Source organism: Microbacterium sp. CGR1, from assembly GCF_051062835.1.
In the GTDB taxonomy this organism is placed as follows: domain Bacteria; phylum Actinomycetota; class Actinomycetes; order Actinomycetales; family Microbacteriaceae; genus Microbacterium.
In genome coordinates this window covers 342651-454791 of sequence record NZ_JAOTPG010000002.1, presented here as the reverse complement: position 1 = coordinate 454791, position 112141 = coordinate 342651, and the positions used below count along the sequence as shown (strand labels likewise).

The window sequence follows — 112141 nt, the reverse complement described above, 5'->3', positions numbered from 1 at the left end:
GACGTGCTCGCACGTCCTCAGCACGAGCGCACCCAGGCCTTCCTCTCCCGAATCCTGCACTGACATCCACACCTCACAGGAGCATGACGTGCGCAACATCCACAGCATCGATGACCTCAGGATCCGTGCTCGCCGACGCCTGCCGGCGATGGTCTTCGACTTCGTCGAGGGAGGAGCTCTCGACGAGCTCACCCTTCGACGGAACCGCGAGGCTCTCGACGCACATCTGCTTCCCCAGCGGGTGCTCGTCGACACCTCGCAGCGCCACGCGGCGACCAGCATCCTCGGAACCCGACTCGACCTTCCCCTGGTCGTGTCCCCCATGGGTCTTCTGACGGTGTGCCACCCCGACGCCGACGTGGCCATCGCGCGGGCAGCCGCGACCGCAGGCAGTGTGTTCGTGCACAGCCCCTGGTCCGGCTGCTCGCTCGAAGAGGTGACGGATGCCGCCCCGAAGCGGGTGTGGGCGCAGATCGCCTTCTGGAACGATGCGGAGGAGACCCGCCGTCACATCGACCGGGCGCAGGCTCTCGGGGTCGACACCCTGGTCATCGCCGGTGACGTCGCCGTGTCGAGCAAGCGCGACCGCGACCTGCGTCATGGCACGGGCATGCCGCCACGACCGCCCCTCCGCGATGTCGTGAACACAGCATTGCATCCGGGCTGGGTGATGCGATGGCTGCTCGGTCGGTCGATGACGTGGGGCAACTACCGCGTCGACGGGCGAGCCATCCGCATGCGCGAGATGGAGGCCTGGATGGAGCGCAACGAGAATCAGACGGCGACGTGGGACGACATCTCCCGGCTGCGCGGCAGCTGGACGGGCAACATCGTCGTCAAGGGCATCATGACGCCCGAGGATGCCCGCCTCGCCATCGAGCACGGCGCAGACGGAGTCTTCGTCTCGAACCACGGCGGCCGTCAGTTCGACGGTCAGCAAGCCACGATCGAGGCCCTTCCGGGGGTCGTCGACGCGGTCGACGGACGCGCAGCCGTGATCGTCGACGGCGGGATCCGGCGTGGTTCCGACATCGCGAAGGCGCTCCTGCTCGGTGCCGATGCTGCGGCGGCGGGCCGACCGTTCGCGCTGGGGCTGGCGGCAGGAGCCCGATCCGGTGTCGAGCGCGCGTTCGAGGTGCTCCACGACGAGCTCCTCACGGTCATGGGCTTCCTCGGGGTGACTCGTGTCGACGAGATGCCGTGCACACTCGTGGACTCGACGGCTCTGCGTCTCGAAGCCGCCGTCTCGGCGATCGAGGCGGCGCAGTGAGCGTCGTCCGGATCCTCAGCAGACGCCCCGCGCGGCGCGCGCGAGAGCGCGGAGCGCGATCATGACCGTGCTGCCGCCGACCGTCGTCCGTGCACGCCTCGACCCGGATACGAGCGACGACGATCTCGTGCTCGCCACCCGCGACGGCGACAACCGGGCGTACGGGATGCTCTGGGATCGCCATTCTCCGGCTGCGCTGCGCGCCGCCAGGGCCATCACGAGCTCGATCGACCCGGAGGACCTGGTCAGCGAGGCCTTCGCGAAGACCTTCAGCGCGATCCGCAACGGAGGGGGTCCCACGGAGGCGTTCCGGCCCTACCTCTTCGCCGCTGTGCGCAGCGCCGCAGCGACCTGGGGCGGCAAGCAGAAGGACCTGACCCTCGAGTACCTCGACGAGCTGCCCCTCGACGACTCCGAGGACTCTCTCGACATCCTCTCCGACAAGGCGCTGCTCACGACGGCGTTCCAGAACATGCCGGAGCGCTGGCGCACCCTGCTCTGGTACCTCGAGGTCGAGGGCATGAAGCCGCGCGAGATCGCACCGCTGATGGGCATGACTCCGAACGCCGTCTCGGTGCTGGCCTCACGAGCCCGAGAGGGATTCAAGGTCGCCTGGCTGCATGCGCACATCAAAGAACCCGGGCGCGACGCGGAATGCCGGTGGGCCTGCGAGCGCATCGTCGCCCAGGGGCGCAGACGGCAGGTCTCACGCGCCGATCGGACGCGGTTCGAGGCGCATCTCGAGGGATGCCGCCGCTGCACGATGGCGAGCACGGAGGTCGCCCAGGCATCTTCGAAGCTGCGCGCGCTGCTGCTGCCGGCGATCATCGGCGGCACTGCGGCGGCGGCGTACTCCGCTGCGACGCCGGCGCCCGTCATGGCAGCCGTCTCCGCCGGCATCCTGCCCAAGGGGGCCGCCGCGCCCTGGCTGCTCGTCGGCGGGGTGGTCGCAGTGGCGACAGTCGCCGTCGCGGTGATGGCCGTCGCCGCCCAGCTCTCCCCGGAGGCGATCCCCGGTGCCGAGGCGTCGTCCTCGGCCGCGCTCGTCGTCGAGTCGCCGGCTCCGATCGCGGAGCCGACCCACGCTGAGGATCCGGGGGCGCCGCCGGCTGCCGTGTCGCCGGTGATGCCCGAATCGCCCGATCCCATCGCCGAAGCCGAGCCGGTCACCGAGCTCGACACCGATCCGATCGTCGCTCCTCCGGCGCCCCAAGAGGTGGCGGCTGCGACGACGCCACCCGGATCCCGGTCGCAGCCGCAGTTCCTGCCTCCGGCGGTCCCGGTCGAGGAGCCGATCGTCCTTCCCGTGACGGTCGAATGGAGCATCCCTCCCTCGGCGATCACCCCCACCGCCATCACCGGAACAGGCGCCGCGGGTGCCGAGGTCGAGATCCTCGACGAGACCGGCCTCGCCATCGCGTCCACCGTCGTCGATTCCGCCGGTGCATTCTCGGTTCTTCCCGGTGTCGAGGCTCTCCATCAGGGCATGTCCATCTCCGTGCGCCACGCCGCTCCCAGCGGGGAGCATACGGTCAGCGCTCCGATCGGCCCGTACTTCTTCGAGACCCCGTCGCTCGCCGAGGTCTCCGACGGGTTCCTCGTACGCACCGATCTCGACGGCGACGGCTCGCGTGACGACGTCGCTCTGCTGCTTCAGGGCATCGCCGGCGCGACGGTATCCGTGTCGGTCGACGGCGCGCCAGCGACGAGCGTGGTGCTCACCGAGGCGTCCACGCCCGTGTCGGTGCTCGACGTCCGACCGGGGCTGCGTCAGGTCACCGTGCGCTACATCGATCCGGACACGGGGGCGACCGGGGTCGCCGAGGTCGAGCGCATCCTCGTGTCTCCCTGACCGTCGTGCGCCCGCGGTCGTGACCCCACTCGGTGCGCCAGATGAGAAGCTAGAAGGATGAGCACTTCTCGCGACGCCGACGTGATCGCCCCGCTGAACGTGGCTCCCCTGACGGATGCCGAGGTGCGGCGCCTGCGCGAGGACTTCCCGATCCTGCAGGTCGAGGTGAACGGGCATCCGCTCTCGTACCTCGACTCGGGTGCCACCTCGCAGCGTCCGTTCGCGGTGCTCGACGCGGAACGTGCGTTCGCGACGACGCTCAATGCTGCCGTCCACCGCGGAGCCCACACGCTCGCGGCAGAGGCCACGGAGATCTTCGAGGATGCTCGCGCCACCGTCGCACGGTTCATCGGCGCCGACGAGGGCGAGATCGTCTGGACGTCCAACGCCACGGAGGCGCTCAACCTCGTCGCCTACTCGATCTCGAACGCCTCCCTCGGGCGCGGGGGAGCGGCCGCCGAGCGCTTGCGTCTGCGCGAGGGCGACGAGATCGTCACGACCGAGATGGAGCACCACGCCAACCTGATCCCCTGGCAGGAGCTCGCGGCGCGCACCGGGGCGACCCTGCGGGTGATCCCGCTCGACGACGACGGCGCTCTGCGTCTCGATATCGCCGCCGAGCTGATCGGAGAGCGCACCAAGCTCGTCGCGTTCACCCACGTGTCGAACGTGCTCGGCGTCATCAACCCCGTCGATCAGCTCGTCGCTCTGGCGCGAGCCGTCGGCGCGCTCGTCGTGCTCGACGCCTGCCAGTCAGCTCCTCACCTGCCGGTGGACGTCCGAGAGCTCGACGTCGACTTCGCGGTGCTCTCCGGCCACAAGATGCTCGGGCCCACCGGCATCGGTGCACTCTACGGCCGCCGCGAGCTGCTCGAGGCCATGCCGCCGTTCCTGACCGGCGGCTCGATGATCACCACCGTCACCACGACCGAGGCCACGTATCTGCCGCCGCCACAGCGCTTCGAGGCCGGCACCCAGCGGGTGTCGCAGGCGGTCGCGCTCGCCGCGGCGATCGACTACCTGTCGGCTGTGGGGATGCCGCGCATCGCCGCGCATGAGGCGGCCTTCGGGGCACGTCTCGTCGAGGGGCTCACCGCCATCGACGGCGTGCGCGTGCTCGGCGCCGGCATCGACCTGCCGCGGGTGGGACTCGCGAGCTTCGACGTCGACGGCATCCACTCCCACGACCTCGGCCAGTTCCTCGACGACCGCGGCATCGCCGTGCGCGTCGGGCATCACTGCGCACAACCGCTGCATCGACGCCTCGGCGTCACCTCGTCGACCAGGGCGAGCACGTATCTGTACACGACCGATGCCGAGATCGACGCCGTGCTCGACGGCGTGCGGGGCGCCATCGACTTCTTCCGGAGGGGCGCATGAGCGACCTGCAGAACCTGTACCAGGAACTCATCCTCGATCACTCCCGCACCCCGCACGGATTCGGACTCCGCGGCGAGATCGCGGCGCAGTCGCACCAGGTGAACCCGACCTGCGGCGACGAGGTCACGCTGCAGGTGCATCGCGCCGGTGATGGAAGTATCGAGGCGATCGCGTGGGAGGGGCACGGCTGCGCCATCTCGCAGGCATCCGCGTCGCTTCTCGCCGAGCTCGCCGAGGGGCTGACGGTCGACGAGCTGGAGGTCCGCATCGCGGCCTTCCGCGAGGCGATGCGCTCCCGCGGCAAGATCGAGCCGGATGAGGAGCTGCTCGGTGATGTCGCAGCTCTCGGCGGCGTCTCGCGGTACGTGGCACGGGTGAAGTGCGCGATGCTGGCCTGGGTCGCCGTGGAGGACGCCCTGCACAAGGCGTGAGGCGTAGGACATGAGACCGGCGCCGCGAGGTGCAGGATGGAACCATGTCTCTTCATCTGAACCCTCTCGGCGCAGGCCGCTTCGACGACTGGCTCGATGCGACCCGCGAGCGTCTGATCGCTCTCAGGCAGGACTCGGGGATGTTCGTCGGCGACGACGCGGCCGCTCGCGTCGAGGAGTTCCTCGCCGAGCTGCTCTCGGAAGGACACGAGACGCAGACCTCGCTTGTCCTCGAGATCGACGACGACGGCACTCGCCTGGGAACCATCTGGCTCGCGGCGAACAACGGTGTCCTCTTCGTCGTGGATCTCTCCTTCGAGCTCGCACCGAGCGTCGCGCAGCGAGGCGCACTGCTCGACGAGCTGCAGGCCCTCGCACGGAAGCAGCAGGTCGATCGGATCAGCATGGGCGTCTACGCCTCGGACAGCGAGAGTCGCGCGTTCGTCGAGCGGGGTGGATTCGAGGTCGCTTCGATCCAGATGCTCCTCGAACCGCTCCCGTCGCGAGAGACGGACTCGCGCGTCGTCGTGAGGCCCATGACGGCAGAGCGCTTCACGAGTTTCGCCACGGCATCCGAAGCCGCCTTCGCCGAGGACCTCGCCGCCTCCGGTCGCTATTCGGCCGAGGATGCGGCGGTCGAGTCGCACAGGCAGATGGAGCTGGAGCTGCCCGACGGAGTCGCGTCGGAAGGCCAGGAGCTGTTCACCGCCGAGGTCGACGGCGTCGAGGTGGGGGTGCTGTGGATCGGCGTCCGCTCTCGGGGCGGACGCCCGCACGGGTTCATCCTCGACATCGAGATCGCCGACGATCAGCGGCGCAAGGGGTACGGCCGCGACGTCATGCACGCAGCCGAGCGCGAGGCCGCACGGCTCGGCGCCGACTCGATCGGTCTGCACGTCTTCGGATTCAACACCGGGGCGATCCGGCTCTACGAGAGCCTCGGGTATCGCCGCGTGGAAGAGCGCTTCCTCCTCGCCGTCTGATCGCGACACGCGGCGACACGGAAGGAATAGTCGGACCTCGCAGGCGTTGGCCTGAGAATGACAACTCTCGGAATCATCGGTGCAGGACACATCGGCAGCCAGGTCGCGCGCGTCGCGGTGGCGAACGGATACGACGTCGTGATCGCGAACTCGCGCGGACCTGAGACGCTCGCAGACCTCGTCGCAGAGCTCGGCCCGCAGGCGAGGGCCGCGACTGCTGCGGAGGCGGCAGAGGCAGGTGACGCGGTCGTCGTGACGGTGCCGCTCGGCAAGATCGATGCCCTCCCCGTCGAGCAGCTCGCCGGCAAGATCGTGCTCGACACCAACAACTACTACTTCGAGCGCGACGGCCACATCGACGCCCTCGACAAGGGCGAGACCACCACCTCCGAGCTCCTGCAGCAGCAGCTGCCGACCTCGCGTATCGCCAAGGCCTTCAACCACATCTATGCCGCCGACATCACGACCGACGGTACCCCGGCGGGCACCGAGGGCCGCCGTGCGCTCGCGACCGCGGGTGACGACGCCGAGGCGGTCGCATTCGTCACGCGCTTCTACGACGAGGTCGGATTCGATACGGTCAACGTCGGTCCGCTCAGTGAGTCCTGGCGAGTCGAGCGCGATCGCCCGGCTTACGTCGTGAAGCAGACCGCCGACGAGCTCGCGGCGAACCTCTCGATCGCGAACCGCCTGCCCTGACCCAGGCCTGATGGGCGGGTCGGATGCTGCGGCATCCGCCCCGCCCGTCTCCGCGTCGAGCGGGGCGGGTCGTAATAAATACGCCCGTTGGGATACCAAAACTTGTTCCGCCGGTGCCCGAGTGGGACAATCGCGGTATGGCGGGGGTGGGGACTGCCGGCGAACTCGAGTCGGTGAGGGTGACGCGCATTCTGCGCGATGACATCATCCTGGGCCGCCGCGTGCCCGGATCCCGCCTCGTCGAACGCGATATCGCGGCCGAGCTCAATGTGTCGCGACTGCCGGTGCGCGAGGCCATCCGCGCGCTCGTCGGCGAGGGAGTAGTCGTCGCCCGGCCCCGAACCTGGGCCGTCGTGCGCGAGTTCACGCACCGCGACATCCAGGACTTCGGGGAGGTGCGCGAGGCGATCGAGACCCTCATCTTCGTGTTCGCCGCCGAGCGTCATGACGACGCGGGTATCGCCAGACTGCAGGCGGCATACGAGCGCGAACTCGCGGCGTCGAAGGCGGGCGACGTCGAGGCCGCCCGCATCGCGGCGGGGGAGTTCCATGAGATCTCGGCGGAGCTTGCCGGCAACGAGATGCTCGGGGAGCTGATCGGCGTGTTCGTCACGCGTCTGCGGTGGCTCTTCGGACAGCACGACGATCTGCTCGCGATGGCGGAGGAGCACCGTGTGATCCTCGAAGCGATCGCGGCCCGCGACGTCGAGACGCTGAGGTGGCTCATTCCGCGACACCTGGCCAGCGGCCAGGCGGCGGCAGAGCGGCGTCTCAGCAGCCCGACGTACTCGATCTGAGCATCCTCGCGTTGAGGGAATACCCCTCCGCGGGGTACTGTTGTGAGCGAAGGGATACCCCCTAGGGGTATTAGTCCCTTGATGAATGCCGAAAGGAACGCACGAATGAGCACCACCACCTACTCCGTCACCGGAATGACCTGCGGACACTGCGAGGGGTCGGTCCGCAGCGAGGTCGCGAAGATCGACGGCGTGACCGGCATCGAGGTCAGCGCCGCCGCGGGCAGCCTGACAGTCACCTCCGAAGCCGAACTCGACGACGCAGCCGTGCTGGCCGCCGTCGATGAGGCCGGTTACAGCGCCGTCCGAGCCTGAGGAGGGGAAGATGTCAGGCGAAGCGGTGACCTACGATCTCGAGATCGAGGGCATGACGTGCGCGTCGTGCGCCTCGCGGATCGAGAAGCGGCTCAACAGGATGGAGGGCGTAGCGGCCACCGTCAACTATGCGACGGAGAAAGCCCACGTGCAGGTCGAATCCGGCATCGCCGTCGACGATCTGATCTCTGAGGTCGTCCGCACGGGATACGCAGCTGCGCTCCCGCGGGAGATCGAGTCCGCCGAGGTCGATCCCGCATACCGCCGACTGCGGCTCCGCCTGAGCGTCGCCGCGGTGCTCGCGATCCCCGTGATCGCCCTCGCGATGGCTGAGCCGCTGCAGTTCCCGGGATGGCAGTGGGCATCGCTCGTCCTCGCCACGCCGGTCGTCACCTGGGCCGCCTGGCCTTTCCACCGGGCCGCCTTCCTGAACGCGCGCCACCGCGCCGTCACGATGGACACCCTCATCTCGGTCGGAGTCGGCGCCGCCTACCTCTGGTCTCTGTACGCGCTGTTCTTCGGCACCGCCGGTATGTGGGGGATGACCCACCCGTTCCGATTCACGATCGAACGAGGCGACGGTCTCGGCAGCATCTATCTCGAGGTCGCCGCCGGCGTGACGATGTTCCTGCTGCTCGGGCGCTTCCTCGAGCAGCGCTCCAAGCGTCGTGCCGGTGCAGCACTCCGTGCGCTCGGCGAACTCGGTGCGAAGGACGTCTCGGTCCTGCGCGACGGACGGGAAGAGCGGATGCCGCTCGAGCGTCTCAGGGCAGGGGACCTGTTCGTCGTGCGCCCCGGCGAGAAGATCGCCACTGACGGTGTGGTCCGCGGGGGGGCGTCTGCAGTCGACGCTTCGATGCTCACGGGCGAATCGATTCCTGTCGAAGTGCGAGCCGGCGACTCGGTCACCGGCGCCACCGTCAACGTCGGCGGTCGTCTTCTCGTGTCGGCGACGCGCGTCGGAGCCGACACCCAGCTCGCCCGCATGGCACGCCTCGTCGAAGAGGCGCAGTCGGGAAAAGCTGAGGCACAGCGGCTCGCTGACCGTCTCTCGGCCGTCTTCGTGCCCATCGTGTTCGCCATCTCGGCCGTCACGCTGGTCGTGTGGCTGCTGATCGGCGGCGGCGCGGCTGCCGCGTTCACCGCGGCCGTGGCGGTGCTGATCATCGCGTGCCCGTGCGCTCTGGGCCTCGCGACGCCGATGGCGCTGCTCGTCGGCACAGGGCGCGGAGCGCAGCTCGGCGTGCTCATCAAGGGTCCGGAAGTGCTCGAGTCCACCCGCCGTGTCGACACGATCGTGCTCGACAAGACCGGCACGGTCACGACGGGGCGCATGGCGCTCGTCGACATCATCGTCGCGGACGGAGAAGACGCCACCGAGGTCCTCCGCCACGCGGCTGCGGTCGAGGAGGCCTCCGAGCATCCCATCGCCCAGGCGATCGTCCGGGGCGCCACCGGGCGCATCGGCGATCTGCCCGCCGTGCAGGATTTCGGCAGCATCGTGGGCCGCGGTGTCACGGGGGTCGTGGAGTCGCATGCCGTGATCGCCGGGCGGCCCTCGCTCCTGGACGACTGGGCGCTGCCCCTCGACGGAATGCTCGCCACGGCATTCGACAGTGCCGAAGCGGACGCACGCACGGCTGTCGCGGTGGCCTGGGACGGCCGAGTGCGAGGCGTCCTGGTCGTCGCGGATCATGTCAAGGCCACCAGTGCTGACGCGATCGCTGCCCTCCGGGGGCTCGGTCTGCGCCCGGTGCTGCTCACAGGCGACAACGAGCGCGCGGCGCGGAGCATCGCGGATGCCGTGGGCATCGACGAGGTGCGCGCAGGGGTCCTCCCCGAGGGCAAGGTCGATGTGATCACCGCGCTGCAGGCGCGAGGTGCCGTCGTCGCCATGGTCGGGGACGGCGTCAACGACGCAGCGGCTCTGGCGCAGTCCGACCTCGGGATCGCGATGGGGACAGGAACGGATGCCGCGATCGAAGCATCCGATCTGACGCTCGTCCGGGGTGACCTCTGGGGTGCGGTGGATTCGATCCGGCTGGCCCGACGCACGCTCGGAACGATCCGCGGCAACCTCTTCTGGGCGCTCGCGTACAACGTCGCGGCGATACCGCTCGCCGCTCTCGGCCTGCTCAACCCGATGCTCGCCGGCGCGGCGATGGCGTTCTCGAGTGTGTTCGTCGTGCTGAACAGCCTCAGGCTCCGTCGCTTCCGGAGTGCGGCGGGTGAGACAGTGCGCTAGAACGGCACCTTTCGCGAGGATATATTGGGCCCTACGGAAATCGTTCCGGAAATTCATCTTGTTCTGGGGAGCGGTATGAGGGGCCTCGCCGTCGTCACCGGAGGCCTGCTGTTGATCGGCGGGACGGTGCTCGTCGTGGTCGCGGATCAGCAGCGGGTCGACTCGCTCGCCGAGGCGCGAGCCGCGGTCGTGCAGGCCGAGGAGCAGCTCGACGCCACTCGGGACGCGAACTACCTGCTCGCCGAGAAGCTGACGGTTCTGCGCACGGCGATCGCCGAGCAGGAGACGCAGCTCGCCGACACCACGGGGTTCCTCCCATGACGGGAGCGTCGTGATCCGCAGAGTCTTCTCGGTCACCATGGTCGCGGCGATCCTCCTCGCTGCCGGCGTGGTCGGTCGCGCCGTCGCCCTCGACGAGGACAGAGCGGCCGCCATCGCCGAGCTCCAGACGCTGTCGCAGTCGACGCGCACCGCGCAGATGCGCACGGACCACCTCGAGGGTGCGATCGACCTTGCTGAGAAGGACACCGCCGCTCGCGCCGCAGTGCTCGAGGTGCGCCCGGCGTTCGTCGACGAGATCGCTGCGCTCGGTGCCGCGATGGCGGGTGCCGAGGGCAAGGTCGACACAGCCGCCCATCGGGCATCCGCTCTGTCGGCCCAGCAGACCGTGCTCGCCGAGCGGAAGGACCCGGCCACGGTCGTGGCGGCGACCGCGACCGTTCATGCCCTCATCGAGAGGGTCGGCGAGGACGTGACCACGTGGGAGGCGGCTCAGTACGCCGCGCCCGAGGGGCCGGCCTGGTCATCGAGCGGCCCCGACGGCTACGCGAGAGTGCGCGCCGCACTGGACGCGGTGGGAGGCGGTGGCGTCGGGCTCTATGAGTCGTCGTCATGCGCGGGAGGAACGGCCCCGGCCTGCGCGAACAGCAACGGCTACATCAAGTACCGCGCCGACATCTCGAACTGGAGCGCCGACCGGCTGAAGTGGGCGATGGCGCACGAGCTCGCGCACATCTACCAGTTCAGGGTCTGGGGCGCCCTCAATGCGTCGGGCTCGTACCAGTCGATGTTCGGCGGAGACCCCGAGTTCCTCGCGAACTGCATGGCGGTCGTGCGCGGATTCCCCGGCTCGGTCGGGTGCAACGGCGACCAGCAGGGCTGGGCGTCGGGGATCTGGGTCGGCGCCGTCCGCTGACTCACCGGATCGGGGTCGTGGTGTCGACCGCCTCGCGCAGCGGGCGCCGCATCACGCGCCAGTAGGCCGCCGGCGCGACGCGCACGAGCACGTCGACGAGGCGCGCCTCTCGGCCGACCATGGTGCGCGCCCGACGTCGCTCGGTCGCCCGCACGATTTGCGCCGCGGCATCCGCCGGTTCGGTGTGGTACATCGCCGCCTGCGCGGCCGCTGCTCGTGCCGCCACCGCGGGGTCGATGGCCGCGGCATACCGGCCGTGCAGGATGATGCCCGTGCGCACGCCTGCCGGGTAGATCGCGCCGACGCTGACCGACGTGCCCTCGAGTTCGTGACGCAGCGCCTCGGAGAACCCTCGAACGGCGTACTTGCTGAGGGCGTAGGGGATGCGCCCTGCGGGAGCGGCCAGCGCATAGATGCTCGCGAGGTGCGTGACGTGTGCGGCGCGCTCCGTGCGGAGTGTCGGCAGCAGTGCCTTGGTGATCGACACGGTGCCCCAGAGGTTCACATCGGTCAGCCAGCGCATCTCCTCCATGGTCAGCTGTTCGAGGGTTCCGAGCATCGAGGAGCCGGCGCACGTGATCAGTGCGTTGACGTGCGGGTGAGCTGAGGTGATCTCGCCCACCGCGGAGAAGACGGCCTCATCGTCGCGCAGATCGACGACGTGCGTGGTGACGGTCGTGCCCCGGAGCTCTGCCGCCACGGTCTCGAGCGCCTCCGCATTGTGGTCGACCAGGGCGAGGTGCACGCCGTCTGCGGCGAGGATCCGTGCGATCTCCGCGCCCATGCCGCTCGCGGCCCCGGTGATGACGGTGGTGCTTCCGGTGAGGGTGAGACGCTTCATTGCACTCCTCCTGGCGGCGTCGGGAGTGCCGCAGGTCGTAGAGCAGGCCGTGGCGACCCGATTCCGATCCATTCTGGCCCACTGCATCGGGGAGCGATACCGGTACGCTCGAAGAGAGGAGGTAGCGGTGGGACGAACTGCGGAGGCCATCGCCGAGGGCGTTGCGATCGCGACCGCTGCCGCGCGCCTCGCCGTGAAGAATCACATCCTCATCGGCACGATCGCCGAGAACGGCGTGTTCGACACCGACAAGTACATCGCCGACGCGCGAGAAGCGCTGCGGGCGATGGCGGAGGAGTCCGAAGAGGTCGAGCGCAACCTCACCGAGTTGCGCAAGCGCGCTCGCGGTCGCCATTCCGACCCCTCCGGAACGCATGACTACCGCGACCGCGATGTGCGCAACCTCCGTCGCCGCGCGAAGCAGTCGCACGGAGTCGCGACGAAGCTGCGCGAGACGATGGAGAACGAGGCGGCGCTCCGCGCCATCGTCGAGGAGGCCCGAGAGGGGGCCTGGGCCGACGTGCGTCACAACCTCGATCGTCGGCTGCGCGTCGAGGGCATGCGTCCCGATCAGGACCCCGACTACGAGCGGATGCGCGAGGCCAGGATGCAGGCGCTCCGCCTCGTCGACCTGCAGGCTCTTTCGTCTCTGCAGCGCGCGAAAGCCAAGCGCAAGAAGAAGCAGACCGTCCCCGATGACGACGACTGATCCTGCTCGATTCGCATTCGAGTGTGGACTGTTATAGGCTGTTCCACGGCCCGCTGAGCGGTCCAGGAGCGCCCGTAGCTCAATGGATAGAGCATCTGACTACGGATCAGAAGGTTAGGGGTTCGAGTCCCTTCGGGCGCACATCAGCTGAAACCCCCGTCGCGAAAGCGGCGGGGGTTTTGCGTTTCCGGGGAGTGCGCAGAAGCATCCGGGCGTCTCCCGGCTCGATAGGCTCGTGCCCATGACGCTTCCTGAGCAGGCCAAGAACAACCGGGTATGGCATGTCGTGGGCCTGGTGTGCGGCGTGCTGGCGATCGTGTCGCTCTTCGCGCTGCCGAGCGGCATCGTCGGATACCTCATCGCGATCGGCATCGCTGCGGTCGCTGCCCTGATCGGCCACGCCGCCGTGCGGCGTCGCGGCGCATTCCGCGCCGCGGCCATCGTCGGGCTCGGCCTCGCGTATCTGGGGCTGATCGTGTCGGTGGGTCTGCTGGTGGTCCGGCTCACGCGTGTGTTCGCCGGCTGAGCACCCTCAGTCGAGCAGGCTCGTGATCGCGGGGTCTCGTCGCGCGTAGTCGGCGGCCGTCGAGACGATCACACGGCGCATCGCGGCGACGGCGATCGCGGGGGTGACATCGGCGCGGTGGGCGAGGCTCACGGTGCGGGTCATCATCGGGTGCGTGAGTCGCACCGACCGCAGTGCCGGCTGGTCGAAGAGCACCATCGCGGGGACGACGGCGACCCCGACGCCCCGCTCGACGAAGCGCAGCACCGCATCCATCTCCGCGCCTTCGAGCACGAAGTTCGGGGTCAACCCGGCCGAGCGGAACGCCGCATCGGTCGTCGCCCGCAGCTCGTAGGTCTCGTCGAGGGCGATCAGGGGGAGGGTGGCGAGGTGCGCGAGGCTCATCGACGAGGACGACGACACCGGGGGCTCGGATGCCGCGGACACCACGACGAGCTCCTCGGTGAGCAGCGGCATGCGCGACAGGCTGAACCCCGAAGGCGGAGGCCCTTCCGACTCGGTGATCAGCGCGATGTCGACCGCGCCGACGGCGAGCTGGTCGACGAGCAGGCGTGAGCCGCTCTCGGTGAGGTGGAGGTCGACGCCGGGGTGGTCGGCGTGGAACGTGCTGATCGCCTCGGCGACGAGGCTGATGCAGAGGGTGGGAGGGGCGCCGAGTCGCACGCGCCCGCGGCGGAGCCCGGCGAGCTCGCCCATCTCCTCGCGGATCGCTTCGGACTCCGCGAGCATCCGCTGTGCGCGGGGCAGCAGCGCTTCACCGGCGGAGGTGAGCGCGATGTGCCCGCGGGCCCGGTGGAAGAGCTCGGCACCGAGCTCGCGCTCGAGGGTCGAGATCTGTCGGCTCAGTGACGGCTGGGCGAGGTGCAGGTGCTCGGAGGCGCGGGTGAAGTGGCCGAGGCGTGCGACCTCGACGAACCCGCGGAGCTGCTCGAGGTTCATGCCTGCAGTCTATCGATACCAGTAGAACAATGCATTGGAGTTATTAGGTCGCCCTAACTAGCGTCGAATGCATGAGTACTCGCGAACGTCAGATCTCCACCACGGTCCTCGTCATCGGGACCGGCGGATCCGGGCTGCGCGCGGCGATCGAGGTCGCCGAACACGGCATCGACGTCCTCGCCGTCGGCAAACGCCCCCGACAGGATGCCCACACCTCGCTCGCCGCCGGTGGCATCAACGCCGCGCTCGGAACCATGGACGAGGGTGACAGCTGGCAGCAGCACGCCGCCGACACCATCAAGGAGAGCTACCTGCTCGCGAACCCCCACACGGTCGAGATCGTGACCCAGGGAGCCGAGCGCGGCATCCGCGACCTCGAGCGCTGGGGCATGGACTTCGCCCGAGAGGACGACGGGCGCATCTCGCAGCGGTTCTTCGGCGCGCACACCTTCCGTCGCACCGCCTTCGCCGGTGACTACACCGGCCTCGAGATCCAGCGCACGCTCGTCGCCAAGGCCGAGCAGCTCGAGGTCCCCATCCTCGACCACGTCTACATCACCCGGCTGCTCGTGCGCGACAACGTCGTCTTCGGCGCGTACGGCTTCGACCAGTCCGACGGCACGCGCTACCTGATCCACGCGGATGCCGTGATCCTCGCCGCCGGTGGACACAACCGCATCTGGCGTCGCACGTCATCGCGCCGCGACGAGAACACCGGCGACTCGTTCCGCCTCGCGGTCGAGGCGGGAGCCCGACTGCGCGACCCCGAACTCGTGCAGTTCCACCCGTCCGGGATCATCGAGCCCGAGAACGCCGCCGGCACCCTCATCTCCGAGGCCGCCCGCGGCGAGGGCGGCATCCTGCGCAACGCCCTCGGCGAGCGGTTCATGTCGAAGTACGACCCGGAGCGCATGGAGCTCTCGACCCGCGACCGTGTGGCGCTCGCCGCGTACACCGAGATCGCCGAGGGGCGGGGAACGGAGAACGGCGGCGTCTGGCTCGACGTGTCGCACCTGCCGCGCGAGACGATCATGACCCGTCTGCCTCGCGTCTACCAGACGATGATGGAGCTGCAGATGCTCGACATCACCACGGAGCCGATCGAGATCGCGCCCACCGCGCACTATTCGATGGGTGGCGTGTGGGTGCGTCCGGAGGACCACCAGACCGACGTCGACGGTCTCTATGCGATCGGCGAGGCGTCGAGCGGTCTGCACGGGGCGAACCGCCTGGGCGGCAACTCGCTGATCGAGCTGCTCGTCTACGGCCGCATCGTCGGTCAGGCGGCGATGGCACACGCGGCTGGTCTCGACGCGCAGCGCCGGTCGGCGGATGCCGTGGCGCAGGCGCGTGCCGAGATCGACGACCTGCTCGCAGCGGACGGACGCGAGAACGTGCGAGCCCTGCAGCGCGCGATCCGCAATACCATGACGGAGCACGCGGGCGTCGTGCGGTCCGAGGAGGGGCTCCGCGCCGGCCTCGCCGACCTCGACATGATCGAGGGGCGGATGGAGGACATCGGCATCCACCCCGACATCGCGGGGTTCCAGGATCTCGCCCATGCCTTCGACCTCAAGGCGTCGGCGCTCGCCGCCCGCGCCACGATCGAGGCCGCACTCGAGCGTCGCGAGACGCGTGGGTGCCACAACCGCAGCGACTATCCCGACACCGACCCGACGCTGCAGGTGAACCTCGTCTGGTCGCCCACCGGGGGAGTCACGCACGAGCCGATCCCCGAGATCCCCGCGGAGATCGCGGAGCTCATGCGCGAGGTCGACACCGAGGGCAAGCTCGTCGAGTAGCCCTCATCCGAACTCGCTCCCGTCGCAGGGTGCATCGCGACGGGAGCGACCGGGTGGCCGAGCGAGGTAGGAGTCGCTCAGTCGCCCTCGTCGGTCTCCGGACCGTCGATGACCCCGATCCCGACCGCCTCATGGTCGGGCTCGGGGTCGTTGCGTGTCGGGGCCTTCGGCTCCTCCGAGGGGTCCTTCTCGGTGCTCGGCTCTTCGAGCTCCTCGTCGTCGGGGATCTCCGAGGGGTCGGCGTCCTCGGGCGACTCCGCCTCCGCGGGTGCTTCCGTGCTCTGGCCGGGGGTCTTGAACTCCCCGGCGTCGCCGGACGACGGGCTCGGGGTCGGGGTCTGCGCCTCGGGGGCGAGGCCCGAGGTCGGGTCCTGTGCGGGTGTGCTGTCGGTCATGATCGTCCTTTCGCATCGAGTGCCCGACCAGGATGGAGTCTCGGCGCGTGCGGATGAAGGGGCTTGACGGCGGCGCCCCGATCGTCCGCAGTGCCGATCACGACGTACGCTGGGGAGGTGACAGCGTACGTCTCGGCCTTCGATCTCTTCTCCATCGGAGTGGGCCCCTCGAGTTCCCACACGGTCGGGCCGATGCGGGCGGCGCTCGAGTTCGCCCGCCGACTGCGATCGAGCGGTACACTCGACCGCGTCGCACGCGTCGGATGCACGCTGTACGGCTCCCTCGGCGCCACCGGAATCGGACACGGCACTCCGGATGCCGTCGTCGCAGGTCTCCGAGGACTCGCACCCGAGACCTGTGATCCGTCGGAGGTGCGCTCCGCCTGGACCGACCTTCGGGAGGGTGAGACTGTGTGGATCGACGGCACGCACGAGATCCCCTTCTCGAAGACGGACATCGTGTTCGAGCCGCGCACCCGCCTGCCCGGCCACCCGAACGCCATGACGATCACCGCGCAGGATGCCGACGGGCAGATGGTCGCAGAGGAGACCTACTACTCCGTCGGCGGCGGGTTCATCCGTCGGGACGGTGAGGAGGCGAAGATCTCCGCGGCTCCGCTGCCGTACTCGTATGCGGACGCCGCATCGCTGCTCGCGCTGTGCGACGAGCACGGACTCTCGATCGCAGAGATCGCCCGCCTGAACGAGACCGCGCAGCGCTCGGAGGAAGACGTCGCCGCGGGACTCGACGCGATCTGGGATGCGATGGCCGCCTGCGTCGACAACGGCCTGCACTCCGACGGGGTGCTTCCGGGCATGCTCAAGGTCAAGCGCCGCGCGAGTGCGATCCGCGGGCAGCTCGAGGAGGCCGAGGCCGACGGGCATCGCGAGCTTCCCGGCGAGTGGCTGGGTGCCTTCGCGCTCGCCGTCAACGAGGAGAACGCGGCGGGTGGCCGAGTGGTCACCGCGCCGACGAACGGCGCTGCCGGCATCCTCCCCGCGGTCGCGATGTACTGGTGGCGGTTCCTCGCGGATTCCGGCCTCGGCGCCGGCAATGCGGTCACGCCGTACGGCGAGCTCGTCGGCAGTGCACTGCTCGGCTTCGGTGCGGAGGCGTCGCTCGTCGCCGTCGGAGCGATCGACGACCCCGACGCACTCGCCGAGGCGAACCGTCGCCGCGGCATCCGACGGTTCCTGCTCACCGCCACCGCTCTGGGATCGCTGTTCAAGGCGAACGCCTCGATCTCGGGGGCCGAGGGCGGATGCCAGGCCGAGGTCGGCTCGGCGTGTGCGATGGCCGCCGGCGGCCTGACCGCCGTGATGGGCGGCACGAACCGGCAGATCGAGAACGCCGCAGAGATCGCCATGGAGCATCACCTCGGACTCACCTGCGACCCCATCGGCGGCCTCGTGCAGATCCCGTGCATCGAGCGGAACGCGATCGCAGCCTCCACCGCGGTGACGGCGACACGACTCGCCCTTCGCGGTGACGGCAGTCACTACGTCTCGCTGGATGCGGTCGTCGAGACGATGCGCCAGACCGGCATCGACATGTCGACGAAGTACAAGGAGACCAGCGAGGGCGGGCTCGCGGTCAACGTCATCGAGTGCTGAGCCGACTGCCCGACGGCCGCGTCGGTGGCTGCGGCTAGCCTCTTTCGGAGGAGGAACGCATGGAATCGATCTGGACTCCCGGCAGCCGTCGTCGACGAGAGCAGCCGGTCGTCGCTGTCAGAGCGAACGACGACGCCCCCGAACCCGGGAGGGTCTGGCCCACGAACATCCCTGCGGTGGCCCAGGTGCTGAACGAGGGGATCGACCTCGCACCCGGTGTCACCTTCCTCGTCGGTGAGAACGGCAGCGGCAAGTCCACGATCGTCGAGGGCATTGCGATCGCCTACGGGCTCTCTCCTGAAGGCGGCTCGAAGTTCGCTCGTCACAGCACGCGAGCCACCGAGTCGCCGCTGTCGGAGTGGCTCACGCTTCAGCGAGGAGTAGGGGCCGACCGGTGGGGCTTCTTCCTGCGGGCAGAGACGATGCACTCGTTCTACACCTACCTCGAAGAGAACCCCTCGCCCAGAGGCGACGTGCCGTTCCATGAGATGAGTCATGGGGAATCCTTCCTGGCTCTGCTCGACAGCCGATTCGATTCGCCCGGTTTCTACTGCCTCGATGAGCCCGAAGCCGCGCTGTCGTTCCAGTCGACCCTCACTCTCATCGCCGTGCTGCAGCGCATCGTCGACGACGGTGGCCAGGTGCTGTGCGCCACGCACTCGCCGGTGCTCGCCGCGCTACCGGGTGCGCAGATCCTCGAGGTCGGCGAGTGGGGCATCCGTCCCGCCGAGTGGCACGATCTCGAGCTGGTGAACCACTGGCGTTCGTTCCTGCAGGACCCGCCGCGCTACCTGCGGCATCTGCTCGACTAGGGGTCGCCCACGCGGCCTCTCGGGCAGATAATCAATCATGACGAACGGTCCGGCGGTCGAGGTCTCGGGGCTCCGTGTGCGCAGGGGGAAGACCGCGGTGTTCGACGGGATCGACCTGACGATCCCGCAGGGCGAGATCACCGGACTCCTGGGGCCGTCGGGATGCGGCAAGACCACGCTGATGCGGTCGATCGTGGGCGTGCAGCGGATATCCGAGGGCACGGTGACGGTGCTGGGGGAGCCGGGCGGATCGCGGCAGCTGCGCCACAGGGTCGCCTACGGCACGCAGGGGGCAGCCGTGTACGGCGACCTCACCGTGCGGCAGAACCTCTCGTACCTCGCGTCCGTCCTCAAGGCGCCGAAGGGCGATGTCGACCGGGTGATCGATGAGGTGGGTCTCGGCGCACAGGCCGGTCAGCTCGTCGAATCGCTCAGTGGCGGCCAGACCACGCGGATCTCGCTCGCGATGGCCCTCATCGGCACGCCGGAGCTCATCGTGCTGGACGAGCCGACCGTCGGGCTCGATCCCGTGCTGAGAGTCGAGCTCTGGGACCTGTTCCGGGGACTCGCCCAGCGCGGAGTGACGATGATCGTGTCGAGCCACGTGATGGACGAGGCCCTGAGATGCGACCGGCTGCTGCTGATGCGGAGCGGACGGATCATCGCCGACACGAATCCGGCGGCACTGCTCGCGGACACCGGCACCGCCGACCCCGATGCGGCGTTCCTCGCCCTTATCGAACGCGACAGTCGCGAGCAGGAGGCCCACACCCCGCCCGCCACGCGGCGCGAGCGACGGGGGACGGCGCAATGACCGGCCGTCGGATGCTCGCGACCGCCGCACGGGTACTCGGCCAACTGCGCCACGACCCACGCTCGATCGCGCTGATGCTCATCGCCCCGAGCCTGCTGGTGGGCCTCTTCGCCTGGTTGTTCAGTGACCAGGACGGAGTGTTCGATCAGTTCGGCGGTGCGATCCTCGCGCTGTTCCCCTTCATCGTGATGTTCCTGATCACGTCGATCACGACACTGCGAGAGCGCCGTTCGGGCACCCTCGAACGGCTCATGACGACGCCCCTCGGCAAGGCCGACTTCATTCTCGGCTACGCCCTCGCGTTCGGCCTCATGGCGGTGCTGCAGGCGGTCGTCACCGTGTCGTTCGCGGTCGGAGTGTGCGGTCTCGACGTCGAGGGCGAGCTGTGGCAGCTCGGACTCGTGGCGGTGGTCGACGCGCTTCTCGGCACGGCGCTCGGGCTGCTCGCCAGCGCGTTCGCCCAGACCGAGTTCCAGGCCGTGCAGTTCATGCCCCTGCTGGTCTTCCCGCAGATCATTCTCGGAGGGCTCTTCATGCCCCGCGACCAGATGCCCGACGTGCTGCACGCGATCTCGGACTGGCTGCCGCTGAGCTACGCGATCGACACGATCAACGCAGTGACCACAGGCGACGACGGGTGGGACGTCTACGGACCGCTGTTGGTGGTCGTCGCGTTCGGGGTCGGCGCGCTCGTGCTCGCGTCGCTGACTCTGCGACGCCGCACGCCCTGAGACTCGCCGGCATCGTCGCTCAGCGCGCGGAGCGGTTCTTGGTATGCCTGGTCGGCACCGCGGCCCAGGGGTCCTCCGGCCACGGGTGCTTCGGGTAGCGCCCGCGCATCTCGGCGCGCACCTGGGAGTACGGGCCCGACCAGAACGAGGCGAGGTCGTCGGTGACTGCGAGCGGGCGCCGTGCGGGGGACAGCAGATGGAACAGCACCGGCACCCGTCCGTCGACGAGCCGCGGCGTCTCGGCCCAACCGAAGCACTCCTGCAGCTTCACGGCGACGACAGGGCGCGCGGTCGCATCATCGTGCGGCGGGTAGTCGATGCGGATGCGGGAACCGGTGGGGACTTCGAGGCGGTCGGGAACGAGCTCATCGAGCCGCGTCGCCTCGGGCCAGGGCAGCAGCCTGCGAAGAGCCGACGTCAGATCCAGCCGGCTCACGGGGGTGCCACCCGCGAGGGCGTCGAGCTCCGGTGCCAGCCACGCATCGAGAGTCTCGACCAGCCCGGCATCCGAGACATCCGGCCAGGGGTCGCCGAGTTCTCGGTGCAACAACGCCAAGCGGCGGCGTAGAGCGTCAGCGCCCTCAGACCACGCGAGCATGCCGATCCCGTCTCTCCGGATCGCGCGGCGCACGGCATCCCTTCCCTCCTGGGCCGATGCCCGCACCGGCGCCGAGGAGCGCAGGATCGCACCGATGCGGCGCTCGCGACGAGCCTGCACCCGACCGCCGGTGAACTCCGCTTCGACGCGCTCGGTCATGAGGTGACTCGCGGCGCTCTCGATCTGCGCCTCGGTGAGCACGGCCGCGGAGCGGATGATCGCGCCGGATCCCGCTGCCGCACGGGCCGAGGCGCGCGCGACATCGGCGACGGCGAGCCACTCGACCGCCGCCAGAGGACCGCGCACGCCCGCACGGGTGCCGGAGGCGAGCAGGAACGTCGCTCCCTCGGCGGTGCGCTCGACGCGGTGGGCGATCCGCTCGGGGAAGGCGAGCGCGATCACGAGGCCGACCCCGTCGAGATCCGAGCGGACCCCGGGCGTCGGGCGGACCATGCGCTCGAGGCGATCCGCGTCGCTGCGCCACCGCCTGGCGTCCGGTGCGCGACTGCCGCGCAGCGCGACGATCGCCTGAGCGACGTCGGCTTCGGCGATGCGCAGGTCGCCGCCCAGCAGCGCGACGACCTCGGCGGCAAGGCGCGCCCCGACTGCAGGGCTGCCGTCGCGGAGAGCGCGGGCGAGCCGGGGATCGGTCGGGATGCGCGCCAGGACGCGGCCCTCCGCGGTGGCGCGACCCTCGTCGTCGACCGCGCCGAGACCCCGGAGCACGGCGAGGGCATCGACCAGATTCTGGGCGGGCAGCTGGTCGATCATCCGCAGGCCGGCGCCCCCAGGGGCACCCCAGCAGGCGAGCAGAAGGGCAGCATCCGCGAGGTCGGTCACCGCGATCTCGGGAGCCGGGCGCGCAGGAGCCGCCGCATACGTGCGCTCGTCGACGCAGCGGATAACGATGCCGGGGCCCTGACGCGTGGCGCGCCCCGCGCGCTGCACACACGACGAGCGGGAGGCGGCGGTGGTCACGAGGCCCGTCATTCCGCGGGCGGCGTCGCGCTGCGGCTGCCGCGACAGGCAGCTGTCCACGACGAGGCGCACACCCGGCACGGTGAGCGATGACTCTGCGAGCGATGTCGTGACGATGATGCGCGCAGGGGCGTCGGGCGCGCGGCCGCGGATCACGGCATCCTGCTCTGCCGCGGGGATCTGACCGTGCAGCTCGCGCACATCGAACGCGTCGCTCGCGGTGCGGAGGCGCCGGGCGATCTCGGACACCTCCCGAGCGCCTGGGGCGAAGACCAGCACGTCGGCCCGAGGGTCGTCGCGGGTGAGATCCCCGGCGGCGGATGCCGTGGTCGCGGCGATGTGATCGAGGAACCCCCGGGTGACCCCGCGCTCATCGAGTCGCGGCGCGGGGCTCGGTGCCCAGCGTTCGGTGAGAGGGAAGGCGGGGACGTCGTGGTGGACGATCGGTGCAGGAAGGTCTGTGCCGAGGACGGCAGAGATGCGCGGGGCATCGAGGGTGGCGGACATGGCGATGACCGTGAGGTCGTCCCGCAGCTCCCGCACCTCCGAGAGCAGGCCGATCAGCAGATCGGTCTCGATCGCCCGCTCGTGCACCTCGTCGATGACCACCGCGCTCACGCCGTCGAGGCCCGGATCATCGAGCATCCGCCGGAGGAGGACTCCGGCAGTGACGAACTCGACCCGTGTCTCGGGGCCCGCGGAGCGCTCGCCGCGGACGGTGAATCCCACGCGCGTGCCGAGCGCGGAGCCGTCGAGCTGGGCGAGTCGCCGGGCCGCCGCGCGGGCGGCGACACGGCGGGGCTGGGTTACGATCACGCGTCCGGTCGACCTGGATGCGACGAGCGGGGGGACGAGGGTGGTCTTGCCCGTGCCCGGCGGTGCACTCACGACTACCGACGCGCCGGCGTCGAGCGCTGCGGAGAGATCGTCGACGGCAGCCGCGAACGACAGCCCGACGCCGATCGCGGCGAGGTCGAAGGGGGCGGGCGTCATCCGTCCAGTCTGCCCGTTCCGCACGCGCCCCGCAGGCGACGGATGCCGCGACCGATCCGGCCGCGGCATCCGCTGTGTCCTGTGTGCTGACTACTCCGCTGCGGGAGCCGGCGGTGCCGGCGGCGGCGGGGTGGTCGGGGCCGACCTGCGAGTCGGAGCGGCGGTCGGGGCGGAGGCCGCAGCCACGCCCTCGCCGATGCCACGACCGACGGCCTGACCCTGGATGATCGACGCGAGGTCGAGCCCGGTCGCCGAGCTGACGCTGTCGAACACCGACTTCAGCGCCTTCGCGCTGTCGGCGCCGACGACGTTCGAGGCGCCGTCCTCGCTCGAGCCGCCGATGATCGAGACGTTGCCGATCGCGGCGTAGCCCTTCGAGAACTCGGCCATGATCGACGGCAGCACATCGAGCACGCGCTGCGACAGGAATGCGTCCTGGTTGGAGGCGATGGCCTTCGCTTCGGCCTCGACAGCCGCTGCTCGCGCCTCACCTTCGGCGCGGATCGCGTCGGCCTCGGCGTTCGCACGCAGACGGCGAGCCTCGGACTCCGCCTCGGCCTGAGCGCGCAGTGCGTCGGCCTCACCGGTCGCACGGGCGATCGCGGCTGCGGCCTCACCGTCGGCCTTGGCCTTGTCGGCCTGGGCCTGCTGCTCGGCGATGCGGGTGCGGGCCTCGGCCTGCTTGACCTGCTCGATCGCGCCGGCCTCGGCCGCACGCTCACGCGTGTAGAGCTCGGCCTGGGCGCGGGTCTCGGCCTCGTACCGCTGGGCGTCGGCGACGCGCTTGACGTCGGCGTCGAGCTGGGCCTGACGGTTCTCGGCCTGCTGCTGCAGAACGGCCTGCTGAGCCTGCTCGCGGGCGAGGTTCTCGGCCTGCTCGGCCTCGGCGCGCGCACGGCCGATGCCGGCGTTCGCGTTGGCGGTGTTGGTGTCGAGAGCGGTCTGCTCGACCAGGTTGGCTTCCTGGTTGGCGATGTTCTTCTGGTTGATCGCACGGTCGGCGTTGGTCTGCGAGATCTCGGCGGACTGACGCTTCGCCTGGATCTCGGGAGCACCGAGCGACTGGATGTAGCCGACCTTGTCGGTGATGCCCTTGATCTGGAAGGAGTCCAGGATCAGACCCTGCTCGGCGAGCTCCTGCGAGACGTCGGCGGCGATCTGGTCGGAGAACTTCTTGCGCTCGCGCATGAGCTCGACGACCGAGAGAGTCGCGACGATGCCGCGGAGCGCACCTTCGAGCTGCTCGGTGGTGAACTGCTCGATGGCCTTGTCCTGCGAGGCGAAACGCTCGGCGGCGCGGCGCACGAGGATGGGGTCGGAGCCGATCTTCACGATCGCGACGCCGTCGACATTGAGCGTGACGCTGTCGAGCGACTGGGCCTCGGCGTTGAGCGAGACCTGACGCGAGCGCAGCGAGATGATCTCGTGGCGCTGCGTGATGGGGTTCACCAGCGACTTGCCGTTCACGATGACCGTGACGGGCGACTCCGACATCTCGTCTCTGGTCGAGCCGTCGGCGCCGATGACAGCGCGCGCGACCTTCTGCTTGCGTCCCGAGATGACGAGCGCCTCATCGGCGCGCGCGACCTTGATCCAGCTGCGTGCGAACAGCAGCAGGATGAGCAGGACGACGACAGCGGCGACGACTGCGATTCCGACGATGACGAGGATGCCGACGATTCCGGCGATCTCCATGGATGACCTCCCTGGTTCCCCCCGAGGGGGCGGTCTTGGATGCCGGCGCGGCCGCGCGGGCGTTCACGCTCCACCCTGCCAGAAATCGAGGGAGGTCGTCGCGGCCGTGATGCAGAGGGAGAAGGTCAGCGGGCTCGAAGCTTCTCGGCCAGGTCGCGGAGCGTCTTCAGCTCGGCGTCGTCGAGACGCGACATCCGCTCGGCGATGGATCGCCCGTGCACGGTCGCGATGCTGCGGAACGCCTTGGCGCCGGCATCCGTCGCCCTGATCAGCGCTCCGCGTCCGTCATCGGGATCGGGGCACTTCGCGACGAGGTCGCGAGCGACCATGCGATCGATCAGACGCGAGACGCTCGGCTGGCTGATGAGCATGTTCGCCGTCACATCGCGCAGTCGAGCCGACATGCCGGGGGAGCGGGTGACCGTGAGCAGCACGTCGTACTCGGCCTGGCCGAGATCCGTGTCCTCGAAGTCGGCGTTCATCTCGGTGAACAGCTCGTGCTGCGCGCGGAACAGGCTCTCCCATGCTTCGAGGGCGAGCTTGCGATCGGTCATGGGAACAGCGTACTGGCAACAGTAAAGGGCCGGTCGGAGAGGCTCCCGACCGGCCCTTGTCCCTTGCACCAAGAGTGTCCTGCAATCACATGCGGTGTATGCCACAGCAAACATTCACCGTGCGATCACTCTATAACGGCGAGATAACGAATGCAACGGTTTGGTCACGAAAATGTTCGGGGTCTGTGATCTGACGCCCCTCGCATCACCCGTCGATGCAGTCGCGTATGTCGTTCCACGCGGATTCCACGCACTCCTCGAACAGACGATCGGGTGGCCCTTCGAGCCACTGCTCCATCGCCAGGTCGAAGCACGTCACGGCTACGGCTGCCAGTGTGTGCGATTGCCGAGGGCGGGTGCCGCGCTGAATCAGGGAATCCTCGATCGCGCGGGCGAGGTGATGGCGTTGAAGAAGCTCACGCTCGTGCAACGCAGGCTCGCTGTGGACGACCTTGTGCCGACGTGCGATCGGTTGCCGCCAGTCCTGGATGCCACGGGCCGCCGCGGCGAGCCCGGCGCGCACCGTTGCGGGCGCCGAGCTCTCGGGCGGGGCCGACGCCATGAAGTCGCTGACCGCGTGCGGAAACTCGCGATCGCGCAGGAACAGGACATCGCGTTTGTCCGTGAAGTGCCGGAAGAACGTGCGAGTGGTCAGGCCGGCCGCTTCGGCGATCTGCGGAACCGTGGTCGCCGAGAATCCCTGTCCTTCGAAGAGCAGTATCGCCGCAGCTTCGAGTCGCAGTGCAGCATCCGGTGACCATCGTGGCATCTGACCATGATGTCACGACGTGTCGTCACGTGTACAGTGATGACACGAGATGTCATCGAACGCGAAGAACGGACGAGTATGAACGACAACACCGCGGCATGGATCGATTCCCCCTACGCCGACCTGGTGGTCCGAGACGCACCGATGCCCAGGATCGATCCCGGTCAGCTGCTCGTCGAGGTGCGCGCGGTCGCAGTGAATCCTCTCGATGCGATCATCCAGTCCAACGGCGCCGTCATGTACGGGTGGCTGCACTATCCGGTGATCCTCGGAGAGGATGTCGCGGGCACCGTCGTCGGGGTCGGCGCCGAGGTGGCCGACTTCTCCGTCGGCGATCGCATCGTCGCGTATGCGATCGGCTTGGAGAAGGGCAGGGATGCGATCGCCGAGAGCGGGTTCCAGGCCTACGTCGCTGTCGATGCGGGCCTTGCCGCCGCTCTGCCGGACGCCATGGCTTTCGAGGATGCTGTCGTGCTGCCCCTGGCGGTGTCCACGGCAGCTGCCGGGCTCTTCGAGAGCGAGCAACTCGATCTGAGCTACGCCAGCCTCGGGAACCCCGAGCCACGCGACGAGATCGTCGTGGTGTGGGGCGGTGCGACCGCTGTCGGCGGCAACGCGATCCAACTTGCTCGAGCAGCCGGCTACCGTGTCATCACGACGGCATCCGTCCGTAATCACGATCGGATGAGCCAACTCGGCGCAGAGGCCGCATTCGACTACCGCGACCCCGAGGTGGTCGACCGGATCGTCGAGGCGGTGAACGGGGCCGTCGTCGCAGGCGTCCTCGCCGTCGCAGTCGGGTCGGCAGAACCCTGTCTGCGTATCGCGCGCGCGATCGGCGCCACGCGGATCGCGATGGCGAGCCCTCCGGTGTCCTTCTACGAACAGCCCCGCAGGCGCGGCTTCTCCCTGAGCCGGATGCGCCTGTTCCTGCGCCTGGGAACGCGAACGGCGATGCTGCAACTGCGCAGCCGTGCCCGAGGGATCCGAGCCTCGTTCATCTGGGGGAGCGCGATCGCGACGTCTCCCGTCGGCCCCGCCGTCTGGGGAGACTACCTCGGCGCAGCCCTCGAATCGGGCCGTCATCGTGCCTATCCGACGGCCCGCATCGTGGGGGAGGGGCTCCCCGCGGTTCAGCGAGCGATCGACACGCTTCGCGTCGGCGTGTCCGCGCAGAAGCTCGTCGTCACCCTTGAGTCGACGCCGACGACCTGACCCGGTGTCGCCTCACGTCCAGGTCGGGCGGTGAAGAGGCCCGCGAATGCGCGGTGGTCGACGGGTAGAACGAATGAGACCGACGCCGACGCCGACGGGGCCGGCGGCTACTTCGTCGCCCAGGTGGCCGGAGCCCACTGCGTGTCGTAGGGGAGCGGCAGGCGGTGCATCTCCTCGAAGGCCAGCTCGGCTGCGATCGGGTCTTGGGCGGTGATCGCGGCGTCGAACCGCTGCCAGCAGTCGCCGAGGAGGTCCCAGTTCGGCTCACGCGAGTCGATCGTGAGCTGCACCTGGAACGTCAGTCGTGCGACGGTCTCGATGGCCACCCCTTTGAGCACGGTGTTCGGGCACAGTCCGATGATCGCGCGGTACACCTCGAGCGCCGCGTTCATGTGCCCGCGTCGATCGTGTGCGGTGACCGCGTCGCGGGCCGCCTCGATCACTGCGCGCAGCGCGGGGTTCGCCGCCGGTTCGAGGGTCGGCACAGTGACGCGCACGACACCGCCGAGTACGACGCCGAGCGTCTGGATGTTGGCTTCGACGACCTCGGGGTGCGCGTCGACGACCTTCGTGTGCGCCTGGGGAACGATCTCGACGAGGCCGTCTCGCTGCAGGTTCATCAGCGCATCGCGGATGGGAGTGCGCGAGATGCCCAGCCACTCCTGCAGGGCGACGTCTTCGAGGTGCTCGCCCGGCTGGAAGGAGCCGTCCATGATCGCGTCACGGATGGCGTCGTACGCCTCGTCCTTCAACAGTCGGCGCTTGAGCTCGGGCTTCGACGATGTGGGTACGGGCATGGGGGCCTCCGCGTCGGATGTCGTCGAGTGCGCACCAAGCGGCATCGCACGCGGCGCCCGTCGACAGGACGAACGTCCGCGCATCTACTCTAAAGTATTAATTTTCATATATCACTGCGCGGTCAGACGGGCAGAGCGCTCGCCGCAGGAGCCTTCGACTCGCCGACTGCCCAGACGAAGTCCGGCGTCCGACCGTTCACCGCGTGATCGCCGAGCTGGCGGGCCTTGAAGATCCACGGATTGTGAGAGGCGACAGTGCGGGCGTTGCGCCAGTGGCGATCGAGCGCGGTGCCGGACCGTACGGCGGAGGCACCGAGCGTGTCGAACAGCCGCGAGGCCGCACGGGGGACCAGCTCAGTGAGCACGATCTGCGCGTGCGACGACCCGAGCTCGGCCGCGACGACCGCATCCTCCGTCTCCGGCGTGCCGAGCACGTCGGCGGCATGCTGCACCGCGCGGGAGACGTCGAGCACGAGCGCCCTGGCCGTCGCCCTCGTCGCCGTCAGCTCGCCGACGATCTGGAGCACCTGAGGGTCATCGGCCACTCGGTTCGCGCTCCCGTGACTGTAGGTGCGGGTGCGCGCGCGCACCTGCGCGACGGTGTCGCGTTCGATCGCCGCCGCGATCCCGGCGAGCACCGACAGCAGCGTGAGCTGGTAGACGGCCGTCTGATACGGGAACCGCGAGGTGAACGGCTCGACGTCGTCCTCGTCGACGCTCGCGTCGGTGAAGACGGCCGTGCCCGTTCCCGTCAGCGGCTGCCCGAAGCCGTCCCAGTCGTCCGAGACCGCGACGCCCTCCTGGTGCCGCCGGATGAGGGCCGTGACCGTCTCGCCGTCGAGGTCGACGGTCGCGTCGATCCACTCCGAGAAGATGCTGCCGGTCGTGTAGAACTTGCGTCCGTCGACTCTCCATGTGCCGTCCGGTCGCCGGGTCACCCGCGTCGCGTTCGTGCCGACCGCCGCCGCCCCGTTCTCCGACCAGGCATTGCCGACGAGTTCGCCGGCGGCGAGTCGGTCGATCCACAGCGAGCGTCGCTCACCCGGGGATGACGCCAGCACGTGCTCGACGTAGGCGATGTGCCCCCGGAAGATCTGAGGGAGGTTCGAGTCCGCGGTGGCGAGCTCGATGAGCACCTCGGCGAACGACGGCCAGTCGAGCCCGAATCCGCCGTCCGCGACCGGCAGTCGAAGCCTGCCGAAGCCGGCATCCCGCAGCTTCTCGACCTCGACGAACGGCAGCTCGTGGCTCTGCTCCCGGGTGACCGTGCCAGCCGCGATCTCGTCGAACAGCGGACGGAACCGGTCGAGGGCGGCCCGGAGCCGCTGCGTCTGCGCGCCCATCAGGTGTACAGCGAGATCGGCTGCAGCTCGCCGTTCAGCGTCCAGGCGCCGACCTCGAGCTTCTTGTAATCGATCGGATCGTGCAGCGAGTGCGTGCGGACGTTCCTCCAGAACAGGTCGAGTCCCACATCAGCGCGGGCGGAGCTGGAGCCGGTGATCTCGAAGATCCGGTTCGCGACCTCGATGCCGATCTCGGTCGAGACGACCTTGACCTTGGCGATCTCGATCGCCAGTTCTCCGCGACGCTCGGCCGTGACGGCGTCTCCCTCATCCACGACCTCATCGAAGAGGCGGCCGGCGCGGTCCGCCAGCGCCTCCACGGCCGCGATGCGAGAGGCGAACTCGCCGACGACGCGCTGCACGAACGGGTCGTCGCGGTACGAGTCGGCCTGGCTGAGGAACCAGGCGCGGGGCCGTGCCCGCACGAGGTCGAGTCCGCGCGCGAGCGCCCCCTCGGCGATGCCGAGATACAGGTTGCCGAAGGCGAGCTGGATGCCGGGGGTGATCAGCGTCGAGAACGGTTCGTCACCGAGTTCGCCGAGCACATCCTCAGCGGACACGCGCACGTCCTCGAAGTGCACGGAGCCGCTCGCCGACAGGCGCTGCCCGAGCGCATCCCAGTCGCCGAGATAGCGGATGCCGTCGCGGTCGTGGTCGAGCACGACGAACAGCACCTGGCCGTCGCGCTCGCCGCCGCGGACGAGCGCCGCAGCCAGCACCACGTCTCCGGCCGATGCGCCGGTCGAGAAGCGCTTGAGGCCGTTCAGCCGGTATCCATCGCCGTCTGCGGTCAGCTCGAGATCGGGGTCGGTCGGGTTCACGGAGTCACCCCAGACCCAGCGCCCCTCGGTGGTCTTGCGGTGCCAGGCCTCCTGCACCGTCGGGTCGGCGGCGAAGCCGATGTTGCCCGAGTTGATGTAGTGGTACGCGAGGACCTGCGCGACCGACGCGTCGGCACGCGACAGGATGCGGATGACGAGGAACGCCGTCTCCCAGTGCGCTCCGCCGCCGCCGAACTCGGCGGGCTGCAGCAGCGTCACGAGTCCCGCGTCGCGCAGGAGGTCGAGCTCGACCGTCGGGTCGTCATTCGCCCGGTCGCGTTGCAGGGCGTCGGTGGCGAGCTCGGCGGCGACGCGCTCGGCGACTCCGCGCCAGTGCGCGCGCTCGGCGGCATCCGCGGTGCCCGTCCAGCGGCTGCGGTTGGTGGTCTCTGCGATGACGCTCATCGGGCGTCCTCCTTCTCGGTGAGTGCGGTCAGTTCGTCGACGTCGGCGGCGCCGCCGGGGGGCTCAGCCGCGGCATCCACCAGCGGGCCGCCGAGCGTGCCGTCGAGGGCGGATGCGCCACCGACATAGGCGCCGCGATACGCGTGCGCGGGGTGCCACTCGGGCACGACGGGGGAGCCGTCGCCCGAGAGCCGCCCGCGGAGCGTGCCCTCGGGATAGTCGTCCCAGGTGCGTCCGCGGCGGCGGAGCTCGGGCACGAGGTGCTCGACGATGTCCTCGAACGATCCGGGGGTCACGACGTAGGCGATGTTGAAGCCGTCGACGCCGCCGACCTCGACCCAGCGCTCCAGCTCGTCGGCGACCGTCTGCGGGCCTCCGACGATGACGGGGCCGATACCGCCGATTCCGACGTAGTGCGCGATGTCCCGCGGGGTCCACTTGCGATCCGGATCGGCCTTGGTGAACACCGACAGGGCGGATCGCCCTGCGTCCGTGTCGACGTACTCCAGCGGCACGTCGGAGTCGTACTGCGAGAGGTCCAGGCCCGTCCACCCGGCGTAGAGCGCCAGCGCGCCCTCGACGGAGACGTAGCCGCGGTAGTCCTCGAGCTTCGCCTGGGCCTCCTCGTCGGTCGCGGCGACGACGACCGTCACGAGCGTGAGGATCTTGACCGAGCCGCGCGGGCGGCCGAGCGCCTCGGCCCGGTCACGGATGTCATCCGTCACAGGCCGCGTCGACTCGGGGCGCAGACCGTTGATGAAGATCGCCTCGCCGTGCTTCGCGGCGAACTGGCGCCCGCGGGGCGATGCGCCCGCCTGGAACATCACGGGGGTGCGCTGCGGACTGGGCTCGGCGAGATGGATGCCGGGAACGCGGTAGTGCCGGCCCTCGTGGCCGATCGGATGCACCCGCGCTGCATCGGCGAAGACGCCGGCCTCGCGGTCGCGCAGCACCGCACCGTCCTCCCAGGAGCCCTCCCACAGCTTGTACGTCACGTCGAGGAACTCCTCGGCGATCTCATAGCGGTCGTCGTGGGCGATCAGTGTGTCGAGCCCGAGGTTGCGGGCCGCGGAGTCGAGGTAGCTGGTGACGACGTTCCATCCGACTCGTCCGCGCGTGAAATGGTCGAGCGTCGAGAAGCGGCGGGCGAGCGCGTACGGCTGCTCGTAGGTCGTGGCGACCGTCACACCGAATCCGAGGTGCTCGGTCGCGTGCGCCATCGCCGAGATCTGCACGACCGGGTCGCCGAGGGGGACCTGCGTCGCATCGCCGAGCGCGGTGGCCGCCGAGTCGCGGTAGACGTCGTAGGTGCCGAGCACGTCGGCGATGAAGATCGCGTCGAATCTGCCGCGCTCCAGCGTCTTGGCGACATCCACCCAGTAGTCGAGGTCGTGATAGCGATCGGCCTGGTTGTCGGGGTGCCGCCAGAGCCCAGGGGCCTGGTGCGTCACGCACGTCATGTCGAAGGCGTTCAGGATGATGCGGCTGGGCACGGCGCTCCTCTGGAGGGTAGGGACTTCGCGACCATAGCCACTTGAGCCGAGCGATGTTGCGCCGGATGACTTCGCGCGTCGCACGACGACGAACTGTTACGCCGGCGATGCGAGCGGCGGCACGGGCCTCCTAGCCTGAGCGCCGATCGCTTCCCCGACCCGACGCCTGAGGAGCCCCCATGTCCTTCCTTCCGAGCAGCGGCCGACGCCGCCTCCTTCTCGGTGCTGCCGCCCTGACGACCGCGACGTTCCTGATCGCCGGCTGCGCCGCGCAGGCTCCCGAGTCCGGTGGCGAAGGCGCAGACGGCGACTTCTCGGGCCAGACCCTGAACGCGCTGCTCATCACATCGCACGAGGGTGCAGGAAACTGGCTCAAGGAGCACTTCGAAGAGGAGACCGGCGCCGAGGTCAATCTCACGATCGTGCCCTACGACGAGATCGGCTCGACCCTCGCCCTCGATCAGCAGTCGGGTGCCAACACGTTCGACGTCGCGGCTCCCTGGTACGTCTCGATCGGCGACCTCGCCGAAGGCGGCTCCATCCAGGACCTCACCGACTGGATCGCCGACACCCCCTCGCTCGAGGAGGACGACTTCATCCCCTCGATCAACGACCCGTACACGCTGGTCGGCGACCGCCGCTACGGTCTGCCCTTCGACGGCGACACCCACGTGCTCTTCTACAACAAGGAGATCCTCGAGCGGAACGGCATCACCGAGCCGCCGGCGACCTGGGACGAGTACCTCGCCGATGTGAAGACGATCACCGAGAACGAGGGCGATCAGGGCGTCTACGGATCCGCGATCTTCGGCCAGAAGTCGCCGCTGATCCTCGGCGCCGCCTACGCGAACCGCCTGGCAGGATTCGGCGGCGAGTTCGTCGATGAGGACGGCAAGCCCACGATCAACTCCCCGGAGGCTGTCGCCGCCGCGGAGGCGCTGGTGGATGCCGTGCCCTACGCCTTCCCGACGGCCGCCGAGACCGACTTCGGCGTCGGCAATGGCGCCTGGTACGACGGCAAGGTCGGCTTCATCGAGAACTGGACCGACCTCGGGGTCGGTTCGGAGACGAACCCCGACTCGAAGGTCGCGGGCAAGTGGGGTGTGACGACGCTTCCCGTCGGTGGAGACAACACCGAAGCTCGTGCATCGCTGGTGGCCGGCTTCACCTGGGTCATCGCGGCGAACACCGAGAAGACCGACCTCGCGAAGGCCTTCATCGAGTACGCCGCGTCCAGCGAGGTCAACTCCGAGCTGATCGTCGCCGACCCGCAGACCGGCATCGACCCGAACCGCGAGTCGTCGCTCGAGAGCGAGGCCTACGGCGAGACCTACCCCGACCTGCAGCGGGTCAACCGCACGACGCTGAGCGGATCGCTCGCCTGGCCCACGGGCGAGAACGCCTCGCAGGCCGCGCAGATCCTCACCGACGAGCTGGCGAAGCTCATCGCCGGCGACGGTGGCACCGCGCAGGAGACCCTCGACCGCGTCCAGGCCGAGTGGGAAGAGATCCTTGGCTGACGCCTCCGCGATCCGCGTGCGCACCGCCCGCACGTCCGGCCGAGTGCCGCGACGGGCGGGCGGTCCCGCGCGGCCGGGCGCAGCACGATTCCTGACCGCGCCGACGATCCTGTCGATCGTCGTGCTCGGTGCGTACCCGCTCGTGTTCATCCTCGCGGCGGCCTTCACCGACTCGACACTCGGGCGGCCGTTCCAGGAGTGGGTCGGGACGGCGAACCTCGAGACGATCCTGGCGGATGCCGACGTCGTCGCGTCGTTCGCGCGGACGGTCACGTATGCCGTCGCCGTGGCCGTCATCAGCGTCGTGCTCGGCGTCGCGATAGCCGTCGCCTTGGAACGTGCGACCCGAGCGGGCGCCGTCGTGCGCACGCTGCTCCTGCTCCCGCTGATCACACCGCCCGTGGTGGTCGGCACGCTGTGGAAGCTCGTGTTCAACCCCGGTGGCGGACTGCTCGCGACCGTGCTGCCCGGCCTGTCGCTCGCGCCGCTGTCGACGACAGCGTGGGCGCTCCCCGCGATCGGTCTCGCCGACGTCTGGCAGTGGACCCCTCTGATCGTGATCCTCGTCTACGCCGCGCTGCTCACGCAGGACCCGTCCGTGCGCGAGGCGGCATCCCTCGACGGTGCCCATGGAGCCGGACTGTTCCGGCACATCACGTGGCCGGCGATCGCGGGCACGGTGATCGCCGCGCTCTTCATCCGGCTCGTCATCGCGTTGAAGGTCTTCGATCTCGTGTTCGTGATGACCTCGGGTGGACCCGGTCAGGCGTCGACCGTCACCACCTACCTCATCCAGCAGGTCGCTCTCAAGGAGTTCGACATCGGTCGGGCATCCGCGATCACCCTCGTGTTCGCGGTCATCGTCACCGCAGTGACCCTCGTGGTGGCGGCCTTCGCACGAAAGGCGCGACATGACTGAGCGGCGCACCCGTCCGAGGCCCGTCGCGAGCAGCGTGCTCTTCGTGGCGCTCGCCGTGACCCTCGTCCCGTTGGCCTACCTGTTCTCCGTGTCGCTGATGGGGCGCGACGAGACGGTCTCGGGAGTCCTGTGGAGCGCCGCTCCGCACTGGGAGAACTGGGGTGATGTGCTGTCGACCGACATCCCTCGGTCGATCCTGAACTCCCTCGCGGCCGCGATCGGCGGCGCCGTCGTCTCTCTGCTCATCGCCGTTCCCGGCGCCTGGGCCATCGTGCGTCACAACGCCGGCGGGCGCACTCTGGGCGCGACCCTGATGAGCCCATGGCTCCTCCCGCCGATCGTCGCCGTGGTGCCGCTGCTCACTCTTCTGCGATCGGTCGGGCTCAACAACACCCTCCTCGGCCTCACACTCGTGTACGCGCTCGTGAACGTGCCGGTGGCCGTCTGGCTGCTGGAGGGATTCATCCGTCGGCTGCCGGTGGAGATCGAGGAGGCGGCGCGCATCGACGGTGCGGGGACGCTGCGGATGCTGTGGTCCGTCGTCGTTCCTCTGCTGCTGCCGAGTCTCGTCGCGATCGGGATCATCGTCGCGATCCTCAACTACAACGAGTTCCTGCTCGCGACCTTCCTCACGCAGAGCGTGGACGCGCAGACGTTCCCCGTGGCGCTGTCCCTGTTCTACGGCGACCGCACGCCGCACTTCGGCAAGATCGCGGCCGCGTCGTTCATCGGCGTGATCCCCGTCTTCGCCGCTGCTGTGTTCTTCCAGCGCTGGCTCGTCGGCGGTCTGACGGCGGGCGCGGTGCGCTGAGGAGCCCCGGTTCCGCCCCTCTCCGGTCACCCGCTGTGCCGGTATATCGGTGTTGTATTCCGGTAACGGCGTAATCAGATCGCCTTTCTCTGATCTCTTAGATGAGTCGCGACTGGGAGCGACTCGAAATCGGACTGGGGATGACGATGACTGGGGAGAACACTGCCGTGCGCGTGTACGGAAAGGCGATCGGCCGAGACAAGGCGATCGACGGGGAGAAGAAGACGCTGCGAGGCCGGGGTGCCGTCGCGATGATCGTGGGGATGATCATCGGCGTGGTCGGGATGCTGGGGGCCGCTCTGCCGGCCGCGGCGGCACCGACAGTGACATACCCCGGAGCGATCGGCGACGTGTCGCTCGAGAACCAGAACGGCGGTGGCCCGCTGGATCAGTGGGACACCGTGCGGATCTCTGGCGAGTGGAAGGTCCCGGCAGGGGCCCAGGCGGGCGAGACCTTCGGCATGACGCTTCCGGCGGAGTTCAGCCGTTTGGCGGCGGGGACGTTCACGATCAGCGACCCCGCGACCGGCGAGCTCATGGCGAACTGCGTCGTCGCGGCAGGACAGGGTCCGGACATGGTGTGCACGCTGACCGAGGCCGTGAACGGCAAGGAGGACGTCGGGGGGACCTTCTGGATGCAGGCGCGGGCCTCGCAGTCCACGACGAACGAGACGGTCGAGTTCGACCTCGGCGACACGGTCGAGATCGTCGACCTGCCGGGTGACGGGGGAATCGTTCCCGTCGACCCGACAGAGCAGGCCGAGCCCTACAAGTACGGCGGCGAGACGGCGACCGACGGACGGCTCAAGTGGGTCGTCGGAGTTCCGAGCGGGTTCGCGAGCGACGGCGCCTTCACGATCACGGACACTCTCGACGCGGGTCTCGCCGATCACCACTACACCGGCGAGGTGCGATTGAGTCAGCGCGCCGTCGAGAACGGGGTGCAGGTCGGGAAGTGGAGCATCGTCGATCCGTCGAAGTATCAGATCGTCTTCTCCGCCGACGGGCAGTCGTTCGAGTTCACGGCCTCAGGCCTGCCGGCAGGCGGGTTCGCCTATGAGCTGCTCTATTACACGCAGGCCGACGGCCCTGTGGTGAAGGGTGACGTCTTCGGCAACCGCGCAGTCGTCGACACCGTCGCGACCTCGGCCACACACACCATCACCGAGTCGGGCGGCGGCGACGGCACCGGCGTGACCTACACGAGCTTCTCGATCTCGAAGACGTTGACCGGACCGCAGGCGGCCGCGGCGCAGGCCGCGACGTACACCGTGCGTTACTCGATCAAGGGCTCCGACGCCCCGGCCCAGACGATGGTCGTCCCCGTCGGACAGCCGGTCGTCAGCGATCGTGCTCCTCTCGGATCGACCTTCGTGATCGAGGAGATCGATCTCCCCGTCATCCAGGGAGTGATCTGGGGAACGTGGACGATCTCCGGCGACGGAGTCGTCGATGCCGGCGACGGCACCTACGAGGTGACGCCCGGAGCAGCGGCGGGTGTGGTACTCACGCTCACCAACATCGCGAATCCGGTTCCGGTCGTCGAGCCGACACCCACGCCGACCCCGACGCCGAACCCGAGCCGCACGCCCGCGTCTGTCACGGCTCCCGGCGAGCTGGCCCTCACGGGCGGCGGCGACGGGTCGGGCTTCCTGGCTCTCGCGGCCGTGCTGATCGTCGGCGGTGGTCTCGCGACCGCGATCTCGCTGAAGCGTCGGTCGAGCGCCCGACGCCACTGACGGTCACACATACGGCAGCGGGTGGTCACCGATCGGTGACCACCCGCTGCCGTGCTCCGGGCGCTGTGTGCGTCTGCTCCGCTGCGCGCTGCCCGATCAGCGGATCGCGTAGACCGCGCTGCCGACGATCACGGCGACGATCGTGGTCCAGCCGATGATGGCGACCGCCTGCCAGATCAGGATGCGGACCTTGCCCACGCCGGCGGCGGCGAGCATCGTGGCGGTGAACTGGGTGGGGAGCAGCAGCGGTCCCAGGAGGCTCACTCCGGGAACGCCGTAGCGCTCGAACGCCCGCTGGAACTTCTCCTTGCGTGCTCCGCCTCGCTCGGACTCCGCGGGGATCGACTCGACGGCGCCGCCACTCGTTCCGGCCAGCACGGCCTCACGGCTGCGGTTGCGGTTCACGATCGCGGTGCGCGCACCCGAGCTCGCGATCACGAGCACGGCGACGCAGAGGAAGTTGCCCACGATCGCCGCGATGGCGGCGACGACGGGGTGGATGCCGCCGATGATGCCGATCGAGACAGCACCCTCACCCTCGATGAAGGGAATGGCACCTGCGAGGGCGACGATGAGCGGCTGGACGAGTTCGGGAACCTGGGCGACGAAGCCCTGGAAGGTCTCGATGAGGTTCATTGGATTGCTCCTATGGTCTGAGCGCCGGTGTCTCCGCCGCGATGTATCCAGTCCATCGCGCCTCCGCTCCCGGCGGCAGTGTCGGGGCGTCACTCGTTTCCGGGTGGTTCACCCGCGGCATCCGTGACATCTGTCACGCCCGTATCGTGGGGGCATGCAGAGCACATCCCCGCTGGTCGAGCCTCCTGGCGACCCGTCGCTCGGAGCCCGCCAGCTGGCTCGCGGCATCACCGCGACCTGGTGGTACACGTTCTCGGCCGTCGTGTTCCTCGAACTCTTCCTGGTGCTGGTGTGGACGCTCGAGGCGTTCGCCTCGCCGGGTGACGCGACCGCGCCGGTGGTCGTCGGCGTCGGGGGCATCGTCTGGTGGCTGTCGACCGCCATCCTGCTGTGGGCGTATCGGCACCGCGTCGACGCCGACCCGGGGATTCCCTGGACGCGCATCGCTTTTCCGCTGCTGATCGCCGCCGCCTATGGCGCGCTGGCGGGCTTCGTGACCGACAGCTGGCTGCTCGCGCTCATGCCGATCACGCAGTCGGTCGTGCTGCTCAACTGGCCGAAGGGCGTGCGGGTGCGGATCGTGGTCCTCGCGACCGTGCTGCTCTTCTGCCTGGCGTTCATCGACGGGGCCCGCGGTGCCATGGAACCGGGTGCTCCGGGCTGGCTACCCGCTCTGTACACGATCCTGATCCCGGCGATGTCGGTGAGCTCCCTGTGGTGGTGGGATGTCCTGGTCACGCTCGACCGGGCGCGCGCCTCCGAGTCGAGGCTCGCTGCGACCCAGGAACGACTTCGCGTCGCCACCGACGTGCATGACCTGCAAGGGCACCACCTGCAGGTGATCGCGCTGCAGCTCGAACTGGCTGAGCGACTGATGGGGCTCGATCCCGATGCGGCGCTCGAGCAGCTGCAGGCCGCCCGTGTGAGCGTCGACGAGGCGCGGCAGGGCACGCGCGATCTCGCCACCCGCTTCCGCTCGGTGCCATTGGGTGACGAGGTGGCGAACGCGCGCGACCTCCTCAGCGCCGCGGGCCTCTCGGTGGAGGCGGAGATCGCGGCGGACGCCGACGATGCACCCGCATCCGCACTCGGGCCTGTGATCCGTGAGACGACCACCAACGTCCTGCGACACGGTGCCGGACGTCATGCACGGCTCACGCTGAAGAGAGTGCCGGAGGGGTGGCGATACGTGGTGGCGAACGACGTGGATGCCGATGCTGCGAGCGAACCGGTCGGCTCGGGGCTCGACGGAGTCAGGCGTCGCATCGCCGAGGCCGGCGGCACTCTGGAGATCCATGATGAGGGCGGTGACTTCGCCGTCGTGGTCACGGTGCCCGCGCACGACGGCGCGTCCGTCGACCGAGGAGGGTCGCGATGATCCGGGTGCTTCTCGCCGATGATGAGGGGATGATCCGTTCCGCGCTTGCGGCCCTGCTGCGACTCGAGGGCGACATCGAGGTCGTCGCCGAGTGCGAAGACGGAGAGCAGGCGCTCGCCGAGGCTCTGCGGCTGTCCCCGGACGTGTGCCTGCTCGACCTCGAGATGCCGGGACTCGACGGCGTCGAAGTGGCCGAGAGGCTGAACAGGGCGATCGCCACCCGGTGCGTCGTGGTGACGAGGCACGCCCGCCCCGGCGTGCTGCGCCGGGCTCTCGCCTCCGGCGTCTCCGGCTTCTTGCCGAAGTCCCGCGGCGCCGATCAGGTCGCCGACGTGATCCGCAGGGTCGCAGCGGGCGCGCGGTATGTCGATCCGGAGATCGCGGCCGACGCGCTGAGCGACGAACGATCCCCGCTCACCGACCGCGAGCTCGACGTGCTGCGTGCCGGGCGCCGTGGTCAGACGACCGGGCAGATCGCGAAGGCACTGTCGCTCGCCCCCGGGACGGTGCGCAATCACATCTCGGCCGTGCTCGCGAAGCTGTCGGTCGGAACCCGGCAGCAGGCCGTGCTGCTCGCCGAGGAGCGCGGCTGGATCTGAGCCTCACGCCTCATCGCCTCATAGCGTGAGCGAGGGGGAGTGCGGGTGAGGCCGTGGGAGATGCCCCACCCGCGAGCCGCTCAGAAAGGGGAGAGTGCGGCCCAAGACGTGGAGCGAGCACATGCCCCCCAGGCTCGCTTCAGGTCTCACAAGCAAGACCCGGGGATGCGGGAATCGTGACGCGGCCGTCGAAAGTCACCGCGAATCGCGGCGTCAGCGGTCGTGATCGTGGTCGTGCTCCTGGTCATGTCCGTCCTCGAGGATCATGCCCACCGAGGTGGCGCACGCGTCGCCCTTCCACGCCTCCACGCCTTCTCGCACCGCGAAGATCGCGATGACGAGTCCCGCGACGGCATCCGCCCACCACCAGCCGAACAGGCTGTTGAGCGCGAGACCGATCAGCACGGCGGCCGACAGGTAGGTGCAGATCAGCGTCTGCTTCGAATCGGCGACCGCTGTGGCCGAGCCGATCTCGTGTCCTGCTCGTCGTTCTGCAAGGGAGACGAGGGGCATGATGACGACGCTCAGCGCAGTCAGGACGAGACCGACGGTGCTGTGCGCGGGGCGGTCGCCGCTGAGCAGAGAGAGCGCGGAGGACGCGATGACGTAGATCGCGAGGGCGAAGAAGGCGACGGCGATCACCCGCAGCGTCGGCTTCTCCCACCGCTCGGGGTCGCGGCGGGTGAACTGCCAGGCGACCGCCGCGGCGGACAGTACCTCGATGCTCGAGTCGAGGCCGAAGCCGATGAGCGCGGCGGAGGACGCGAGGGACCCTGCCGTGATCGCGACGACCGCCTCGATCACGTTGTAGACGATCGTGAATGCCACGATGAGCCGGATGCGACGGTGCAGCGTCGTCCGACGGGCCGGGGTCGGAGTGACGGTGGTCATCAGCAGGTGCACCCTTCGCCGTCGCAGCAGTCGGGCTCGACGATCAGCACGACCTGCAGCAGCGCGTCGAGTGCCGGGACGAGGTGCGGATCCGCGAGCTGATATCGGCTGCGCCGGCCGTCCTGGATGCTCTCGACGAGACCGCATCCACGCAGACAGGCGAGATGGTTCGACAGCAGCTGCCGACTGACGCCGAGATGCTCGGCGAGGTCGGAGGGATACGCGGGGTCCTCACGGAGCGCCAGCAGAATCGAGGCGCGCGTCGGGTCCGACAGGGCGTGCCCCAGCCGGGCGACGGCCGCGGTGTGGGTGGGGGAGGCCGTGAGAGTCACATCACCACAGTACAGAAAAACCTGAACTCAGCGAAACCTGTACTGGTCATCGGCAACACCGCCGAAATCCCACCTCGGTACCGTGGCTCTGCGGACGGACACAGAACCGAGGGAGAACGACGGATGACGAGTGTGACGATCGAGCGCGTGGCCTGGACGCACCCGGATGCCGAGCGGCTGCGCGCGGCGCAGCGGGTCGAGCTCGACGCCCGATACGGCAGCGACGATCACGAGCCTGGCGTCATCCGTTCGGCGGATGACGTGCCGGTCTTCCTGATCGCGCGCGACGCGCACGCAGAGGCGATCGTGTGCGGTGGACTGCGGGTGCTCGATGACGATGTGCTGGGAGAAGGCGTCGCGGAGATCAAGCGCATGTACGCCACCCCGCAGGCACGCGGCACCGGGGCGGCCGCCGCGATGCTCAGCGCTCTCGAGCGGGAGGCCGACGGGCTCGGCATCCGACGCCTGGTGCTCGAGACCGGCACAGCCCAGCCCGATGCCGTGCGCTTCTACGAGCGCGAGGGGTATGCGCCGATCCCGCTCTACGGGCACTATGTGAAAAGCGATCTCTCGCTCTGCTTCGCGAAGGTGCTCGTCGGGAGGTGAGGCCGATCAGTCGGCCGGACCGACGATCACGGCCGACTCCGGGAGGACGAAGATCGTCCGGGCCATGATCCGGCCGGGCGCGGTCTCCAGCAGCACCCTGGCATCCGGTTCCAGATCGAACTCGACCTCGTCTGCGGTGAGGTTGACGAGCACCGAGAGGTGTCCGCGGTCGATACGGTACGCACGGGCATCCGGAGCCGCATCGCGATGCGAGACGGTGACGATCGTGTGCGCCATGTCGGGATCAGTGAGCTCGGCGCGCTCCTGCCGCAGTGAGATCAGCCGGCGGTACAGGTCGAGCAGCTCGGCGTGCGGCTCGTCGCCGAGCTCGGTCCAGTCGAGGTGCGAGCGCTCGAACGTCGCCGGATCCTGTGGATCGGGCACGAGCGCCGGGTCCCAGCCCATGCGCGCGAACTCGGCGATGCGTCCCTCGGCGGTGGCTCTGGCCAGCTCCCGCTCCTTGTGCGACGTGAAGAACTGCCAGGGCGTCGATGCGGCCCATTCCTCGCCCATGAACAGCATGGGCGTTCCCGGGGCGGTCAGGGTGAGCACAGCGGCGACGGCCAGGCGCCCGGGCGACAGTGAGGCTGCGAGGCGGTCGCCCGCGGCGCGGTTGCCGATCTGGTCGTGGTCCTGTGCGAAAGTGACGAGGCGCCAGGCGGGCACGTCCGCGGGCAGGGGAGCACCGTGCGGGCGTCCGCGGAACGACGAGTACGTACCGTCGTGGAAGAAGCCGCCCTGCGACACTTTGGCCACGGCGTCCGGTGCGGCGAAGTCCGCGTAGTAGCCGTCGGTCTCACCGGTGAGGGCCACATGGACCGCGTGATGCCAGTCGTCCGACCACTGCGCTGTGAGTCCGTACCCGCCGGTATCGCGGGGCAGGATGAGCGTCGGGTCGTTCAGATCGGACTCCGCGATCAGGCTGAGCGGTCGCTCGAGCTGGGCGGAGAGCGCGTCGACGCGTTCAGAGAGCTCCTGCAGGATGTGCGGAGTGCGCTCGTCGTGGAGCGCGTGCACCGCGTCGAGTCGCAGTCCGTCGACGTGGAAGTCGCGTAGCCACATCAGGGCGTTCTCGATGATGTACTCGCGCACCGCAGGCTCGTCGATGTTCACCGATTCACCCCAGGAGGTGTGCTCGCCGTCGCGCAGGTAGGGTCCGAACTCGGGCAGGTAGTTGCCGCTCGGGCCCAGGTGGTTGTAGACCACGTCCTGGATCACCGCGAGGCCGCGGGCGTGTGCGGCATCCACGAGGCGCTGATATCCGGCAGGGCCGCCGTAGGCCTCGTGCACGGCGTACCAGAGGACTCCGTCATAGCCCCAGTTCCAGGTGCCGCTGAACGCGTTGACCGGGAGCAGCTCGATGTGCGTGATCCCGAGCCCGACGAGGTGGTCGAGGCGCCCGATCAGCGCGTCGAGCGTGCCTTCGGCAGTGAACGTGCCCACGTGCAGCTCGTAGATGACTGCACCGGCGAGAGGCCGCCCCGTCCAGCTCGTGTCGGTCCACTCGAAACGCGAGGCGTCGAACAGAGCGGAGGGTCCGTGCACACCGCGCGGCTGTCGCCGAGACCGGGGGTCGGGTCGGAGCTCATCGCTCCCGTCGAGCAGGAAGCCGTAGCGCTCGCCCTCGGACATCGGGACGTCACTGCTCCACCAACCCGGTTCCGCCGAGGTCTTCGTCATGTCGTGCTCGGAGATCAGCACGCACGCGGGGGTCAGACGCCGCAGCCGCACGGTGTTCGCGCGCGGTGCCCAGACCGAGATCATCGCTCCTCCACGAGGAGCGCGACCGGATAGGTGTCGAGCAGCTCCGCCAGCAGGACCGGACCTCCGTCTACGCGTCGCCCCGTCAGCACGTCGACGGAGGCGAGGTCGGGGCGCATCAGCACGGTGTCTCCCCAGCCGCCTCGACGTTCGAGACCGACCGGCAGTCGAGTGGCCACCGCGAGCACACCGCCGCGATCGAAGGCGATCGCATGGTCGGCCGCCTCCCCTGCGATCGCACCGGGCCGGTAGCCGCGGAAGAGATCGGCGTGGTCGCGGCGCAGGCGCAGGGTCCTCGAGGTGATGAGCATCTTCGCGAGTCCGGAGTCGTCGATCGGAGGGAGGATGCCTCGGGCTGCGTCCTCGTCGAGGAGGCGCAGCAGCGCGGATCGCTCGGCGAAGTCGATCGGTCGACGGTTGTCGGGGTCGACCAGCGAGTGGTCCCACAGCTCGGTGCCCTGATAGACGTCGGGAACGCCGGGCGCCGCGAGCTGGAGCAGCTTCGCGGACAGCGAGTTGATGCGGCCGGGAGTGACGATCTCGTTCACGAAGCGCTCGACGATCTCGCGCGCCGGTCCGTTGGCGGCCTCAGCGATCGCCGTGACGCCCTTCTCGAACTCGGCGTCCGGGTGCTGCCATCCGGTCGCTTCGGCAGCTTCGCGAGCGGCCTTCAGGCCATAAGCGGTCAGTCGTTCGGTCGACACGGGCCACGCTCCCACGACCGCCTGCCAGAGCAGGGCGTCGAGAGGGCCGTGTCCGGTCGAGGCGACCGCGCGGAGTTCCGTCAGAGTCTCGGACCAGCGTTCCGGGACCTCGGCGAGCACCGACAGTCGAGCCCGGACGTCCTCGGAGCGCTTCGTGTCGTGCGTCGAGAGCGTGGTCATCGAGTGCGGCCACGAGGCGAGTCGCGAACGCTGGGCGTCATGGAACGCATCGACCGAGATCGAGCCGATCGAGGGGTCGCCACCGACCTCTGTCAGCGTGCCCAGCCGGGTGAAGCGGTAGAACGCGGTGTCCTCCACGCCCTTCGCCATCACCGCTCCGGTGACCTGCGGGAACCGCTCCGCCACCTCGAGCGTCGTGTCGAAGAGCAGCGGTGCGAGCTCGGCGATCGACTCGGCGAGATCGGGCCGTCGGCCGGCGGCGTCATCGATCGCGTGCTGCAGGTGTTCGCGCCCCGTCGGCAGATACGCCCGGTACACCGGGAAGCTCGCGATGATCTCGGTCAGAGCATCCTCCGCCCCGACGATGCCGAACGGCAGCGCGCGCACCAGTCGGCGGATCTCGGACTGCAGCAGCTCGTCCGCGACCTTCCGCTTGGTGGTGAGGATCAGGTCGTGCCACGACTGCGCGACCGGCAGACCGGTCTCGGTGCGCAACCGGACGTCGAGCGCATCGAGCTCGTCGACTCCCGACGGGTCGATCAGCACCCGATCGATCTCGACCAGAGCGTCGTAGCCGGTCGTGCCGTCGGTGCGCCACCAGGCGGGCAGTTCCTCGCCGGGCTCGAGGATCTTCTCGACCAGGGTGTAGGCGGCGCCGGTCACGTCGGCGAGATGCTCCAGATAGTCGCCGGGGTGCGCCAGTCCGTCCGGGTGGTCCACCCGCAGGCCGTCTGCGAGTCCGTCGGTGATCCACCGGGCGATCTCCCGGTGCGACTCCTCGAACACATCCGGAAGCTCGACGCGGATGCCCGCGAGCTCCGAGACGGCGAAGAAGCGGCGATAGTCGAGGTCGGTGTTCTGGTCCTCCCAGAACCGCAGCTCGTAGTTCTGGGCGTCGAGCAGTGCAGGAAGGTCTCCGGCCAGAGCACCCGTCCCCGGGGCCAGCGGCAGCACGTGATCGAAGTAGCTCAGCGTCCCGTCGGGGGCATCCTCCGCCGGGGTCGTGTCGATCACGATCTCTCCTGCGGCGAGGGCCTCGGCGGGCGTGGACCCCAGGATCGGCAGTCGCACCCGACCCTCTGACACCCTCTTGTCGACGTCGAAGGCCACCGCGTGCCGCGATGCGCGACCGAGCCGCAGCATGTCCCACCACCAGGGGTTGGCGCGGGGGAGCGCGACCCCGACATGGTTCGGGACGATGTCGACCAGGATGCCGAGGTCCGCCGTGCGTGCGGCGGCGGCGAAGCGCTCCAGGCCCTCGGGCCCGCCGCGGGCATCGTCGACCCGGGAGTGGTCGACGACGTCGTACCCGTGATCGGACCCGGGCACTGCCGCGAGCAGCGGCGACAGGTAGGCCCACGAGACGCCGAGGTCGGCCAGGTAGCCCGTGACCGCTGCGGCGTCGTCGAGCGTGAATCCAGCCCTGATCTGGAGTCGATAGGTCGAGAGAGGGCGACGGGTCATCGAGGCAGCTCCGGACTCGGTGCGGGCGAGGGCGTCTCGGCGCGCTCGGTCTGGATGCGCAAGGAGGCCTCGACGGAGTCATCCGTCGGCACCTCGGTCTGGTCGACCTCGCGCAGCACCAGCAGGGAGTGTGCTTCGAGCGTCACGGCCGCTCCCGCGTCGAGGGGTGTGCCACCCGCCCGGTCGGAAGCGGTGTCGATCGCCACCTCCCAAGCGCGTCCGTGCCGGTCGTCCGGAAGCACGGCATCGATCGCCTCCGCCCCGCTGTGGAAATAGATCAGGAAGTTCTGATCCGCGACCGGCCGGCCGCGGCGGTCCTTCTCCCGGATGCCTTGCCCGTTGAGGAACATGCCGATCGCGAGGCCGAAGCCCGAGTCCCAGTCCTCCGGTTCCATCCGACGTCCGTCGGGGCGGAGCCAGACCACGTCGGGCACGCGCTCGCCGTCTTCGGAGCGCACCGGGCGCCCGTCGAAGAAGCGGCTGCGCCGGAAGGTCGGATGCGCGCGGCGGAGCCTGGCGACGGCGGCGGTGAACTCGATCAGCGGTCTATCAGCAGCATCCCAGTCGACCCAGGTCAGCTCGTTGTCCTGCGCGTAGCCGTTGTTGTTGCCGTCCTGGGTGCGGCCGAGCTCATCGCCGTGCGCGATCATCGGCACACCCTGCGACAGCAGCAGTGTCGCCAGGAAGTTGCGCTGCTGCCTGGCACGGATGCGGTTCACCGCCTCGTCGTCGGTCGGGCCCTCCACTCCGTTGTTCTCGGAGCGGTTGTGCGATTCCCCGTCGTTGTTGTCCTCGCCGTTCGCGTCGTTGTGCTTCTCGTTGTACGAGACCAGGTCGCGCAGCGTGAAGCCGTCGTGTGCCGTGACGAAGTTGATGGATGCCACCGGGCGCCGGCCGGAGTGCTCGTAGAGGTCGGCGGAGCCCGTCAGTCGCGAGGCGAACTCGCCGAGAGCCTGGGGCTCTCCTCTCCAGAAGTCGCGCACGGTGTCGCGATACTTGCCGTTCCACTCGGTCCACTGCGGAGGGAAGTTGCCCACCTGGTATCCGCCGGGTCCGACGTCCCACGGCTCGGCGATGAGCTTCACCTGGGAGACGATCGGATCCTGCTGCACGAGCTCGAAGAACGCCGCGAGTCGATCGACGTCGTAGAACTCGCGTGCGAGGGTCGACGCGAGATCGAAGCGGAAGCCGTCGACGTGCATCTCGGTGACCCAGTAGCGCAGCGAGTCCATGATCAGCTGCAGTGCGTGCGGGTTGCCGGCGTTGAGGCTGTTCCCCGTGCCCGTGTAGTCGGTGTAGTAGCGGCGGTCTTCTTCGAGGCGGTAATAGGCCTCGTTGTCGATGCCTCGCATCGAGAGCATCGGGCCCATGTGGTTGCCCTCGGCGGTGTGGTTGTAGACCACGTCGAGGATGACCTCGATGCCCGCGGCGTGCAGAGCGCGCACCATCGCCTTGAATTCCTGCACCTGCTGACCGTGCTGTCCGGTGGCCGCATAGTCGTTGTGCGGAGCGAAGAACGCGAGGGTGTTGTAGCCCCAGTAGTTCGTCAGGCCCTTCTCCAGCAGGGTGGAGTCGTACACGAACTGGTGCACCGGCATCAGCTCGATCGCGGTGATCCCCAGATGCACGAGGTGCTCGATGACCGACGGATGCGCGATCGCCGCATAGGTGCCGCGCAGCTCCTCCGGAACGTCGGGGTGCAGCTCGGTGAGGCCCTTGACGTGCGCCTCGTAGATGACGGTCTGCGCGTACGGCGTCTTCGGAAGCCGGTCGCCGGCCCACTCGAAGAACGGGTTGATGACGACGCCCTTGACCATCGTGGCGGCCGAGTCCTCGTCGTTGCGCGAGTCGGGGTCGCCGAAGTCGTACCCGAAGAGGGGCTGGCCCCAGTCGATGCGCCCGGCCACCGACTTGGCATACGGGTCGAGGAGGAGCTTGTTCGGGTTGAACCGCTGACCCTGCGTGGGCTCGTACGGTCCGTGCACGCGGTACCCGTAGAGCTGGCCGGGCTGGACCGACGGCAGGTAGCCGTGCCACACGAACGCGTCGACCTCCTCGAGGAGCACGCGCTCTTCGGTGCCGTCGTCGTCGAAGAGGCACAGCTCGACCTTCTCGGCTCCTTCGCTGAACAGCGCGAAGTTCGTGCCCTGTCCGTCGAAGGTCGCCCCGAGGGGGTACGGCGAACCGGGCCAGACGTCGTGGCTCACAGAGCGCGCCGAGTCGCGACGGCGCGGTGCAGGACTGTCGTCACCGCGTCATGGAAGTCGTGCACCTGAGCCACCTCGTCAGCCTGCTGATACGGGTGCCCGACGTAGCAGACGAACACCGGATGCACGTGTTCGACGTAGCCGACGGGGCCTTCCTGGAGCACGACGTAGCGGTCGAGGTCGACGCGTTCGTACAGGGGCTCGACAGGCGCCTGCGCTTTCGCGGGAGCCTGGCCTTCTACGGGCTGGTGGTCATGCGCGGTATGGGTCTTCGCAGTCATGAGGGCTCCTGATTCTGTTGATGGGCTCCACGCTAAGAGGTGAGAACCGGAAGCGGAATACCATTGCCTCCGCACGTCACCTTGCGCTAGGTCTGAAGAGCTGTCCCGGTGCGCGGTACTCTCTCGCCATGCCCTCGTTCGGAACCGTGCTGTCTCCCATCGGCGAGATCGGCGTGGTCAGCGACGGGATGGCGATCCGGAGGGTCACCTGGCGGTCTGACCCGCCGCCGGAGACGGATGCCGAGCCGGACTCGCTGCTCGCAGAAGCGCTCGCGCAGCTGACCGCGTACTTCGACGGCGCGCTGCGGAATTTCGACCTGCCTGTCGATCTCGGCAGACAGACCGACACCACCCGCGCGGTGCTGATGGCGCTCTACGAGACGGTCGGTCACGGAGAGACGCTCACCTACGGCGGGCTCGCACGGCGCAGCGGCACCGAGGTTCCCGCGAGGGGTATCGGCGCGATCATGGGCGCCAATCCGGTGCCGATCATCGTGCCCTGTCATCGCGTCGTCGCCGGCGACGGGCTGGGAGGGTACTCCGGCGGTGCCCCCGGTCAGGGGCTCGTGACCAAGCGCTGGCTGCTCGAGCATGAGGGTGCGCTTCCCGCATCCCTGTTCTGACCGCGGGGCAGGGCAGTTCGCGAAATGACCTCCCGGCCACCTGCGACAATGGAAGTCCCGTGCCGATTCCGATCCGAGGAGCACCAGTGCAGTACATCTCCACCCGAGGCGGCATGCAGCCGCTGCCGTACTGCGAGACTCTGCTCGAGGGGCTCGCCCCCGACGGGGGCCTGGCCGTTCCCGAGACGATGCCCACGGTCGACGGCGAGACGCTCGAGCGCTGGCGCGCACTCACATACCCGCAGCTCGCGACGGAGGTGCTGGCGCTCTTCGCCACCGACATCCCCCGTGCGGATCTCGCGCGCATGACGGAGGCGGCGTACGAGCCGTTCCCCGAAGAGGTCGTGCCGCTGCGCTCGATCGGCGACGATCTCACGCTCGTGGGGCTCTCCGAGGGCCCGACTCTGGCGTTCAAGGACATGGCCATGCAGTTCCTCGGCCAGGTCGTCGAGTACGCGCTGGAGCGCAAGGGCTCTGTGCTGAACATCCTCGGTGCGACCTCCGGTGACACCGGCTCCGCCGCTGAGCACGCCCTCCGCGGCAAAGACCGCATCTCGGTCTTCATGCTCTCCCCGAAGGGCCGCATGAGCGCTTTCCAGCGGGCGCAGATGTTCTCGCTCGACGACGAGAACATCCACAACATCGTGGTCGACGGCGTCTTCGACGACTGCCAGAACCTCGTCAAGCATCTCGCGGGCGACCTGGACTTCAAGCGCGCCCAGCACCTCGGCGCCGTCAACTCCATCAACCTCGCCCGCATCACAGCCCAGGTCGTGTACTACTTCTGGGCGTGGCTGCGTGCGACGGATGCCGGTGGCTGGACCGAGGTCTCCTTCACGGTGCCGTCGGGCAACTTCGGCAACATCCTCTCGGGATTCTTCGCGAAGCAGATGGGTCTTCCGATCCGTCGCCTGGTGCTCGCCGCCAACGAGAACAACGTCCTCGATGAGTTCTTCCGCACCGGCGTCTACCGTCCGCGCAGCGCGGCGCAGACCCTGGCCACCTCGAGCCCGTCCATGGACATCTCGAAGGCGTCGAACCTCGAGCGCTTCATCTTCGAGCTGGTCGGCCGTGATGCCGCTCGCGTGGTGAGCGCGTGGCAGGAGCTCGACACGCAGGGGTACTTCGACTTCACCGCAGACCTCGAGCGCTTCGTCGAGGAATTCGGAATCGTCAGCGGAACCTCCACTCACGGCGACCGGCTCGCGACCATCAAGGCGGTGTACGACGCCTCGGGCGACATCATCGATCCGCACACTGCCGACGGCGTCAAGGTCGCTCGCGAGTACCTCGAGCCCGGCGTGCCGATGCTCGTGCTCGAGACCGCGAAGCCGCAGAAGTTCGCCGAGACGATCCGTGAGGCGATCGGCGTCGAACTCGAGTACTCCTCCGAGCTTCGTGCGATGCTCGATGCCCCGCAGAGCACGACCGAGATGGCGGATGACGAGCACGAGCTCCGCGCCTTCATCGAGGCCAAGGCGCTGCGCTGAGCCGACGCCGCGACAGCGAGTGCCGAGACCCCTTCTGCCGATCACGGCAGGAGGGGTCTCGCGCTCACCGGGTCAGGTTCCGGCCGACAGCGGGCCGAGCCCGGGTCATTCCGGGTCGCCGTGCAGCATCCACGGCACGCCGAAGCGATCGACGAGCATCCCGAAGGTGCCGCCCCACGGCGGGGTGTCGAGCGGCATCGTTATGACCGCGCCGTCGGCGAGTGCTTCCCAGACGGCCTGAGTGCGCTCCTGCGTGTTGCCGCTGAGCGACACCGAGAAGCCCTGCGGCGGCTCGAACGGGATTCCGTCCGGTGTGTCCGACGCCATCAGCACGAGCCCGTCGGGGGTCGTGAGCTGCGCGTGCATCACGAGATCCTTCTGGTCGGGGTTCTGGACCATGTCGGGGAACTCGCCGAACACGTTGATGTCGAGCTCACCGCCGAGCACGCTCTGATAGAACTCCATCGCCTGCCGAGCCTCGGTGCGGAAGGAGAGATACGGGTTGAGATTCGCCATGTGCTGCCCCCAGTCATGTGATCCGGAGTCGACGTCGGCCCCGGTGCACGCTCATTCTTCGCCGGGGGTCGGACATTCGCAAGAGCGTGCGTGACGGCTCAGGAGGGGAGCGCCTTCACCGCCGCTGTGAGCACCTGGGGCACTGTCGGCACACCCTCGGCGCGGAACACCTCGGTGCCGGACGCGTCGCGGATGATCACGGTCGGCGTGAAGCGGATGTCGAGCGCCTCGGCCGCGTCGGGCTCGTGCGCGACGTCGATCTCGGTGATCGTGGCATCCGGCAGGAATCGTGCGGCATCGGCCAGAACCGCGCGGGTGCGGGAGCAGGCTCCGCAGAACGCGGATGTGACGAGCGTCAGTTCCATCGGGCTCCCTCTCGGTCCTCCGGGTGCAACCGGCGGCGCGCTCGGGATGTTCCCCGCGCCGGGTCAGAAGTCGGTGCGCTTCACCAATCCGCGGTTCGTGCGGATGTGCTCGTAGTCCCACTGGATCAGACGCGATTCGGCGAGCCAGCCGGCGAGGGCTGTGGTGTCGACCTCGGCGACGTCGAGGTATCGGGCCTCCGCTGCCTGGAACGTCCCCGACGCGGCGAGACCGTCGCCGGCGAACGACTGCCCGCTCCAGAACATCAGGCGTACGGCATCCTTCAGGCGGTGGTAGCCGACGATCGGATTGCCGTCGAGGAACCAGACCGGATGCGCGTGCCACACCTTGCCCGAGGCCTCGGGGAGTCCCCGCTCGATCTCGCCGGCGAGAAGGTCGCAGATCTCCCTGTCCTCGGGGGCGAGAGCGCGGTGGTACTCGTCGATCTCGGGTGCATGAGTCATGGTGCGAGTATGCCCTGCGCGCGAACGGGCGTCGAGGGTCAGCTGCTCCTGGCGCCCGCGCGCGGATGGAGCAGTCCGGATGCGGCGCCGAGGGCCGCCCCGACGAGGGTGTCCACGATGCGCTCGACCGCGACGTCCATCGAACCGATGTCCCCGGTCGCCGCGCCGGTCAGCAGAAGCACCAGTGGAGTGATGAAGACGAGCGCCAGGGCATAGTGACGAACCACGACGAGCTCGATCGTGAACTGCAGTGCGCCCAGCAGCAGCGCCAGCCACAGGCCGGACGGATGCAGGAGTGCGAGCAACGCGTACACGCCGGCGCCGACGACGGTGCCGAGCATCCGGTGCAATCCGCGCTGCACAGCGGCACGACGCGCGGCGGCGACGCCGATCACGGCGACGGCCGATCCGACGATCCAGTACGTCCGCGTCGGGTCGATCACCAGGCCCAGCAGCACACCGATGACCGAGACGATCGCGACCCGAAGAAGCAGCATGCGCGAGTCCGCGGTGAACGTAGGGCCGGGCAGCAGCTCGCGCAGCGGCCGCGCGGCGAGCGTGCGGGAGCGCGGGAGGAGCAGGGGAGCCATCGCGACGAGGTACGAGAACGCGCAACCCGCCGCGAGTGCTGCGATGTAGACGAGCGGTGCGATCGGCGAACTGGCGACGACGTGGGCGGAGAGCCCGAACACCAGCACGAAGAACAGGGGCCCTGGAGGGCCGAGACGGAAACCGAACGCCAGAGCCGCGCTGACGATCGCGACGACGACGACCCCGATGCTCACGAGCCAGGCATTCGCCGAGACGGCGACGCCGAGGGCCGCGCTGACGATCAGGCCCGCGGCGACGAACGGCAGGATCCTCGCCCGGTCGATGACCGGCGCGGTACCGGCGAACAGGACGGTGAAGGCTCCGGATGCCGCGATGTAGCCGAGCGACGGCTGGCCCAGCAGAGTCATGACGGCGATCGGCACAGCGATCCCGAGCGCGGCCTGCGTCGCCAGGTGCCAGCGCGGACCGCGCTTGGGTGCGAGGGCGAACAGGCTCATCCCTCAATTGTCTCGCGCCCCGAGGGCTTACGGAGACAGGGAGGCCCGGCGATACGATGGCCGACGTGACCGAACCTCGTCCCGGAATCGCCGAGCGCCTCGCGCAGATGATCCAGTTGCCGACCGTGTCGGCCGAGCTCGAGGAGCGCGGATCCGGGCCGTTCGAGGACTTCGTCACGCTGATCGCCGAGCTCTATCCACTCGTCCACGAGACGTTGACGCTCGAGCGGCACACCGACTTCGGGCTGCTCTTCCACTGGGCGGGCATCGGCCCTGTCGCCGAGGAGCCGGTCGTGCTCATGGCGCACTACGACGTGGTGCCGGTCGATGAGAGCGACGCCTGGACGCATCCGCCGTTCGCCGGTGTCATCTCAGACGGCATCGTCTACGGACGCGGAGCCCTCGACGACAAGGGTCCCCTGATCGTCCTGCTCGAAGCGGTCGAGAATCTGCTCGCCGACGGTTTCGTGCCCGCTCGCGACGTCTACCTCTCGTTCGGCGGGAACGAGGAGACCTATGGCCACGCGGCGGAGGAGATCGCACGCGTGCTCCGTGAGCGCGGCATCGTCCCGTGGCTGGTCGTCGATGAGGGAGGCGCTGTCGTCGACGCTCCGCTGCCGTTCGTCCCCGGCCGGGCGGCCATGATCGGCGTGGGGGAGAAGGGCGTCATGACGCTCACGCTCTCGGCGCGCGGCGAGGGCGGTCACGCGTCGGCGCCCCCGTCGCTCACGGCGGTGCGTCGAGTGGCGAGGGCCGTCGACCGCCTCGGCCCCACCACGTTCCGTCCCCGGCCATCGAAGGCCATCGGACGGATGCTGTCCCAGCTCGGCTCTCAGACGCCCGGACCCGCTCGGCATCTTCTCCGTCTGCTCGGATCCACGCCATTCCTCACCGGCCAGCTCTTCGCGGCGCTCGGCGGTGAGCCGGCCGCCCTCGTGCGCACGACGGTGGCGCCCACGATGCAGTCGGGCGGGACGGCAGCGAACGTCCTGCCCTCTCAGGCCTCCGCGACCGTGAATCTGCGGATCGCGTTGGGGGAGACGACGCAGCAGGCCGTGCTCCGGGTGCGTCGGCGCATCCGCGATCCTCTCGTGGTGGTCAAGGTCGAGGAGGCGAGCGAGCCATCGCCCGAGTCCGCGACCGACAACGCCCAGTTCGCCCTGCTGGCCGACGCGCTCGCCGTGTCGCACCCTGGCGTTCCGGCCGTGCCGTACGTGATGATGGCGGCGACGGATTCGCGCCATTTCCACCGGTTCGCGCCCGCGGTCTATCGCTTCGCCCCGCTCGACATGTCGAACGCGCAGCGGGCGTCGATCCATGGCGTGGACGAGAACGTCGAGATCGCAGCCCTCGAGCGGGGGGAGCGGTTCCATCGCGCTCTCATCGAGCGGCTAGTGTGATCTCACCCTTCTCCGGGCGCCTGAACGCTCGGATCAGCCTTTTTCTCGAGGAGCCGCGATGACGCGCAGTCGGACTCTGGGCACCCTGGCGACAGTCGTCGGGTTCCTGGCCTTCGTCGAATTCACCAGCGGTGTCCTGCAGGGCTACTACACGCCCATGCTCACCGACATCGCGCGCCACCTCGGCATCCACGACGCCGATGTCAACTGGCTCGAGGGCACGCAGCTCATGCTCTCGGCGCTCGTCGTGCCGGCCTTCGCGAAGCTCGGCGACATGGTCGGCCACAAGCGGATGCTGTTGATCTCGACCGCGCTGACCGCGGCGGCAGCTCTCGTCCTGCCCTTCACGGACTCCTTCCCTGTCTTCCTCATCGGCTGGACTCTGATGGGTTTCTACGTCGTCTGGCTGCCGCTCGAGATCGCCCTGATCTGGTCGCGCTCCCGTCGCATGGAGGGTCGCTCGTCGATCACGGCGAAGGCCGCGGGGCTTCTGGTCGCTGCGCTCGAAGGTGGCGCGATCATCGGTGCGCTCGTCGGCGGCGCGCTCATCGACGTGCTGCCTCTGACGGTCGTGCTCCTGATCCCCGCCGTCCTGATCGTCGTCTGCTTCTTCGTGATCCTGTTCGGGGTGAAGGAGTCGCCAGACCCGACGGGCGGCGTCTTCGACACGGTCGGCGTCGTGCTGATCTCGATGGCGCTCATCTGCTTCACCGGCGGACTCAGCCTGCTGCGTCTCGAGGGCGGACTGGTGAACCCGTGGTCGTGGGCAGTCGTGGTGCTCGGCATCCTGCTCGTGATCCCTTTCGTGCTCTGGGAGCTCCGCTGCGACGACCCGCTCATCGACGTGCGCATGTTCCGTTCGCCGGCGCTCGGCCCGGTGTTCCTGACCGCCGGGCTGTTCGGCGTGAGCGTCCTGGGCGCGCAGGCGCCGCTGTCGACGTTCGCTCGCACCGACCCTGGCGTGTACGGCTACGGACTCGGAACCACAGGCTTCGCCACCTCGTTGATCATCGGCCTGTACCTGATCGCGATGATCGCCGGTGCCCTTCTGTTCCCCGTGATCGCTCGTCTGCTCACCCCGCGGATCACGCTGATGGGCGCATCCCTGCTCGTGGGTGTCGGATTCCTGCTGTTCCTCCCCTTCCACGACTCGTACGTGCAGGTCGTCACGAACATGGTCGTCGTCGGACTCGGATCCGGGGCGCTCGTCGCTGCCCTTCCGGCCGCCGCGGCGTCCGCTGCTCCCGCCACACAGACGGGGGTCGCGACAGGACTGACGAACTCGGTCAAGACCGTGGGTGGGGCGATCGCCTCGTGCGTCTTCGGCATCGCGCTCCTGAACGGCGTGAGCGGTGCGGTCGAGGGCACGGCCGGATCGTTCGCCGGGTACATCACCGTCTGGGTGGTCTGCGGTGTCACCGCGCTCGTCGCGGCCGCGATCCTCGTGTTCGTCCCGAAAGAGGCCTTCACCGACCGGACGGATGCCGAGGCGGTAACTGCCCCGGTGGCCTGACGTCAGTCGCGGTCGAGGCCGAACGAGCGCTTGACCACGGCCTGCATGTCGCGATCGAGCCCGTCGATGCGGGTGTTCACGGTGTCGAAGCGGGCATTCATCTCGCCGCGGAGGCCGCCGATCTGCGCATTCATCTCGCCGCGAAGGCCGCCGATCTCCCCGCGGAGTCCGCCGATCTCGGCGCGGACGACGCGGATGAACAGGGTCGATACGACCGTCAGCATCCCGAGCATGAGCGCAGTGAAAGAGCCGATCATCGTCCAGATCTGAGCGTCGTTCATGAGGTGCACCGTGTCATCCTCGCATCGTTCCAGACGGCGTATCGGAATCGACGCCGCTGTATACCGTCATCTCATGGCATGGGGAGGATCCGCGGTATGCGCGCGATGTGCAGAAGACGTCCGGCAGACGGACGGTCAGGACGAGCGAGGCGGGTTATGCATGAACTCGACCCGGATGCCGCTGGCGTCTTCGACGAACGAGGCGTAGTAGTTATCGCTGAAGCGCTCGAAGATCCGGGGCTCGCGCACCACGCTCCACCCCGCGGCGACGGCGACGGCGTGCAGGCGGTCGACCTCGTCGCGGGAGTCGACCGCGAACGCGAGATGCTGCCATCCGACGCGTCCGTGCACGTGCGGGTCGCCTGCCTCGTCGCGCGGGGCGAAGATGATGATCTCGGTCTCGTCGCCGTGGTGCCAGGAGATCCCGCCCTCGGCTTCGCTCCCGAACTCGTACCCGAGCGCCGTCAGCACGGGGTGGAACTGCGCCCGCCCCTGCTTCAGGTCGGCGACGGTGATGCCCAGGTGATCGACAAGTGCCATGCGCCCAGTCTCGCAGGCCGGCCTCCTGCGCCTCAGAGGACTCAGTGCGGCGCGTGATACTCGGCTTCGCCGCGCTTCCAGTAACCCTTCACCACGGCGCGCGCCTGGTCGATGCCCCACCGGTCCAGCAGGGCCCGGCCCGGCTTGACGATCGACTGCTCTGCGGCGATGAACACGAACGGGTCGTCGCCGATCGAATCCTCTGCAGTCAGTCCGTCGAGGAACGCGATGAGAGCGGAGCCCGAGGGTGCGTCGCCCCGATGCAGCCACTCGACGTCGACAGGCGCGTCGATGTCGATCTCGCGACCGGCCGAGACCGTCTCGATCACGATCCGTGCGTTGAGGTCCCTGGGGATGAGCGCCGCGAAGCGCCGGATCGCGGGGATCGCGGTCTCGTCTCCGACCAGAAGCCAGGAGCCGGGCTCACCCGTGAGCACCGCCGATCCGCGGGGCCCACCGACGCCGATCGATGACCCGAGGGGAGCGGTCGCGGCCCAGGGGGCCGCGATGCCCGCGTCGCCGTGCACAGCGAACTCGACGTCGAGCCAGTCCGACCCCCAGGCGAGGGGCGTGTACTCGCGACTCGGCGCCGCCCGCATCTCCTCGATCGAGGTCACAGGTCCCGTGGGGAAGAACAGGCGCATGTGGTCATCGGATCCGGGGGAGTCGAACCCCTCGAGATCACCACCGGTGAGGCGCACGCGGACGAAGTCGGGGGCAATCCATTCCCTGGCGCTCAGAGTCACCGTGCGGAACCGCAGGTCGAGGCCGCGACGCTCGATCGAGAAGCCGGATTTCGTATCGCTCATAAAGTAAGGCTAACCTATCTTTCAGATCGGAGTTAGGTATGCCTAAGTCGATCGTCCTGCGCCACTCGTGCGTCTTTCCACACCGCAGAACAGGAGTCTCTCCATGTCCATGCCCAGAATCCTCACCGCCACGAGCGTCGGCCTCGTCGGCCTCCTCGCCCTCTCCGGGTGCGCATCCGGCGGCGAATCCGAACCGGAGGAGACAGAGGCGGCAGCCGCATCCGTCACGATCGAGGACAACACGGGCACGCACGAGATCGCGACTCCTCCGGTGTCAGTCGTCGCCCTCGACAACCGCACCTTCCAGACGCTGTCGGACTGGGGAGTCGAGCTCTCCGCCGGCGCCGTCTCTCTCATGCCCGACACGGTGTCGTACCTGAAGGACGATGCGATCGTCGACATCGGCCTGCACAGCGAGCCCGACCTCGAGGCCATCGTCACCGTCGAGCCGGATCTGATCATCAGCGGCCAGCGATTCACGCAGCACAACGAGGCGATCGCGGAGCTCGTTCCCGACGCCACGATCGTCGATCTGGAACCGCGCGAGGGCGAGCCCTTCGACGAGGAGCTCAAGCGGCAGGTCACCGTGCTCGGTGAGATCTTCGGCAAGGAGGACGAGGCGCAGGCCCTCGTCGACGACTTCGACGCCGCGGTCGAGCGCGCCACGGCCGCCTACGACGACTCCGACACCGTCATGGCGGTCAACACCTCGGGCGGCGAGATCGGATACCTCGCACCGACCGTCGGCCGCTCGCTCGGCCCGATCTACGACATCCTCGGCCTCACGCCTGCTCTCGAGGTCGATGACGCCAGCGACGACCACCAGGGCGACGACATCTCGGTCGAGGCGATCGCCTCGTCGAACCCCGACTGGATGCTCGTGCTCGACCGTGACGCCGTGTTCGCGGCCGAGACGCCCGACTACGTGCAGGCATCGGAGATCCTCGAGAACTCCGAGGCACTCGCCTCCGTCACCGCCGTCGCGGACGACCAGATCGTCTACATGCCCACCGACACCTACCTGAACGAGGGCATCCAGACGTACACGACGTTCCTCAACGACCTCGCCGACGCGCTCGAGGCGGCACAGAAGTAGCAGCTGCATGGCGGCATCCGCTCCACGGCGCATGCCGCCATCCGGCGTTCCATCATGACCCGCACCGCTTCTCCCACGCCGTCCCGCACCGTCGGGCGGCTGTTCGACGTGAGACTCCTCGTCGGCGTCCTCGTCGTCGTCACCCTTCTCGTCGTGTCCCTCTTCACGGGCGTGTACGACATCGCCGGAGCCGCGGACGGCGCCGAGATGTTCCAGATCACGCGTGTTCCGCGCACGATCGCTCTCGTCCTCGCCGGTGCCGCGATGGCCATGGCAGGCCTCGTGATGCAGCTGCTGACCCAGAACCGCTTCGTCGAGCCCACCACCACCGGCACCACCGAGTGGGCGGGCCTCGGGCTGCTGACCGTGATGGTGCTCGTCCCGAACCCGTCGATCCCGGTGCGGATGATCGGTGCGATCGTCGCGGCCTTCATCGGCACCATGGTGTTCTTCGCCTTCCTCCGCCGGGTCTCGCTCAGGTCGTCGCTCATCGTGCCGATCGTCGGGATCATGCTGGGCGCCGTCGTCGGAGCGGTCTCCACCTACTTCGCGCTGGCGACGGACTCCCTGCAGGCGATCGGGGTCTGGTTCGCGGGGAGCTTCACCTCGGTGCTGAGGGGCCAGTACGAGATGCTGTGGATCGTCGCGGTCGTCGGAGTGGTGGTCTTCCTCGTGGCCGACCGTCTGACGATCGCCGGGCTGGGCGAGGAGATCGCCACGAACGTCGGTGTGAACTACAACCGGGTGATCCTCCTCGGAACCGTGCTCATCGCGATCACGACCGGCGTCGTCACGGTCGTCGTGGGCAACCTGCCGTTCCTGGGGCTCATCGTCCCCAACATCGTCTCGATGGTCCGCGGCGACGACCTGCGCAGCAACCTCCCGTGGGTCTGCCTGCTCGGCATCGCGATCGTCACGGTCTGCGACATCATCGGGCGCACGATCATCATGCCCTTCGAGGTGCCGGTGTCGCTGATCCTCGGAATCGTCGGCGCGATCGTCTTCATCCTGCTCCTGCTGAGGCAGCGCCGTCGTGGCTAGCGCGATCGCGGCGCCCGCCCGCACCTCCGGATCCTTCACGACGCCCCGTGCTCGGCGCCGCTACGTCATCGTGCTCGGCATCCTCATCGTCCTCTCCGCGGTCTTCGCCTTCGCGCTGCTGGCGTGGGAGAACCCCATGCCCGTCGGCTCTCCCGGCTTCTGGCGCATCGCGAAGCTCCGGACGACGAACGTGATCGTGATGGCGGTGGTCGCCGTGGCGCAGGCCATCGCGACCGTGAGCTTCCAGACCGTCACGAACAACCGCATCATCACCCCGTCGATCATGGGGTTCGAGTCGCTCTACCGGGTCGTCCAGACCACCACCGTGTACCTGTTCGGTGTCGCCGGTCTCGTCGCGATCCAGGGCGTATGGCAGTTCGGCCTGCAGGTCGTCATCATGGTCGGGCTCGCCATGGCGCTGTACGGCTGGTTGCTGTCCGGGCGCTACGGCAACCTGCAGATCATGCTGCTCATCGGCATCATCATCGGCGGTGGACTCGGCGCGATCTCGACCTTCATGCAGCGCCTGCTCACACCCAGCGAGTTCGACGTGCTGGCGGCGCGGCTGTTCGGCAACGTCTCCAATGCCGACGCGTCATACCTTCCGCTCGCGATTCCGCTGTGCGTCGCGGCGTCCGCGCTGCTGTGGCTGAGGTCGCGCAAGCTGAACCTTCTGGCGCTGGGCCCCGACGTATCCCGGTCCCTCGGCCTCGACCACAAGCGCGAGCTCTACATCGTGCTCTTCCTGGTAGCCGTCCTGATGGCGACATCGACGGCGCTCGTCGGGCCCATGACGTTCCTCGGGTTCCTGGTCGCGACCCTCTCCTACCAGTTCGCCGACACGCACGACCACCGGCTCATCTTCCCCGTAGCCGTGCTCACCGCCTTCACGATCCTCGCCGGGGCGTACTTCGTCATGAAGAACGTCTTCTACGCGCAGGGCATGGTGTCGATCCTGATCGAACTGGTCGGCGGCACGGTCTTCCTCATCGTCATCCTCAGAAAGGGCCGACTGTGATCACACTCGACGGCGTGCGCCGCGACTACAGCAGCGAGGTCGCGATCGGCCCTGTGGATCTCGAGATCCCCGCCGGCGGCATCACCGCACTGATCGGTCCGAACGGCGCGGGCAAGTCGACGCTGCTCACCATGATCGGCCGTCTCGGCGGGATGGATGCCGGTGCCATCGAGATCGCGGGATACGACGTCGCGACGACGAAGTCCAAGGATCTGGCCAAGATCGTCTCGGTGCTCCGCCAGGAGAACCACTTCGTCACGCGTCTGACGGTTCGTCAGCTGGTGGGCTTCGGGCGGTTCCCGCACTCCCAGGGCAGGCTGAACCGCGCAGACGAGGAGATCATCAGCAGGGCGATCGACTTCCTCGACCTCGGGGAGCTTGAGGGCCGTTACCTGGACGAGCTCTCGGGCGGTCAGCGGCAGCGTGCGTACGTCGCGATGGTGCTCGCACAGGACACCGAGTTCGTCCTGCTCGACGAGCCCCTCAACAATCTCGACATGAAGCACGCGGTGCAGATGATGAAGCATCTGCGGCGAGCGTCGGAGGAGCTCGGGCGGACGATCGTCATCGTGCTGCACGACATCAACTTCGCCGGGCACTACGCCGATCACATCTGCGCCATGAAGGACGGCACCGTGGTCGAATTCGGGTCGCCGGCCGAGATCATGACCGGCGAGGTGCTGACTCGGGTGTTCGACACCGACGTGCAGGTCGTCGAGGGGCCCTCCGGCCCGCTGGCCGTCTACTACTGAGGTCGCTCAGAGCTCGATGCCGTGGTCCTCGTCGTTGACGCCTTCGTTGCGGCCTCTGCGGGATTCGTATCCGATGAACCAGCCGAGCCAGACGATGGCGGCCAGGAGGATGCCGAGCCAGACGTTCTGGAAGATCAGGCCGATCACGACGCCGAGGATGAGGAGCCCGGCGGTGACGGAGAAGCGGAGCGCGGTGCGGGACATGGGCTCAGCCTAGAGGCGATCCCCGTCCGACGCGCGGGTCAGCGCCCGCGATGGTCTTCGGGCGAGAGGCGGGGCCCGCGGCGGGGTTCGCTCACCCGGCTCGCGAAGATGAGCCGGATCACCCGTTGCCGGTGCCCGGCCCACGGCTCGAGGAGCTCGAGCATCCCGTCGTCGTCGGTGCGATGGCCCGTGAGCGCGTAGCCGACCTCGTGGGCGAGGTGGTAGTCGCCGACGCTCACAGCATCGGGGTCGCCGAGCGCGCGGATACGAGTCTCGGCCGATGTCCACAGGCCCACCCCGGGGAAGCTCGTCAGCACACGGTCGCGATCGTCGCCGGTGGACGCGGCCAGGAGGGCGCGGGAGATGCTGTCGGCCCGTTCGGCCACTCGCACGATCGTCTTCGACTGCGGTGGCTGCACGGCGACGCGATGCCAGTCCCAGGAGGGTATGCGGCGCCACTCCGCCGCAGTGGGCGCGGTGTACATCGGTCTCGGCGTCGGCCCCGGCGCGCGCTCGCCGAACTTCGTGACGAGCAGACGCCAGGCGCGGAACGCCTCGAGTCCGGTGACCTTCTGCTCGATGATCGCGCAGGCGAGAGCATCGAAGACGACACCTGTGCGGGCGAGGCGCAATCCGCGCGTGCGGCGGGCCACCTCGGCGATGAACGGATGAGGGGACGGGTCGAAACCTGAGGGGTCATCCTCGGCGCCGCAGAGGGACGGCACGCTGTCGAGCGCGTGCTCTGCTCCGGCGCCCCACGCGGTCGCCCTGATCTCGTCGCCGTGCACTCGGAGGGCGAGTGTCGCGGGCCCCAGCGGTGTGCGCAGCGTGCGCCAGATGACGGGGCCGTCGTGAACCATGGTCGGGTCGCCGGGACCACGGCGAAGCATCCCCACCGTAGCGCGCAGATCGACTGGCGCGGCTGGGCGGTACACGGTCGTCCGCGGTGGGCTCTGCGGTGCTGCGTCAGCAGCTCCGGCATCCGCGGTCAGGGTCATGCGCCCACCATACGTGGCGGGCCTGACACCGGGATCAGAAGCGGTCGGGCGAGGGTGTTCCGTGGCCGTAGCGGATGACGACGTCTGCGTGACGGTCGAAGCGGTAGCCGATTCCGCGCACGGTGCGGACGATGTCCTCGTAGCGGCCGAGCTTCGCACGCAGTCGGCGCACGTGCACGTCGATGGTGCGCTCACCCGGGGTCTCGTCGTCCTGTGCCTGCCACAGTGCGGAGACGAGCTCGCTGCGCTCGATCGTGCGTCCCTCGCGGAGGACGAGGTACTGCAGGAGCTCGAACTCCTTGTAGGTGAAGGCAGCGGACTCGCCGTCGATCAGGACCCGCTTGCGCGAGATGTCGACGACGACGCCGCCCTCTTCGTCGGTGGTCTCCTCCTCGGCTGCGGCCTTGGTGCGAGCGATCGCACCGGGCTCGTGCAGTGCGAGGCGGACGACATCGAGGTCGCGACCACCCGATCCGTGCGGGGCGAGGGCGACGGTGGCGTGCGTCTCGGCGCCGGGCGCCAACTCGGCGAGGGTGCGACGCAGGGCGTCGACGAGAAGCGGGAGGCTGACCCCTGCCTCGGCCGCCTTGATCTCGTCGAGGCCGACGTAGAGGGCGAAGCCGCGGGGTGAGCGGACTGCGGGAAGATCTGCGTCGAGCGGAGCGGTCGTGGGTGCTGACGCGGTGCGGACAGCGGCGGAGACGGCGGGACGCTCGAGAAGTGCGATGTTCGACATGATGATGAAGTCCTCAGGACGTGAGCCGGGAGAGAGGCTCTGATGCGTTGCATGAATGACCGGGCGAGCCGGAAGAGCGAGCAAAGGGTGGATGCTCGAAGACCTGTACCTCGCAGATCGCGAGAAGTCAGGTCAGACGGAGTGGCTGTTCGTTCAGCGACACATTCGGCAACACATGCCAACGCGACCGGGCATCATCATCCCGGCAGTCCTGTTCGCCTCCTGGGCGGACAAAGGGCTTGCGTTGGTAGTCATGGGGGGATTATGTCGGAAGAAGTCCGTGCGTGTCAAAACGGCCGCCGGTGGGGGAGTCGGGCGTAACGTGGTCCGGGTGACCACCTCGACCCTCGCATCCGGCTTCATCCTCACCGACGAGAAGGACGCATCGCGGTACACGCTGATGCGCGACGGGCAGCTCGTGAGCGTGCTCGACTACCGAGATGACGGACATACGATCGCCCTCACGAGAGCGTTCACGATCCCGACTTTCCGCGGAAAGGGCTATGCCGGAACGGTCGTCGAGGGTGCCGTCGCCGACATCGAATCACGGGGCGACCGAAAGGTCGACGCCGTGTGCTGGTACGTCTCGGACTGGTTCTCGGCGCACCCCGAGCACGCGTCCCTGCTGCGCTCGCGCTGACGTCCGGCCGTGTGACGTTCTGTTACACGCGGCGTCCTGCCAGGATGAAGGCATGAAACTCGCAGAGGCCCTCACAGCCCGCGCCGATCTGCAGCGTCGCATCGAGCAGCTGCGCGCGCGCATCACGGCGAACGCCAGGTATCAGGAAGGGGAGGAGCCGGCAGAGGATGCCTCCGCCCTGCTCGTCGAGGCGGATGCCGCTCTGGGGCAGCTCAGGGACCTGATCAGGCGTATCAACGCGACCAACTCCGGGCTCGACCTGGGCGTCGACGGGACGATGACGGATGCGCTCGCCGCCCGGGACGTGCTCCGTCTGCAGCACTCGCTGCTGGCGGATGCCGCCGCTGCGGCATCCGGGGCGAACGACCAGTTCCTCCGACAGATGAGGTCGGAGCTGCGGCAGATCTCCGCGCTCCCCGTCGCCGAGCTGCGCTCGCGCGCTGACACGGTCGCGCAGGAGCTGCGCGAGCTCGACAATCGGATCCAGCAGGCGAACTGGCTGCATGACCTGAGGGAGTAACGAGCGGAAGTCGGTAGTCACGACGAGGCGGGCACAACCCCAGCCGGAGGGGCAATTCCGGCACATGTCGGGCGGAGGGCAGCCCAGATTCGCATCGCGCAGCCCCGCACCCCGCACATGTGACCGCGCATCGCGCATGTCGCATCACCACGTGCCGATCATCGTGACGAGGGTGGGTCAGGGGACCTTCCGCTCGCACTCGCAGAGCCTCACGTCGGGTAATATGGATCTTCTGCTCAGCCCCGTCGGCTGAGGTGGTCAGGCGCTCTGAGCGCGCTGGTCCGAGGCTCGAAACCTCCGGCATCGTTCCCGACACCGGAGGTTCTTCCATGTCATCGTCCTTGCGCGCCCGCCCCCAGACCAAGTGGTGGGCGCTCGCCGTCATCTCTCTCACGCAGCTGATCGTCGTCCTCGACGGCACCATCGTCAGCATCGCCCTCCCGCGGGCCCAGGCCGATCTCGGCCTCAGCGACGGCCAGCGGCAGTGGGTCGTCACCGCCTACGCCCTCGCGTTCGGAGCGCTGCTGCTGCTCGGCGGTCGCATCGCCGACTACCTCGGCCGCAAGCGCACGTTCATGATCGGCATGGTCGGATTCGGGGCGGCATCCCTCTTCGGCGGACTCGCGCAGCAGGGGTGGGAGCTCGTCCTCGCCCGGGGCCTGCAGGGCGTCTTCGCGGCCCTTCTGGCTCCGGCGGCGCTCGCCCTGCTGACCGTCACCTTCCCGTCCGGGCGGGAGCGCAACACGGCGTTCGCGGTCTTCGGAACGGTCGCGGGAACCGGGGCCGCGATCGGCCTGCTGCTGGGTGGATTCCTCACCGAGTTCACCGACTGGCGCTGGTGCCTGCTGGTCAACCTCTTCTTCGTCGCCGTCGGTCTCGTCGGCGGTGCCTTCTTCCTGACCGAGAGCAGGGCCGAGGGGGACAACCGGTACGACGTCTGGGGCGCGATCACCGTGACCCTGGGACTCGGAGCACTCGTCTACGGATTCAGCCTCGCGGAGAACGGCTGGGGCGACCCTCTGACGATCACGTTCCTCGCGCTCGGTGCGGTGCTGCTCGGCGTGTTCGTCTGGGTCGAGAGCCGGGTCTCCCAGCCGCTGCTGCCGCTGCGTGTGGTGGCGGACCGCGTGCGCGGCGGTGCGTTCCTGATCCAGGGAGTCGCCGGAGCGATCATGATCGGCGCGACGCTCTACCTGACGTTCCACCTCCAGTTCGTGCTCGGCATGGGCGCGCTCCCGGCAGGCGCCGCGACACTTCCCCTGCCGATCGCCACGATGATCATCGCCCCCATCGCGACGAAGCTCCTCACCGTGATCGGTCCGCGTCCGATGCTGATCGTGGGACCGCTGGTCGCCGCGGCCGGTCTGTTCCTGCTGTCGGGGATCACGCCGGACGGAGCGTACATCGTGCAGATCGCCCCGGCGCTCGTGCTCCTCGGGGTCGGGATGGGCTTCGTGTTCATCCCGCTGCAGAACCTCGCCCTGACGGGAGTCGCGCCGCACGACGCGGGCGTCGCCTCGGCCGTCGCCAACTCCGCGATGCAGATCGGCGGATCGATCGGTCTCTCGGTGTTCACCGCCGTGTACGCGGCATCCGTCGGCGGCCACGCACAGGCAGAGCTCTCCCTCTGGCAGCTCACCGACGCGTACGGCTGGATCTTCATCGTCGCGTCGATCCTCATGGTCGCCGCCGCCGTGATCGCCGCCGTGATGGTTCGCGGCACGAAGGACGAGCTGATGCCGTCGCACCGGGGAATGGCGGTCGGCGCCCATTGACGCGCTCGCAGCGCCCGTTCCTGGCCGGATCCCCGAAGATCGACGGCCAGGAACGGCCGCCGCGGCACGCCTCGGACCGAATGTCGGTGGCGCTTCGTACCGTGTGAGTATGCGAATCCTGCACACCTCCGACTGGCACATCGGCCGCACCTTCCATGGCAACTCGACCATGGACGCGCTGGCCGAGGTGCTCGGGGCGCTCACCGAGCAGGTGCGGGAGAACGCGGTCGACGTCGTGATCGTCGCGGGTGACGTCTTCGACTCCGCGACTCCGGCGGGCGCCGCGTACACGCTGCTCGGCGACGCTCTGGTGGCGCTGCACGAGACGGGCGCTCGGGTGATCGTCACGAGCGGCAACCACGACTCCGCCGCGCGCCTCGGATTCCAGGCACGGCTCTTGCGCGACGGCATCCACGTGCTGACCGACCCTCTCGCGATCGGCACCCCCGTGACTCTGACCGATGCCGACGGTCCGGTGCAGTTCTACGGCATCCCTTATCTCGAGCCCGCGATCGTGCGTCAGCACTGGAGCGGGGTCGACCTGCGCACTCAGGCGCAGACGCTCGCCCACGCGATGGATCTGGTCCGCGCGGGCATGGCCGAGAATCCCGGCCGGTCGGTCGCGATCGCCCACTGCTTCTCCGCAGGCGTCGACGCCACGATCGGCCTCGAGCGCGAGGTGCGCCAGGGCGGCCTCGACGTCGTGCCGTTGGCCGTGTTCGACGGCCCCGACTACGTCGCTCTCGGTCACATCCACGGGCGCCAGCAGATCAGCGAGCGCGTGCGATACTCGGGCGCTCCGCTGCACTACAGCTTCGGCGAGCAGAACAAGCCGCGCGGGTCGTGGCTGGTCGAGCTCGATGCGACGGGCCTCGCGTCGGTCGAGTGGCTCGATCTGCCTGTGCCCCGTCGCCTCGTCACGCTGACCGGCACGCTCGACGAGATCCTGTCGCCCGAGAACGTCGCGGAGCACGCCGACGACTGGGTGTGCGCGGTGTACACCGATGCGCTCGCGCAGACCGAGCCGATGCGCAGGCTTCGCGAGCGGTACCCGCACTGCGCGATGGTGCAGCACCAGCCCTCCGAGACGTCCGAGACGGTCGAGCGCTCGTACGTCGAGAGATTGCGCGGTGCCGTCACCGACCCCGAGCGCATCGAGGCCTTCCTCGAGCACGTGCGTTCGGGCCATGGCGCGACCCAGCGTGAGGGCGAGCTGATCCGCGAAGTCCTCGACGACCGCGTCCGTGCCGAAACGCTCATCTAGTCCGGTGACGACTCGATCCAGTGCGGCGGCGACTCGATCCAGCCGGATGACGCGTGACCGCGATCATGCTCCGACAGTGAAGAAGGTGCTCTGATGCAGTTGCACCGACTGGAGGTCGAAGGATTCGGCCCGTTCCGCGAGCGGCAGACGGTCGACTTCGATGCATTCGCCGACGACGGGATCTTCTTGATCGCCGGTCGCACAGGTGCCGGCAAATCGAGCATCCTCGATGCCGTCTGCTTCGGCCTCTACGGCGGGGTGCCGCGGTACGAGGGCGGCGAGAAGCGATTGCGCAGCGATCACTGCGAGCCCGACGACGTCACCGAGGTCGTCGTCGAGTTCAGCACGCCGGCCGGTCGCTACCGCGTGAGACGGTCGCCCGACTACGAGCGCCCCAAGAAGCGTGGCGGCGGCATGACCACACAGTCGGCGGCCGTGCAGCTCGACACGATGGTCGGCGGGGAATGGCTCGGTCTCGCCGCGAAGGAACGTGAGGCGGCGTACGAGCTCGACGAGATCCTGCAGCTCAGTCGCGAACAGTTCCTGCAGGTCATCCTGCTCGCGCAGAACCGATTCTCGGAGTTCCTGCTCGCGGGCAGCAGAGAACGACAGGCGCTGTTGAGGCGGCTCTTCGGCACCGAGCGTTTCGAAGATGTGCAGGCGCGGTTCGACGAGCGACGCAGGGCAGCGGAGCAGTCGCTGGGTACGCGACTCGCCACGGTGTCGGCTCGCCTCGACGAAGCGCATCGGCTGGTCGAGAGCGCCGACCTCGGGCGCGACGGCGAGGCGCAGGCCGACGAGACGAGCGCCGCTGAAGAAGAGCCGATCGCGGTCACCACCGACGAACGCCTCGAGGGTCTGCGCCGCGCGAAGGCCCGTGCCGACTACCGGGCCGAGCGACGAGCAGCGGAGCGCGTCGAGGCGGAGAAGCAGTCCGATGCCGCAGATGTCGCGCTCGCGACCGTGCGCGACGAGCAGCGGGCGCAGATCGAGCGGGACCGGGCGAGAGCAGCGCTCGAGCGTCTCGAGGGCGAGGAGCCGTACATCGCCGACGCGCGCAGGGAACTGCGCGAGGCGAGAGCGGCGGAGCTTCTGCGAGCTCCGATCGCCTCCGCGGCGACCGCTGCATCGGCCCTCGATGAAGCGACCGACATCGAGATCAGAGCGCGCGCGGCCTGGGAGGCGCGCGCGATCGTCGCACATGACCTCGCGGAATGGGTGGCCGAGCGCACCAGGCTGACGGGCGCGTGGCAGCGAGCGGCAGACCTGGAACGGACAGCCCCGGAGCTCGATGCCGAGCTCGCCGCCGCCTCTGACGCCGTGGTGGCGGCCGCTGCGCGCATCGAGGCGGCAGATGCCGATCGCGTCGAGCTCCCCGCCCAGCTCGACGCCCTCACGATCGCACGCGACGCCGCCAGGCAGCTCGCCGACCGTGCAGATGACCTCTCCGCAGCGCGCGACGCCGCCGCCGGGCGACATGCGGCCGCGCTCGAGGCCGTTCGTCTCGAGGCCGCCCTCGCCGATGCCGACCGCGCCCTCGCCGAGGCGAGCACGGCGCTCGCCGGTGCACAGACCGACCTCGCCCGGCTCAGGCAGCGGCGACTCGACGGTTTCGCGGGCGAGCTGGCCGGTTCGCTGAACGACGGCGATGCCTGCCCGGTGTGCGGGTCGCACGAGCATCCCGCCCCCGCTGTGCACGCAGACCCGGTCTCGGCGGACGACGTCGATGAGGCCGAAGCCGCCCGCGATGCGCTCGCGAGACGTGAGCGGGATGCCGTGGAGGTGACGTCTTCGCTACGCGCCGAACTCGCCGCCGCGACAACCCGCGCGGACGGGCGAGAGGTCGATGAGGCCGTTGCAGAGCTCACCGCTGCGACCACCGCGCATGCGCAGAGCACGGAGGCGTCGGTTCGACTGACCGCGCTCGAGCAGCAGCGCGACGCTCTGATCGAACGCATCCGTCGTCTCGACGGCGACCGCGAACGCGATTCTGCAACGCTGGCCGCGGCGCGAGAAGCGCACGCGCTCGTGTCTCAGCGGATCGAGGAGACGCGAAAGGCGGTCGCCGAAGCGCGGGGGACGTACGACACCGTGGCCGACAGGCTCACGGCGACACTCGCCGAGGTCCGTGACGCGGTGGCGCTGGTCGAGGCTGCCGCGGAACGAGCGCGCCGAGCCGAGACCGCGACAGCTGCGCGCGTCGAGCAGGATGCGGCGCTCGAGGCATCCGAGTTCGACGGAGTCGCCGCAGTCGAGCGGGCGCTCCGTTCCACAGCCGCGCAGTCGGCGCTCGAGGGCCGGGTCACGGAGCACACGATCCAGAAGGAGAAGGAGCGTGCGATCCTCCTTCCCCTGGAGCTCCGCACCCTTCCGGAAGAGACGATCGATCTCGGCCCCGCCGAGCTGGCGTCGCTCACCGCGCGACAGCGCTGGTCCGCGTCGGTCGATGAGGCGGGGCGTGCGACCGGAGTGGCCGAGCAGCTCGGCGCGATCATCGAGGCTGCGGCCGCAGAGCATGCGCGCACCGCGACCGAAGCCGCGGACTACGAGGTGCTCCGCAGCCTCGCCGACACCATCGCCGGGCGAGGGGCGAACACCCGCAAGATGACGCTCGAGACGTTCGTCCTCGCCGCCGAGCTCGAGGAGATCGTCGATGCGGCGAACCGCCGACTCGGAGACATGTCGACGGGGCGCTATCAACTGCGCCACTCCGACGCACTCGCCGCACGCGGAGCGGCGTCGGGCCTGGGCATCGTCGTGTTCGACGCCTTCACCGGACACACCCGCCCTGCGCAGTCGCTGTCAGGCGGCGAGACGTTCTTGAGCTCCCTGGCCCTCGCTCTCGGCCTCGCCGAGGTCGTCACGGCGCGCGCCGGCGGCATCCGCCTCGACACGCTGTTCATCGATGAGGGGTTCGGGTCCCTCGACGGAGACACGCTCGACGTCGCCATGCGCACGCTCGACGAGCTCAGGCAGGGCGGACGCACGGTCGGCGTGATCAGCCATGTCGAGGCGATGCAGGAGCAGATTCCTGCTCAGCTCCGAGTGCGCGCGACTCCGGAAGGTCCGAGCGTCATCGAAGCGCGCTGAGACTCGCACCGCACTCATCGTCGACCTTCGGCCGAGAAGTCTGCCGTCGGACGACGACCGATCTCAGACGCCGTACTCCCGACGGATCACCTCGCGCAGCTGCACACTGCACCGGGCGATGGCCTCGCGGAAGTCGACGAGCGCGCCGTCCTCAGCGCGGTCCGAGATCGCACGGAACGCGCGGATCGGTACTCCGAACTGCTGGGCGACCCAGATGTAGGCGTAGGTCTCCATGTCGACCAGCCCTGCACCGGAAGGTCGGATGACGGCGGTGATCCCGGCATCGCCGACGAAGCTGTCGCCGGTCGCGATCAGCACGCCCTCGCGGCCCGTGGACACGCGCGCGGGCAGGGACACATGCTGGCCCGCGACGCCGTCGAGGTCGAACACGTCGTGCTGCAGCGCGCTGCCGATCTCGTGCGCGGTCGCCTCGAGTTCGGGGTCGATGCCGCCGGCGGTCCCGACGACGACGACTTCGGAGTACTCCTTGGCGTCGAGTGCGCGGGTGAGGGCGAATACCGCCTGCATCTTGCCCTCGCCGGTGACGAGCTGATCGAATCCGTCGAGCTCCTCCGGGAATGCTGCGAGTTCGGAGGCCATGGCTGCGACGAGAAGTTTCACCCCGCCATCCTGCCAGGTGGATCGAGCCCCGCGAAGTCGTGCGCGTGCGATCGACGTCATCTCGATGTAACACTGGGGGAGGATACTGGCGTCGGGCAGACCGGAGGAAGACATGACCCTGCAGCAGCAGATCTCTGAAGCACTCGGTGTGAAGTCCGAGATCGACCCCGAGGTCGAGGTGGAGAGCCGCGTGGGGTTCCTCGTCGACTACCTGCGCGCCACCGGTGCCAAGGGCTTCGTCCTCGGCATCTCGGGCGGCCAGGATTCGACCCTCGCCGGTCGTCTGGCGCAGCTCGCGGTCGAGCGCGTGCGCGCCGAAGGCGGAGAGGCGAAGTTCCTCGCCGTGCGCCTGCCGTATCGGGTGCAGAAGGACGCAGCGGATGCCGAGGCGGCGCTCGAGTTCATCGCTCCCGATTCGTCGGTCGAGGTGAACATCCAGAACGGCGTCGACGGCGTCGAGGAGGACATCGAGTTCGCCGTCACGAGCGACATCAGCGACTTCAACCGCGGCAACATCAAGGCCCGCGTCCGCATGGTGACGCAGTATGCGCTCGCCGGGCACGACGGCCTCCTCGTGATCGGCACCGACCATGCGGCCGAGGCCGTGACCGGCTTCTACACGAAGTTCGGCGACGGCGCCGCCGACATCCTTCCCCTCTCCGGGCTCAGCAAGCGGCAGGGGCGTTCGCTGCTGCTGCTGCTCGGCGCCCCCGACCGCCTCGCCTACAAGGTGCCGACCGCCGATCTCCTCGACGGTCAGCCCGGTCGTGCGGATGAAGACGAGTTGGGGCTCACCTACGAGCAGATCGACGACTTCCTCGAGGGGCGTGAGGTCGACCCCGACGTCGCCGGGCGCATCGAATCGCGCTACCTCGCCACCCAGCACAAGCGGAACCTCCCGGTGACGCCCGACGACACCTGGTGGCGCTGACACGAGCCCCTCGTGATCCCGTGTCGGATGCCGCGGCTAGTGTCGAAGCATCCGACAGAACGGGAGCATCGTGCGGATCGACACTCAGGCGCAGCGCGTCATCTGGAGCGCGAGCGACCTCAAGGCGGCCGCCGAATGCGAGTTCGCGTGGTGCCGGGCGATCGACGCCAAGCTCGGCCGGGTGCCGGCCGTCGAAGAGCCTGAAGACGCGACTCTCGCGCGCGCCGCGCTGCTCGGAGACGTCCACGAACAGAACGTGCTCGCACGGTACATCGACGACCTCGGCGACGAACAGGTGCACCGCGTCGAGAAGGTCTCGTCGGTCGATGCCGAGGCGCTCTCGGCGGCCGTCGACGAGACGGTGCAGGCTCTCGGGTCCGACGCCGTGGTCGTCTTCCAGGCGGCGTTCGCGACACCCGAGTTCGTCGGGTTCGCCGACTTCCTGAAGCGCGACGATGACGGGCGGTGGCGGGTGCAGGATTCCAAGCTCGCCCGCAAGGCCAGGGTCACGGCTCTCATGCAGCTCGCGGCATACGTCGATCAGCTCGACAGGCTCGGAATCCCTCGTTCCGACGAGGTCGATCTGCTGCTCGGCGACGGCTCCACTAGCACGCACGCCGTCGATGACCTGCTACCGCTCTTTCAGGTGAGAAGGGCCCGCTTGCGCGCGCTGATCGCCGACCGCAGGATCGACGACCCGTCCTCCAGCGCCGCGCTCGCGTGGGGCGACGACCGCGGTGACCTCGAGATCGTGGCATGCGGCCGCTGCGCGACCTGCGAAGAGCAGGTGATCGCGCATCGCGACCTGCTGATGGTCGCGCGGATGCGGCCGGTGCAGCGCGCGCGGCTGCGCACGGCGGGCATCGAGACGATCGACGCGCTGGCCGCGGCGACCGACGTGCCGGAGGGCATGAACACCGACACCTTCGAGACGCTCCGCGCACAAGCGCAGCTGCAGCTGAGGGCGGATGCCGAGGGCGTACCGACCTACGACGTGCACTACGCGGCGGCGATCCATACGCTCCCGGTGCCGAGCCACGGTGACATCTTCTTCGACTTCGAGGGCGACCCTCTCTACACCGAACCCGCGCCGGACGGGCAGGCGCACTGGGGTATCGACTACCTCTTCGGCTGGGTCGACAACACCGATCAGTACACTGCGCTCTGGGCGCATGACTTCGCCGCGGAGCGCGAGGCGTTCGAGCGATTCCTCGACTTCGTGAAGGTGCGCCGCGCCGCGCACCCCGGCATGCACATCTACCACTACGCCCCGTACGAGACCTCGCATCTCGTTGCCATGGCGGCGCGACACGGCGTGCGCGAGGGCGAGATCGATCGACTGCTGCGCGAGGGGGTGTTCGTCGACCTCTATCCGCTGGTGCTGCGCACCGTGCGTGTGGGATCGCGGTCGTACTCGATCAAGAAGCTCGAGCCTCTGTACATGGGCGAAGACGTACGCACGAGCGACGTCCAGAAGGGCGATGATTCGATCGTCCAGTACGTCGCGGCGCGTGAGTTCGCCGCCGCGGGGGAGCAGGCGGAAGCCGAGGCGGTGTTCGCCGACCTCGCCGACTACAACCGCTACGACTGCGTGTCGACCAGACGTCTGCGTAACTGGCTGATCGAGATCGCGAAGAAAGAGGGTGTGAACCCCGCGCCGCCCGACGAGGCCGACGAGGTGATCTACGAGCCGTCTCCGCGGTCGGTGGCATTGCTCGCCGACGCCGAGCGCGCGGTCGATGCGGGAGAGGACGGTCAGGTGCATCGCATCGCGGCCGCCGCGATCGACTACTTCCCCCGCGAGGCGAAGAGCTTCTGGGTGTCGCACTTCCAGCGACTCCGCGAGCCCGTCACGATGTGGGACGGCACGCGCGACGTGGTGCGGGTCGACCGCACTTCATCGACCGTCCGGCGGGAGTGGAGCGTCGCCGAGGGGCGTCGAGTGATGTCGCGCGACCTCGAGGTCCGAGGCGAGGTCTCGCCGGGCACCACGCTCGGTGTCGGATCCCAACCGTTCGCGCTCTACCCTGTGCCTGCGCCGTTCGACACCGAGGCGCCGTCTCGCGCCGTCCACGTGCCGCACACGGTCACTGTCGCCGAGGTGCTCGATGACGGCTACCTGATCACCGAGACGGCGATCCAGGGGCAGACGTGGGATGAGCTGCCGCTCGCTCTGACACCGGCGGCGCCGCCGCGCGTCGTCTCGCTGCAGGGCGCGATCGACGAGTGGGCCGATACGGTACACGCTGCAGCGCCAGGATTCCCGCGCGACGCCGCGACGGACATCCTGCGTCGCATCCCGCCGCGCACGGTCTCGGGCGACGCGCTGCCGGCTGAGGGCGACGACACGATCGACGCGATCGTGCGCGGCATCCTCGACCTCGACCGCAGCTATCTCGCGGTGCAGGGGCCTCCTGGAACGGGAAAGACCTACACCGGCTCTCAGGTGATCGCGCGCCTCGTCAACGACCACGGCTTCACCGTGGGTGTGGTGGCGCAGTCGCACGCGATCATCGAGAACCTGCTCGAGCGGGTGGTCTCCGACGGCGTCCCCGCGGCGCAGGTCGCGAAAGCGCCGAAAGATCCTTCGGCTGATCCGTCCTACACGGTGATCCCGAAGAGCGGGATGGCCTCGTTCCTCGGCGAGCACGCACACCACGGCGCGGTCGTCGGGGGCACCGCCTGGGACTTCAGCAACACGTCGCGCGTCGAGCGAGGGGGCCTCGACCTGCTCGTGGTCGACGAGGCGGGCCAGTTCTCTCTCGCCTCCACGATCGCCGTCGCCGCGGGCGCCCAGCGGCTACTGCTGCTCGGCGACCCTCAGCAGCTTCCGCAGGTGAGCCAGGGAGCACACCCCGAACCCGTCGACACCTCCGCGCTCGGGTGGGTCATGGAGGGCGACCCTGTCGTCAAGCCCGATCATGGGTACTTCCTGGCGCGGTCCTGGCGGATGCACCCGTACGTCGCGGCACCAGTGTCGAAGCTCGCCTACGCCGGCCAGCTCGCCTCCGCACCGGGAACCGAGCTGAGGTCGCTTGACGGCATCGAACCCGGGCTGCACATCGTTCCGCTCCGTCATCGCGGAAATGCCACGCAGTCGCCCGAAGAGGCGGCGGAGGTCGTGGCGCTGGTGCGAGATCTCGTCGGTCGCAGTTTCACCGACAACGACGCGGAGGCCACGGTGCGGCCTCTCGCGCAGAGCGACATCATCGTCGTCGCGCCCTACAACGCACAGCGTCAGCTCGTCCTCGACGCACTCGCCGCGGCCGGTTTTCCGGATGTGCCCGTCGGCACCGTCGACAACTTCCAGGGCAAGGAGGCGGTGGTGTCGATCACCTCGCTCGCCGCATCCAGCGGGCGCGACGCCCCACGCGGCCCGGAGTTCCTGCTGCTTCAGAACCGCCTGAACGTGGCGATCTCGAGAGCGCAGGTCGCGGCGTACCTGATCCACTCGCCCGCGCTCCTCGACGACCTTCCCCGCACGCCCGAAGGCGTGGCGCGTCTGAGCGCCTTCGCCCGACTCGTCGGCGCTGCAGGCTGACGCGGCGCCACTGCGCAGGAGACATCACCTTGCACACGACGGACGAAGTCCTACGCGCCTCAGCCGCATGGGTGTGGTTTCCTCGCGACAGCGAGCATGAGAAGACCGATCTGCAGCTGGTGCGGTACCCCCAGCGATTCGGCGGCGGCGTGCGAGCCTCGCAGGTCGACTCCGACGCAGACGCGGGCGCGGTCCTCGACAGCGCCATCGACCGCACCAGGGCCTGGGGCGAGCGCGAACTCCGGTTCTGGACCAACGAATCCGACCGCCCCGACCTCGAAGACGAGATCCTCCGCCGCGGAGCCGAGCACATCGACACGGTCGCGGTCTTCGCCCGTGAGATCGACGGTGCCCCGATCGACGTTCCATCGCAGACGACAGCAGAGATCGTGCGGACGATCGACCAGGTGCGAGAGGTCGACGCGATCAACGTCCCCGTCTGGCAGCAGCAGCCGCTCGACGAAGAGGGCCTCAGGACCGAACTCGACGACGTGGTCTCGGCATTCGAGGCCGGAACGCACGTCCGCGTCCTGGCACGCCTCGATGGCCTCGCCGTGAGCACCGGCGGGTGCACGATCGTCGACGGGTTCGCGCGACTGTGGGGCGCCGCCACCCTCGAAGGGGCTCGTGGACGAGGCGCCTATCGGGCGGTCCTCGCCGAGCGCCTGCGCGTCAGCGCGTCATTGGGGGCGATGACAGCCCTGGTCAAGGGTCGCACCGCAACGTCTGCACCCATCCTCGCGAGAGCCGGTTTCACGCACTACGGAGACGAGCGCGCCTACCTGCTGAAGGTGTGAGTCGCGCCGACGGCATGAGCACACGCCGGCGGGGCGGCATGCGTCAGACCGTGCCGTAGAGGCGGTCACCGGCGTCGCCGAGACCGGGGACGATGTAGCCCTTCTCGTTGAGACGCTCATCCAGCGCTCCGAGCACGAGCGTGACGTCGCGGTCACCGACGAGTGCCTCGATCGCGGCGACGCCCTCGGGCGTGCCCAGCAGGCAGATCGCCGTGACGTCCCTGGCCCCGCGGTCGAAGAGGAACTGGATCGCCGCGGCCAGCGAGCCTCCAGTGGCCAGCATCGGGTCGATCGCGAAGCACTGGCGGTCGCTGAGGTCGTCAGGAAGACGCTCGGCGTAGGTGGTCGGCTCGAAGGTCGTCTCATCACGGACCATGCCGAGGAAGCCGACCTCTGCGGTCGGGAGCAGCTTGACGAGGCCCTCGAGCATGCCCAGGCCGGCGCGCAGGATCGGCACCACGATCGGACGCGGCTCGGAGATCTTCACGCCCATCGTGGTCGTCACCGGGGTGGTGATCTCGATCGGGCTGACCTTCACGTTGCGCGTCGCCTCGTACGCGAGGAGGGTCACGAGCTCCTCGGTCAGCTGGCGGAAGACGGGTGACGGTGTGCGGTGGTCGCGCAGGACCGACAGCTTGTGAGTGACGAGAGGGTGGTCGGCGACGTGGACACGCATGGATACAGGCTAATGCGCCGGACGCTCCCGCACGACATCGGATGCGGGGACGGGCGGATGAGGGCGGTCGCGCTGTCGGTAGGCTCGACGCATGACCGCCGCCGACCAGACCGCGATGGGCCGTGCGCTCGAGCTCGCGGCCGAAGCAGCGGCGGCATCCGAGATACCCGTCGGTGCCGTGGTGCTCGACGCCGAGGGCCGGATCGTCGCCGAGGGGCGCAACAACCGCGAGGCGACGCACGATCCGACAGGGCACGCCGAGGTGGCGGCGCTGCGCGCGGCGGCGGCATCCGTCGGTTCCTGGAATCTCGACGGCCATACTCTCGTGGTGACGCTGGAACCCTGCGTGATGTGCGCAGGGGCGATCCTCCAGGCGCGCATCGGCCGCGTGGTGTTCGGTGCCTGGGACGGGAAGGCGGGCGCGGCGGGGTCGATGTACGACGTGCTCCGCGACCGACGCCTTCCCTACCGTGCGGAGGTCATCGGAGGAGTCGACGCGGATGCCGCCACGGCTCTGCTTCGCGACTTCTTCGAGCAGCGACGCTGAGGCGGCGAAGAGCGAGCGAGCTCAGTCCGACGACTTGAGCACGAACACGTCGGTGGACGGTTCGGGGTCCAGCGAGGGCCGGTAGACGTCGGGTTCGATGTAGATGACGCGCGCGATCGGCAGCGCCTCGCGGATGCGGGCCTCGATCGCGTCGATGTCGACCGCTGCTTCGCGCAGCGGCTTGTCGGCGTTGAGTGCGATCTTCGCCGCGACCATAAGCTCATCCGGTCCGAGGTACAGCGTCTTCATGTGGATGATCTTCTCGATCTCGTCGCCGGCGTTGATCGCGTCGACGATGCGATCGTGATCCGCGGCGGTCGCGCCCTCACCGACGAGCAGGCTCTTGGTCTCGACCCCGAGTACGATCGCGATGACCACGAGCAGGATGCCGATCATCAGCGTGCCGAGCGCGTCGAAGACCGGGTTGCCGGTGATCACGGTCAGACCGACACCGAGCAGGGCGAAGGTCAGTCCTGTGAGGGCCCCGACATCCTCCAGCAGTACGACGGGGAGCTCGGGCGCCTTCGCGCGCCGGACGAACGACACCCAGGACTGGTCCTTCTCGCGGACGAGGTTGCTCTCTTTCACCGCGGTGCGCAGCGAGAACGACTCGAGCCCGATCGCGATCACGAGCACGACGATCGGCAGCCACCACCACGTCTTGTCGAGCTCGTGCGGGTGGGTGAGCTTGTCGATCGCCTCGTAGATGGCGAACAGGCCACCGACCGAGAACAGGATGATCGACACCACGAACGCGTACACGTAACGCTCGCGCCCGTATCCGAAGGGATGAGCCCGATCCGCCTCTCGACGTGCCTTGCGCCCACCCAGCATGAGCAGCAGCTGGTTGCCGGAGTCGGCGACCGAGTGGATCGCCTCGGCCAGCATCGATGCGGATCCCGAGAGCGCCCACGCCAGGAACTTCGCCAGGGCGATGCCGAGATTCGCCAGGAACGCCGCGATGATCGCCTTGCTTCCGCCCGATGCACTCATGCGTCGAGTCTAGGTCCGCCACCCGGCTGACGCCCGGTGCGCCCGCCGTAGGATGACCACATGGCTGACTCTCTTCCCGCTCTCGCGTTCCTCGGTGCCGGTTCGATGGGCGGTGCGATCCTCCGAGGGGTGGTCGCGTCCGGCATCCGGGTCGATGGCGGAATCACGGCCACGAACCGTACTCCCGAGAAGGCGGCGGCCTTCGCCGACCTCGACGGGGTCACGAGCATCGCCCTGTCCGAGACCACCGACGGCAATGCCGATGCGGTCGCGAAGGCCCGAATCGTGCTGGTCGGCGTGAAGCCAGCGATGGTGCCCGATCTGCTCCGCGAGATCGCACCGCATCTCGCCGACGACGCGATCGTCGTGAGTCTCGCGGCGGGCGTCACCCTCCAGACATTCGCCGACAACCTCGGCGTCGACGTCAGGGTCATCCGATCGATGCCGAACACGCCGTCGACGGTCGGCAAGGGCGTCACCGGCCTTGCCGCGGGGGAGGCCGCCTCCGCCGACGACCTCGCCCTCGTACACCGTCTCTTCGCGACCGTCGGCGCGGTCGTCGAGGTGCCCGAGTCGCAGATCGATGCGCTCTCGACCATCTCGGGTTCGGGCCCGGCCTACGTCTACCTGCTGATCGAGGAGCTCACGAAGGCCGCCGTCGGCATGGGCTTCAGCGAGGCGGACGCGCGCACCATGGTGGAGCAGACGTTCATCGGGGCGACCGCACTGCTCGATGCGTCGGGGGAGGAGCCGTCCGAGCTCCGTCGCCGCGTCACGAGTCCGAAGGGCACCACCGAACGAGCAGTCGCCGTGCTGCAGGATGTGCACCTCGACCGCACCTTCGCTGACGCTGCTGCCGCAGCCCTCGCCCGCGCGAAGGAACTGGCGGCCGGAGCCTGACATGCAGCTGCGGTTCTCGGGCGCGATCTGGTTCTGGCGCGGTCCCGCGCCGTTCCACTTCGTCACCGTGCCGCCGACCGAGAGCGGGATGATCGGCGATGTGGCGAGTGTCGTCACCTACGGGTGGGGCATGATCCCGGTGACCGTCACGATCGGGAGCACCACGGTGACCACGTCGCTCTGGCCGAAGGACGGCGGGTACATCGTGCCGATCAAGAAGGTGCTTCAGGACCGCGAGAGCGTCACGATCGATGACGTCGTCGACCTGACGCTCGACATCGACGCCTGACGCGTGAGCGTGCCGACGCCTCTCAGCGGTCGAGGGCGGCGAAGCGCTCGATATCGCTGTTGGTGCCCGACACGATGATGAGGTCGTGGTTGGTGACGATGGTGTTCGCCTCGGCGTAGCGGAACGGCTTGCCTGGGCTCTTCACGCCGACGACCGTGACCTTGTACTTGCTGCGCACGCCCGACTCATTGAGACCGACCCCGCGGATGAACTTCGGCGGGTACATCTTCGCGAGCACGAAGTCGTCGTCGAAGCGGATGAAGTCGAGCATCCGGCCGGAGACGAGGTGCGCGACGCGCTCGCCGGCCTCCCGCTCGGGGTAGATCACGTGGTTGGCGCCGACGCGGGCGAGGATCTTGCCGTGCGACTGCGAGACCGCCTTCGCCCAGATCTGCGGGACCTTGAGGTCGACGAGGTTCGCGGTGATCAGCACCGACGCCTCGATCGACGAGCCGACCGCGACGACGGCGACCTGGAAGTCCTGAGCGCCGATCTGGCGCAGTGCGTCGATGTTCTTGGCGTCCGCCTGCACCGTGTGCGTGACGCGGTCGGACCACTTCTGCACGAGCTCGAGGTTGTCGTCGATCGCGAGCACCTCGCGGTCGAGGCGATCGAGTTCGCCCGCACAGGCGGCGCCGAACCGGCCGAGACCGATGACGAGGACGGGCGCGTCGCCCCGGAGGACTTCAACCAACGATCGGCCTTTCCACGGGCAGTGAGTAGTACTGCGTTCGCGATGTCGCGGCGACCGCCGCGGCGAGAGTCACTGTACCAACGCGCCCCATGAAGATGGTGGTCGCCAGTACGTATGAGGCGGAGTCGGGGAGCTCCGCAGTGAGCCCGGTCGACAGACCCACGGTGCCGAAGGCCGAGATCACATCGAAGAGGACATGACTGATGTCGGCTTTGGTGATCTGGGAGATGATGATCGTCGAGAGCGCCACGATCGTGGCTCCCCATGCAACGACGCTGAGGGCGACGCGCTGGACGTCGCTGGGGATGCGGCGACCGAACGCCTCGACCGACTGACGCCCCTTCGCCTCCGACCACACCGCGATCGCGAGCACCGCGAGAGTGGTGACCTTGATTCCGCCGGCTGTCGATGCCGAGCCGCCACCGACGAACATCAGCATGCTCGCGGCCAGCAGGGACGAGCCGTTCAGGTCGTCCATCTCGATGACATTGAACCCGCCGGATCGGGTCATCGCCGAGAGGAAGAAGGCCTGGAACGTGGTGTCCGCCGCATCCATCGATCCGAAGGTCTTCGGGTTCGCGTATTCGAGGACGAGGAACACCACCGCTCCGAGCACGAACAGCAGCACGGTGGTGACGAGGGTGAGCTTCGTGTGCAGCGACCACTTCTTCACGTGCCAGACGTGCTTGGCGAGTGTGTAGATCACCGGGAAGCCGATGCTCCCCAGGAACACCCCGACCATCAGCAGCGACAGCACCAGGTAGTCGTCCGCGAACACCGCCACACCACCGGCGTTCGGGGCGAATCCGGTGTTGGTGAAGGCCATGGCGGCGAAGTACGGTGCCTCCCACAGTGCGGCGATCGGCTCGACGCCTGCCATCACGAGCGCGGGGTAGAGGAGGATCGCGAGCGCGCCCTCGATGATCAGGGCCGAGACGGCGACCGTGGTGAGCAGCTGGCCGACCTCGCCGAGGCGAACGGTCTGGCTCTCGTTGACCACGCCGCCGTGCGCGCGCATCGGGTTCGTGTCGCCCGCGGCCATGAGCTTGGCGCGCAGGCCGAGCCGCTTGGAGATCAGCATGCCCATCAGTGACGCGAGGGTCAGCACGCCGAGGGCGCCGATGTTCACGCCGATGAAGATCAGCACATGACCGAACGGCGACCAGTGGGTCGCCATGTCGACGGTCGACAGGCCCGTGACGCAGATGGTGGAGACCGCGGTGAACAGCGCGTCTGCCAGGGGTGTGACGGTTCGTGACGCCGACGCGATCGGCAGCGAGAGCAGCACGGTGAAGACGAGGATCAGGAGTGCGAAGATCACGATCGCGAAGCGCGAGGGCGACGACGTGATCAGGTGCTTGCCCCAGGAGGCGGCGTTCTGGAGCCGCTGTCGAGGGGACGACGCCGAAACGATGCCCGACATCGCGTCCCCCTTTGTTCTTCCCGCTCCGCGTTCTGCGGCAGCACGACGCCGATCGTCGAGCCTTCGTCATGGTACTCCGTGCCGGGGACGACTACCCTGATCACATGACGGACATCTTCGACGTGATCGCAGACGGTACGAGGCGAGACATCCTCCAGCTCCTCCTGCGTCGCACCACCGAAGGGGATGCGGGCACGAGCGTGAGCCAGATCGTCGCCGATCTGGGCATCAGTCAGCCCACCGTCTCGAAGCATCTCAAGGTGCTGCGGGAGGCCGAACTCGTCAGCGTGCGAGAAGACGGTCAGCGTCGGTTCTACAGCCTCGCCGTCGAGCCCCTCGGCGTCGTGGACGACTGGCTCGTGCCCTTCCTGATGGACGCCTACGGTGACGACGCGCCCGACATCGACTACCCGGGGCAGCCGCTGCCCGGCAGCGCTGCGCACGCGGCCGAGGTCGTCGGTCGTGCGGCCGCATCCGCGAAGCACGTCGTCGAGACGGCGCTCAAGCGCTTCGGCGCCTGATTCCTGCCGCAGACACACGTCGCCCCTGACGATCGGGGGGCGTGTCGTCAGGGGCGAAGCCGCGGGCCCCAGCCCGCGTGGACTCGGGATGGTGCCATCGTGAGTCGTGGGATCACTGTCTCAGAGCATTCTGAGCGGATCCGGCATACATCCTATGTCTCTGCTGGGACTCCGCGTCTGAGACGCCGCATCGATCCTCACTGATCACACAGGCCACATGGGTTTACACGTGTCCCAGGTTCCCCATAGAGTGTGTGCACAATCGAGAAAGGGGTACGTGGGATGCCCGAGGTTCCTGATGTCCGGTTCCTTACGGTGGCTGAGGTCGCCGAACTCATGCGCGTGTCGAAGATGACGGTCTATCGGATGGTGCACGCTGGGGAGCTGCCTGCCATCCGCTTCGGTCGCAGTTTCCGGGTCCCGGAGTCCGCGGTCGCAGACGCGCTGCAGCGGCCCATCGCCGACGTGGGCTGACCCTCGGCGGCGGTCTCGCAGGGGCGTGCAGCAGAAGCTCCACGATTTGCTAGACTGATCCGAGGCATTTTTCCGTGCCCGTACCCGGGTGTCCGTCACCGACGACACCCAGCCACTGACTTAGTGAGGTTTCCGTGGGTTCTGTCATCAAGAAGCGCCGCAAGCGCATGGCGAAGAAGAAGCACCGCAAGCTGCTTCGTAAGACTCGCCACCAGCGTCGCAACAAGAAGTAAGCGACCAGACACGAGCGCCTGTCTCCGGACGGGCGCTTTGTGTCTCTACCCCCGGTTTCCCACTCGTCGCAGGAGCATGCCATGAAGTCGATCACCGTCACCGAGCTCGCCGAGCGCTCGAACACCCCGCTCATCGACGTCCGCGAGGTCGACGAGTTCGCCGCGGGGCACGTCCCGGGAGCCGTCAACATCCCGATGTCCGAGATCGGCAACCGGCTCGAAGAGCTTCCGTCGGAGTCGTTCGACGTCATCTGCCAGGCGGGCGGCCGGTCGGCCCGCGTCGTCGAGGCGCTCGAATCGCGCGGCTACGACGCGACCAACGTCGAAGGCGGCACCGGCGAATGGATCGCGCAGGGACGCTCTGTCGAGGTGCCGTCGGCGTGACCACGCTGACCCTCATCGGCAAGCCCGACTGCCATCTGTGCGACGTGGCCTCCGAGATCATCGACGCGGTGGTCGCCGAGCTTCCGGATGCCGCGGCTGAGCGCATCGAGATCGTCGAGGCGTCCATCCAGGACGACCCCGCACTCTACGAGCTGTGGTGGGAGAAGATCCCCGTCGTGCTGATCGACGGCGACCTGCACGCGCACTGGCGGCTGTCCGCCGACCGGCTGCGCGAGGCTCTCGAAGAGGCCGTCCAGGAGGACGCGCTGGGAAAGGACTCGCGATGATCCGCCACGTCGTCACCTGGAAGCTGGCTGCAGAAGACGCCGGCGAGCGCGCCGAGCAGGCCGCCGAGGTCGCCCGTCGGCTGAACGCCCTCGACGGCGTGGTGCCGCAGCTGCGCTCCATCTCGGCCGGCGCGAACTCCGCCTATCCCGACACCAACTGGGATGTCACCCTCGTCGCGGACTTCGACTCGATCGCCGCGCTGGAGGAGTACCAGGTGCATCCGGCGCATGAGGAAGTCGTCGCCTACGTGCGGTCGGTGGTCGCTTCGCGTGCGGCCGTCGATTTCGAGGTCTGAAACGTCGATCCGCGACCCTCGTCTGACGGGACAGGAGCGGGGTCATGGGGCAGATCACCTGGCGAGAGTCGACCGTCGCGTGGGCGCTGGTCTCAGAACTCACTGAGTTCGCCGAAGCCGACGTCGCCGCCATGGGACAGGGGCAGCTCGACCGATTCCGAGAGCTCGGCGGTGACCGAGCTCGGGGTTTCCTCGCAGGCAGAGCACTGATCAGTGCGCTCGTTCAGAGTATCCGGGGTCCCGGGGAGGTTCTTCTCGACAGCCGCTGTCACCGGTGCGGCGGGGAGCACGGCCGCCCGCGCACCGCCGAGGTCTCTCTCAGCGTCAGCCACTCCGGCGACCTCGTCGTGGTGGCCGCTGCCGCAGGGACCGCCCCACTGGGCGTCGACATCGAGGCGTGGTCAGCCGCCGGTCGTGTCAGCGAGCTGGGGTCGCTGTTCCCCGTCGGCGCAGCCCCCGATGTGGCCGGATGGACGCGTGTCGAGGCGGCGGTCAAGGCGGACGGTCGAGGTTTCGAGGTCGATCCGAGCGCGGTGATCATGCACGACGGTCCGCGTGACGTGCATCCACAGGCATGGTCGGCAGCGCTCCCCGGACGCGCGACCCGTATCGAGGTCGCGACCCTCTCGGGTCCGCCCGGACACGCGCTGAGCGTCGCACTCGGCTGACGTGGGCTGCGGGATGTCTCGGCATCCGCTCAGTCGCGCGGCAGCGGAATCTCCCTGACCGCCGCGCGCGCCGCGGACGCGCGGCTCGGCCCTTGAGCGGGGGGAAGCGCGGGCAGCGCAAGCTCGTCTATCCAGGTGCGCACCAGGGCCCGCGCCTGCCCTCCGGCGATCTCGTCGACGAGGCCGAGGAAGTCGTCGCTCGTCACCGCGAGCCGGGCGAACCGGGCCGTCCACTCCCGCGTGAGGGCGAAGAAGACATCGTCGCCGATCGTCAACCGCAGCGCGTGGAGGGTGAGAGCGCCGCGCTTGTACACGCGGTCGTCGAACATGTCGTTCGCGCCGGGATCGGACAGCACCAGATCCTGCGGCAGCGTGCGGAGGTGGCGGTGATGCGCCACGGCCTTCGCCTGGGCGGAGGGCCCGCCCGAGGCTTCAGACCACAGCCATTCCGCGTAGCAGGCATAGCCCTCGTTCAGCCAGATGTCCTGCCAGCGGGCGACGCCGACGCTGTTCCCGAACCATTGATGAGCGAGCTCGTGGGCGATCAGACGGTCGCTGCCTCCCGCGCCGTCGACGTGATTGGCTCCGAAGATCGCCATGCCCTGCGCCTCGAGGGGAATCTCGAGGACGTCCGGTGTGACCACGACCTTGTACGACTCGTACGGATACGGCCCGAAGGCGGCGACGAAGGCGTCCATCATCTGCGGCAATGCGGCGAAGTCGGACCGCACCCGGGACGCGAGCGCCCGTGGGTGGAACAGCCTGCCGGGAGTCGTACCGAGATCGATCCTGTCGTCGTCGTACTGACCGATCTGCACGGTCATGAGATACGTGGCGGTCGGCACCGGTTGGTGGAAGGTCCACCGTGTGCGGCCCCGCTGCGTCGACCGCGTGGCGGCACCGCCGCTCACGACGGTGTACTCGGGGTCGGAGGTGAACTCCAGGCGATAAGTCGCCTTGTCGGAGGGGACGTCGTTGCAGGGGAACCAGGTCGGGGCTCCCGTCGGCTGCGATGCGACCAGCACGCCGTCTTCGAGTTCCTCCCACCCGAGGAGTCCCCACCGCGTGCGGCGAGGTGACGGAGCGCCGGAGTAATCGACGGTCACGGTGATCTCGTCTCCGCCGGCCCGTTCGTTCCCGAAGAGCACCTTGACCCGCCGATCGTCCTGCCGGAACGACGCAGCGCGGTCGCCGCTCACTCGCACCTTCGTCGCCTTCAGCCCGACGAGGTCGAAGGAGACGTGCTTCGCGGACTCCTGCATCCGCAGACTGATCGTCGCGGTACCCACGAGGCGGTTCGTGGTGACGCGATAGTCGATCGAGAGGTCGTAGTGCAGTACCCCGTAGCGCCGATCGCCGCTGTGCGGGGTATACGGGTCGACGGTCATGCGTCGGACGCCTGGTAGGAGCGCACCTTGACCGCGCGCCACGGGCCGATGGGGTTGCCACTCCATCGGCTGCCGATCGGCACGAACTCCCCGCGCATCACGAGCGAGGCCGGGCCCACGGTCGCATCCGCCCCGATCGTCGCCGCGGGCAGGATCACGCTGTGCGGGCCGAGGGTCGCACCGTTCTCGAGGGTCACTGCGTCGATGCTCATCACACGATCATGGAACAGATGCGTCTGAACCACACATCCGCGGTTCACCGTGGCGCCGTCCCCGAGCGTGACGAGGTCGGGCTCCGGCAGCCAGTAGCTGTCGGTCCAGACGCCCCGACCGATCTTCGCGCCGAGCGTGCGCAGCCAGATGGCGAGCGCAGGCGTGCCGGATGCGGCGTTGGCGAACCAGGGCGCGGCCACCATCTCGGTGAATGTGTCCGACACCTCCGTGCGCCAGACGAAGCTCGACCACAGCGGATGCTCTCCGGCGCGGATCGGGCCGACGATGAGCCATTTGGCCGCGGTCGTGATGACTGCGGCGATCGCGCCGGCGGCGAGCATGACCGCACTGGAGACGGCGACGGCCCACCAGAGTCCCCAGGACTCGACAGCGGCGGCGAGCGTGAGCATGACACCCAGACCGATCGCGCAGGTCACGAACACGGGGAAGATGCGGCACAGCTCCCACAGCGCTCGCGCGAGCCGGAGTCCGGCGAGCGGCCGATACGTGCGCTCGAGATCGGAGTCGTTGACCACCCGGCGAAGTCGCGCGGCGGGTGAGCCCAGCCACGACGAGCCCGCCTTCGCCTTGGGCGGCGCGACCGACAGCACGGCGACCAGTCCGTCGCGCGGCACATTGTGCCCGCCGGCGGCCATGCCGGAGTTGCCGAGGAACGCGCGCTTGCCGATGCGCGCGGCGCCCAATCGCATCCAGCCGGCCTGCAGCTCGTAGGTCGCGACCATGGTGTCGTCGGCGAGGAACGCGCCATCGGCGATGGTCGTGAGCTTCGGGATGAGCAGCACGGTCGACGCCTCGACATCGCGGCCGACATCGGCTCCGAGAGCACGGAGCCAGAGCGGGGTGGCGATGCTCGAGTACAGGGGGAAGAGGAAGGTCCTGGCAGAGTCCAGCAGGCGCTCCGTAGTCCACGCCTGCCATGCGATGCGCGAGCGCACGGGGTAGACGCCCTCGGCCAGACCGAGCCCGAGCAGACGCACGATGACGAGCACGAGGCCGGCGAAGACGAGACCTGCGATCAGCACGGCCGGCACGAGCAGGGCGAGCATTCCGGGGACCGCCGCGATCAGCGAGTCGGCGCCGCGCATTCCCAGCGCGAGCATCGACGCTCCCGCCGCCAACGAGACGATGGGAAGGATGCCCAGGAACGCCGATGACGCGGCGTACGCCCACAGCCATCGCGTGCGGCTCGGAGGACGACCGGGCGCGAAGGGGCTCGAGACGCCGCCGATGCGAGCTGCGGGTGAACCCGCCCAGCGCTGCTGAGCTCGCACGCGGCCGAAGACCGCGGACCCCGGCGCGATCTCTGCACCGCGACCGATCTTGGTGCCGGGCGCGAGAGTGCTGCGCGCGCCGATGGTCGCATCGGCGCCGATGCGGATGCCACCGATGCGTACGGTGTCGCCGTCGATCCAGTAGCCGGTGAGATCCACCTCCGGTTCGATCGACGCCCCGGCGCCGATGTCGAGCATGCCCGTGATCGGCGGAACCGTGTGCAGGTCGACGTCCTTGTGGATGCGCGCGCCGAGCGCGCGTGCGTAGTACACGACCCAGGGGGCTCCTGCGAGGCCCACCGGATCGACCTGCTGCGCGATCTGCTCGGCGAGCCACAGCCGCAGATGCACCCCGCCGCCGCGTGGGTAATCCCCCGGGCGGAGCCCGGCGAGCAGCAGACGTGCAGCGACCGCGGCGATCGTCATCTTGCCCAGGGGGGTCACGAAGATCAGCAGGCCGACGACGATCGTCCAGGCTGAGACATCGGGCAGGAAGTCGAATCCGGGGAAGAGGCGCAGGATCCAGCTCGCTGTGAGTGCGAACAGCAGCCATCGGATGCCGGTGAACACGAAGAGCGGCAGTCCGGCGATGGTCTGCACCCACTGCATGCGCCTCGGTGTGGGCGCCTGCTGGCTGAAGACGCGCTCCTGCATGTCGTCGTCTGCCTCATCGTCGACGGCATCCGCCATCTGGCGAAGCCGCGGCAGATCGTAGACGTCGGTCATCGTGAAATCGGGGGCGCGGGTGCGCAGTCGCGAGACGAGCTGTGCCGCGGCGAGCGATCCGCCGCCGAGCTGGAAGAAATCGGCGTCCTCGTCGCCGGGGCGGATGCCGAGAACGGCGAACCACTGCTCGGCGAGCCACGCCGCCGTGCCCGACAGTGAGGAGTCGCTCGCGTCGCCGGCGTCGAGGGGCCAGGGGAGTGCCGCCTTGTCGACTTTCCCGGACGTGCGCACCGGCAGGTCGTCGACGGTCGCCAGCAGCGGGATGAGGGGCGCAGGCAGGGTGTCGGCCAGCTCGCCGCGCGCCACCTGCCTGTCGAAGCCGTCGTCGGGCACCACGTAGCCGACGAGGATCGACATGCCTGTCTCGGTCTTCTGCACGACCACCGTCGCAGCCGAGACCGAGGTCAGCGACTGCAGGGCGGCCTCGACCTCGCCGAGCTCGATCCGACGTCCGCCGATCTTGACCTGGTCGTCGGCGCGACCCTGGAAGATCAGGCCCGCGGGTTCGAGACGCACGAGGTCTCCCGAGCGGTAGGCGCGGTCCCATCCGAGTGTCGGCATGGGTGCGTACTTCTCCGCGTCCTTCGCCGGGTCGAGATAGCGGGCGAGCCCCACGCCGCCGATGATGAGCTCGCCGACCTCGCCGTCGGCCACGGGGCTACCGTCGGCATCGACGACGGCGAGCGACCAGCCGTCCAGCGGCAGGCCGATGCGCACGGGACCTGTGCCATCCATGAGCGAGGCGCACGCGACGACCGTGGCCTCGGTGGGGCCGTAGGTGTTCCAGACCTCACGCCCGTCGGAGGCCAGGCGCGCGACCAGCTCGGGTGGGCACGCTTCACCGCCGAAGATCAGCAGGCGCACGTTCTCGATCGCATCCTGCGGCCACAGCGCTGCGAGCGTGGGGACGGTCGACACGACCGTGATGCCATGGCCGAGCAACCACGGGCCGAGATCCTCGCCGGAGCGGACCAGCGCCCGAGGAGCCGGAACCAGACATGCGCCATGGCCCCAGGCGAGCCACATCTCCTCGCAGGACGCGTCGAACGCCACCGAGAGCCCTGCGAGCACGCGGTCGCCGGGACCGAGCGGTGCCTCCTGCAGGAACAGACGCGCCTCGGCGTCGACGAACGCCGCCGCGGATCGATGCGAGACGGCGACGCCCTTCGGAACGCCCGTCGAACCGGAGGTGAAGATGACCCAGGCGTCGTCGTCGATCGTCGGCGGGGCGACGACCGGGATCGCGGCGGTGCTCGGGTGCGGTGTCTCGCTCGAGAACAGATCCGCGGCACCGGCGGCATCCGCGGGGAGGTAGCCCGCGTCGGTGATCGCACCGACGATGCGCGCCTCGCCGAACACGAGGTCGGCGCGCTCCTGCGGGTCGTCCGCATCGACCGGGACGTACGCCGCACCGGCCGCCATCGCCCCGAGGATCGCGATGTACAGATCGCGGTGCCCCGACGTCATCCTGATTCCGACGCGATCGCCCCGGCCGACCCCGTGCTCGCGCAGCACGGCGGCCGTGCGCCAGACGCGCGCGAGCAGCTCCGCGTAGCTCATGGCGCCCTCGGCGTCTTCGATGGCGGACGCATCGGGATGCGCACCGGTCGTCTCCCGGAGGATGTCGATCAGCGTGCGGGGGAGCGGCGCCTCGGCACGGCGGTCCAGCGCCTCCTGCACGTCAGTGCGCAAGAAGGTCGAGCAGGGCGGCCTTCGAGAGCCGCGAGTAGCCCGTGCGGCCCTGGGCGCGTGCGCGGGCGCGGAGCTGGACGAGAGTGAGCGAGTTCAGCTCTGCGGAGGCGGCGGTCGCTGTTGCGGCGGGCGCGGTGACTGCGGGCGCCGATACGGGGATCGCGGGCTTCACGACCTTCGGCTCGACGACCTTCGGCGTCGTGGCCTTCGGTGTCGTGGCCTTCGGCGTCGTGGCCTTCGGTGTCGTGACCTCGGGCTCGGACGTCGTCGCAGCGGCCTTCACCGGAGCAGCCTTCTTCGTCTTCCGCTCCGTGGCCTTCTTATCGGCTTTCGCGGCGGACGGCTTCGTGTCCTTCTTCTTCGAGTCCTTCTTCTTCGGAGTCTGCAGTCGCGCTGCGGCCTCCTGCAGCCGGTCGGTGGCAGCTGTGGCCGACTTCGCGACCTTCTTGGGCTTGTCGGCGATCTTCTTCTTCGACGCCTTCGACGCGTCCTTCACGTCCTCGACCAGCGGCTTGAGCTTCTTGGCGTCCTTCTTCGGGAGGGACTTGATCAGCTTCTTCGCATCCTTCGCGGCATCCTTCGCGGCATCGAGCGCCGCCTCCGCAGTGCGCTGTGCAGGGGTCTTCTTGGCCATGATCGGGTCTCCTCCGAATCCGGAGCGCGTCGGCTCGGGCTTTTGGGCAGAGGATACTCAGGCAAGGTGAACAATCGGTGCCGCGTCGGATGTAACACGGCTGTCATATTCGGTCACACTTGCAACACAAATGTGATCCGTTGGGGGCGGCTGGCGGCATGTTCCGCCGTGTGGCGCATGTTTAGATGTTCTCCTACCCGTCCGTGGGGAACACACCCTCGTCCTTCAGGAGCTGACATGCAGCGTCGCAACATCATCGCCGGGATCGCGCTCGCCGCGACCGCCACCCTCGCCCTCGCAGGCTGTGCGACCGGGGCAGGTGCCGGATCCGGTGAGCCGGCGGCAGGCGACGAGTACGACCTCATCGAGGCCGGCACGCTGACGGTCTGCTCCGACATCCCCTACGCGCCCTTCGAGTTCGAGGGCGGCGACAACGGCACCGGATACACCGGCTTCGACATCGACCTGCTCGACGCGATCGCCAAGGAGCTCGACCTCAAGCTCGCAGTGCAGGATGTCGGCTTCGACGCTCTGCAGTCGGGTACCACGCTCGCCGCCGGCCAGTGCGACATCGGCGCCTCCGCGATGACGATCACCGACGAGCGCAAGGCGAACATCGACTTCTCCGAGCCGTACTACGAGTCGCTGCAGTCGCTGCTCGTGCGCACGGACTCGGGCATCGAGTCGATCGACGACCTGTCGGGCAAGAACGTCGGCGTGCAGCAGGGCACCACGGGCGAGTCGTACGCGACCGAGAACGCCGAGGGCGCTCAGCTCGTGCAGTACCCCTCCGACGGTGAGCTGTGGCCCGCCATGCAGGCCGGTCAGATCGACGCGATCCTGCAGGACCAGCCGGTGAACCTCGAGCACGAGAAGGCCGACAGCGCCTACAAGATCGTCGAGGAGTACGAGACGGGCGAGTCCTACGGCTTCGCATTCGCGAAGGGCGAGAAGGATGCGCTCCGCGAGGCGATCGACGGTGCGCTGCAGGATCTGCGCGACAGCGGCGACTACCAGACGATCTACGACACCTACTTCACCGCGAAGTAATCGGCGAGTCACGTAGAGCAGGGAGACCTTGACAATGGCGTTGAGGCGCACCACGAAGAGCAAGCTGTACCGGTACACCGTCTATGTGGTGCTGATCGCGGTCGCCGTCTGGCTGATCGTCAGCACCGACTGGGCGCGGATCGCGCAGCTGTACTTCAATCCGGAGATCGCGGCGAAGATGCTCCCGGGCATCATCACGACGGCGCTCGTGAACACGCTGTGGTTCACGGCCGTCGCGTTCGCCGGCGGCCTGTTGCTCGGCGTCGTGCTGGCGCTGCTGAAGCTGTCGAGCATCGGGCCCTTCCGATGGATCGCGACGGCGTGGATCGAGCTGTTCCGCGGGCTTCCCGCGATCCTCACGATCTTCGCCATCGCCTTCATCCTGCCGATCGGACTCGGCGTGCCGGGAACGAAGCTCGGCGGACCGGTGGTGCTCGGACTGATCGGTCTGATCCTGGTGGCGTCGGCCTACATGGCCGAGACCATCAGGGCGGGCATCCAGGCGGTTCCGAAGGGGCAGACGGAGGCAGCTCGCTCGCTCGGCATGTCTCCCATGAAGACCACGTTCTGGATCGTCGTGCCCCAGGGATTCCGCATCATCATCCCGCCGCTGACCAACGAGTTCGTGCTGCTGCTGAAGGACACCTCGCTGCTCTTCGTCGCCGGGTCCTTCATCTGGTCGAAGGAGCTGACGAACTTCGCCCGTGACGCGAGCACGCAGAACGCGAACGGCACGCCACTGATCATGGCGGCGGCCCTCTACCTGATCGTCACGATCCCCCTCACGCGCTTCAGCGCGTACCTGGAACGAAGGATGTCGAGGCAGCGATGATCACCGATCTGATTGACGTCCACGCACCCGCGATCGACCTGCAGGGGCTCGTGAAGAGCTTCGGCGACAACGAGGTGCTCAAGGGCATCGACCTCACCGTCACGAAGGGCGAGGTCGTCTGCATCATCGGGCCCTCCGGTTCCGGCAAGTCGACGCTGCTGCGCTCGGTCAACCTGCTCGAGGAGCCGACCGGCGGCAAGGTGCTCATCGAGGGCATCGACATCACCGATCCCGATGTCGACATCGACCGCGTGCGCACCCGCATCGGCATGGTGTTCCAGAGCTTCAACCTGTTCCCGCACCTCGACGTGATGGGCAACCTCATGATCGCGCAGCAGCGCGTCAAGAAGCGCTCGAAGACTGAGGCCGAGCGCGTCGCCAAGGAGATGCTCGGTCGCGTCGGACTCGCCGAGAAGGCGGATGCCTTTCCCGGTCATCTCTCGGGCGGTCAGCAGCAGCGCGTCGCGATCGCGCGGGCGCTCTGCATGAACCCCGACATGATGCTGTTCGACGAGCCGACCTCGGCGCTCGACCCCGAGCTGGTGGGCGAGGTGCTGCAGGTGATGCGGTCGCTCGCCGACGAGGGCATGACCATGCTGGTCGTCACGCACGAGATGGGCTTCGCCCGCGAGGTGGGATCGCGTCTGATCTTCATGGACGGCGGCCACATCGTCGAAGAGGGCGACCCGCGCGAGGTGCTCGCCAATCCGCAGCATCCGCGGACGCAGGACTTCCTGGCTCGCGTTCTCTGAACTCGCGGTCCAACGACCGTCATCGCACGAAGACACCCTCCCGCTGAGTCAGCAGGAGGGTGTCTTCGTATGACGCGTCGGGTGGACGTCAGGCCTCGACGACCTCGGCATCCGCAGCGTTGCGGCGGACGGAATCGATGCCGTTCAATGCGGCGGACTTCGAGGAGTAGCCCTCGCTGATCGCGATGACCTCGCCGTTGCCGGACTTGAGTCGGAACCGGTACTCGCCGGACTTGTCGGTGTACAGCTCGAACCTGCCTGCCATGAGGCGTCCTTTCTCTGTGGTGTCGAGGGAGCGACGCCCTCGGGGATCACGGTATCCCGGAGTACTGGCCCAGGGAAAGAGGGCGATTCAGCCCCGAGGATGCACAGCCACGGGCTCGGGGGCCACAGCGATGCGCACCCGATCACCGAACGCCGGGTGCACTCCGGGGGAGTGCTGCAGACGCACGAGCTCACCCGATTCGGTGCGGACGAGGGTCCGGCGCATGCTGCCCAGGAACGTGCTCTCCTGCACGAGCGCGTCGGTGGCGGCATCCGCCTCCGATGCGAAGTGCACGTTCTCGGGGCGCAGGTAGACGTCGACCGGGCCGTCGGCCGGGGACTGCAGGGGCAGGCGCTGGCCCCACACCACGACATGGTCGCCCTCGGCGACGCCCGAGACGACGCTCGAGAGGCCCACGAAGGCGGCCACACCCGCCGTCGATGGCGTCGTGTAGAGCTGCTCGGGCGTTCCGATCTGCTCGATCCGACCGGAGTTCATCACGGCGATCCGGTCGGAGACGGCGAGGGCCTCCTCCTGGTCGTGCGTGACGAACACGGTGGTGATGCCGAGTCGCAGCTGGATCCGACGGATCTCGTCGCGCAGCTGCACGCGCACCTTCGCGTCGAGTGCCGAGAGAGGCTCGTCGAGCAGCAGCACCTTGGGCTCGGTCACCAGGGCGCGGGCGAGTGCCACGCGCTGCTGCTGTCCGCCGGAGAGCTGGTGCGGGAAGCGGTCGGCGAAGTCGGAGAGCCCGACGAGCGCCAGGGCGTCGAGGGCGCGCTTCGCGGCCTCCGTCTTTCCGACGCCCCGCCGACGCAATCCGAAGGCGGTGTTCTCGGCCACGCGGAGGTGCGGGAACAGCGAGTACGACTGGAAGACCATGCCGATGTCGCGCTTGTTCGTCGGCACCCGGGAGACGTCTCCGCCGTCGAGCAGCACTGCGCCGCTGTCGAGCCCTTCGAGGCCTGCGAGCACCCGCAGAAGGGTGGTCTTGCCGCACCCCGAGGGGCCCAGCAGCGACACGAACTCTCCGGGGGCGATGTCGAGGTCGACGCCGTGCAGCACGGTGGTGCCCGAGTAGCTCTTCACGATGCCCTGCAGCTGCACGCGGGTGCCCTCGCCCGCCTCGGCGAGCAGCATGTTGTCGGCGGTCTGGGGGAGTGTCATGAGCGGGCCTTTCCGGTGCCGCGAGCGACGCGGCCGATGAGGAGGAGCAGCAGGAAGACGAACAGCAGCGCCAGCAGGGTGAAGATCGCCGGGGCGTAGGGGTCCTGCTTCTGCACGACGACCATGGCCGTCTGGAACACCTGGCGGTTCAGGAGAGAGGCGATCGTGAACTCGCCGAGCACGACCGCGATCGAGATCAGCGAAGCGGCGAGCAGACCCTGACGCAGGTTCGGGGCGAGGACTTTCAGGACGACGGTCGGCCAGCCGGCGCCGAGTGAGCGAGCAGCCTCGGCGAGGGTGCGCAGGTCGGCCGCATCGATCGACGCCTGGATCGACCGGTAGGCGAAGGGCAGCACGGTGATGCCGTAGGCGAAGGCCAGTGTCCAGGTGCCGGTGCCGAGAGCACGGCCGATCTGCAGGTAGATCGGGGCGAGACCGACGACGAGCACGATCGCGGGGATCGAGATCGGCAGCAGGACGGCGAACTCGAACAGCGGTTTGAGCTTCGCGAAGCGGAGGTTCACCAAGATCATCGTCGGTGCGAGCAGCAGGAGCACGATCGCGACCGTCACCACCGCGAGGATGAGCGAGTTGCCGAGACCCATCCAGATCGGCTTGATCGCGGCGGACTTCGCCGGGTCGAACAGCGCCGCCCAGCGCTCGAACCCGAGGGAGCCATCGGTCTGGCGCAGCGTGTACAGGAAGGTCGACACGAGCGGGATCGCGAAGAACGCTCCGACGACGATGCCGATCACCCACCGGGTCACGATTGAGGGGCCGAGACGGTTCACGACTGCCACCTCGCTGCCCGGCGCTGGATGAGCGAGTACAGGGTCATCACGACTCCCACGATCACGATCATGCCGAGCGCGAGGGCGCCGGCCAGGTTCTCACGGCCGAGGACGGTCTCGCTCGTGAGCGACGCGCGGATCTGCAGGGGCACGATCTGAGACCCCTGACTGGCGAGGGCGGCGGCCGTCGCGTACGACGAGAAGGCGTTCGCGAAGAGCAGCAGCAGGCTCGCGAGGAACGAGGGGGCCAGCACAGGGATGCCGATGCGCAGCCAGAAGCTCGAGCGCGTGCCGCCGAGAGTGAGGTTCGCCTCGGCCCACTGCGGCTTGAGAGCGGCGAGGGCGGGCATGAAGGTGATCACCATCAGCGGGATCTGGAAGTAGATGTAGGGCAGGACGAGACCCGGAAGCTCGTACAGCCAGGTTCCGTTCGCGTAGATGTCGATGCCGAAGGAGTCCTGGAGGAACAGCTTGAGCACGCCCTGGATGCCGATCGTGGCGATGAACGCGAAGGCGAGCATGACGCCGCCGAACTGGGCGAGCACGCCGGCTGCGGCATCGACGGTCGAGCGCACGGCGCCGTCCGGATTCATGCCGAGCAGGGCATAGCAGACCAGAGCGCCGACGATCGCGCCGATCACCGCGGTGAGGAGCGAGAGGCCGGCGGAGTTCGCGAAGGTGTTCAGGACGACGGGATCACCGAGAGCCGAGACGTTCGACCAGGTGAAGGTGCCGTCCTTCGCGAAGAACCCGGACCCGATCGCAAGAACGGTCGGCACGGCGAGGAAGAGCAGCACATATGCCGCGAACGGCACGAGACCGAGCCATGCGATGGACGGCGCGGAGCGCTGAGCCCGCGACGACGTCGCAGGCCCAGCGCTGTGCGCTGCGGGGGAGACGGGGGCGGATGCCGACGCATCCGCCCCCGCTGCGGTGGCAGTGGTCACTGGACCGCCGCTGCCCACTTCTCGCCGAGAAGGGCGCCGGCGTCGGTCGACTGCGCCTCGGTCGGGACGACCGTCTCGCTCGGGACCTCGGGAAGGGCCGCTGCCAGGTCGGCGTCGATCGTGCCCGCGTCGGTCATGGCCTCCATGCGGGCCGGACGCGCGCCGCCCTTGAGCCACAGGTTCTGCACCTCGTCGCTGTAGAGGAACTCCTGCCACAGGCGTGCGGCCGCCGGGTTCGGGGCATCCTTGTTGATCGCCTGGTTGTAGTAGCCGGCGTAACCGGTGCCGTCGAGCACGACGACCTTCCAGTCCTTGTTGTCCGCCGTGTGCGAGGCGTTCAGGTAGTCCCAGTCGAAGACGACGGGGGTCTCGCCGCTCGCGACGGTCGCCGTGGTGACGTCGACCTTGAGCAGGTTGCCGGCCTTCTGCAGGTCGGAGAAGAAGTCGATGCCCGGCTGGAAGTCATCGAGCGTGCCGTCGGACTGCACGGTGGCGAGGCCCACGGCGGCGAAGGCCGCTCCGGCCTGCGTCGGGTCGCCGTTGATGGCGACGGCGCCCTTGTACGCGGCATCCTTCAGATCGTCGAGTGAGGCGGGAGCATCGAACTTCGAGGAGTCGTAGCCGATCGACATGTATCCGCCGTAGTCGCCGACGAAGAGACCGGTCGGCTCCTTGAGAGCGTCGGGGATATCGTCCCAGGTCTGCACCTGGTACGGAGCGAAGACGTCGGTGTTCTGCAGCGCGACCGTGAGACCGAGGTCGAACACGTCGGGTGCGGTGTCGAGGCCTTCGTTGGTCTTCGCGGCCTGGATCTCCTCGGCGCTCGAGACGTCGGGCGATGCCTCGTTGATGGTGATCTCCGGGTACTTCTCGGCGAAGAGATCGAGGATCTCGCCGTAGTTGGCCCAGTCGCGCGGAAGTGCGATGACGTTGAGCTGGCCTTCCGCCTTGGCGGCCTCCTCGAGGTCGGCGAACGAGCCGAAGTCCTCGACCGAGGTCGCGGCTGCGGCGTCGACTGCGTCGCTGCCTGCGGCGGGGGTCTCCGCACCCGTGGCGCAGGCGGTGAGGCCGAGCGCGGCGGTGGTGAACAGGGCGATGCCCGCGCCGATGCGCGCGCGGCGGTGGAAGTTCGTCATCAGGGTCCTCTCGGTGCCCGGCGCTGTGTGCCGGATTCGGGTTGCGAGAGGACACTATGAGCCGAGGGTTGCCGATCGCAGCGACCGGGGTGAACGAGAGATGTCCGGGGTGTGGCGGGTCAGCGCGCGCCGCTCAGCGGCGCGGCAGGGTGTACTTGAAACCGACGTGCGAGCCGACGTAGCCGAGACGTTCGTAGAACCGGTGCGCATCGGTGCGGGCGGCATCCGAGGTGAGCTGCACCATCGCGGTGCCGAGCGCCGGTGCCGCGTCATCGGACACCCAGCGCATCACGGCCGACCCGATGCCCGCTGAGCGCAGATCGCTGCGCACTCGCACCGCCTCGACGAGCAGGCGCCTCGCGCCCCGGCGGGCCATCCCCGGGATCGACGTGAGCTGCAGGGTGCCGACGACCAATCCGTCGAGCTCGACCACGAGCAGGTCGTTCGACGGGTCGGCGCGGATCTCGTCGAGAGCGGATGCATAGGCGGGGCGATCCTCGGCCGAGGCGACGTCGCCGCGCGCGGCGCTGATCGGGTCGTCCGAGAGCAGCGCGATGATCGCATCCGTGTCGTCGGTGACGGCTCGGCGCAGGGTCGCGGCGCCCGCTCGGGAATCGATCGAGTAGGGCAGCGGGAGAGCATCGAGCATGCGCCCAGTCTGACATCCTGGACGGATGGACATCGGCAGTGTGCTCGGGCTCGAGCAGCTCACCTGGGGCACGCTGATCCTCGTGGTCGTCGCGGCATTCGCGGCCGGATGGATCGACGCCGTCGTGGGCGGGGGCGGGCTGCTGCAGCTCCCCGCTCTGCTGTTGATCCCCGGTATCTCGCCGATCCAAGCGCTCGCGACGAACAAGCTCGCCTCCGTCTTCGGCACCGCCACAAGCAGCGTCACCTACTATCGACGCGCGAAACCCGACATCCGCACCGCTCTGCCGATGGCTGCGATCGCACTCGTCGGATCGTTCGGAGGAGCCGCCGTCGCCACAGTCCTCCCCGCCGCCGCCTTCAAGCCGATCATCGTGGTCGCTCTGCTTGCCGTCGCGCTCTTCACGGCCTTCCGCCCGCAGATGGGAGCTGCGACGCGGCTGCGCTTCAGCGGACACAAGCACCACATCATGGCGGGGCTGTCAGGTCTCGTGATCGGCTTCTACGACGGTCTGATCGGCCCCGGAACCGGCACGTTCCTGGTGATCTCGCTCGTCGCGCTGCTCGGCTACGACTTCCTGCAGGCGAGCGCGAAGGCCAAGATCGTCAACCTGGCCACGAACACCGGTGCTCTGCTGCTCTTCATCCCGCACGGCGCCGTGCTGTGGCTGCTGGGCGGGATCCTCGCGGTCGCCAACGTCGCGGGCAGCTATCTCGGTTCGCGGATGGCCATCTCTCGCGGTACGACGTTCATCCGCGTCGTGTTCCTCGTGGTGGTGGTCGCCCTCATCGCGAAGCTCGGCGTCGACGTGTGGAACGAGAACATCGCTCCGGCGCTCGCCTCGCTGCGCTGAGTATGCGAAGAGGCCCCCTCCCGCCTGAGCAGGAGAGGGCCTCGTCTTGCGAGGGTCAGGCCTCGTCGTCCTCGGGCTCGAAGTCGACGCCGGCCTCGGCGCGCTGCTCGGCCGTGATCGGAGCGGGAGCCGCGGTCAGCGGGTCGAAGCCGTTGCCGGACTTCGGGAACGCGATGACGTCGCGGATCGACTCGGTCTTCGAGAGGTGCTGGAGCACGCGGTCCATACCGAGCGCGATTCCGCCGTGGGGCGGGGCGCCGAACTTGAACGCGTCGAGCAGGAATCCGAACTGCTCCTGTGCGACCTCGTCGCTGATGCCCATGACCTCGAACACGCGCTTCTGCACGTCTTCGCGGTGGATGCGGATCGATCCGCCGCCGAGCTCCGAGCCGTTGCACACGATGTCGTACGCATAGGCGAGAGCCGAACCGGGGTCGGTGTCGAACGTGTCCTGGAACTCCGGCTTGGGGCCGGTGAACGCGTGGTGCACGGCGGTCCAGGCTCCGGCGCCGACGGCGACGTCACCGGATGCGACGGCATCCGCTGCCGGCTCGAACATCGGAGCGTCGACGACCCAGGTGAAGGCGAACTCGTCGGGGCTCAGCAGGCCGAGGCGGCGGCCGATCTCGACGCGGGCGGCGCCGAGGAGCGCACGGCTCTCTTTCGTCGACCCTGCAGCGAAGAACACGCAGTCGCCGGCGGATGCGCCGACGAACTCCGCGAGCCCTGCCTGCTCAGCTTCGGAGAGGTTCTTGGCGGCGGGGCCGCCGAGCGAACCGTCCTCGTTGAAGAGCACGTAGGCGAGACCGCGGGCACCGCGCTGCTTGGCCCAGTCCTGCCATGCGTCGAGCTGCTTGCGGGGCTGGCTCGCGCCGCCCGGCATGACGACGGCACCGACGTACTCGGCCTGGAAGACGCGGAACGGGGTGTTCTTGAAGTACTCGGTCGCCTCGACGAGCTCGAGTCCGAACCGCAGGTCGGGCTTGTCGGACCCGTACTTGGCCATCGCCTCGGCGTAGGTCATGCGCGGCAGCGGGGTCTGCACCTCGACGCCGATCGTCTTCCACATCGCCTGGATGAGGGACTCCATCAGCGTGATGACGTCTTCCTGGTCGACGAAGCTCATCTCGATGTCGAGCTGCGTGAACTCCGGCTGGCGGTCGGCGCGGAAGTCCTCATCGCGGTAGCAGCGGGCGATCTGGTAGTACTTCTCGACGCCGCCGACCATGAGCAGCTGCTTGAAGAGCTGCGGCGACTGCGGCAGCGCGTACCAGCTGCCGGGGTGCAGGCGAGCGGGCACGACGAAGTCGCGGGCGCCTTCGGGCGTCGAGCGGGTGAGCGTCGGCGTCTCGACCTCGGTGAAGTCCTCGCCGTGCAGCACGTCGCGGACGGCCTTGTAGACGTTCGAGCGCAGGCGCAGAGCGGATGCCGCGGCGGGGCGCCGCAGGTCGAGGTAGCGGTACTTGAGGCGGGCCTCCTCGCCGACCGTCTCGGTGTCGGCGACAGCCGTCGACACCTGGAACGGCAGGGGAGCGGACTCGTTCAGCACCTCGACGTCGGTCGCGATGAGCTCGATGTCGCCGGTCGGCAGGTTCGGGTTCGCGTTGCCCTCGGGGCGACGCGACACCTCGCCGGTGACCTTGAGGACGAACTCGTTGCGCAGCGGATGCGCGACCTCTTCATCACGGATGACGACCTGGGCGATCCCAGACGCATCCCGAAGATCGATGAATGCGACTCCTCCGTGATCACGACGGCGATCGACCCAACCCGAGAGGGTGACGGTCTGACCGATATGCTCGGCTCGCAGTGAGCCTGCCGAGTGGGTGCGAAGCACGGAGGATTCCTCCTGATCTGGGAAATGATGAACCCGCCCATTCTACGTGCGCGGGTGTCGCCTCCTTCGCCCGCGGCATATCGCTCAGTAGGATCGCCACGACAGCCGCTCGACCAGCGAAAGGGTCACCATGGACTCCAACGGCATCTCGGATCTGTACACCCAGATCTTCTCCGGCACGACGGGCCTCATCACGCTCGCCTTCTACGTCCTCGTCGTCATCGGCCTGTGGAAGGTGTTCACGAAGGCGGGATACCCCGGCATCCTGGCGATCATCCCCATCGTCAACATCGTGTTCCTCGTGAAGATCGCCGGGATGTCGGGCTGGCTCGCGCTGCTCTACATCATCCCGATCGTGGGCTTCATCTTCGGGATCATCGTCGCGATCAAACTCGGCGAGCGGTTCGGAAAGGGAGGGTTCTTCTCGTTCTTCCTCCTGTTCGTCTTCCCCTACATCGGGTATCTGATCATCGGCTTCGGCGAGTCCCGCTACCGCCAGGTCTGAGATGGCGGCGTCGCGACTGCACCTCGTCCGCCACGGTGAGGTGCACAACCCGAAGCGCGTCCTCTACGGTCGGCTGCCCGACTATCACCTGAGCAGGGCAGGTCGGAAGATGGCCCAGGCGGCCGCCGACCACGTCGCCTCGCTCGAGAGACAGGTCACCGCGCTGTACTCCTCTCCCTTGGAGCGCGCGCAGGAGTCGGCCGAACCCTTCGCCTCCGGCTTCGATCTGGTGCCCGAGATCGACATCCGCATCATCGAGCCGACGAACGTGTTCGAGGGCACGCAGATGCGCCGCTCGCTGATGAACCCGCTCAACTGGTGGCATCTGCGGCAGCCGGCGCTGCCCAGCTGGGGTGAGCCGTACACGTCGATCGCGGAGCGGATGCTGGGCGCGATGGGTGAGGCCTGGCAGACCGCGAGCGGCGGTGACGTCGTGATGGTGTCGCATCAGGCGCCGATCTGGATCACACACCTCAGGGTCGCGGGCCTGCCGCTCCGGCATGATCCGCGCACCCGGCGCTGCGCGCTGTCGAGCGTCACGTCGTTCGAGCTCGTGGGTGACGTGTGGCGCGAGGTCGCATACGCCGAGCCTGCGGCGACCGGCGGCGCGGTCGACGTCGGAGCGGTCTGACCGCTCCGCATCCGCCGCTCAGGGTCAGCTGGTCATGAGCGACTGAATGACCCCGACTGCTGCGATCTGACCGGCGGCGGCCGCCAGCAGCACGGACGCCATCGGCCCCGGCAGCGATGCGCGATGGGCGAGATCGCCTGCGGCGAAGATGCCGGGCAGCGAGGTGCGCCCGAAGTCGTCGATCTCGATCGATCCCGACGGCAGCATCTGCAGTCCGAGCTGGTCGGCGAAGGGGGCGCGGTGCCGCATCGAGCCCGCCGCCACGAAGACGCCGGCGACGGTCTGCTCGCCGGAATCCGTCGTGATGCGCACGCCGTCGGCGTCCGGGGCCACTGCGGTCACCGTCTCGACGCTGACGCGGGCCCCCAGCGCCTCGAGCGTCTGGGCCTCTTCGGCCGAGAAGCCCTGGTCGACGGGGAAGACGGTGATGTCCGAGACGATGCGTCCGAGGAGACCGATCAGGTGCTCGGCGCGGGGAGCCGGACCGAGGATGCCGATGGAGCGGCCCGCATGCTCGTGACCGTCGCAGAACGGGCAGCTGAAGGCTTTGGTGCCCCACAGCTCCTGCAGCCCCGGCAGTGGGGGGAGGTCGTCGGCGACTCCGGTGGCGAGAATCACGTGGCGCGCGTCGACCGCATCCCCGTCCGCGAGCAGGACGCCGTATCCGCCCTCGATAGCGGTGACGGTCTGCGCGCCGATGTCGCGGATCTCGACGTCGGAGTACTCGGCGAGCTGCGCCCTGGCCGTCTCTCGGAACTCGGCCGGAGGAGTGCCGTCGTTCGCGACCACGTTGTGCATGTGCCGCACCGTGCCGTTGCGGTACTCGCCGGAGTCGAGCAGCAGGGTGCTCCGGTGCATCCGTCCGAGTGTCAGTGCCGCCTGCAGGCCGGCGGGGCCTGCGCCGATGACGATCGCGTCGTACATGTGGGGTCCTCCCGAGGGGTCGCGCTTGCGTTCGTCCCCAGTCTGTGACTTCATGTCAACATGAAGTCAAGTGTCGAGAGCCCCTGGTCTGTCGGAGAGGTCGCGGCACGCTTCGAGCTGCCGACCAACGTGCTGCGGCACTGGGAGACGGTCGGTCTGCTGCGACCCGCTCGCGACTCTGCGGGCCGGCGACGCTACGGGCAGGACGAGGTCGTGCGCATCGCGGTGATCCAGCGCAGCAAGGCGGCGGGCATGACGCTCGACCAGATCGCCGTGCTCCTCGACGACGGGAGTGCCGGGCGTCACGAGGTGCTGCAGCAGCATCTCGATGATCTCGACAGGCGGATGGAGGACATGCGTCGTTCCCGCGAGATGACCGAGCATGCGATGGGATGCCGCTCGCACGACATCGCCACCTGCCCTCGGTTCCGCGCGAGTGTGGACGACGTGCTGGCACGCCTCTGACCGGTGTTCTGCGGCCCTCGGGCGTCCGGCCCATGCATAGGAACCCCTGCGTAAACTGGGAATCGTGCCACTCGCCTCGACGGTTCGTCCGATCCGCAGCGGCCGCTCCTCCCGCATCCGGCCTTCTCGCCGCGCGGTCGGTGTCGCGCTCGCCGCGGTACTCGCCATCGGTTTGAGCGCCTGCGCTCCCGACCCCGTGAACGATTCGTTCCTCAGCGGTGACAACCCGGGCTACGTGGCCGCAGACGGAGCGATCGTCGAGATCCCCGTCGCAGACCGCGGTGAGCCGGTCGCCGAGTTCGGCGGCGTCACCGAGAACGGTGAGGACTTCTCGAGCTCGGAGCTCGCAGGCAAGGTCACGGTCGTCAACTTCTGGTACGCCGGTTGCGCGCCGTGCCGCGTCGAGGCGGAAGACCTCGAGAGCGTGTGGCAGCAGCACGGAGGCGACGATGTCGCGTTCCTGGGCATCAACACCCGCGACCAGGCCGACACCGCCAAGGCCTTCTCCGCCGAGTTCGGCGTCACGTACCCGAGCCTGATCGACGTCGACACGGCCGAGGCGAAGCTCGCCTTCTCGTCCTCCGTGCCGATCCAGGCGACACCGACCACCCTCGTGCTCGACAAGCAGGGCAGGGTCGCCGCGCGAATCATCGGCCCGATCGACGGCACCTCGATCCTCTCGACGCTCGTCAAGGACGCCCTCGCGGAGGACTCGTGAGTCTCTCGGGAGCGGCGTGAACCCCGAAGCCATCATCGGATCGGGAGCCCTCTGGCTCGCGATCCCGGTCGCGATGCTCGCCGGCCTCGTCTCCTTCCTGTCGCCGTGCGTTCTGCCGCTGGTTCCGGGCTACCTCGGATTCCTCGGGGGAGCGGTCGCTCCGCGCCGCGCGGTGGACACCGCAGACGGCACCGCCGTCTCGACGGTCGAGGCCCCCGCTCGCAGTCGACTGGTGCTCGGCGTGCTGCTCTTCATCCTGGGCTTCACCGTCGTCTTCGTCCTCTACACGGTGCTCAGCGGCACGTTCGGGGTCTTCTTCATCCGCTGGGGTGATCTGATCACCCGCATCCTCGGCGCTTTCATCATCGTCATGGGCCTGATCTTCCTGGGTGCCTTCGGGTTCGCGCAGCGAGAGATCCGCTTCCACGTCGACTCCAAGGTGGGCATCATCGGCGCCCCGCTGTTGGGAGTCGCCCTCGGAATCGGCTGGGCGCCGTGCATGGGACCGACCCTCGGCGCGATCATCGCGCTCTCGTTCAACGCCGGCGACCCGGTGCGCGCCGGGTTCCTCGGCCTCGCCTACTCGCTCGGCCTCGGCATCCCGTTCCTGCTCGTCGCGCTCGGATTCGGGTGGGCCACGAAGACGATCGGATTCCTCCGTCGGCACATCCGCGTCGTGAACATCATCGGCGGCGTGCTGCTGATCGTGCTCGGTGTGCTGATGGTGACCGGTCTGTGGACCGACATCATGTCGAGACTGACGGCGGTGATCAGCAGTGTCCCCCTCCCGTTCTGATCAGAAGAAGACGCATCGGAAGGATGACGTGAGCAGCACTACCGACAGGTCCAGCGATCCGCTCCGACCGTCAGACCACGTCGACGGCGAGGAGTCGATCACGCAGCCCCGCCTCGGCTTCGTGGGCTGGCTGCGCTGGGGCTGGCGTCAGCTGACCTCGATGCGCACCGCGCTGATCCTGCTCCTCGTGCTCGCGATCGCCGCGATTCCCGGCTCGATCTTCCCGCAGCGGATGGCCGACCCGAACGGTGTCACGCAGTGGGAGCGCGACAACCCCGATCTCTTCCCGGTCCTCGACGGCCTGAAGCTGTTCGACGTCTACCTGTCGCCGTGGTTCTCGGCCATCTACCTGCTCCTGTTCGCCTCTCTCGTGGGTTGCGTCATCCCGCGCATCAAGCACCACGCCAAGGCCCTGCAGGCACGACCGCCGCGCACTCCCGCGCGTCTGAAGCGACTCGCCGATTTCCGCGCGGTCGAGCGCACATCGACGGATGCTCCGGCCGAGGCCGCAGCGTCGATCGACATCGCGCAGAAGCAGCTCAAAGCCCTCGGGTACCGCGTCGAGCGCTATGACGACAAGCGATCGTCGTCGGTCTCGGCCGAGCGCGGCTACTGGCGCGAGACCGGCAACCTCCTCTTCCACCTCGCGCTCGTCGGCGTGCTCATCACGGTCGGCGTCGGTGGCGGATTCGCCTACACGGGTCAGCGCGTGCTGGTCGAGGGCGAGACCTTCGCGAACACCCTGCTCGACTACGACTCGATGAACCGCGGACGCTTCGTGAGCGACGGCGCACTCGCGCCGTACTCGATGCGTCTCGACAGCTTCGACGTCACCTACCAGCCGTTCGGCGAGCCCGGATCGGGGCAGGCGGGCGACTTCTCGGCCAACGTCACGGTGCAGGAGAACGGTGAGGAACGCACCGGGTCGGTCAAGGTGAACGAGCCGCTCGGGGTCGCCGACGACAACGTGTTCCTGCTCGGCAACGGCTACGCGCCGACCGTCACCGTGCGCAACGCCGACGGTGACGTCGTGTTCACCAACAGCACGCCGTTCCTGCCGCAGGACAACAACATGACCTCGTTGGGCGTCATCAAGATCCCCGACGGCCTCAGCGAGCAGGTCGGCCTGGTCGGCTTCTTCTACCCGACCACGGCGGCGCTCGACACCGGCGCCTTCGTCTCGGGCTTCCCGGAGCTGACGAACCCCACTCTCACGCTCGACGTGTACACGGGCGACCTCGGCATCAATGAGGGCATCCCGCGGTCGGTCTACGTGCTCGACACGACCGGCATGACGAAGGTCACGGGGCGCACGACCGACCTCGAGTCGATCGAGCTCACCCCCGGACAGACCGCCGACCTGCCGAACGGCCTCGGGACCGTCACCTTCGAGGACGAGTCTCCGGCGGGCGCCACCGACGCCTCGCAGTCGGTCAAGCGATTCGCCTCGCTGCAGATCCACCGCGATGCCTCCGGACCCTGGGTGCTCGGCTTCGCGCTGCTCGCCCTCGGCGGCCTGATGCTCGCGCTGTTCATCCCTCGCCGCCGTGTGTGGGTCAAGGCGACGGCCGCCGACGGCGCCGTCTCGATCGAGTACGCCGGTCTCGCGCGAGGTGAGGACCCGACGCTCGCAACGGCCGTCGACGACCTCGTGGCCGGTCACGCCCGACTGCTCGACGCGGCGGGAGTGACCACGGCTGTGCCCGAGCCTGAAGAGGCCGAGGAGTCCGCGGATGCCGAGGAGCCCGCGGCTCTCTCCGAGGAGCCCGAGATCGAGCCCGGCACGACACCTGAGACCGAATCCGAGGGCGACCCCGACCGCCCCGCATCCGACATCCCGAAAGTAGACTGACATCATGTTCGACCTCGAAGTGATCTCGCCGATCCTGCTGTGGACGGCGATCGCGATCTACGCGGCGGCCTTCGTGGCCTTCGCCTTCGATCTCGCCCGCCGGTCGCAGCTGTCGGCCGACTCGGCGAGCGTTCGCGAGTTCGAGCTCGTCGGTGCCGGCGCTGCCGCACGCGGGGGCAAGACCGCGAAGGGCGCCGCTGCGGCATCCGACTCCGACGCCGCCCCGCAGCGATTCGTGATGGCCCGGATCGGCACCTCGCTGACGGTCCTGGCATTCGTCTTCCACCTCGCGGCGACCCTGACCCGCGGTTTCGCCGCAGGACGTGTGCCGTGGGCGAACCTGTACGAGTTCGCGATGATGGGCACGCTCCTGATCGTCGCGGTGTTCCTCGTGGTGCTCACACGCATCGACCTGCGCTTCCTCGGCACGTTCATCACGGGCCTCGTCGTGATCCTCCTCGGACTCGCCGCCACGAACTTCTACGTCGACGTGTCGCCGCTGATGGACCCGCTCAAGAGCGTGTGGCTCGTGATCCACGTCTTCGTCGCGTCGCTGGGCACCGCGTTCTTCGCTCTCGCGTTCTCACTCTCGGTGATCCAGCTGATGCAGTCCCGCCGTGAGCGCCTGATCTCCGAGGGCGCCGAGAAGACCGGCCCCGGGTTCCTGCGCACGTTCCCGGGTTCCGACCGCCTCGAGAGCATGGCCTACCGGTTCACGATCATCGGGTTCATCCTCTGGACGTTCACCCTCATCGCCGGATCCATCTGGGCCTACTACGCCTGGAGCCGGTTCTGGGGCTTCGACGTGAAGGAGACCTGGACGTTCGTCATCTGGGTGCTCTACGCCGGATACATCCACGCCCGTGCGACGCGCGGCTGGCGCGGCAACCCCTCGGCGTGGCTCGCGATCGTCGGCTTCTCGGCCGTGCTCTTCAACTTCACGATCGTGAACGTGTTCTTCAAGGGTCTGCACGCCTACTCGGGCCTCAGCTAGACAGCCCGGCCGGCCAGCAGCCGACCCCGGTTCACCGGAACGAGCGGAGCCCGAAGGGGATCACCTCGGAGTGCTCGACGCCGTCTTCGTACCAGACGAACTCGGCTTCGGAGATGGTCTCTGCGGGGCGCTTGCTCAGTGATCGGCGCGACTTGTGTGACAGCTCGGTCCAGGCGGCGACCGACAGGGTCTTCGCGTAGATCACCGAGAGGTGGAAAGTCCACTCCGCGGTGCTGCGCTCATCGAGGCGACGGAAGTCGGTGGCCTCGAGCGCCGCGCTGAGGTTGTCATAGGCGGAGACGAGCGACGAGGTGCGCGTCAATCGCAGGATCACAGTCTGCCACGGCGTCGGGAACACATCGACGGCCTCGGCGACGACCTCGATCGGACGCTGCGCCACCGCCCATTCGCGGATCAGGGAGAGCAGCTCGTCGCGCCTCTCGGGCTCGTAGAAGGCGCGGAGCGTGACGTGCTCGGTGTGCGGGTGCGGGGCGTCCATCCGGCCGAGCGCGGACCTCTGTTCGGCGCGGTAGACGTCGGAGACGGCCCTCGTCGGGCGCAGCACGAGGTACTGCTGCCCTTCCAGCGAAGCGAGCTGGGTGGGCGAGGTCATGAAGGGGCGGCGCATCTCCTGATCGTACGTGCGTCGGGAGAGGGCTGAGTACCGCATCCGGTGCGGCGGGCACGGAATCGGAGCGCATACGCCACGCGCCGCCCATCGAGGACGATGCGCGGCGCGTGAGCGGGTGGCGTCCGAAGCGGTGCTCGGCTGAGGTCCGAAACGGTGCCCGGAGGGACGGTGGGAATGGATGCTCAGGCGGTCGCGAGTGCCGCCTTGGCGGAGGTGGTGCGACGCAGCGCCACCGCCACTGTGGTGGCGACGAGCGACAGCACACCCCAGACGACGAGTCCTGCGGCGGCGCCTCCGGTCGCGGCGATGAGGCCGGTGAAGGCGGGTGCGGTCGGGAGCGCAGCTCCGAGGTCGGCGAGCCATCCCGGCACCGTCGAGATCAGACCCGTCGCGATGGCGAGGACGCCGACGACAGCGCTGATCCACCGGCCGATACCGCCGAACACCGCCACCAGCGCCTGGTTGACGGCGGCGAACACGATTCCCGCGAGCACCGCGATGCCGGCGAACGCCCACCAGGTGCCGGCGTCGTAGCTCGCCACGATCTGCACGATCAGCGACACCAGCAGACCCTGGGCCGCACCGATCGCGGCGGCGGGTGCGAATGCGCGCAGAGCGAGTCCGGCGGAAGATCGACGAGACGTCAGGGTGCGGGCGGTGTGGGCGCGCAGCACCAGGAACGAGGCGAGAGCGCCGAACCACAGCACGACCGCGGCGAGCAGCGGGATGGCTGTCGGGCCGAAGATGGTCGCTCCGTCGGCACCCTTCGACGCGACCGGGTCGGCGATCACGGAGGCGATCGAGGTCGACTCCGAGTCGCTGAACGAGGGGAGTGAGTCGGCCGCTGTGCGCAGGCCGCCGGCGAGGTCGCCGGTGCCCGTCGCGAGGGTGTCGAGCCCGGTCGAGAGTTCCGTGGCGCCGGTCGCGAGCTCGGTCGCTCCGCTGGAGAGCTGACCCGCTCCGCTCGACAGCGCGCGCGCACCGGCGGCGGACTCGTCGAGTCCCTGGGATGCGAGCTGGTTGAGACCGTCGGCGAGAGTCGTCGCGCCGGCTCCGGCCTGGCCCATCTGGTTGGCGATGGTGGACGGCAGAGCCGCGAGCTGCTGTACTCCGGCATCCGTATTCGTCGCGCCGACCGACAGTGCGGCGATCTGGTCGCAGTACGCCTGAGCCGCTCCACTCGCCACGCACTCGCTCGAGAGCTTGTTCAGGTCCGCGGCGACGCCTGCGGAACCGGTTGCGACCTGTTGCGCGCCGGCCGCGCGGCTCTGCAACTCCGCCGCTCCTGCGGTGAGCCCCTGCCCGAGAGTCGTGGCTCCGCCCGCGGCCTCCCGCGTCTTCGAGGCGAGGGTGTCGAGACCGGAGGCGAGCGACGAGGCACCCGTGCCGAGCTCGGCAGCCCCGGACGCCAACTGGGTGGCGCCGTCAGGGATCGCTGCGGCACCCGTTGCGGCATCCCGCGCTCCGGTGGCGAGTTGCACGGCGCCGTCTGCGGCATCGCCGATCTGGTCGCCGATCGTGGTGAAGCCGACGAGGATGTTCTCGGTCGTCGCCTCGGACAGCAGCGTGCCCATGCTCGAGGCCGCGACATTCGCGATCTGGCTGGTGATCAGGTCATCCGCGACGAGTCCGTCGTCCGGGGTGGTGACCTGAATGGTCGCCTGCTCGGCCTCGCCTCCGCCGTCCGAGATCGCCTGACCTGCGGACGTCGCGGCAGCGGAGAACTCCTCGGGGATCGTGATGACCGCCTGGTAGGAGCCGTCCGCGAGCCCCTCGGCCGCGTCGTCCTCGTTCGATATGACCCAGGTGAGGTTCGAGTCCAGTTCGTCAGAGCCCTCGACGAGCCCCGACGCGAGCTGGCGACCCAGGGGAGTGAGCTGCCCGTCGATCTCGACCGGTTCGTCGAGGTTGACGATCGCTGCCGTCATCGAGTCCAGGCGCTCGGTCGGGTTCTGCAGCGCGGCGACGAGGATGCCGCCGACCGCCGCCGGCAGCAGCAGGATGCCGAGGATGGTCAGCCAGGTGATGGGCTTGCGCGAACGGGCGCGCTCGATGGGGAGGGTCATGCGTTCACCTCGGTCGATTCGGAGGATTCTTCCGTGCCGTGAGGCGCGGAAGAGAGTGCGGCGGGTGCATCGATGTCGATCACATCGGCGGGGCTGCGCCCGGCATCCGTGAGCACGTCGAGGGCGATTTCAGGAGAGAGTGCGCTGAGCAGCACCGCTGTCGATCTGCGGGCGTCGCGCAGACGGGCAGCGAGCTGGTCGCGCTCAGGACGGGAGAGACGGTCGACGCCGTCGATCACCACGAGAGCAGGACGTCCGCGTAGCGCCTCTGACAGGTCATTCGACAGATTTCCGCTGTCCGTGGCCATCACCGCGCCGACGTGCGAACGCACCCAGGCGCCCCGACCGGGGAGCAGATGTCCGGCCACTCGGAGGCGGCCGTCGTCGGGCGTCACGCGCCCGGCGATCGTCAGCGACAGGGCGCGGAGCGCGCCGGCCGAAGAACCGGTCAGCACGGCGGCAGCGCCCGGAGCGAGTCGGATGTGGAGCCGGTCGATGCCGGCGTCCGCGAGCACGAGGTCATCGGCGGCCACGACCGAATCATCTCCCGGCCACGCGGCCAGGTGCCGTTCGCGCTCGACCGCTTCGCCCTCGATGTCGACGCTGGGCAGGATCTTCTCCAGCCAGGCGGGGATCTCCCAGGCGCGCTCGCCGAGGATCGCCATGAGCGCGGGGATCAGCGTCATACGCACGAGGAACGCATCGATCGCGATGCCCGCGGCGAGACCCAGCGCGATCGGCTTGAGCGACGAGTCGCCCTCGGGGACGAAGGCCACGAACACGGCGAACATGATCAGCCCCGCCGCGGTGACGACCTTGGCCGAGCCCGTGAAGCCGGTGCGCACAGCACGCAGCGCAGCGGCGCGGCGGGTCGCTCGATCCGGGCTCCTGCCCTCGGGGTCGTGCACGAAGTCCTCGCGCATCCGCGAGACGAGGAAGACCTGGTAGTCCATCGCGAGTCCGAACAGCACGCCCATGAGGATGATCGGCATGAAGCTGATGATGGGGCCGACCTTCGCCACGTGCAGCGCGTCGGCGAACCAGCCCCACTCGAACACCGCTCCCACGATGCCGAATCCGGCGACGATCGAGAGCAGGTAGCCGGCTGCAGCCGTGATCGGCACCCAGAGCGAGCGGAACACGATCGTCAGCAGGATCAGCGAGAGACCGATCACGAAGATGCCGAACGGCAGCAGGGCATTGCCGAGCTGGTCGGAGATGTCGATGCCCACGGCCGTGAACCCGGTGACCTTCAGATCGATGCCGAACTCGTCGAGCCATTCGTCGTGATGCGAGCGGAGCTCGCGCACCAGATCCGCGGTCGCCGGGTCGTCGGCGGCCGTCTCGGGGATGATCTGCACGATGCCGGTGTCTGCGGTCTCGTTCGGGGTCGACAGGGCGACCTCCTTGACACCGTCGATCTTCGCGACCGCGTCGCCGAGGTCGTCCATCAGGGCCAGCGGGTCGGTGGAGGTGACGATGGTGCCGGTGAGGATCAGGGGGCCGTTGAAGCCGGGGCCGAACTCCTCGCCGACGAGGTCGTAGCTCTGTCGGGCCTCGGAGTCCTTCGGGAGCACACCGGCGTTGGGCAGGGCGAGGTTCAGGCTCAGTGCCGGCACCGCGACGATGCCGAGTCCGATCACGACGGCGAGCGACACGAGGATCGGACGCTTGGTCACCCCGGTCACCCAGCGCTCGCTGAACCGTCGACGCGGGGCAGGAGCGGGCTTGCCCTCCTTCGCCTTGGGTGCCTTGCGCGGGCGTCCGGCGACGCGGCCCTTCATGAAGCCGAGCAGCGCGGGGGTGAGGGTCACGGCGATCGCCACGGCGACGGCGACC

111 protein-coding genes and 1 tRNA gene (2 of these 112 only partly in view) are annotated in these 112141 nt (G+C 68.7%); 65 read left to right on the top strand and 47 right to left on the bottom strand.

Translation table 11 applies throughout. From position 1 onward, the window contains the following. From OD997_RS17130 to OD997_RS17075, 12 genes are all read left to right on the top strand, one after another. Positions 1–63: the final stretch of an amino acid ABC transporter ATP-binding protein gene (locus tag OD997_RS17130; protein ID WP_434332762.1), read on the top strand. Its footprint begins 705 nt before the window's first position; only the last 63 of its 768 coding nucleotides appear in the window; its start codon lies off the left edge, out of view; its stop codon occupies positions 61–63. A gap of 25 nt (positions 64–88) precedes the next feature. Then, the gene (locus OD997_RS17125; protein WP_434332761.1) at positions 89–1270 is read left to right on the top strand and encodes an alpha-hydroxy acid oxidase; all 1182 of its coding nucleotides are present in this window, start codon (positions 89–91) and stop codon (positions 1268–1270) included. Between the two features lie 61 nt (positions 1271–1331). After that, complete coding sequence (locus tag OD997_RS17120; protein ID WP_434332760.1) at positions 1332–3122, top strand: sigma-70 family RNA polymerase sigma factor; 1791 nt, start codon at positions 1332–1334, stop codon at positions 3120–3122. 57 nt (positions 3123–3179) lie between these two features. Beyond that, on the top strand, positions 3180–4502 hold the full coding sequence (locus OD997_RS17115) for an aminotransferase class V-fold PLP-dependent enzyme (RefSeq protein WP_434332759.1): 1323 nt from the start codon (positions 3180–3182) through the stop codon (positions 4500–4502). Next, on the top strand, positions 4499–4933 hold the full coding sequence (gene sufU, locus OD997_RS17110; protein WP_434332758.1) for a Fe-S cluster assembly sulfur transfer protein SufU: 435 nt from the start codon (positions 4499–4501) through the stop codon (positions 4931–4933). The genes OD997_RS17115 and sufU overlap by 4 nt, the downstream gene beginning before the upstream one ends. A gap of 44 nt (positions 4934–4977) precedes the next feature. Further along, positions 4978–5916, top strand: coding sequence for a GNAT family N-acetyltransferase (locus tag OD997_RS17105; protein WP_434332757.1), 939 nt, complete (start codon positions 4978–4980; stop codon positions 5914–5916). Positions 5917–5967: 51 nt separating this feature from the next. Then, positions 5968–6615, top strand: a complete 648-nt coding sequence (locus OD997_RS17100; RefSeq protein WP_434332948.1) for an NADPH-dependent F420 reductase — start codon at positions 5968–5970, stop codon at positions 6613–6615. Between the two features lie 179 nt (positions 6616–6794). Then, entirely contained in the window at positions 6795–7412 is a 618-nt protein-coding gene (locus OD997_RS17095) for a GntR family transcriptional regulator (RefSeq protein ID WP_434332756.1), read from the top strand. 105 nt (positions 7413–7517) lie between these two features. After that, positions 7518–7727, top strand: coding sequence for a heavy-metal-associated domain-containing protein (locus tag OD997_RS17090; protein ID WP_434332755.1), 210 nt, complete (start codon positions 7518–7520; stop codon positions 7725–7727). A 10-nt stretch (positions 7728–7737) separates the two neighbouring features. Next, positions 7738–9972, top strand: a complete 2235-nt coding sequence (locus OD997_RS17085; RefSeq protein WP_434332754.1) for a heavy metal translocating P-type ATPase — start codon at positions 7738–7740, stop codon at positions 9970–9972. Between the two features lie 75 nt (positions 9973–10047). Then, a complete protein-coding gene (locus tag OD997_RS17080; RefSeq protein WP_434332753.1) occupies positions 10048–10293 on the top strand; it encodes a hypothetical protein in 246 nt (81 codons plus the stop codon). A 10-nt stretch (positions 10294–10303) separates the two neighbouring features. Beyond that, on the top strand, positions 10304–11167 hold the full coding sequence (locus OD997_RS17075) for a hypothetical protein (protein ID WP_434332752.1): 864 nt from the start codon (positions 10304–10306) through the stop codon (positions 11165–11167). 1 nt (position 11168) lies between these two features. Here the strand turns inward: OD997_RS17075 and OD997_RS17070 are convergent, their stop codons facing one another. Continuing rightward, a complete protein-coding gene (locus OD997_RS17070; RefSeq protein ID WP_434332751.1) occupies positions 11169–12008 on the bottom strand; it encodes an SDR family NAD(P)-dependent oxidoreductase in 840 nt (279 codons plus the stop codon). Between the two features lie 127 nt (positions 12009–12135). Here OD997_RS17070 and OD997_RS17065 point away from each other — a divergent pair, with 127 nt between their 5' ends. The 3 genes from OD997_RS17065 (at position 12136) to OD997_RS17055 (ending at position 13243) form a co-directional block, all read left to right on the top strand. Next, positions 12136–12717 carry an asparagine synthase gene (locus tag OD997_RS17065; protein WP_434332750.1) on the top strand — a complete coding sequence of 194 codons (582 nt, stop codon included), beginning with the start codon at positions 12136–12138 and terminating at the stop codon, positions 12715–12717. Positions 12718–12785: 68 nt separating this feature from the next. Further along, positions 12786–12858: transfer RNA gene (locus OD997_RS17060), tRNA-Arg, on the top strand. Positions 12859–12958: 100 nt separating this feature from the next. Continuing rightward, positions 12959–13243: a hypothetical protein gene (locus tag OD997_RS17055; protein ID WP_434332749.1), complete on the top strand. Its 285-nt coding sequence runs from the start codon at positions 12959–12961 to the stop codon at positions 13241–13243. Between the two features lie 6 nt (positions 13244–13249). Here the strand turns inward: OD997_RS17055 and OD997_RS17050 are convergent, their stop codons facing one another. After that, positions 13250–14182 carry a LysR family transcriptional regulator gene (locus OD997_RS17050; protein WP_434332748.1) on the bottom strand — a complete coding sequence of 311 codons (933 nt, stop codon included), beginning with the start codon at positions 14180–14182 and terminating at the stop codon, positions 13250–13252. A 71-nt stretch (positions 14183–14253) separates the two neighbouring features. On the opposite strand from OD997_RS17050, the gene OD997_RS17045 reads away from it, so the two are divergent. Further along, a complete protein-coding gene (locus OD997_RS17045) occupies positions 14254–15984 on the top strand; it encodes an L-aspartate oxidase (RefSeq protein WP_056309668.1) in 1731 nt (576 codons plus the stop codon). A gap of 77 nt (positions 15985–16061) precedes the next feature. On the opposite strand, the gene OD997_RS17040 is transcribed toward OD997_RS17045, so the two are convergent. Continuing rightward, the gene (locus tag OD997_RS17040; protein WP_434332747.1) at positions 16062–16379 is read right to left on the bottom strand and encodes a hypothetical protein; all 318 of its coding nucleotides are present in this window, start codon (positions 16377–16379) and stop codon (positions 16062–16064) included. A 117-nt stretch (positions 16380–16496) separates the two neighbouring features. Here OD997_RS17040 and OD997_RS17035 point away from each other — a divergent pair, with 117 nt between their 5' ends. From OD997_RS17035 to OD997_RS17020, 4 genes are read left to right on the top strand one after another with little or no spacing between them, the layout of a single operon-like run. Beyond that, the gene (locus tag OD997_RS17035) at positions 16497–17993 is read left to right on the top strand and encodes an L-serine ammonia-lyase, iron-sulfur-dependent, subunit alpha (protein ID WP_434332746.1); all 1497 of its coding nucleotides are present in this window, start codon (positions 16497–16499) and stop codon (positions 17991–17993) included. 59 nt (positions 17994–18052) lie between these two features. Next, positions 18053–18805, top strand: a complete 753-nt coding sequence (locus OD997_RS17030; RefSeq protein WP_434332745.1) for an AAA family ATPase — start codon at positions 18053–18055, stop codon at positions 18803–18805. A 37-nt stretch (positions 18806–18842) separates the two neighbouring features. Continuing rightward, on the top strand, positions 18843–19619 hold the full coding sequence (locus OD997_RS17025) for an ABC transporter ATP-binding protein (protein WP_434332744.1): 777 nt from the start codon (positions 18843–18845) through the stop codon (positions 19617–19619). Next, on the top strand, positions 19616–20350 hold the full coding sequence (locus OD997_RS17020) for an ABC transporter permease (RefSeq protein WP_434332743.1): 735 nt from the start codon (positions 19616–19618) through the stop codon (positions 20348–20350). The genes OD997_RS17025 and OD997_RS17020 overlap by 4 nt, the downstream gene beginning before the upstream one ends. A gap of 19 nt (positions 20351–20369) precedes the next feature. On the opposite strand, the gene hrpB is transcribed toward OD997_RS17020, so the two are convergent. The 4 genes from hrpB to OD997_RS17000 all read right to left on the bottom strand — a co-directional run bounded on the left by hrpB (position 20370) and on the right by OD997_RS17000 (position 25937). After that, complete coding sequence (gene hrpB / locus OD997_RS17015) at positions 20370–22919, bottom strand: ATP-dependent helicase HrpB (protein WP_434332742.1); 2550 nt, start codon at positions 22917–22919, stop codon at positions 20370–20372. 90 nt (positions 22920–23009) lie between these two features. Beyond that, positions 23010–24614 (bottom strand): SPFH domain-containing protein, encoded by a 1605-nt coding sequence (locus tag OD997_RS17010; RefSeq protein WP_434332741.1) that lies wholly within the window; start codon positions 24612–24614, stop codon positions 23010–23012. A gap of 125 nt (positions 24615–24739) precedes the next feature. After that, positions 24740–25168 carry a MarR family winged helix-turn-helix transcriptional regulator gene (locus tag OD997_RS17005; RefSeq protein WP_434332740.1) on the bottom strand — a complete coding sequence of 143 codons (429 nt, stop codon included), beginning with the start codon at positions 25166–25168 and terminating at the stop codon, positions 24740–24742. A gap of 205 nt (positions 25169–25373) precedes the next feature. After that, entirely contained in the window at positions 25374–25937 is a 564-nt protein-coding gene (locus OD997_RS17000) for a TetR/AcrR family transcriptional regulator (protein WP_434332739.1), read from the bottom strand. A gap of 78 nt (positions 25938–26015) precedes the next feature. Between OD997_RS17000 and OD997_RS16995 the strand changes: the two genes are divergently transcribed. Next, entirely contained in the window at positions 26016–27152 is a 1137-nt protein-coding gene (locus OD997_RS16995) for a zinc-binding alcohol dehydrogenase family protein (RefSeq protein WP_434332738.1), read from the top strand. Positions 27153–27259: 107 nt separating this feature from the next. Here OD997_RS16995 and OD997_RS16990 read toward each other — a convergent pair whose 3' ends face one another. The 4 genes from OD997_RS16990 to OD997_RS16975 form a co-directional block, all read right to left on the bottom strand. After that, a complete protein-coding gene (locus OD997_RS16990; protein ID WP_434332737.1) occupies positions 27260–27949 on the bottom strand; it encodes a GntR family transcriptional regulator in 690 nt (229 codons plus the stop codon). Between the two features lie 122 nt (positions 27950–28071). Next, positions 28072–29292, bottom strand: a complete 1221-nt coding sequence (locus OD997_RS16985; RefSeq protein WP_434332736.1) for an acyl-CoA dehydrogenase family protein — start codon at positions 29290–29292, stop codon at positions 28072–28074. Further along, a complete protein-coding gene (locus OD997_RS16980) occupies positions 29292–30518 on the bottom strand; it encodes an acyl-CoA dehydrogenase family protein (protein WP_434332735.1) in 1227 nt (408 codons plus the stop codon). The genes OD997_RS16985 and OD997_RS16980 overlap by 1 nt, the downstream gene beginning before the upstream one ends. Beyond that, the gene (locus OD997_RS16975; protein WP_434332734.1) at positions 30515–32011 is read right to left on the bottom strand and encodes an LLM class flavin-dependent oxidoreductase; all 1497 of its coding nucleotides are present in this window, start codon (positions 32009–32011) and stop codon (positions 30515–30517) included. The genes OD997_RS16980 and OD997_RS16975 overlap by 4 nt, the downstream gene beginning before the upstream one ends. Before the next feature lie 179 nt (positions 32012–32190). Here OD997_RS16975 and OD997_RS16970 point away from each other — a divergent pair, with 179 nt between their 5' ends. The 4 genes from OD997_RS16970 to OD997_RS16955 all read left to right on the top strand — a co-directional run bounded on the left by OD997_RS16970 (position 32191) and on the right by OD997_RS16955 (position 37000). Then, entirely contained in the window at positions 32191–33531 is a 1341-nt protein-coding gene (locus tag OD997_RS16970; protein ID WP_434332733.1) for an ABC transporter substrate-binding protein, read from the top strand. After that, positions 33524–34450: a carbohydrate ABC transporter permease gene (locus OD997_RS16965; RefSeq protein WP_434332732.1), complete on the top strand. Its 927-nt coding sequence runs from the start codon at positions 33524–33526 to the stop codon at positions 34448–34450. Before OD997_RS16970 ends, OD997_RS16965 begins: the two co-directional genes overlap by 8 nt. Next, entirely contained in the window at positions 34443–35261 is an 819-nt protein-coding gene (locus OD997_RS16960) for a carbohydrate ABC transporter permease (protein ID WP_434332731.1), read from the top strand. The genes OD997_RS16965 and OD997_RS16960 overlap by 8 nt, the downstream gene beginning before the upstream one ends. 146 nt (positions 35262–35407) lie before the next feature. Then, a complete protein-coding gene (locus OD997_RS16955) occupies positions 35408–37000 on the top strand; it encodes an Ig-like domain-containing protein (RefSeq protein WP_434332730.1) in 1593 nt (530 codons plus the stop codon). A gap of 96 nt (positions 37001–37096) precedes the next feature. Here OD997_RS16955 and OD997_RS16950 read toward each other — a convergent pair whose 3' ends face one another. Beyond that, positions 37097–37636 carry a small multidrug efflux protein gene (locus OD997_RS16950; protein WP_434332729.1) on the bottom strand — a complete coding sequence of 180 codons (540 nt, stop codon included), beginning with the start codon at positions 37634–37636 and terminating at the stop codon, positions 37097–37099. Between the two features lie 154 nt (positions 37637–37790). Here OD997_RS16950 and OD997_RS16945 point away from each other — a divergent pair, with 154 nt between their 5' ends. Together OD997_RS16945 and OD997_RS16940 are read left to right on the top strand one after the other, a co-directional pair. Then, the gene (locus tag OD997_RS16945; RefSeq protein WP_434332728.1) at positions 37791–39014 is read left to right on the top strand and encodes a sensor histidine kinase; all 1224 of its coding nucleotides are present in this window, start codon (positions 37791–37793) and stop codon (positions 39012–39014) included. Further along, the gene (locus OD997_RS16940) at positions 39011–39613 is read left to right on the top strand and encodes a response regulator (RefSeq protein ID WP_434332727.1); all 603 of its coding nucleotides are present in this window, start codon (positions 39011–39013) and stop codon (positions 39611–39613) included. The genes OD997_RS16945 and OD997_RS16940 overlap by 4 nt, the downstream gene beginning before the upstream one ends. A 213-nt stretch (positions 39614–39826) precedes the next feature. On the opposite strand, the gene OD997_RS16935 is transcribed toward OD997_RS16940, so the two are convergent. Continuing rightward, entirely contained in the window at positions 39827–40504 is a 678-nt protein-coding gene (locus OD997_RS16935) for a cation diffusion facilitator family transporter (protein WP_434332726.1), read from the bottom strand. Continuing rightward, entirely contained in the window at positions 40504–40836 is a 333-nt protein-coding gene (locus OD997_RS16930) for an ArsR/SmtB family transcription factor (protein WP_434332725.1), read from the bottom strand. Before OD997_RS16930 ends, OD997_RS16935 begins: the two co-directional genes overlap by 1 nt. A gap of 123 nt (positions 40837–40959) precedes the next feature. On the opposite strand from OD997_RS16930, the gene OD997_RS16925 reads away from it, so the two are divergent. Then, positions 40960–41442: a GNAT family N-acetyltransferase gene (locus OD997_RS16925; protein WP_434332724.1), complete on the top strand. Its 483-nt coding sequence runs from the start codon at positions 40960–40962 to the stop codon at positions 41440–41442. A 6-nt stretch (positions 41443–41448) separates the two neighbouring features. Here OD997_RS16925 and treZ read toward each other — a convergent pair whose 3' ends face one another. The 4 genes from treZ to OD997_RS16905 are packed head-to-tail and all read right to left on the bottom strand — an operon-like array spanning position 41449 to position 48039. After that, the gene (gene treZ / locus OD997_RS16920) at positions 41449–43206 is read right to left on the bottom strand and encodes a malto-oligosyltrehalose trehalohydrolase (protein ID WP_434332723.1); all 1758 of its coding nucleotides are present in this window, start codon (positions 43204–43206) and stop codon (positions 41449–41451) included. After that, positions 43203–45551 carry a malto-oligosyltrehalose synthase gene (treY, locus tag OD997_RS16915; protein ID WP_434332722.1) on the bottom strand — a complete coding sequence of 783 codons (2349 nt, stop codon included), beginning with the start codon at positions 45549–45551 and terminating at the stop codon, positions 43203–43205. Before treY ends, treZ begins: the two co-directional genes overlap by 4 nt. Beyond that, positions 45548–47758: a glycogen debranching protein GlgX gene (glgX, locus tag OD997_RS16910; RefSeq protein ID WP_434332721.1), complete on the bottom strand. Its 2211-nt coding sequence runs from the start codon at positions 47756–47758 to the stop codon at positions 45548–45550. Before glgX ends, treY begins: the two co-directional genes overlap by 4 nt. After that, a complete protein-coding gene (locus tag OD997_RS16905) occupies positions 47755–48039 on the bottom strand; it encodes a hypothetical protein (RefSeq protein WP_259160348.1) in 285 nt (94 codons plus the stop codon). The genes glgX and OD997_RS16905 overlap by 4 nt, the downstream gene beginning before the upstream one ends. Before the next feature lie 128 nt (positions 48040–48167). On the opposite strand from OD997_RS16905, the gene OD997_RS16900 reads away from it, so the two are divergent. Beyond that, positions 48168–48662 carry a methylated-DNA--[protein]-cysteine S-methyltransferase gene (locus OD997_RS16900; protein WP_434332720.1) on the top strand — a complete coding sequence of 165 codons (495 nt, stop codon included), beginning with the start codon at positions 48168–48170 and terminating at the stop codon, positions 48660–48662. 86 nt (positions 48663–48748) lie between these two features. Continuing rightward, on the top strand, positions 48749–50152 hold the full coding sequence (thrC, locus tag OD997_RS16895; RefSeq protein WP_434332719.1) for a threonine synthase: 1404 nt from the start codon (positions 48749–48751) through the stop codon (positions 50150–50152). 105 nt (positions 50153–50257) lie between these two features. On the opposite strand, the gene OD997_RS16890 is transcribed toward thrC, so the two are convergent. The 4 genes from OD997_RS16890 to OD997_RS16875 form a co-directional block, all read right to left on the bottom strand. Then, positions 50258–50668, bottom strand: coding sequence for a VOC family protein (locus OD997_RS16890; protein WP_434332718.1), 411 nt, complete (start codon positions 50666–50668; stop codon positions 50258–50260). A 98-nt stretch (positions 50669–50766) separates the two neighbouring features. Next, the gene (locus OD997_RS16885) at positions 50767–51033 is read right to left on the bottom strand and encodes a thioredoxin domain-containing protein (protein WP_434332717.1); all 267 of its coding nucleotides are present in this window, start codon (positions 51031–51033) and stop codon (positions 50767–50769) included. Positions 51034–51096: 63 nt separating this feature from the next. Then, positions 51097–51495 carry a hypothetical protein gene (locus OD997_RS16880; RefSeq protein ID WP_434332716.1) on the bottom strand — a complete coding sequence of 133 codons (399 nt, stop codon included), beginning with the start codon at positions 51493–51495 and terminating at the stop codon, positions 51097–51099. A 38-nt stretch (positions 51496–51533) separates the two neighbouring features. Beyond that, positions 51534–52544: an FUSC family protein gene (locus tag OD997_RS16875; RefSeq protein ID WP_434332715.1), complete on the bottom strand. Its 1011-nt coding sequence runs from the start codon at positions 52542–52544 to the stop codon at positions 51534–51536. 56 nt (positions 52545–52600) lie between these two features. Between OD997_RS16875 and OD997_RS16870 the strand changes: the two genes are divergently transcribed. Together OD997_RS16870 and OD997_RS16865 are read left to right on the top strand one after the other, a co-directional pair. Further along, on the top strand, positions 52601–53944 hold the full coding sequence (locus tag OD997_RS16870) for a M20/M25/M40 family metallo-hydrolase (RefSeq protein ID WP_434332714.1): 1344 nt from the start codon (positions 52601–52603) through the stop codon (positions 53942–53944). Between the two features lie 58 nt (positions 53945–54002). Further along, positions 54003–55457 (top strand): MFS transporter, encoded by a 1455-nt coding sequence (locus tag OD997_RS16865; RefSeq protein WP_434332713.1) that lies wholly within the window; start codon positions 54003–54005, stop codon positions 55455–55457. 2 nt (positions 55458–55459) lie between these two features. On the opposite strand, the gene OD997_RS16860 is transcribed toward OD997_RS16865, so the two are convergent. The 3 genes from OD997_RS16860 to OD997_RS16850 form a co-directional block, all read right to left on the bottom strand. Continuing rightward, the gene (locus OD997_RS16860) at positions 55460–55738 is read right to left on the bottom strand and encodes a hypothetical protein (protein WP_434332947.1); all 279 of its coding nucleotides are present in this window, start codon (positions 55736–55738) and stop codon (positions 55460–55462) included. Between the two features lie 135 nt (positions 55739–55873). Then, entirely contained in the window at positions 55874–56278 is a 405-nt protein-coding gene (locus tag OD997_RS16855; protein ID WP_434332712.1) for a VOC family protein, read from the bottom strand. 41 nt (positions 56279–56319) lie between these two features. Beyond that, a complete protein-coding gene (locus OD997_RS16850) occupies positions 56320–57087 on the bottom strand; it encodes a siderophore-interacting protein (RefSeq protein ID WP_434332711.1) in 768 nt (255 codons plus the stop codon). Positions 57088–57190: 103 nt separating this feature from the next. Between OD997_RS16850 and OD997_RS16845 the strand changes: the two genes are divergently transcribed. From OD997_RS16845 to OD997_RS16830, 4 genes are read left to right on the top strand one after another with little or no spacing between them, the layout of a single operon-like run. Continuing rightward, entirely contained in the window at positions 57191–58183 is a 993-nt protein-coding gene (locus OD997_RS16845; protein ID WP_434332710.1) for a siderophore ABC transporter substrate-binding protein, read from the top strand. 54 nt (positions 58184–58237) lie between these two features. Beyond that, positions 58238–59224 carry an iron chelate uptake ABC transporter family permease subunit gene (locus OD997_RS16840; RefSeq protein ID WP_434332709.1) on the top strand — a complete coding sequence of 329 codons (987 nt, stop codon included), beginning with the start codon at positions 58238–58240 and terminating at the stop codon, positions 59222–59224. Continuing rightward, on the top strand, positions 59217–60242 hold the full coding sequence (locus OD997_RS16835; RefSeq protein ID WP_434332708.1) for an iron chelate uptake ABC transporter family permease subunit: 1026 nt from the start codon (positions 59217–59219) through the stop codon (positions 60240–60242). Before OD997_RS16840 ends, OD997_RS16835 begins: the two co-directional genes overlap by 8 nt. Beyond that, a complete protein-coding gene (locus OD997_RS16830; protein WP_434332707.1) occupies positions 60239–60994 on the top strand; it encodes an iron ABC transporter ATP-binding protein in 756 nt (251 codons plus the stop codon). The genes OD997_RS16835 and OD997_RS16830 overlap by 4 nt, the downstream gene beginning before the upstream one ends. A gap of 6 nt (positions 60995–61000) precedes the next feature. Here the strand turns inward: OD997_RS16830 and OD997_RS16825 are convergent, their stop codons facing one another. Genes OD997_RS16825 through OD997_RS16815 form a run of 3 tightly spaced genes read right to left on the bottom strand, consistent with a single transcriptional unit; the run spans position 61001 to position 62932 of the window. After that, complete coding sequence (locus OD997_RS16825; protein ID WP_056309485.1) at positions 61001–61198, bottom strand: hypothetical protein; 198 nt, start codon at positions 61196–61198, stop codon at positions 61001–61003. Between the two features lie 38 nt (positions 61199–61236). Then, positions 61237–62196, bottom strand: a complete 960-nt coding sequence (locus OD997_RS16820) for a DNA-3-methyladenine glycosylase family protein (protein WP_434332706.1) — start codon at positions 62194–62196, stop codon at positions 61237–61239. 34 nt (positions 62197–62230) lie between these two features. Next, positions 62231–62932, bottom strand: coding sequence for a winged helix-turn-helix domain-containing protein (locus tag OD997_RS16815; protein WP_434332705.1), 702 nt, complete (start codon positions 62930–62932; stop codon positions 62231–62233). A 400-nt stretch (positions 62933–63332) separates the two neighbouring features. Between OD997_RS16815 and OD997_RS16810 the strand changes: the two genes are divergently transcribed. The 5 genes from OD997_RS16810 to OD997_RS16790 all read left to right on the top strand — a co-directional run bounded on the left by OD997_RS16810 (position 63333) and on the right by OD997_RS16790 (position 70221). After that, positions 63333–63572 (top strand): GNAT family N-acetyltransferase, encoded by a 240-nt coding sequence (locus OD997_RS16810; protein WP_311244996.1) that lies wholly within the window; start codon positions 63333–63335, stop codon positions 63570–63572. Between the two features lie 52 nt (positions 63573–63624). Further along, positions 63625–64092 carry a DIP1984 family protein gene (locus OD997_RS16805; RefSeq protein WP_434332704.1) on the top strand — a complete coding sequence of 156 codons (468 nt, stop codon included), beginning with the start codon at positions 63625–63627 and terminating at the stop codon, positions 64090–64092. A 329-nt stretch (positions 64093–64421) separates the two neighbouring features. Then, positions 64422–65867, top strand: a complete 1446-nt coding sequence (locus OD997_RS16800; RefSeq protein WP_434332703.1) for an MFS transporter — start codon at positions 64422–64424, stop codon at positions 65865–65867. A 109-nt stretch (positions 65868–65976) separates the two neighbouring features. After that, on the top strand, positions 65977–67131 hold the full coding sequence (locus tag OD997_RS16795; protein WP_434332702.1) for an exonuclease SbcCD subunit D: 1155 nt from the start codon (positions 65977–65979) through the stop codon (positions 67129–67131). A 93-nt stretch (positions 67132–67224) separates the two neighbouring features. Next, positions 67225–70221, top strand: coding sequence for an AAA family ATPase (locus OD997_RS16790; protein WP_434332701.1), 2997 nt, complete (start codon positions 67225–67227; stop codon positions 70219–70221). 63 nt (positions 70222–70284) lie between these two features. On the opposite strand, the gene OD997_RS16785 is transcribed toward OD997_RS16790, so the two are convergent. Further along, positions 70285–70842, bottom strand: coding sequence for a nucleoside phosphorylase (locus OD997_RS16785; RefSeq protein WP_434332700.1), 558 nt, complete (start codon positions 70840–70842; stop codon positions 70285–70287). A gap of 112 nt (positions 70843–70954) precedes the next feature. Here OD997_RS16785 and nadE point away from each other — a divergent pair, with 112 nt between their 5' ends. From nadE to OD997_RS16770, 3 genes are all read left to right on the top strand, one after another. Next, positions 70955–71773 carry an ammonia-dependent NAD(+) synthetase gene (gene nadE / locus OD997_RS16780; RefSeq protein ID WP_434332699.1) on the top strand — a complete coding sequence of 273 codons (819 nt, stop codon included), beginning with the start codon at positions 70955–70957 and terminating at the stop codon, positions 71771–71773. Positions 71774–71843: 70 nt separating this feature from the next. After that, the gene (locus OD997_RS16775) at positions 71844–75314 is read left to right on the top strand and encodes a TM0106 family RecB-like putative nuclease (protein WP_434332698.1); all 3471 of its coding nucleotides are present in this window, start codon (positions 71844–71846) and stop codon (positions 75312–75314) included. Positions 75315–75385: 71 nt separating this feature from the next. Continuing rightward, positions 75386–76111 (top strand): hypothetical protein, encoded by a 726-nt coding sequence (locus tag OD997_RS16770; protein ID WP_434332697.1) that lies wholly within the window; start codon positions 75386–75388, stop codon positions 76109–76111. A 43-nt stretch (positions 76112–76154) separates the two neighbouring features. Here OD997_RS16770 and upp read toward each other — a convergent pair whose 3' ends face one another. Further along, positions 76155–76787, bottom strand: a complete 633-nt coding sequence (gene upp / locus OD997_RS16765) for a uracil phosphoribosyltransferase (RefSeq protein WP_434332696.1) — start codon at positions 76785–76787, stop codon at positions 76155–76157. 91 nt (positions 76788–76878) lie between these two features. Here upp and tadA point away from each other — a divergent pair, with 91 nt between their 5' ends. Beyond that, positions 76879–77334 carry a tRNA adenosine(34) deaminase TadA gene (gene tadA, locus OD997_RS16760; protein ID WP_434332695.1) on the top strand — a complete coding sequence of 152 codons (456 nt, stop codon included), beginning with the start codon at positions 76879–76881 and terminating at the stop codon, positions 77332–77334. Between the two features lie 21 nt (positions 77335–77355). Here tadA and OD997_RS16755 read toward each other — a convergent pair whose 3' ends face one another. Beyond that, complete coding sequence (locus tag OD997_RS16755; RefSeq protein ID WP_434332694.1) at positions 77356–78327, bottom strand: cation diffusion facilitator family transporter; 972 nt, start codon at positions 78325–78327, stop codon at positions 77356–77358. A 60-nt stretch (positions 78328–78387) separates the two neighbouring features. Between OD997_RS16755 and proC the strand changes: the two genes are divergently transcribed. Both proC and OD997_RS16745 read left to right on the top strand, forming a co-directional pair. Continuing rightward, the gene (gene proC / locus OD997_RS16750) at positions 78388–79227 is read left to right on the top strand and encodes a pyrroline-5-carboxylate reductase (protein ID WP_434332693.1); all 840 of its coding nucleotides are present in this window, start codon (positions 78388–78390) and stop codon (positions 79225–79227) included. A 1-nt stretch (position 79228) separates the two neighbouring features. Beyond that, positions 79229–79516 carry a DUF1905 domain-containing protein gene (locus tag OD997_RS16745; protein WP_434332692.1) on the top strand — a complete coding sequence of 96 codons (288 nt, stop codon included), beginning with the start codon at positions 79229–79231 and terminating at the stop codon, positions 79514–79516. Positions 79517–79538: 22 nt separating this feature from the next. On the opposite strand, the gene OD997_RS16740 is transcribed toward OD997_RS16745, so the two are convergent. Next, the gene (locus OD997_RS16740; protein WP_047520565.1) at positions 79539–80210 is read right to left on the bottom strand and encodes a potassium channel family protein; all 672 of its coding nucleotides are present in this window, start codon (positions 80208–80210) and stop codon (positions 79539–79541) included. Further along, entirely contained in the window at positions 80203–81633 is a 1431-nt protein-coding gene (locus OD997_RS16735) for a TrkH family potassium uptake protein (protein ID WP_434332691.1), read from the bottom strand. Before OD997_RS16735 ends, OD997_RS16740 begins: the two co-directional genes overlap by 8 nt. A 104-nt stretch (positions 81634–81737) precedes the next feature. Here OD997_RS16735 and OD997_RS16730 point away from each other — a divergent pair, with 104 nt between their 5' ends. From OD997_RS16730 to OD997_RS16700, 7 genes are all read left to right on the top strand, one after another. Next, positions 81738–82154 (top strand): ArsR/SmtB family transcription factor, encoded by a 417-nt coding sequence (locus OD997_RS16730; RefSeq protein ID WP_434332690.1) that lies wholly within the window; start codon positions 81738–81740, stop codon positions 82152–82154. Between the two features lie 282 nt (positions 82155–82436). Then, on the top strand, positions 82437–82628 hold the full coding sequence (locus tag OD997_RS16725; RefSeq protein WP_042538977.1) for a helix-turn-helix domain-containing protein: 192 nt from the start codon (positions 82437–82439) through the stop codon (positions 82626–82628). Between the two features lie 134 nt (positions 82629–82762). Next, positions 82763–82861, top strand: coding sequence for a 30S ribosomal protein bS22 (locus OD997_RS16720; RefSeq protein WP_003792170.1), 99 nt, complete (start codon positions 82763–82765; stop codon positions 82859–82861). A gap of 81 nt (positions 82862–82942) precedes the next feature. Continuing rightward, positions 82943–83245, top strand: a complete 303-nt coding sequence (locus OD997_RS16715) for a rhodanese-like domain-containing protein (RefSeq protein ID WP_056309450.1) — start codon at positions 82943–82945, stop codon at positions 83243–83245. Then, positions 83242–83532 (top strand): glutaredoxin family protein, encoded by a 291-nt coding sequence (locus OD997_RS16710; protein WP_056309447.1) that lies wholly within the window; start codon positions 83242–83244, stop codon positions 83530–83532. The genes OD997_RS16715 and OD997_RS16710 overlap by 4 nt, the downstream gene beginning before the upstream one ends. After that, positions 83529–83828, top strand: coding sequence for a Dabb family protein (locus OD997_RS16705; RefSeq protein ID WP_434332689.1), 300 nt, complete (start codon positions 83529–83531; stop codon positions 83826–83828). The genes OD997_RS16710 and OD997_RS16705 overlap by 4 nt, the downstream gene beginning before the upstream one ends. 44 nt (positions 83829–83872) lie before the next feature. Next, positions 83873–84496: a hypothetical protein gene (locus tag OD997_RS16700; RefSeq protein WP_434332688.1), complete on the top strand. Its 624-nt coding sequence runs from the start codon at positions 83873–83875 to the stop codon at positions 84494–84496. A gap of 29 nt (positions 84497–84525) precedes the next feature. Here OD997_RS16700 and OD997_RS16695 read toward each other — a convergent pair whose 3' ends face one another. The 3 genes from OD997_RS16695 to OD997_RS16685 are packed head-to-tail and all read right to left on the bottom strand — an operon-like array spanning position 84526 to position 90441. After that, entirely contained in the window at positions 84526–85884 is a 1359-nt protein-coding gene (locus tag OD997_RS16695) for a M1 family metallopeptidase (RefSeq protein WP_434332687.1), read from the bottom strand. Then, entirely contained in the window at positions 85881–89807 is a 3927-nt protein-coding gene (locus OD997_RS16690) for a Pls/PosA family non-ribosomal peptide synthetase (protein WP_434332686.1), read from the bottom strand. The genes OD997_RS16695 and OD997_RS16690 overlap by 4 nt, the downstream gene beginning before the upstream one ends. After that, the gene (locus OD997_RS16685) at positions 89797–90441 is read right to left on the bottom strand and encodes a hypothetical protein (RefSeq protein ID WP_434332685.1); all 645 of its coding nucleotides are present in this window, start codon (positions 90439–90441) and stop codon (positions 89797–89799) included. Before OD997_RS16685 ends, OD997_RS16690 begins: the two co-directional genes overlap by 11 nt. A 237-nt stretch (positions 90442–90678) precedes the next feature. Here OD997_RS16685 and OD997_RS16680 point away from each other — a divergent pair, with 237 nt between their 5' ends. Genes OD997_RS16680 through OD997_RS16670 form a run of 3 tightly spaced genes read left to right on the top strand, consistent with a single transcriptional unit; the run spans position 90679 to position 93075 of the window. Next, a complete protein-coding gene (locus tag OD997_RS16680; RefSeq protein WP_056309442.1) occupies positions 90679–91491 on the top strand; it encodes a transporter substrate-binding domain-containing protein in 813 nt (270 codons plus the stop codon). Positions 91492–91525: 34 nt separating this feature from the next. Further along, positions 91526–92323, top strand: coding sequence for an amino acid ABC transporter permease (locus OD997_RS16675; RefSeq protein ID WP_434332684.1), 798 nt, complete (start codon positions 91526–91528; stop codon positions 92321–92323). After that, a complete protein-coding gene (locus OD997_RS16670) occupies positions 92320–93075 on the top strand; it encodes an amino acid ABC transporter ATP-binding protein (RefSeq protein WP_434332683.1) in 756 nt (251 codons plus the stop codon). The genes OD997_RS16675 and OD997_RS16670 overlap by 4 nt, the downstream gene beginning before the upstream one ends. Positions 93076–93163: 88 nt before the next feature. Here the strand turns inward: OD997_RS16670 and OD997_RS16665 are convergent, their stop codons facing one another. The 6 genes from OD997_RS16665 to OD997_RS16640 all read right to left on the bottom strand — a co-directional run bounded on the left by OD997_RS16665 (position 93164) and on the right by OD997_RS16640 (position 98030). Then, on the bottom strand, positions 93164–93340 hold the full coding sequence (locus tag OD997_RS16665) for a YegP family protein (protein ID WP_434332682.1): 177 nt from the start codon (positions 93338–93340) through the stop codon (positions 93164–93166). An 87-nt stretch (positions 93341–93427) separates the two neighbouring features. After that, positions 93428–94507: an ABC transporter ATP-binding protein gene (locus tag OD997_RS16660; RefSeq protein ID WP_434332681.1), complete on the bottom strand. Its 1080-nt coding sequence runs from the start codon at positions 94505–94507 to the stop codon at positions 93428–93430. Next, positions 94504–95298 (bottom strand): ABC transporter permease, encoded by a 795-nt coding sequence (locus tag OD997_RS16655; RefSeq protein ID WP_434332680.1) that lies wholly within the window; start codon positions 95296–95298, stop codon positions 94504–94506. Before OD997_RS16655 ends, OD997_RS16660 begins: the two co-directional genes overlap by 4 nt. Continuing rightward, positions 95295–96245 (bottom strand): ABC transporter permease, encoded by a 951-nt coding sequence (locus tag OD997_RS16650; RefSeq protein WP_434332679.1) that lies wholly within the window; start codon positions 96243–96245, stop codon positions 95295–95297. Before OD997_RS16650 ends, OD997_RS16655 begins: the two co-directional genes overlap by 4 nt. Next, positions 96242–97381: an ABC transporter substrate-binding protein gene (locus OD997_RS16645; RefSeq protein WP_434332678.1), complete on the bottom strand. Its 1140-nt coding sequence runs from the start codon at positions 97379–97381 to the stop codon at positions 96242–96244. Before OD997_RS16645 ends, OD997_RS16650 begins: the two co-directional genes overlap by 4 nt. 133 nt (positions 97382–97514) lie before the next feature. Next, positions 97515–98030, bottom strand: a complete 516-nt coding sequence (locus tag OD997_RS16640) for a GNAT family N-acetyltransferase (protein WP_434332677.1) — start codon at positions 98028–98030, stop codon at positions 97515–97517. A 25-nt stretch (positions 98031–98055) separates the two neighbouring features. On the opposite strand from OD997_RS16640, the gene OD997_RS16635 reads away from it, so the two are divergent. Beyond that, positions 98056–98883, top strand: a complete 828-nt coding sequence (locus OD997_RS16635) for a sulfite exporter TauE/SafE family protein (RefSeq protein ID WP_215169286.1) — start codon at positions 98056–98058, stop codon at positions 98881–98883. Positions 98884–98938: 55 nt separating this feature from the next. On the opposite strand, the gene aspS is transcribed toward OD997_RS16635, so the two are convergent. After that, the gene (aspS, locus tag OD997_RS16630) at positions 98939–100720 is read right to left on the bottom strand and encodes an aspartate--tRNA ligase (protein WP_434332676.1); all 1782 of its coding nucleotides are present in this window, start codon (positions 100718–100720) and stop codon (positions 98939–98941) included. Positions 100721–100850: 130 nt separating this feature from the next. On the opposite strand from aspS, the gene OD997_RS16625 reads away from it, so the two are divergent. Next, the gene (locus OD997_RS16625) at positions 100851–101225 is read left to right on the top strand and encodes a DUF5684 domain-containing protein (RefSeq protein ID WP_434332675.1); all 375 of its coding nucleotides are present in this window, start codon (positions 100851–100853) and stop codon (positions 101223–101225) included. Position 101226: 1 nt separating this feature from the next. Beyond that, complete coding sequence (locus tag OD997_RS16620; protein ID WP_434332674.1) at positions 101227–101856, top strand: histidine phosphatase family protein; 630 nt, start codon at positions 101227–101229, stop codon at positions 101854–101856. Positions 101857–101880: 24 nt separating this feature from the next. On the opposite strand, the gene OD997_RS16615 is transcribed toward OD997_RS16620, so the two are convergent. Then, on the bottom strand, positions 101881–102834 hold the full coding sequence (locus OD997_RS16615; RefSeq protein WP_434332673.1) for an NAD(P)/FAD-dependent oxidoreductase: 954 nt from the start codon (positions 102832–102834) through the stop codon (positions 101881–101883). A 6-nt stretch (positions 102835–102840) separates the two neighbouring features. Here OD997_RS16615 and OD997_RS16610 point away from each other — a divergent pair, with 6 nt between their 5' ends. The 5 genes from OD997_RS16610 to ccsB all read left to right on the top strand — a co-directional run bounded on the left by OD997_RS16610 (position 102841) and on the right by ccsB (position 107605). Continuing rightward, positions 102841–103245, top strand: coding sequence for a MerR family transcriptional regulator (locus OD997_RS16610; RefSeq protein ID WP_434332672.1), 405 nt, complete (start codon positions 102841–102843; stop codon positions 103243–103245). Positions 103246–103309: 64 nt separating this feature from the next. After that, on the top strand, positions 103310–103963 hold the full coding sequence (locus OD997_RS16605) for a TlpA family protein disulfide reductase (RefSeq protein WP_434332671.1): 654 nt from the start codon (positions 103310–103312) through the stop codon (positions 103961–103963). A gap of 16 nt (positions 103964–103979) precedes the next feature. Continuing rightward, positions 103980–104759, top strand: coding sequence for a cytochrome c biogenesis CcdA family protein (locus OD997_RS16600; RefSeq protein ID WP_434332670.1), 780 nt, complete (start codon positions 103980–103982; stop codon positions 104757–104759). Between the two features lie 28 nt (positions 104760–104787). Continuing rightward, on the top strand, positions 104788–106611 hold the full coding sequence (resB, locus tag OD997_RS16595; RefSeq protein WP_434332669.1) for a cytochrome c biogenesis protein ResB: 1824 nt from the start codon (positions 104788–104790) through the stop codon (positions 106609–106611). A 4-nt stretch (positions 106612–106615) separates the two neighbouring features. After that, positions 106616–107605 (top strand): c-type cytochrome biogenesis protein CcsB, encoded by a 990-nt coding sequence (ccsB, locus tag OD997_RS16590; RefSeq protein ID WP_434332668.1) that lies wholly within the window; start codon positions 106616–106618, stop codon positions 107603–107605. A 31-nt stretch (positions 107606–107636) separates the two neighbouring features. Here the strand turns inward: ccsB and OD997_RS16585 are convergent, their stop codons facing one another. From OD997_RS16585 to OD997_RS16575, 3 genes are all read right to left on the bottom strand, one after another. Next, positions 107637–108233: a 2'-5' RNA ligase family protein gene (locus OD997_RS16585; protein ID WP_434332667.1), complete on the bottom strand. Its 597-nt coding sequence runs from the start codon at positions 108231–108233 to the stop codon at positions 107637–107639. A 185-nt stretch (positions 108234–108418) separates the two neighbouring features. Beyond that, the gene (locus OD997_RS16580; RefSeq protein WP_434332666.1) at positions 108419–110302 is read right to left on the bottom strand and encodes a YhgE/Pip family protein; all 1884 of its coding nucleotides are present in this window, start codon (positions 110300–110302) and stop codon (positions 108419–108421) included. Further along, on the bottom strand, positions 110299–112141 hold the 3' portion of the coding sequence (locus OD997_RS16575; protein ID WP_434332665.1) for an MMPL family transporter. The gene runs 947 nt beyond the window's last position; the window shows 1843 of its 2790 coding nt (coding positions 948–2790); its start codon lies off the right edge, out of view — the gene reads right to left on this strand; it ends in the stop codon at positions 110299–110301. The genes OD997_RS16580 and OD997_RS16575 overlap by 4 nt, the downstream gene beginning before the upstream one ends.

Excerpts from the sequence above, each read along its gene's own strand:
- OD997_RS16705 (WP_434332689.1), top strand. The coding sequence starts at position 83,529 with ATGATCCGCCACGTCGTCACCTGGAAGCTGGCTGCAGAAGACGCCGGC.
- OD997_RS16845 (WP_434332710.1), top strand. The coding sequence starts at position 57,191 with ATGTCCATGCCCAGAATCCTCACCGCCACGAGCGTCGGCCTCGTCGGC.
- OD997_RS16625 (WP_434332675.1), top strand. The coding sequence starts at position 100,851 with ATGGACTCCAACGGCATCTCGGATCTGTACACCCAGATCTTCTCCGGC.
- OD997_RS16715 (WP_056309450.1), top strand. The coding sequence starts at position 82,943 with ATGAAGTCGATCACCGTCACCGAGCTCGCCGAGCGCTCGAACACCCCG.
- OD997_RS16665 (WP_434332682.1), bottom strand. The coding sequence starts at position 93,340 with ATGGCAGGCAGGTTCGAGCTGTACACCGACAAGTCCGGCGAGTACCGG.
- proC (WP_434332693.1), top strand. The coding sequence starts at position 78,388 with ATGGCTGACTCTCTTCCCGCTCTCGCGTTCCTCGGTGCCGGTTCGATG.
- OD997_RS17055 (WP_434332749.1), top strand. The coding sequence starts at position 12,959 with ATGACGCTTCCTGAGCAGGCCAAGAACAACCGGGTATGGCATGTCGTG.
- OD997_RS16935 (WP_434332726.1), bottom strand. The coding sequence starts at position 40,504 with ATGACCACCGTCACTCCGACCCCGGCCCGTCGGACGACGCTGCACCGT.
- ccsB (WP_434332668.1), top strand. The coding sequence starts at position 106,616 with ATGTTCGACCTCGAAGTGATCTCGCCGATCCTGCTGTGGACGGCGATC.
- OD997_RS16810 (WP_311244996.1), top strand. The coding sequence starts at position 63,333 with ATGCGCGACGGGCAGCTCGTGAGCGTGCTCGACTACCGAGATGACGGA.
- OD997_RS16960 (WP_434332731.1), top strand. The coding sequence starts at position 34,443 with ATGACTGAGCGGCGCACCCGTCCGAGGCCCGTCGCGAGCAGCGTGCTC.
- OD997_RS16670 (WP_434332683.1), top strand. The coding sequence starts at position 92,320 with ATGATCACCGATCTGATTGACGTCCACGCACCCGCGATCGACCTGCAG.
- treY (WP_434332722.1), bottom strand. The coding sequence starts at position 45,551 with ATGACCCGTCGCCCTCTCTCGACCTATCGACTCCAGATCAGGGCTGGA.
- OD997_RS16660 (WP_434332681.1), bottom strand. The coding sequence starts at position 94,507 with ATGACACTCCCCCAGACCGCCGACAACATGCTGCTCGCCGAGGCGGGC.
- OD997_RS16685 (WP_434332685.1), bottom strand. The coding sequence starts at position 90,441 with ATGGCCAAGAAGACCCCTGCACAGCGCACTGCGGAGGCGGCGCTCGAT.
- OD997_RS16610 (WP_434332672.1), top strand. The coding sequence starts at position 102,841 with ATGAAGTCAAGTGTCGAGAGCCCCTGGTCTGTCGGAGAGGTCGCGGCA.
- OD997_RS16860 (WP_434332947.1), bottom strand. The coding sequence starts at position 55,738 with ATGAACGACGCTCAGATCTGGACGATGATCGGCTCTTTCACTGCGCTC.
- OD997_RS16850 (WP_434332711.1), bottom strand. The coding sequence starts at position 57,087 with ATGAGCGATACGAAATCCGGCTTCTCGATCGAGCGTCGCGGCCTCGAC.
- OD997_RS16615 (WP_434332673.1), bottom strand. The coding sequence starts at position 102,834 with ATGAAGTCACAGACTGGGGACGAACGCAAGCGCGACCCCTCGGGAGGA.
- OD997_RS16620 (WP_434332674.1), top strand. The coding sequence starts at position 101,227 with ATGGCGGCGTCGCGACTGCACCTCGTCCGCCACGGTGAGGTGCACAAC.
- OD997_RS17120 (WP_434332760.1), top strand. The coding sequence starts at position 1,332 with ATGACCGTGCTGCCGCCGACCGTCGTCCGTGCACGCCTCGACCCGGAT.
- OD997_RS16995 (WP_434332738.1), top strand. The coding sequence starts at position 26,016 with ATGAACGACAACACCGCGGCATGGATCGATTCCCCCTACGCCGACCTG.
- OD997_RS16855 (WP_434332712.1), bottom strand. The coding sequence starts at position 56,278 with ATGGCACTTGTCGATCACCTGGGCATCACCGTCGCCGACCTGAAGCAG.
- OD997_RS16950 (WP_434332729.1), bottom strand. The coding sequence starts at position 37,636 with ATGAACCTCATCGAGACCTTCCAGGGCTTCGTCGCCCAGGTTCCCGAA.
- OD997_RS17000 (WP_434332739.1), bottom strand. The coding sequence starts at position 25,937 with ATGCCACGATGGTCACCGGATGCTGCACTGCGACTCGAAGCTGCGGCG.
- OD997_RS17005 (WP_434332740.1), bottom strand. The coding sequence starts at position 25,168 with ATGACCGATCGCAAGCTCGCCCTCGAAGCATGGGAGAGCCTGTTCCGC.
- OD997_RS17090 (WP_434332755.1), top strand. The coding sequence starts at position 7,518 with ATGAGCACCACCACCTACTCCGTCACCGGAATGACCTGCGGACACTGC.
- OD997_RS16815 (WP_434332705.1), bottom strand. The coding sequence starts at position 62,932 with ATGTCGAACATCGCACTTCTCGAGCGTCCCGCCGTCTCCGCCGCTGTC.
- OD997_RS17025 (WP_434332744.1), top strand. The coding sequence starts at position 18,843 with ATGACGAACGGTCCGGCGGTCGAGGTCTCGGGGCTCCGTGTGCGCAGG.
- OD997_RS16580 (WP_434332666.1), bottom strand. The coding sequence starts at position 110,302 with ATGACCCTCCCCATCGAGCGCGCCCGTTCGCGCAAGCCCATCACCTGG.
- OD997_RS17045 (WP_056309668.1), top strand. The coding sequence starts at position 14,254 with ATGAGTACTCGCGAACGTCAGATCTCCACCACGGTCCTCGTCATCGGG.
- OD997_RS16735 (WP_434332691.1), bottom strand. The coding sequence starts at position 81,633 with ATGTCGGGCATCGTTTCGGCGTCGTCCCCTCGACAGCGGCTCCAGAAC.
- OD997_RS17050 (WP_434332748.1), bottom strand. The coding sequence starts at position 14,182 with ATGAACCTCGAGCAGCTCCGCGGGTTCGTCGAGGTCGCACGCCTCGGC.
- OD997_RS16585 (WP_434332667.1), bottom strand. The coding sequence starts at position 108,233 with ATGCGCCGCCCCTTCATGACCTCGCCCACCCAGCTCGCTTCGCTGGAA.
- OD997_RS16725 (WP_042538977.1), top strand. The coding sequence starts at position 82,437 with ATGCCCGAGGTTCCTGATGTCCGGTTCCTTACGGTGGCTGAGGTCGCC.
- OD997_RS16880 (WP_434332716.1), bottom strand. The coding sequence starts at position 51,495 with ATGACTCATGCACCCGAGATCGACGAGTACCACCGCGCTCTCGCCCCC.
- OD997_RS16985 (WP_434332736.1), bottom strand. The coding sequence starts at position 29,292 with ATGGGCGCGCAGACGCAGCGGCTCCGGGCCGCCCTCGACCGGTTCCGT.
- OD997_RS17040 (WP_434332747.1), bottom strand. The coding sequence starts at position 16,379 with ATGACCGACAGCACACCCGCACAGGACCCGACCTCGGGCCTCGCCCCC.
- OD997_RS16805 (WP_434332704.1), top strand. The coding sequence starts at position 63,625 with ATGAAACTCGCAGAGGCCCTCACAGCCCGCGCCGATCTGCAGCGTCGC.
- OD997_RS16800 (WP_434332703.1), top strand. The coding sequence starts at position 64,422 with ATGTCATCGTCCTTGCGCGCCCGCCCCCAGACCAAGTGGTGGGCGCTC.
- OD997_RS16970 (WP_434332733.1), top strand. The coding sequence starts at position 32,191 with ATGTCCTTCCTTCCGAGCAGCGGCCGACGCCGCCTCCTTCTCGGTGCT.
- OD997_RS16635 (WP_215169286.1), top strand. The coding sequence starts at position 98,056 with ATGGACATCGGCAGTGTGCTCGGGCTCGAGCAGCTCACCTGGGGCACG.
- OD997_RS16890 (WP_434332718.1), bottom strand. The coding sequence starts at position 50,668 with ATGGCGAATCTCAACCCGTATCTCTCCTTCCGCACCGAGGCTCGGCAG.
- hrpB (WP_434332742.1), bottom strand. The coding sequence starts at position 22,919 with ATGACGCCCGCCCCCTTCGACCTCGCCGCGATCGGCGTCGGGCTGTCG.
- upp (WP_434332696.1), bottom strand. The coding sequence starts at position 76,787 with ATGCGTGTCCACGTCGCCGACCACCCTCTCGTCACTCACAAGCTGTCG.
- OD997_RS16865 (WP_434332713.1), top strand. The coding sequence starts at position 54,003 with ATGACGCGCAGTCGGACTCTGGGCACCCTGGCGACAGTCGTCGGGTTC.
- OD997_RS16885 (WP_434332717.1), bottom strand. The coding sequence starts at position 51,033 with ATGGAACTGACGCTCGTCACATCCGCGTTCTGCGGAGCCTGCTCCCGC.
- OD997_RS17115 (WP_434332759.1), top strand. The coding sequence starts at position 3,180 with ATGAGCACTTCTCGCGACGCCGACGTGATCGCCCCGCTGAACGTGGCT.
- OD997_RS16755 (WP_434332694.1), bottom strand. The coding sequence starts at position 78,327 with ATGAGTGCATCGGGCGGAAGCAAGGCGATCATCGCGGCGTTCCTGGCG.
- OD997_RS16745 (WP_434332692.1), top strand. The coding sequence starts at position 79,229 with ATGCAGCTGCGGTTCTCGGGCGCGATCTGGTTCTGGCGCGGTCCCGCG.
- OD997_RS16905 (WP_259160348.1), bottom strand. The coding sequence starts at position 48,039 with ATGACTGCGAAGACCCATACCGCGCATGACCACCAGCCCGTAGAAGGC.
- OD997_RS16940 (WP_434332727.1), top strand. The coding sequence starts at position 39,011 with ATGATCCGGGTGCTTCTCGCCGATGATGAGGGGATGATCCGTTCCGCG.
- OD997_RS16645 (WP_434332678.1), bottom strand. The coding sequence starts at position 97,381 with ATGACGAACTTCCACCGCCGCGCGCGCATCGGCGCGGGCATCGCCCTG.
- OD997_RS17080 (WP_434332753.1), top strand. The coding sequence starts at position 10,048 with ATGAGGGGCCTCGCCGTCGTCACCGGAGGCCTGCTGTTGATCGGCGGG.
- OD997_RS16990 (WP_434332737.1), bottom strand. The coding sequence starts at position 27,949 with ATGCCCGTACCCACATCGTCGAAGCCCGAGCTCAAGCGCCGACTGTTG.
- OD997_RS16820 (WP_434332706.1), bottom strand. The coding sequence starts at position 62,196 with ATGACCCTGACCGCGGATGCCGGAGCTGCTGACGCAGCACCGCAGAGC.
- tadA (WP_434332695.1), top strand. The coding sequence starts at position 76,879 with ATGACCGCCGCCGACCAGACCGCGATGGGCCGTGCGCTCGAGCTCGCG.
- OD997_RS16795 (WP_434332702.1), top strand. The coding sequence starts at position 65,977 with ATGCGAATCCTGCACACCTCCGACTGGCACATCGGCCGCACCTTCCAT.
- OD997_RS17020 (WP_434332743.1), top strand. The coding sequence starts at position 19,616 with ATGACCGGCCGTCGGATGCTCGCGACCGCCGCACGGGTACTCGGCCAA.
- OD997_RS16825 (WP_056309485.1), bottom strand. The coding sequence starts at position 61,198 with ATGTCCCGCACCGCGCTCCGCTTCTCCGTCACCGCCGGGCTCCTCATC.
- OD997_RS16640 (WP_434332677.1), bottom strand. The coding sequence starts at position 98,030 with ATGCTCGATGCTCTCCCGCTGCCCTACTCGATCGATTCCCGAGCGGGC.
- OD997_RS17070 (WP_434332751.1), bottom strand. The coding sequence starts at position 12,008 with ATGAAGCGTCTCACCCTCACCGGAAGCACCACCGTCATCACCGGGGCC.
- OD997_RS16875 (WP_434332715.1), bottom strand. The coding sequence starts at position 52,544 with ATGAGCCTGTTCGCCCTCGCACCCAAGCGCGGTCCGCGCTGGCACCTG.
- OD997_RS16980 (WP_434332735.1), bottom strand. The coding sequence starts at position 30,518 with ATGAGCGTCATCGCAGAGACCACCAACCGCAGCCGCTGGACGGGCACC.
- OD997_RS17010 (WP_434332741.1), bottom strand. The coding sequence starts at position 24,614 with ATGGAGATCGCCGGAATCGTCGGCATCCTCGTCATCGTCGGAATCGCA.
- OD997_RS16925 (WP_434332724.1), top strand. The coding sequence starts at position 40,960 with ATGACGAGTGTGACGATCGAGCGCGTGGCCTGGACGCACCCGGATGCC.
- OD997_RS16675 (WP_434332684.1), top strand. The coding sequence starts at position 91,526 with ATGGCGTTGAGGCGCACCACGAAGAGCAAGCTGTACCGGTACACCGTC.
- OD997_RS16730 (WP_434332690.1), top strand. The coding sequence starts at position 81,738 with ATGACGGACATCTTCGACGTGATCGCAGACGGTACGAGGCGAGACATC.
- OD997_RS16695 (WP_434332687.1), bottom strand. The coding sequence starts at position 85,884 with ATGACCGTCGACCCGTATACCCCGCACAGCGGCGATCGGCGCTACGGG.
- nadE (WP_434332699.1), top strand. The coding sequence starts at position 70,955 with ATGACCCTGCAGCAGCAGATCTCTGAAGCACTCGGTGTGAAGTCCGAG.
- OD997_RS17030 (WP_434332745.1), top strand. The coding sequence starts at position 18,053 with ATGGAATCGATCTGGACTCCCGGCAGCCGTCGTCGACGAGAGCAGCCG.
- OD997_RS16840 (WP_434332709.1), top strand. The coding sequence starts at position 58,238 with ATGACCCGCACCGCTTCTCCCACGCCGTCCCGCACCGTCGGGCGGCTG.
- OD997_RS16790 (WP_434332701.1), top strand. The coding sequence starts at position 67,225 with ATGCAGTTGCACCGACTGGAGGTCGAAGGATTCGGCCCGTTCCGCGAG.
- OD997_RS16900 (WP_434332720.1), top strand. The coding sequence starts at position 48,168 with ATGCCCTCGTTCGGAACCGTGCTGTCTCCCATCGGCGAGATCGGCGTG.
- OD997_RS16945 (WP_434332728.1), top strand. The coding sequence starts at position 37,791 with ATGCAGAGCACATCCCCGCTGGTCGAGCCTCCTGGCGACCCGTCGCTC.
- OD997_RS16870 (WP_434332714.1), top strand. The coding sequence starts at position 52,601 with ATGGCCGACGTGACCGAACCTCGTCCCGGAATCGCCGAGCGCCTCGCG.
- treZ (WP_434332723.1), bottom strand. The coding sequence starts at position 43,206 with ATGATCTCGGTCTGGGCACCGCGCGCGAACACCGTGCGGCTGCGGCGT.
- sufU (WP_434332758.1), top strand. The coding sequence starts at position 4,499 with ATGAGCGACCTGCAGAACCTGTACCAGGAACTCATCCTCGATCACTCC.
- OD997_RS16680 (WP_056309442.1), top strand. The coding sequence starts at position 90,679 with ATGCAGCGTCGCAACATCATCGCCGGGATCGCGCTCGCCGCGACCGCC.
- OD997_RS16955 (WP_434332730.1), top strand. The coding sequence starts at position 35,408 with ATGACTGGGGAGAACACTGCCGTGCGCGTGTACGGAAAGGCGATCGGC.
- OD997_RS16700 (WP_434332688.1), top strand. The coding sequence starts at position 83,873 with ATGGGGCAGATCACCTGGCGAGAGTCGACCGTCGCGTGGGCGCTGGTC.
- OD997_RS17105 (WP_434332757.1), top strand. The coding sequence starts at position 4,978 with ATGTCTCTTCATCTGAACCCTCTCGGCGCAGGCCGCTTCGACGACTGG.
- OD997_RS17085 (WP_434332754.1), top strand. The coding sequence starts at position 7,738 with ATGTCAGGCGAAGCGGTGACCTACGATCTCGAGATCGAGGGCATGACG.